This window comes from Paraburkholderia sp. MM5482-R2 (assembly GCF_050436125.1).
Taxonomy (GTDB): domain Bacteria; phylum Pseudomonadota; class Gammaproteobacteria; order Burkholderiales; family Burkholderiaceae; genus Paraburkholderia; species Paraburkholderia tuberum.
The window spans coordinates 2181358-2296255 of sequence record NZ_JBNDLP010000002.1 but is presented as its reverse complement, the minus strand read 5'-3'; the positions used below and the strand labels follow the sequence as shown (position 1 = coordinate 2296255).

At 64.8% G+C, this 114898-nt stretch carries 99 protein-coding genes, 3 tRNA genes and 1 pseudogene (2 of these 103 running past the window's edge); 45 read left to right on the top strand and 58 right to left on the bottom strand.

Annotated elements, in window-relative coordinates; translation table 11 throughout:
- The 11 genes from OKW37_RS13470 to OKW37_RS13420 form a co-directional block, all read right to left on the bottom strand.
- Positions 1-1034: the 5' portion of an ATP-binding protein gene (locus tag OKW37_RS13470; RefSeq protein WP_429405963.1), read on the bottom strand. The gene continues 1345 nt to the left of window position 1, outside the view; only the first 1034 of its 2379 coding nucleotides appear in the window; it begins with the start codon at positions 1032-1034; the stop codon falls past the left edge of the window.
- A gap of 330 nt (positions 1035-1364) precedes the next feature.
- Entirely contained in the window at positions 1365-2531 is a 1167-nt protein-coding gene (locus tag OKW37_RS13465; RefSeq protein WP_429405965.1) for a glycosyltransferase family 4 protein, read from the bottom strand.
- Positions 2532-2601: 70 nt separating this feature from the next.
- Complete coding sequence (locus OKW37_RS13460) at positions 2602-3831, bottom strand: glycosyltransferase family 4 protein (RefSeq protein WP_429405967.1); 1230 nt, start codon at positions 3829-3831, stop codon at positions 2602-2604.
- Positions 3828-5330, bottom strand: coding sequence for a glucose-6-phosphate isomerase (locus OKW37_RS13455; RefSeq protein ID WP_429405971.1), 1503 nt, complete (start codon positions 5328-5330; stop codon positions 3828-3830). Before OKW37_RS13455 ends, OKW37_RS13460 begins: the two co-directional genes overlap by 4 nt.
- Positions 5331-5333: 3 nt before the next feature.
- Positions 5334-6494 carry a glycosyltransferase family 4 protein gene (locus OKW37_RS13450; protein ID WP_429509840.1) on the bottom strand — a complete coding sequence of 387 codons (1161 nt, stop codon included), beginning with the start codon at positions 6492-6494 and terminating at the stop codon, positions 5334-5336.
- Positions 6491-7432: a glycosyltransferase family 2 protein gene (locus OKW37_RS13445; protein WP_187610089.1), complete on the bottom strand. Its 942-nt coding sequence runs from the start codon at positions 7430-7432 to the stop codon at positions 6491-6493. The genes OKW37_RS13450 and OKW37_RS13445 overlap by 4 nt, the downstream gene beginning before the upstream one ends.
- A 56-nt stretch (positions 7433-7488) precedes the next feature.
- Positions 7489-9687, bottom strand: a complete 2199-nt coding sequence (locus tag OKW37_RS13440) for a polysaccharide biosynthesis tyrosine autokinase (RefSeq protein ID WP_184066711.1) — start codon at positions 9685-9687, stop codon at positions 7489-7491.
- 136 nt (positions 9688-9823) lie between these two features.
- A complete protein-coding gene (locus tag OKW37_RS13435; RefSeq protein ID WP_429405974.1) occupies positions 9824-11029 on the bottom strand; it encodes a polysaccharide biosynthesis/export family protein in 1206 nt (401 codons plus the stop codon).
- Positions 11023-11478: a low molecular weight phosphotyrosine protein phosphatase gene (locus OKW37_RS13430; protein ID WP_429405976.1), complete on the bottom strand. Its 456-nt coding sequence runs from the start codon at positions 11476-11478 to the stop codon at positions 11023-11025. Before OKW37_RS13430 ends, OKW37_RS13435 begins: the two co-directional genes overlap by 7 nt.
- A gap of 33 nt (positions 11479-11511) precedes the next feature.
- Entirely contained in the window at positions 11512-12957 is a 1446-nt protein-coding gene (locus OKW37_RS13425; RefSeq protein WP_429405977.1) for a UDP-glucose dehydrogenase family protein, read from the bottom strand.
- 80 nt (positions 12958-13037) lie between these two features.
- Positions 13038-14435: an undecaprenyl-phosphate glucose phosphotransferase gene (locus tag OKW37_RS13420; RefSeq protein WP_429405979.1), complete on the bottom strand. Its 1398-nt coding sequence runs from the start codon at positions 14433-14435 to the stop codon at positions 13038-13040.
- 606 nt (positions 14436-15041) lie between these two features.
- Here OKW37_RS13420 and OKW37_RS13415 point away from each other — a divergent pair.
- Entirely contained in the window at positions 15042-16601 is a 1560-nt protein-coding gene (locus OKW37_RS13415) for a mannose-1-phosphate guanylyltransferase/mannose-6-phosphate isomerase (RefSeq protein WP_429405981.1), read from the top strand.
- 69 nt (positions 16602-16670) lie between these two features.
- On the opposite strand, the gene OKW37_RS13410 is transcribed toward OKW37_RS13415, so the two are convergent.
- The 3 genes from OKW37_RS13410 to OKW37_RS13400 all read right to left on the bottom strand — a co-directional run bounded on the left by OKW37_RS13410 (position 16671) and on the right by OKW37_RS13400 (position 19150).
- A complete protein-coding gene (locus tag OKW37_RS13410; RefSeq protein WP_429509838.1) occupies positions 16671-17861 on the bottom strand; it encodes a transposase in 1191 nt (396 codons plus the stop codon).
- A gap of 580 nt (positions 17862-18441) precedes the next feature.
- The gene (locus OKW37_RS13405; RefSeq protein WP_018418036.1) at positions 18442-18741 is read right to left on the bottom strand and encodes a YciI-like protein; all 300 of its coding nucleotides are present in this window, start codon (positions 18739-18741) and stop codon (positions 18442-18444) included.
- Between the two features lie 151 nt (positions 18742-18892).
- Positions 18893-19150, bottom strand: a complete 258-nt coding sequence (locus OKW37_RS13400; RefSeq protein WP_184066664.1) for a hypothetical protein — start codon at positions 19148-19150, stop codon at positions 18893-18895.
- 39 nt (positions 19151-19189) lie between these two features.
- Between OKW37_RS13400 and OKW37_RS13395 the strand changes: the two genes are divergently transcribed.
- The 3 genes from OKW37_RS13395 (at position 19190) to OKW37_RS13385 (ending at position 21147) form a co-directional block, all read left to right on the top strand.
- The gene (locus OKW37_RS13395) at positions 19190-19489 is read left to right on the top strand and encodes a PsiF family protein (RefSeq protein ID WP_429405985.1); all 300 of its coding nucleotides are present in this window, start codon (positions 19190-19192) and stop codon (positions 19487-19489) included.
- Positions 19490-19726: 237 nt separating this feature from the next.
- A complete protein-coding gene (locus tag OKW37_RS13390) occupies positions 19727-20176 on the top strand; it encodes a hypothetical protein (protein WP_184033559.1) in 450 nt (149 codons plus the stop codon).
- 383 nt (positions 20177-20559) lie between these two features.
- Positions 20560-21147 (top strand): BPSL1445 family SYLF domain-containing lipoprotein, encoded by a 588-nt coding sequence (locus OKW37_RS13385; RefSeq protein ID WP_184066672.1) that lies wholly within the window; start codon positions 20560-20562, stop codon positions 21145-21147.
- A gap of 209 nt (positions 21148-21356) precedes the next feature.
- Here OKW37_RS13385 and OKW37_RS13380 read toward each other — a convergent pair whose 3' ends face one another.
- The 10 genes from OKW37_RS13380 to mltG form a co-directional block, all read right to left on the bottom strand.
- Positions 21357-22424, bottom strand: coding sequence for a glycosyltransferase family 4 protein (locus tag OKW37_RS13380; protein WP_184066675.1), 1068 nt, complete (start codon positions 22422-22424; stop codon positions 21357-21359).
- A 269-nt stretch (positions 22425-22693) separates the two neighbouring features.
- On the bottom strand, positions 22694-24106 hold the full coding sequence (gene otsA, locus OKW37_RS13375) for an alpha,alpha-trehalose-phosphate synthase (UDP-forming) (protein ID WP_090804798.1): 1413 nt from the start codon (positions 24104-24106) through the stop codon (positions 22694-22696).
- Between the two features lie 158 nt (positions 24107-24264).
- Positions 24265-25488 carry a mechanosensitive ion channel family protein gene (locus OKW37_RS13370; RefSeq protein ID WP_429405989.1) on the bottom strand — a complete coding sequence of 408 codons (1224 nt, stop codon included), beginning with the start codon at positions 25486-25488 and terminating at the stop codon, positions 24265-24267.
- Between the two features lie 119 nt (positions 25489-25607).
- Positions 25608-25964 carry a Rap1a/Tai family immunity protein gene (locus OKW37_RS13365; RefSeq protein WP_090804794.1) on the bottom strand — a complete coding sequence of 119 codons (357 nt, stop codon included), beginning with the start codon at positions 25962-25964 and terminating at the stop codon, positions 25608-25610.
- 213 nt (positions 25965-26177) lie between these two features.
- Positions 26178-26909 (bottom strand): ankyrin repeat domain-containing protein, encoded by a 732-nt coding sequence (locus tag OKW37_RS13360; RefSeq protein WP_090804793.1) that lies wholly within the window; start codon positions 26907-26909, stop codon positions 26178-26180.
- 52 nt (positions 26910-26961) lie between these two features.
- A complete protein-coding gene (locus OKW37_RS13355; protein ID WP_429355513.1) occupies positions 26962-27753 on the bottom strand; it encodes a TatD family hydrolase in 792 nt (263 codons plus the stop codon).
- 93 nt (positions 27754-27846) lie between these two features.
- Positions 27847-28362 carry a GNAT family N-acetyltransferase gene (locus OKW37_RS13350; RefSeq protein ID WP_090804789.1) on the bottom strand — a complete coding sequence of 172 codons (516 nt, stop codon included), beginning with the start codon at positions 28360-28362 and terminating at the stop codon, positions 27847-27849.
- Positions 28363-28411: 49 nt separating this feature from the next.
- On the bottom strand, positions 28412-29455 hold the full coding sequence (locus OKW37_RS13345; protein ID WP_429405993.1) for a DNA polymerase III subunit delta': 1044 nt from the start codon (positions 29453-29455) through the stop codon (positions 28412-28414).
- 95 nt (positions 29456-29550) lie between these two features.
- Positions 29551-30171, bottom strand: coding sequence for a dTMP kinase (gene tmk, locus OKW37_RS13340; RefSeq protein WP_090804781.1), 621 nt, complete (start codon positions 30169-30171; stop codon positions 29551-29553).
- Entirely contained in the window at positions 30171-31181 is a 1011-nt protein-coding gene (gene mltG, locus OKW37_RS13335; protein WP_429405995.1) for an endolytic transglycosylase MltG, read from the bottom strand. Before mltG ends, tmk begins: the two co-directional genes overlap by 1 nt.
- 507 nt (positions 31182-31688) lie before the next feature.
- Between mltG and OKW37_RS13330 the strand changes: the two genes are divergently transcribed.
- The 3 genes from OKW37_RS13330 to OKW37_RS13320 all read left to right on the top strand — a co-directional run bounded on the left by OKW37_RS13330 (position 31689) and on the right by OKW37_RS13320 (position 34374).
- Positions 31689-31985: a hypothetical protein gene (locus OKW37_RS13330; protein WP_090804775.1), complete on the top strand. Its 297-nt coding sequence runs from the start codon at positions 31689-31691 to the stop codon at positions 31983-31985.
- Between the two features lie 310 nt (positions 31986-32295).
- Positions 32296-33363 carry a YgfZ/GcvT domain-containing protein gene (locus OKW37_RS13325; protein WP_429405997.1) on the top strand — a complete coding sequence of 356 codons (1068 nt, stop codon included), beginning with the start codon at positions 32296-32298 and terminating at the stop codon, positions 33361-33363.
- A gap of 144 nt (positions 33364-33507) precedes the next feature.
- Complete coding sequence (locus OKW37_RS13320) at positions 33508-34374, top strand: NRDE family protein (RefSeq protein WP_429355511.1); 867 nt, start codon at positions 33508-33510, stop codon at positions 34372-34374.
- Between the two features lie 65 nt (positions 34375-34439).
- On the opposite strand, the gene OKW37_RS13315 is transcribed toward OKW37_RS13320, so the two are convergent.
- From OKW37_RS13315 to OKW37_RS13295, 5 genes are all read right to left on the bottom strand, one after another.
- Positions 34440-35399, bottom strand: coding sequence for an alpha/beta hydrolase (locus tag OKW37_RS13315; RefSeq protein ID WP_184063535.1), 960 nt, complete (start codon positions 35397-35399; stop codon positions 34440-34442).
- Between the two features lie 92 nt (positions 35400-35491).
- Positions 35492-36373, bottom strand: coding sequence for an SDR family oxidoreductase (locus tag OKW37_RS13310; protein ID WP_429355509.1), 882 nt, complete (start codon positions 36371-36373; stop codon positions 35492-35494).
- A gap of 52 nt (positions 36374-36425) precedes the next feature.
- On the bottom strand, positions 36426-37424 hold the full coding sequence (locus tag OKW37_RS13305; protein ID WP_429405999.1) for an NADP-dependent oxidoreductase: 999 nt from the start codon (positions 37422-37424) through the stop codon (positions 36426-36428).
- 28 nt (positions 37425-37452) lie between these two features.
- Positions 37453-37938, bottom strand: a complete 486-nt coding sequence (locus OKW37_RS13300; RefSeq protein ID WP_184043781.1) for a PaaI family thioesterase — start codon at positions 37936-37938, stop codon at positions 37453-37455.
- A gap of 64 nt (positions 37939-38002) precedes the next feature.
- A complete protein-coding gene (locus OKW37_RS13295) occupies positions 38003-39508 on the bottom strand; it encodes a PLP-dependent aminotransferase family protein (protein WP_429406001.1) in 1506 nt (501 codons plus the stop codon).
- A 178-nt stretch (positions 39509-39686) separates the two neighbouring features.
- Between OKW37_RS13295 and OKW37_RS13290 the strand changes: the two genes are divergently transcribed.
- Together OKW37_RS13290 and OKW37_RS13285 are read left to right on the top strand one after the other, a co-directional pair.
- Positions 39687-40079: a hypothetical protein gene (locus tag OKW37_RS13290; protein ID WP_429406003.1), complete on the top strand. Its 393-nt coding sequence runs from the start codon at positions 39687-39689 to the stop codon at positions 40077-40079.
- A gap of 69 nt (positions 40080-40148) precedes the next feature.
- Entirely contained in the window at positions 40149-40658 is a 510-nt protein-coding gene (locus OKW37_RS13285; RefSeq protein ID WP_429406005.1) for an LEA type 2 family protein, read from the top strand.
- Between the two features lie 20 nt (positions 40659-40678).
- Here the strand turns inward: OKW37_RS13285 and OKW37_RS13280 are convergent, their stop codons facing one another.
- The 3 genes from OKW37_RS13280 to OKW37_RS13270 form a co-directional block, all read right to left on the bottom strand.
- The gene (locus tag OKW37_RS13280; protein ID WP_429406007.1) at positions 40679-41857 is read right to left on the bottom strand and encodes an acetyl-CoA C-acyltransferase; all 1179 of its coding nucleotides are present in this window, start codon (positions 41855-41857) and stop codon (positions 40679-40681) included.
- Between the two features lie 147 nt (positions 41858-42004).
- Positions 42005-44095, bottom strand: a complete 2091-nt coding sequence (locus OKW37_RS13275; protein WP_429406009.1) for a 3-hydroxyacyl-CoA dehydrogenase NAD-binding domain-containing protein — start codon at positions 44093-44095, stop codon at positions 42005-42007.
- Between the two features lie 142 nt (positions 44096-44237).
- Positions 44238-45935: a 3-(methylthio)propionyl-CoA ligase gene (locus tag OKW37_RS13270; RefSeq protein WP_429406013.1), complete on the bottom strand. Its 1698-nt coding sequence runs from the start codon at positions 45933-45935 to the stop codon at positions 44238-44240.
- Between the two features lie 155 nt (positions 45936-46090).
- Here OKW37_RS13270 and OKW37_RS13265 point away from each other — a divergent pair, with 155 nt between their 5' ends.
- From OKW37_RS13265 to OKW37_RS13245, 5 genes are all read left to right on the top strand, one after another.
- Complete coding sequence (locus tag OKW37_RS13265) at positions 46091-47647, top strand: protein adenylyltransferase SelO (protein WP_429406017.1); 1557 nt, start codon at positions 46091-46093, stop codon at positions 47645-47647.
- Positions 47648-47745: 98 nt separating this feature from the next.
- On the top strand, positions 47746-48168 hold the full coding sequence (gene msrB, locus OKW37_RS13260) for a peptide-methionine (R)-S-oxide reductase MsrB (RefSeq protein ID WP_090804758.1): 423 nt from the start codon (positions 47746-47748) through the stop codon (positions 48166-48168).
- A 162-nt stretch (positions 48169-48330) separates the two neighbouring features.
- Positions 48331-48861, top strand: coding sequence for a septation protein A (locus OKW37_RS13255; protein ID WP_085481354.1), 531 nt, complete (start codon positions 48331-48333; stop codon positions 48859-48861).
- Position 48862: 1 nt separating this feature from the next.
- On the top strand, positions 48863-49174 hold the full coding sequence (locus OKW37_RS13250) for a BolA family protein (protein ID WP_013089413.1): 312 nt from the start codon (positions 48863-48865) through the stop codon (positions 49172-49174).
- A 10-nt stretch (positions 49175-49184) separates the two neighbouring features.
- Complete coding sequence (locus tag OKW37_RS13245; protein ID WP_184065044.1) at positions 49185-49964, top strand: peptidylprolyl isomerase; 780 nt, start codon at positions 49185-49187, stop codon at positions 49962-49964.
- 166 nt (positions 49965-50130) lie between these two features.
- On the opposite strand, the gene purL is transcribed toward OKW37_RS13245, so the two are convergent.
- Complete coding sequence (gene purL / locus OKW37_RS13240; protein WP_429406021.1) at positions 50131-54240, bottom strand: phosphoribosylformylglycinamidine synthase; 4110 nt, start codon at positions 54238-54240, stop codon at positions 50131-50133.
- Between the two features lie 313 nt (positions 54241-54553).
- Between purL and OKW37_RS13235 the strand changes: the two genes are divergently transcribed.
- The 3 genes from OKW37_RS13235 to pgi all read left to right on the top strand — a co-directional run bounded on the left by OKW37_RS13235 (position 54554) and on the right by pgi (position 59637).
- Entirely contained in the window at positions 54554-55849 is a 1296-nt protein-coding gene (locus OKW37_RS13235; protein WP_429406023.1) for an FAD-dependent oxidoreductase, read from the top strand.
- A 178-nt stretch (positions 55850-56027) separates the two neighbouring features.
- On the top strand, positions 56028-57668 hold the full coding sequence (locus OKW37_RS13230; protein ID WP_429406025.1) for an NAD(P)H-hydrate dehydratase: 1641 nt from the start codon (positions 56028-56030) through the stop codon (positions 57666-57668).
- Positions 57669-58014: 346 nt separating this feature from the next.
- On the top strand, positions 58015-59637 hold the full coding sequence (pgi, locus tag OKW37_RS13225; protein ID WP_429406027.1) for a glucose-6-phosphate isomerase: 1623 nt from the start codon (positions 58015-58017) through the stop codon (positions 59635-59637).
- A 136-nt stretch (positions 59638-59773) separates the two neighbouring features.
- Here pgi and OKW37_RS13220 read toward each other — a convergent pair whose 3' ends face one another.
- Positions 59774-60460 carry an ABC transporter ATP-binding protein gene (locus tag OKW37_RS13220; RefSeq protein ID WP_026225394.1) on the bottom strand — a complete coding sequence of 229 codons (687 nt, stop codon included), beginning with the start codon at positions 60458-60460 and terminating at the stop codon, positions 59774-59776.
- On the opposite strand from OKW37_RS13220, the gene OKW37_RS13215 reads away from it, so the two are divergent.
- Both OKW37_RS13215 and OKW37_RS13210 read left to right on the top strand, forming a co-directional pair.
- Positions 60459-61163: an arylesterase gene (locus tag OKW37_RS13215; RefSeq protein ID WP_184003517.1), complete on the top strand. Its 705-nt coding sequence runs from the start codon at positions 60459-60461 to the stop codon at positions 61161-61163. The genes OKW37_RS13220 and OKW37_RS13215 overlap by 2 nt on opposite strands.
- 117 nt (positions 61164-61280) lie before the next feature.
- Positions 61281-61622 carry a hypothetical protein gene (locus tag OKW37_RS13210; RefSeq protein ID WP_090804745.1) on the top strand — a complete coding sequence of 114 codons (342 nt, stop codon included), beginning with the start codon at positions 61281-61283 and terminating at the stop codon, positions 61620-61622.
- An 81-nt stretch (positions 61623-61703) separates the two neighbouring features.
- On the opposite strand, the gene OKW37_RS13205 is transcribed toward OKW37_RS13210, so the two are convergent.
- The 8 genes from OKW37_RS13205 to tig all read right to left on the bottom strand — a co-directional run bounded on the left by OKW37_RS13205 (position 61704) and on the right by tig (position 70901).
- Complete coding sequence (locus OKW37_RS13205; RefSeq protein ID WP_429406030.1) at positions 61704-63638, bottom strand: SurA N-terminal domain-containing protein; 1935 nt, start codon at positions 63636-63638, stop codon at positions 61704-61706.
- A gap of 86 nt (positions 63639-63724) precedes the next feature.
- Positions 63725-63801: transfer RNA gene (locus tag OKW37_RS13200), tRNA-Asp, on the bottom strand.
- Between the two features lie 47 nt (positions 63802-63848).
- A tRNA-Val gene (locus OKW37_RS13195) sits at positions 63849-63924 on the bottom strand.
- Between the two features lie 101 nt (positions 63925-64025).
- Positions 64026-64298 (bottom strand): HU family DNA-binding protein, encoded by a 273-nt coding sequence (locus tag OKW37_RS13190; RefSeq protein ID WP_018418077.1) that lies wholly within the window; start codon positions 64296-64298, stop codon positions 64026-64028.
- 318 nt (positions 64299-64616) lie between these two features.
- Complete coding sequence (gene lon, locus OKW37_RS13185; RefSeq protein WP_018418078.1) at positions 64617-67037, bottom strand: endopeptidase La; 2421 nt, start codon at positions 67035-67037, stop codon at positions 64617-64619.
- A 201-nt stretch (positions 67038-67238) separates the two neighbouring features.
- Positions 67239-68510 (bottom strand): ATP-dependent Clp protease ATP-binding subunit ClpX, encoded by a 1272-nt coding sequence (gene clpX, locus OKW37_RS13180; RefSeq protein ID WP_013089402.1) that lies wholly within the window; start codon positions 68508-68510, stop codon positions 67239-67241.
- Between the two features lie 196 nt (positions 68511-68706).
- Positions 68707-69360: an ATP-dependent Clp endopeptidase proteolytic subunit ClpP gene (gene clpP, locus OKW37_RS13175; RefSeq protein ID WP_013089401.1), complete on the bottom strand. Its 654-nt coding sequence runs from the start codon at positions 69358-69360 to the stop codon at positions 68707-68709.
- 194 nt (positions 69361-69554) lie between these two features.
- Positions 69555-70901 carry a trigger factor gene (tig, locus tag OKW37_RS13170; RefSeq protein ID WP_429406034.1) on the bottom strand — a complete coding sequence of 449 codons (1347 nt, stop codon included), beginning with the start codon at positions 70899-70901 and terminating at the stop codon, positions 69555-69557.
- A 556-nt stretch (positions 70902-71457) separates the two neighbouring features.
- Here tig and OKW37_RS13165 point away from each other — a divergent pair.
- The 4 genes from OKW37_RS13165 to OKW37_RS13150 all read left to right on the top strand — a co-directional run bounded on the left by OKW37_RS13165 (position 71458) and on the right by OKW37_RS13150 (position 74550).
- Positions 71458-72603 (top strand): glycerate kinase, encoded by a 1146-nt coding sequence (locus OKW37_RS13165; RefSeq protein ID WP_429406036.1) that lies wholly within the window; start codon positions 71458-71460, stop codon positions 72601-72603.
- A 63-nt stretch (positions 72604-72666) separates the two neighbouring features.
- The gene (locus OKW37_RS13160) at positions 72667-73116 is read left to right on the top strand and encodes a MarR family winged helix-turn-helix transcriptional regulator (protein ID WP_184063596.1); all 450 of its coding nucleotides are present in this window, start codon (positions 72667-72669) and stop codon (positions 73114-73116) included.
- 119 nt (positions 73117-73235) lie between these two features.
- Positions 73236-73523 (top strand): hypothetical protein, encoded by a 288-nt coding sequence (locus OKW37_RS13155; RefSeq protein ID WP_184065023.1) that lies wholly within the window; start codon positions 73236-73238, stop codon positions 73521-73523.
- Positions 73524-73803: 280 nt separating this feature from the next.
- A complete protein-coding gene (locus OKW37_RS13150; protein WP_429406038.1) occupies positions 73804-74550 on the top strand; it encodes a hypothetical protein in 747 nt (248 codons plus the stop codon).
- A gap of 101 nt (positions 74551-74651) precedes the next feature.
- Here OKW37_RS13150 and OKW37_RS13145 read toward each other — a convergent pair whose 3' ends face one another.
- Positions 74652-74969, bottom strand: coding sequence for a hypothetical protein (locus OKW37_RS13145; RefSeq protein WP_429406040.1), 318 nt, complete (start codon positions 74967-74969; stop codon positions 74652-74654).
- A gap of 1296 nt (positions 74970-76265) precedes the next feature.
- Between OKW37_RS13145 and istA the strand changes: the two genes are divergently transcribed.
- The 10 genes from istA to OKW37_RS13095 all read left to right on the top strand — a co-directional run bounded on the left by istA (position 76266) and on the right by OKW37_RS13095 (position 84622).
- Complete coding sequence (istA, locus tag OKW37_RS13140; protein WP_429401526.1) at positions 76266-77765, top strand: IS21 family transposase; 1500 nt, start codon at positions 76266-76268, stop codon at positions 77763-77765.
- Positions 77762-78580, top strand: a complete 819-nt coding sequence (gene istB / locus OKW37_RS13135; RefSeq protein ID WP_063500950.1) for an IS21-like element helper ATPase IstB — start codon at positions 77762-77764, stop codon at positions 78578-78580. The genes istA and istB overlap by 4 nt, the downstream gene beginning before the upstream one ends.
- A gap of 226 nt (positions 78581-78806) precedes the next feature.
- Entirely contained in the window at positions 78807-79394 is a 588-nt protein-coding gene (locus OKW37_RS13130; RefSeq protein WP_429406042.1) for a recombinase family protein, read from the top strand.
- A gap of 342 nt (positions 79395-79736) precedes the next feature.
- Positions 79737-79964 carry a hypothetical protein gene (locus OKW37_RS13125; protein ID WP_429509836.1) on the top strand — a complete coding sequence of 76 codons (228 nt, stop codon included), beginning with the start codon at positions 79737-79739 and terminating at the stop codon, positions 79962-79964.
- A 122-nt stretch (positions 79965-80086) separates the two neighbouring features.
- Positions 80087-80527: a hypothetical protein gene (locus OKW37_RS13120; protein ID WP_429406044.1), complete on the top strand. Its 441-nt coding sequence runs from the start codon at positions 80087-80089 to the stop codon at positions 80525-80527.
- Positions 80528-80662: 135 nt separating this feature from the next.
- The gene (locus OKW37_RS13115; RefSeq protein ID WP_429406046.1) at positions 80663-81199 is read left to right on the top strand and encodes a hypothetical protein; all 537 of its coding nucleotides are present in this window, start codon (positions 80663-80665) and stop codon (positions 81197-81199) included.
- 113 nt (positions 81200-81312) lie between these two features.
- Complete coding sequence (locus tag OKW37_RS13110) at positions 81313-81660, top strand: hypothetical protein (protein WP_429406048.1); 348 nt, start codon at positions 81313-81315, stop codon at positions 81658-81660.
- Between the two features lie 93 nt (positions 81661-81753).
- Complete coding sequence (locus OKW37_RS13105; protein ID WP_429406051.1) at positions 81754-82635, top strand: hypothetical protein; 882 nt, start codon at positions 81754-81756, stop codon at positions 82633-82635.
- A 49-nt stretch (positions 82636-82684) separates the two neighbouring features.
- Positions 82685-83362 carry an endonuclease domain-containing protein gene (locus OKW37_RS13100; protein WP_429406053.1) on the top strand — a complete coding sequence of 226 codons (678 nt, stop codon included), beginning with the start codon at positions 82685-82687 and terminating at the stop codon, positions 83360-83362.
- 942 nt (positions 83363-84304) lie between these two features.
- Positions 84305-84622 (top strand): hypothetical protein, encoded by a 318-nt coding sequence (locus OKW37_RS13095; RefSeq protein WP_429406057.1) that lies wholly within the window; start codon positions 84305-84307, stop codon positions 84620-84622.
- Positions 84623-85049: 427 nt separating this feature from the next.
- On the opposite strand, the gene OKW37_RS13090 is transcribed toward OKW37_RS13095, so the two are convergent.
- Both OKW37_RS13090 and OKW37_RS13085 read right to left on the bottom strand, forming a co-directional pair.
- Positions 85050-86504 carry a DUF6538 domain-containing protein gene (locus tag OKW37_RS13090; protein ID WP_429406061.1) on the bottom strand — a complete coding sequence of 485 codons (1455 nt, stop codon included), beginning with the start codon at positions 86502-86504 and terminating at the stop codon, positions 85050-85052.
- A 95-nt stretch (positions 86505-86599) separates the two neighbouring features.
- Positions 86600-86686: transfer RNA gene (locus OKW37_RS13085), tRNA-Leu, on the bottom strand.
- Positions 86687-86916: 230 nt separating this feature from the next.
- Here OKW37_RS13085 and OKW37_RS13080 point away from each other — a divergent pair.
- Complete coding sequence (locus tag OKW37_RS13080) at positions 86917-87753, top strand: squalene/phytoene synthase family protein (RefSeq protein ID WP_429406065.1); 837 nt, start codon at positions 86917-86919, stop codon at positions 87751-87753.
- Between the two features lie 42 nt (positions 87754-87795).
- Here OKW37_RS13080 and OKW37_RS13075 read toward each other — a convergent pair.
- Together OKW37_RS13075 and OKW37_RS13070 are read right to left on the bottom strand one after the other, a co-directional pair.
- A pseudogene (locus OKW37_RS13075) lies at positions 87796-89008 on the bottom strand (DUF1800 family protein).
- 387 nt (positions 89009-89395) lie between these two features.
- On the bottom strand, positions 89396-89722 hold the full coding sequence (locus OKW37_RS13070) for a hypothetical protein (RefSeq protein WP_187610122.1): 327 nt from the start codon (positions 89720-89722) through the stop codon (positions 89396-89398).
- Between the two features lie 227 nt (positions 89723-89949).
- On the opposite strand from OKW37_RS13070, the gene ompR reads away from it, so the two are divergent.
- The 3 genes from ompR (at position 89950) to OKW37_RS13055 (ending at position 92702) form a co-directional block, all read left to right on the top strand.
- Positions 89950-90684, top strand: coding sequence for a two-component system response regulator OmpR (gene ompR, locus OKW37_RS13065; protein WP_006048917.1), 735 nt, complete (start codon positions 89950-89952; stop codon positions 90682-90684).
- Positions 90685-90727: 43 nt separating this feature from the next.
- Positions 90728-92077: an ATP-binding protein gene (locus OKW37_RS13060; RefSeq protein ID WP_090804732.1), complete on the top strand. Its 1350-nt coding sequence runs from the start codon at positions 90728-90730 to the stop codon at positions 92075-92077.
- Between the two features lie 76 nt (positions 92078-92153).
- A complete protein-coding gene (locus OKW37_RS13055; RefSeq protein ID WP_429406069.1) occupies positions 92154-92702 on the top strand; it encodes a peroxiredoxin in 549 nt (182 codons plus the stop codon).
- A gap of 34 nt (positions 92703-92736) precedes the next feature.
- Here the strand turns inward: OKW37_RS13055 and ispF are convergent, their stop codons facing one another.
- Positions 92737-93216: a 2-C-methyl-D-erythritol 2,4-cyclodiphosphate synthase gene (gene ispF / locus OKW37_RS13050; protein WP_018432029.1), complete on the bottom strand. Its 480-nt coding sequence runs from the start codon at positions 93214-93216 to the stop codon at positions 92737-92739.
- Between the two features lie 82 nt (positions 93217-93298).
- Positions 93299-94012, bottom strand: a complete 714-nt coding sequence (gene ispD / locus OKW37_RS13045) for a 2-C-methyl-D-erythritol 4-phosphate cytidylyltransferase (RefSeq protein ID WP_429355492.1) — start codon at positions 94010-94012, stop codon at positions 93299-93301.
- A 121-nt stretch (positions 94013-94133) separates the two neighbouring features.
- On the opposite strand from ispD, the gene mfd reads away from it, so the two are divergent.
- From mfd to mscL, 4 genes are all read left to right on the top strand, one after another.
- Entirely contained in the window at positions 94134-97613 is a 3480-nt protein-coding gene (gene mfd / locus OKW37_RS13040; RefSeq protein ID WP_429406073.1) for a transcription-repair coupling factor, read from the top strand.
- A 170-nt stretch (positions 97614-97783) separates the two neighbouring features.
- Entirely contained in the window at positions 97784-99016 is a 1233-nt protein-coding gene (gene argE / locus OKW37_RS13035; protein ID WP_429355490.1) for an acetylornithine deacetylase, read from the top strand.
- A gap of 89 nt (positions 99017-99105) precedes the next feature.
- On the top strand, positions 99106-100140 hold the full coding sequence (locus tag OKW37_RS13030) for a threonine ammonia-lyase (protein ID WP_429406076.1): 1035 nt from the start codon (positions 99106-99108) through the stop codon (positions 100138-100140).
- Between the two features lie 99 nt (positions 100141-100239).
- Positions 100240-100686, top strand: a complete 447-nt coding sequence (mscL, locus tag OKW37_RS13025; protein ID WP_090804694.1) for a large conductance mechanosensitive channel protein MscL — start codon at positions 100240-100242, stop codon at positions 100684-100686.
- A gap of 124 nt (positions 100687-100810) precedes the next feature.
- Here mscL and OKW37_RS13020 read toward each other — a convergent pair whose 3' ends face one another.
- The 4 genes from OKW37_RS13020 to OKW37_RS13005 form a co-directional block, all read right to left on the bottom strand.
- Positions 100811-102784, bottom strand: a complete 1974-nt coding sequence (locus tag OKW37_RS13020; protein ID WP_429406078.1) for a response regulator — start codon at positions 102782-102784, stop codon at positions 100811-100813.
- A 59-nt stretch (positions 102785-102843) separates the two neighbouring features.
- Positions 102844-103335, bottom strand: a complete 492-nt coding sequence (locus OKW37_RS13015) for a response regulator (RefSeq protein WP_184065000.1) — start codon at positions 103333-103335, stop codon at positions 102844-102846.
- Between the two features lie 80 nt (positions 103336-103415).
- Complete coding sequence (locus OKW37_RS13010) at positions 103416-105026, bottom strand: sensor histidine kinase (protein WP_429406080.1); 1611 nt, start codon at positions 105024-105026, stop codon at positions 103416-103418.
- A complete protein-coding gene (locus OKW37_RS13005) occupies positions 105023-105343 on the bottom strand; it encodes a hypothetical protein (protein ID WP_429406084.1) in 321 nt (106 codons plus the stop codon). Before OKW37_RS13005 ends, OKW37_RS13010 begins: the two co-directional genes overlap by 4 nt.
- 68 nt (positions 105344-105411) lie before the next feature.
- Between OKW37_RS13005 and OKW37_RS13000 the strand changes: the two genes are divergently transcribed.
- Positions 105412-105903 (top strand): hypothetical protein, encoded by a 492-nt coding sequence (locus OKW37_RS13000; RefSeq protein WP_184033415.1) that lies wholly within the window; start codon positions 105412-105414, stop codon positions 105901-105903.
- Between the two features lie 149 nt (positions 105904-106052).
- Here OKW37_RS13000 and OKW37_RS12995 read toward each other — a convergent pair whose 3' ends face one another.
- Entirely contained in the window at positions 106053-108536 is a 2484-nt protein-coding gene (locus tag OKW37_RS12995; protein WP_429406091.1) for an AsmA family protein, read from the bottom strand.
- A gap of 170 nt (positions 108537-108706) precedes the next feature.
- Between OKW37_RS12995 and OKW37_RS12990 the strand changes: the two genes are divergently transcribed.
- Positions 108707-109447 (top strand): ABC transporter ATP-binding protein, encoded by a 741-nt coding sequence (locus OKW37_RS12990; protein ID WP_429406095.1) that lies wholly within the window; start codon positions 108707-108709, stop codon positions 109445-109447.
- Positions 109444-110250: an ABC transporter permease gene (locus OKW37_RS12985; RefSeq protein WP_184064985.1), complete on the top strand. Its 807-nt coding sequence runs from the start codon at positions 109444-109446 to the stop codon at positions 110248-110250. The genes OKW37_RS12990 and OKW37_RS12985 overlap by 4 nt, the downstream gene beginning before the upstream one ends.
- A 69-nt stretch (positions 110251-110319) precedes the next feature.
- On the opposite strand, the gene OKW37_RS12980 is transcribed toward OKW37_RS12985, so the two are convergent.
- Complete coding sequence (locus OKW37_RS12980) at positions 110320-110868, bottom strand: DUF6013 family protein (RefSeq protein WP_184064982.1); 549 nt, start codon at positions 110866-110868, stop codon at positions 110320-110322.
- 233 nt (positions 110869-111101) lie between these two features.
- On the bottom strand, positions 111102-112118 hold the full coding sequence (locus OKW37_RS12975) for a zinc-binding alcohol dehydrogenase family protein (RefSeq protein WP_429406102.1): 1017 nt from the start codon (positions 112116-112118) through the stop codon (positions 111102-111104).
- 111 nt (positions 112119-112229) lie between these two features.
- Here OKW37_RS12975 and OKW37_RS12970 point away from each other — a divergent pair, with 111 nt between their 5' ends.
- Entirely contained in the window at positions 112230-113198 is a 969-nt protein-coding gene (locus OKW37_RS12970) for a LysR substrate-binding domain-containing protein (RefSeq protein ID WP_429406106.1), read from the top strand.
- 21 nt (positions 113199-113219) lie between these two features.
- On the opposite strand, the gene OKW37_RS12965 is transcribed toward OKW37_RS12970, so the two are convergent.
- Together OKW37_RS12965 and ligD are read right to left on the bottom strand one after the other, a co-directional pair.
- Positions 113220-113522 (bottom strand): hypothetical protein, encoded by a 303-nt coding sequence (locus tag OKW37_RS12965; protein WP_429406108.1) that lies wholly within the window; start codon positions 113520-113522, stop codon positions 113220-113222.
- Positions 113523-113609: 87 nt separating this feature from the next.
- A protein-coding gene (gene ligD / locus OKW37_RS12960) for a DNA ligase D (RefSeq protein ID WP_429406112.1) crosses the window boundary here: on the bottom strand, positions 113610-114898 show its 3' portion. The gene runs 1528 nt beyond the window's last position; only the last 1289 of its 2817 coding nucleotides appear in the window; the start codon falls outside the window, past its right edge; the stop codon is at positions 113610-113612.

Below are 114898 nucleotides of genomic sequence, written 5' to 3'. Positions count from 1 at the left end.
TCGAAGTTCATGCTGTCTTCACCGATGCATGCCTGCAGCGCCGCTTCGATCTGTGAGAGCGCATCGCTGTTGATCTCGGTGCCGCCGAACACGAGATCGAGCAACGGACGGCCCGCAATCTCGCGCGTCTCGAAGATGGCCTCGAGATAGGCGGAGTACTCCGGATGCACGACCACGCCTTCGACCACCGTCAGAATCCCCTGCTGCATGTTTTGCAGCATCGCCTGGATATCGGCGGTCTTCTGCTTCAGTTGCAGCGAGCTTTGCTGGATCTTCTCGATCATGCCGTTGAACGCGACGATCGAATGACCGATCTCGTCCATGCGTCCGACCGGCACGCGGCGCGTGAAGTCCTGGCTCGCCGCGATCTCGCTCATCTCCACCTGCATGCGGCTCAGCGGCCGGGTGATCTGGCGATACAGCAGCGCGCTGATCAGCAACAGCACGACGATGGCCGCGCCGGTCGCGGCGCCGATCGCCGTCGTCGTGGTGGCGAGCGCGCTGTTCAGTTCGTCGATCGCGGCATCTTTCTGGCGGTTCTTTTCGATCCGCAGCGTCTCGACGATGCCTTCGAGTTCATCGCGGTATTGCGCGACGTTCGCGAACAGATAGGCCTGCGCCAGTTCGTTCTTGCCGTCGGCCTTCATCTTCGCGGTGTCGTTGACCGCGTTGAAATAATTCGCGAGGCTGTCGCGCGCCTGGCTCACGAGCCCGGTTTGGGCCTGACCTTGCGCGGCCTTCGCCTGCACGTCGAGCGCCGCCTGCAACGACGCTTCCTTGCTCTTCAGCAGGTCTTGAGCCTGCGAGACCATGTTCGCGTCAGGCGCATAGACGAGCGTCATCATCGCGAGCTGCACGTCCTTGACCTGCGATACGAGGTCTGCCGACGCGAGCGCGCTCGGCACGACGCCCTGGGTGACCTGCCTGACGTTGGCGGCGCTGTTGCGGGTCTGAAGCACGGCGTATCCGCCAATGGCGGATAGCGCGACAAGCATCAGAATGACGAGAAGCGTAATGCGGTGGCGGATGGTCATCTGAAAATCCCCGAGATCTGAAAATACAAGGTCCCCGCTTTCTGGCGGGACGCCCGTGTGTTTTTGTACTTTCGGGCGCGGGGATTATCGTCGCGGATGTGTGACGTAAACGTGACGAAGTCGACGCCGGGCGCCACGTTTCAGGGATTTGAAAAATAAGGTCGGAAAATCGCGGCCAAGGGCTGATCCGGGCTCAAGTTCAACAGAAAAGTGCCGTTATTGGTGGCCTATTTTTTTCGCCGGTCTTGCGGCGACATGAACGCGAGGCCCGAACGCAGCGATCCGAGCCTCGCCCCTTTTTTCATTCGATTGAACCGCCGCCGCTGCGCGTCAATGCAGCACGTTCCCCGCAATCGCTTCGGCATACACCGCCGCGACCCGCTTCGCGATCACCGCGTTATCGAAGCGTTCGCGCGCATAGCGGCGGCATGCATCCGCATCGGGCAACTTCAGCGTACCGTTCAGCGCGCCGGCGAGACCCGCGGCGATCGCAGCTGCGCCGGTCTCCGGCAACACCAGATCGGGCGACAATCCCGCCACCGCCTCGGGCAATCCGCCGACCGGCGTCACCAGCACCGGCGTGCCCGACGCAAGCGATTCGACCGTGATGAGCCCGAAGCCTTCCAGCGCGACGGTCGGCACGACGCTGATGTTGGCCGCGCGATACAGCGCCGCCAGATGCTGATCGGGCACGAAGCCGAGCAGCTTCACGTTGTGTTCGAGCCCCGCGTCGGCGATGCGCGCCTCTAGCTCACCTTCGAGCCGACCCTTGCCCGCGATCAGCAGCAGCACGTCGGGCGCGCTGCGTTTGAGCAGCTTCACCGCATCGATCAGATCTTCGAGACCCATGCGCCGCACCAGCCGTCGCACCGCCAGCACGATCGGTCGGTCCTGCGGCAATTGCAGACGCAGACGCGCCTCGGCCTGCGTGATCGGCAGATTGAACTGCTCGACATCGACGCAGCCCGGCACCACGCGCACGCGCTCCGGCGAGATGCCGTAGCGCGTCGTGAGAATCTTGCCGAACGCGTCGGACAGGACGATCAACCGCGACGAACGCGCGTATACCGACTGCTCCAGATAACGCTTCGCGCGCTGGCCGAACGAATCGGCGCCTTCGACGTGGCTCTCGTCGGCCCACGGTCCCTGAAAATGCGACACCTGCGGAATGCCGCGCGTCACGTCGAGCCCCGGAAACGTATAGAGCGCGAAGTGCGACGAAATCACATCGGGCCGCGACGTGCGGATTTCGTGGCGTAGCGCGCGGCGTGCCGCCATTAGCCGCAGCGGCAGCGATTGCGCGGCGGGGCCGAAGCCGTTGATCGCGCCACCGGTATCGGCCGCGACTTTCGGCGAGCCGGCGACGACGCCGCGCACCGCGACGCCCGCGCCCGGCAGCGCGCCGACCAGCGAGTAGTACATGCGGTCGAGGCCGCCCGCGCGTTCGGGAAACCAGTGCATCCCGATCTGCAGTGATTTGATTGAGCCAGTCGTCATGATGGTGTGCCCCTGTGTGTTGCTTGCGGTGAGTTGCTATGTGTAGACGTGGATGGCCCGCTTCGCGCGGTCATTCCACGCTCTTCTGTCCGGCGAGATGGTTCAGCGTCAGCGCATCGTTCTGCGCGACGACCGTCGCTTCCGTCTGGCTGCGCCGGCGGTTTTCCTGCTGCCCGGCCAGCTGCCGGTACAGCGCGATGTATTGCGCGGCCATGCGCGCCCAGCCGAAGCCGGTCGCGAGTTCGCTCGCGGCTTTGCCCATCGCGTGGCGCGCGCCGTCGTCGCCGGCGAGTTGCGCGACCGCGCGAGCGAGCGCTTGCGGGTCGTCGGGATCGTCCAGCACGATGCCGCACTCGGGCGTGATGATCTCGGCGCCGCCGGCCGTGCGCGCGGTCACGACGGGCAGCCCCGCCGCCATCGCTTCGAGCAGCGACAGACTCATCGCTTCGTAGCGCGACGGGAACACGAACGCGTCGACCGAATGCATCAGCACCGGCATCTCCTTCACGAGCCCGAGAAAATGCACGCGATGCGCGATGCCGAGCGCCTTCGCCTCGTCCGGATACGGGCTGCCCGGCAGAAAGCCGGCCACCGCGATCTGCACATGCTCGGGCAGATGCGTCAACGCGGCGAGCACGGTGCCGAGATTCTTGCGCGGCGTGCGCAGGTCGCCGACGAACAGCAGCAGGAACATATCGTCTGGTAGCCGGAACTTTGCGCGATCGCCGCTCGCCGCCGCGAAGCCCTGCGTGTCGACGCCGTTGTAGATGACGTCCACGCGGTTGCGCGGCGTGAGACCGATCGCGCGGATTTCGTCGGCGACCTTCTGCGACACCGCGGTGATCACCTTCGAGCGCCGGTACGCCCAGCGCTCGAGCAACGCGTTGCAGCGCGTATAGACCGACTGGTACGCGGACCACACGCCCTTCGTGAGACCGAACGGGTAGTACTTGCTCGCGAACCAGCCGCTATGCACGAAATGCGAGGTATTGACGTCGGCGCGCATCCAGGTGATGAAGCCGTTCACGTGCAGCACGTCGTAGTCGCGGCGATGCGCGCGCAGCCACAGTGCGCTCTTCGCCGCGAACACCTGCTGGCGCAGCAGATTGGTGGGCCACCAGCGGCCGATCTTCACCGGCGCCCAGCGCACGTTAGGATGCGCGAGCAGCTCGGGCGCCACGTGCGACGCGACCAGCGTCACGCGGATGTTCTCGTCGAGCGCCGCGCGCGCGATCTCGTGGTTGACGCGCCCCTGGCCGTCGTTATGGCGCACTACGTGCGTGACAATGGCGACTCTCAATCCGTGCCTCCGTGGAGAAATAGCGTGCGTGCGCGGTTCATTTTTTCGTGGTGAACCGCGGAAAGAATCGAAAAAGCGCCCATGAAAAGCAGCAGGCCGCCGGTGCCGACCAGCGAGTTCGTGAACACGAGCATCGCGAAGGTCGCAAGACACAGGCTCAGGCACGCGGAGACGAACTTGTCGTCGCGCAGCCTGAACGAGCCGAGCACCGCGCGGGTCAGCAGCCACACGATGCCGGACATGTACAGCAAGGTGCCGGGCCAGCCGAGCACGAACGGAATGTTCATCACGCCGCTGTCGAAGTTGCCGTACTGGCCGAGCTGGCCGCCGTCGTTGGACAGTTTCGTCGAGGTGCCGGTCGCGCCCATGCCCTCGCCCGAGACGTCGGTAAACGCGGTCTTCGCGAAGGTCGCGTAGAACTCGTTACGCGCCGCGTAGCTCTGGTCGTCGTGCAGATTGACGATCGTGTTTAGCCGCGCCTGCATCCGCTCGGCCACCGGACCCACCGCCAGCAGCGGCACGCACAAGCCGGCGAGCAGTACCGCGCTCGCGACGATGCGCACGCGCACCTTGTTGTTCGACTTCACGAGCTGGATCAGGAGCGCGATGACCCAGCCTCCCCACGTCGAGCGCACGAGGCTCAGCGCGAACGAGAAGAAGCCGAGCGCGGCGGCGATCCAGCGCACGCGATGCTGCGCGGCCATCACGAACACCATCGCACCCATCATCGCGAACGCGAACGGGCCCGACGAGTTCATCGTGCTGAACACGCGTACGCCCATCGGCACGGGGTCGCCCTGCGAGTTCATCTGCGAGCCGAGCATCCACAGCGCGTCCCACGGCGGCATGATGAAAAACTGGATCAGGCCGTAGCCGCCCATCACCAGCATCCCCCAGATGAACGTGTTGATGATCGTGTCGCGATACTGCGGATACTGGCGCGTGTGCGCCATGATGTGAAAGCCGATCAGGATCGGGTAGAGCCAGTTCGCGAGGTCGTAGGTGGCCGCGAGCGGGCCGCTCGACATCACGCCGATCAGGAACGCGTAGATCAGGCCGAGCAGGATCAGCAGCACCGGCAAACCGCGGCGCTGCGCGAGCAGCCGGTAGTAGCGCAGCAGCGACAGCCCGCTGATCATCGTGACGGCGAGCGGCGCGACCTGGATCAGGCTCGTCGGCGTGAACGCGCCCTTTGACCAGTCGGCGAGACGCCGCACTTCGGGGCTCAGGAACCACAGCCACCACATGAAGCCGATGTAGCGCGCCGGGCTCTTGAAGTAGAGCCACAGACCCGTGAGGATCGCCAGCACCGGGAACGCCAGCGTGAGCACCGTGCCCTGATGCGCGACGATCAGCACCGCGGCGATCAGCCACAGCAGGAGCGGCGGCAGCCATTCTCGCGGGCCGCCTGACAGCATCCCGCTCGCGGCGTGTTTTGCAGGGCCGGCTTTGGCCGCGCCTGGCGGCGGCAACGGGTTCGCGCGCGGAATCGTCGACATCGCTTATAGGCCTCCGCGCGATTCGCGCCCGGGTGCGGCGGGCTGCGCGTGCGTGGCCGCGCCGGCATGCGCGCTCGCCTGCCCGCGCGCGCTCAGCATCTCGCGCGTGATCCGCACGTGCTGCATCGCGTAGTGCTGGGTGGTCAGATCGCGCGCGAGCAGACCGGCCGCGGCTGCCTGTGCCTGGCGCAGCGCCTCGTCAGGCTCGGCGGCGAGCCGGTCGAGCGCATCGCGCAGTGCCTGCGGATTGAACGGCGGCACGTAGGCGGCTTCGTCGGCGGGAAAATAATCGCGCAGCGCGCCGACGTCGGTCGCGACCATCGGCTTGCCGACCGCCGCCGCTTCGAGCATCACCGTGATACCCGACGCGTGCGAGTTCGGCCGCAGCGGCACGACGATCACATCGGCCCAGTCGTACAGTTCGTGCTGCTTTTTGATGCCGGAAAACAGCGCGATCTCGACATTCGACGCGCGCAGCGACGCGGGAATGCGCCGCCGCGTCGCGAGCTTCACCGTGTAGCGCGGATCGTTGCCGACCGCCTTGATCAGCGTCTCCCAGTCGCGGTCGCGATCGTTGCCGATCGCCGCGATGCGCAGCGGCGTGCGCGGCGTCCACTGCGTCGGCGCGGTGACCGGGAAGTCGCGCGTGTTCAGGCCGTACAGCAGCGGCGTCGCGTCGCGATGGAAATAGCGTTGGCACAACCCGGCGTTTTCGCTAGCGAGTGTGGTCAAGCGATCCGCCCGCGTCAACAGCTTGCGATACAACCAGCTGCGCACGATGCCGTACGACGGCCACTTGTCGAGCAGCCACACGCTTTGCGCGAGCAGCAACGGCGACGCACCCGGCCCCGCCTTGCGCCCGCACAGCAGCAGCATCAGCGCGGCGGACAGCCACTCCTGCTCGGTATGCGTCCAGATCACGTCCGAGCGCAGCATCTGCGCGCGATTGCGCCACGTATGGATGAAATCGAAGCCGAGCGCGGCCTTCAGCGCGCGCCGTACGAGCCGCACGGGCCGGCTTTCGCGCGCGTCTTGCGAATAAGTCAGCGCGAATGCTTCGGACTGCGCATGGTGATAACCGTACAGGCAGCCGATATCGTCGCCCTTGCGATAAAAACGCGGATCGGCGCCGTAAAAGAGATGAACGTGAACCTTCGTGCTCATGCGGACACTCCGCTTTTCGACAGCGCGCGCCGCGCCTCATGGGCGCCCGCGCGAACCTCGCGCCAGCGCGACAGCTTCAACTGCGCCTGCTTCGACAGCAGCGCGAGCGCCGCATGCGTGAGGCCCGGGTAAAGCCGTGTGCCCACCAGCGTCCACCACCACCACGCGGCTTCGCGGCGCAGCGGCGGCAACTGGTCGCGCAGGATCAGATGGAAGTTGAACGCGGCGTTGCGCAGCGCGGCCATCGTCTGCGCGTCGCGTTTGTCGTCGTCGAAACGCTCGGCCGGGAAATGATCGACCGCGATCTGCGGGTCGTACACGAGCTTCCAGCCCGCGTTTTTCACCGCTAGGCTGAACGCCATGTCGTTGTGCACCTGCGCGCCCGCGCCGCGCAGACGCGCGTCGAAGCGGATCGTGCGCACCGCTTCGCGCCGGTAGCTCATGTTGGCGCCCTTCAGGATGTCGACCTCGCGCGCCGCACCGACACCCAGATGATGATTGCCGATGATCTTCCCGTGCGCGGTCACCTTGCCGACCAGCGGCCGCTCGCCGTCGAGCACGCGGCCTTTCTCGTGCACCCAGTCGCGCCCGCCCAGCGCGCCGAGGCGCGCATCGGCTTCGAACGCGGCCGCGATGCGCTCGACCCAGTCGCGGCGCGGCGCGGCGTCGTCGTCGGTGATCGCGATCACGTCGCCGCTCGCGGCGTCGAGCCCGCGATTCAGGGCCGCGACCTGGCCGGGTATGTCCACCGGCGCGATCACGAGCGGCAGGCGGCCGCCCGTAGACGGATCGCGCAGGCACGCATGCGTCGCGTCGTCGTCGACGCGCGCGACCACGATCACTTCGTCGGGCGCGCGCGATTGCCGCTCGAGCGCCGCGAGGCAGCGCGCCAGATCGGCCGGGCGGCGATAAGTCGGTACCAGTACCGTCAGTTTCATCGTGATCTCCTCTGTTCCTGTCGTGCAGAAGTCGGTGCTCGAGTGCGGAGTCCGCGTCACGTGCTCAGGTATGCCTGAGTCGCCGCGTAGCCGCGGTCGTAGCCGACCCGCGAGCGCGCCGGCATGCCGTTGAAGATGCCGCCCTGCACGTGGACGCCCGCCGAGCGCAGGCGTTTCAGCGCATCGGCCAGCTCGAGCTCGCTGTGCATGCCCGAGCGCATCACGAAGAACGTCGAGCCCGCATACGCGCCGATGATCGACGCATCGGTCACCGCGAGCACCGGCGGCGTGTCGATCAGGATCACGTCGTAGCGCTTCGCGAGGCCGTCGAGATACTGCGGCAGACGCGGCGACATCAGCAGCTCGGACGGATTCGGCGGACGGCGGCCGCACGAGATGAAGCTCAGGCCTTCGATGCTCGAACCGCGAATCGCCTCCTCCAGCGAGATCTGGCCGCTCAGCAGCTCGGACAGGCCGTTTTCCTGCAAGCCGCCCACGTAACGTTCGAGCGTGCCGCGCCGCATGTCGCCGTCGATCAGCAACACGCGCTTGCCCGAATGGGCGAGCAGCATCGCCAGGTTCACGCTGAGGAAGCTCTTGCCGACGCCGGCCATCGGCCCCGTCAGCATCACGATGCGGTTGCGCGCGTCCATCAGCGTGAACTGCATCGCGGTGCGCAGGCTGCGCAGACTTTCGATCGTCACGTCCTTCGGCCGCGCGTTCGCAAGCACCGGACGCAGCCGTTCGCCGCCCCGCGCGTAGCTGTTTTCGAGCTGCACCTGCTCGGCGCTTTGCGGCACGAGCCCGAACACCGGCAGATGGAACGCGCGCTCGACGTGATCGGGGTCGTCGATGCCCTTGAACAGATTGCGGCGCAGGAACACGAAACCGGTGCCCGCGATCAGCCCGAGAATCACGGCCGCCGAGATGATCAGCATCTTCTTCGGCTTGACCGGCGCGCCGGGGCGCAGCGCGGCGTCGACGATATGGACGTTGCCGCCGGTGCCCGCCTTCTGCACCGACAGCTCCTGCACGCGATTGAGCAGCAGCACGTAAATGTCTTCGGCGACCTTCGCGTCGCGCTGCAACTGCACGGCCTTCACTTCGGTGGCCGGCAGATTGCGGAAGCGGTCCGCGTATTTGGTGCGCTGCGCCTGCAATTCGGCCATCTGCTGACGCGCGGCGACGAGCGTCGGATGGTCGTCGCCGTAGCGCTCGGCGAGCTGCGTCATCTGCAGACGCAACGCGGCGATCTGCTGCTCGTATTGCACGCTGCCTTCGAGGTAGACCTTCGCCTCGTCGCTCGCGTTGATCGAGCCGGACTGACGTTGATAAGCGGTCAGCGCGGCCTCCGCGCGTTCGAGATCGGCCTTCAGGCGCGGCTCCTCGCTCTTCAGGAAGTCGAGCATCCTGCTCGCGTCGGCCTGCTTGTTCGACACGTGCTCGCGCAGATACGACTGCGCGAGCGCATTGGCGACGAGCGCCGCATGCTCGGGACTCTTGTCCTCCAGCGAGATCTGGATCACGCCGGTCTGCTTGCCCTGCTCCTGCACCGTGATCGCCGACTGGAACGCGGTGATCGCATCGAGATCGTTCGAGCGCACGACGGTGAACTCCTGCCCGGGGCGCGCGATCAGCGTGTTGACGACCATCGTCACGCCCCCGCCCTGTGCCTGCTGCCCGACCTGGCCGCGCAGCAGCAGCGAGCCGTTCGGCGCGAACAGTTCATAGTGCTGCGCGTCGATCACGCGCAGCAGCAGCTTCTCGCCTTCGAGCGACGGCGTCACGTCGATCGAATCGACGTCGACTTTTTCTCCGCCCCATGCGTAGGACGTGAGCCCCAGCCACGCGCGCGCGGGCTGGCCCGGCGTGGCGAGGCGCGCGGCGATGCTGCCGAGCAGCGGGATCGTCTTCGGCGTAACGCTGAAGTTCAGCTTGAGCTGCTGCACGACCGGCGCGACCACGCCACGACTCTTGATGATTTCGATCTCGGCGTCGGTCGGCAGCGACGTCGAGCCGCTGGTGATCGCGGCGCCGGTCTGCGTTTGCGTGAGCGCCTGCGACATGCTGTCGGACTGCTCGACGCGCACGTGCGCATCGGCCGAATAAGTCGGCTTGGCGAGGTAGCAGTACGCGACCGCCATCGCGACGATGATCGCGGTGATCGCGAGCAGCCACCAGATGTCGTCGAGGATCACCTGCACCAGTTGTCCGAGGACGACGTCTTCTTCTTCGGTCTTGATCGGACCAGCCATGTGTGGAGAGAGTTGATTGCTCACTGTTCCATCCCGTGTCGTTGGCTTCGGCTTTCGCGTCAGCGGTACTTCTGCTTTCGTTGCACGTCCCGCACCGCCCGGACAACAGCGGCGCGGGACGTTACAGGCCAAACGTTCAGCGCGTCAGCTGCTTCAGATAGAACAGCGTCTGCACGCTCGGCAGCACCTGCTGCAACACACGGTTGAACGTGGTCGACGCGGCGGTGCCCACGTACACGACGTCGAGCGGCTGCAACTGGAACTGCGAGGACAGCATGATCGAGTCCGGCTGCGTCATGTCGAGGCGGAACACCTCGGGCGTGGTCGGATGCTCGCGCATGCCGCGCATCACGTAGATCTGGCGCGGATTGGCGTCGGTGTTGAGGATGCCGCCCCCTTGCGTGAGCGCGTCGGCGATCGTCATGCGGCCGCGCGCGATCGGCACCTGGATCGGCGTCTTCACTTCGCCCAACACGAAGATGCGGCTGTCGGTGCGGTCCGGCACGTTGACCACGTCGCCGTTCTGCAGCATCACGTCCTGGGTGGTATCGCCCTGATCGAGCATGCGATCGGCATTGAGCACATAGAGCTTGTGGTTGCGCGTGAGTCGCACGCGCTGGATGTCGGCGTCCGGGTTCGTGCCGCCCGAGCGCGTGATCGCGTCGACCAGCTTCAGCGGCACGTCGCTGACCGCGAGCGGTCCCGGCTGCTTCACTTCGCCCGTGACCTGCACCTTCTGGCCGCGATACGACAGCACGCGCACGTCGACCTGCGGCTTGCGGATATAAGGCACGAGGCGGGCGGCGAGCTGATCGCGCAGCTCGGTCGTGGTCTTGCCCGCGGCCTGGATGCGGCCGACGAACGGGAAAAAGATCGTGCCGTCGGCGGCGATGGTCTGGCCGTACGGATCGGCCTGGCCCGGCAGCGCGGCCGTATACGGCTGCTGCAACGCACCCGCGATCGTCTGCGTGGTATTGCCGCCCGAGGACAAGGTACTGCCCTGCGGCGTGGTCAGCTCGGGGTGATCCCACACGGTGATGCCGAGAATGTCCTGCGGCGCGAGGTGGTACACGTACAGCGACGGATCGGACAGCGCCGCTGGCGGCAACGGCTGGGTTTTCGCGGCGGCGGCTTGCGCCTGCGCCATGATCAGGTTCGCGTCGATCAGATGGACCGGATAGGTTTCGCTCGGCGCATGATCGTTGTCCTTGAGCCGCGACGTGTCGAGGTAATTGCCCGGTGCGCTCGCGCAGGCCGACAAAAAGGACGTCAGCAGAAGTGAGGCGGCGAGCTTCGTGCGCAAGCTCGCGAATGAGTTTTCGATGCGGGGTTTCTTCAGCATATTTTTTTCAGCCATCCCATGACCAGATGTTCGATGAGCACGAGACTCTCCCTGTATTCGTTTTCCGCGCCGCCGTGCGGATCGGCGACGTCCGAATCGGCTTCCCACTTGCCGAGCGGATAGACCTTGCCGCGCGCGGACGGATCGAGCGCTTCGACCTCGCTCACCTGCGCGCGCTCGGTCACCAGCACGAGATCTGCCGCGCGCACGAGCGATCGCTCGAGGCGCCGCGCGTGGTGAACGCCGGCCGCGACGCCGCGCTCTTCGAGCAGGCGCCGCATCACCGGGTCCATGCCGTGGCCGTTCACCGCACGAATGCCCGCCGAATGAAACGCGATAGGTGCGGCCCCCGAGCGCGGCGCGCGCGCCTGGCTCGCCTTGAACAGCATCTCGGCGGCGGGCGAGCGGCACACGTTGGCGTGGCACACGATCAGAACGTTGTCGAACATGGCGGACTCTCTCGCGCGGCGATCGCGGCGGCTTCAGCGGCCGGAGGCTGCCGTCGCGGCGAGGTCCGCCGTCTGCATCGAACCTTTCGCGCCGACACGCGCCGGCGCGTTGCGCAACGCATGCCGCCGGCCGATCGCGTGATACTCGATGCCGAGTTCGAGCAGCACGTCCGGCTCGTACAGATTGCGGCCATCGAAAATCAGCGGCGTCTTCAGGATGCGCTTCAGCGCATCGAAATCAGGACTCTTGAAGACCTTCCATTCGGTCAGGATCACGAGCGCATCGACGCCGCTCGCCGCTTCCATCTCTTCACTCACGAACGAAAGTCGCGCATGCTGCTGCGGCACGTCCTTCAGATCGAGCGCGAGCACGCGCCTCGCTTCGTCGATCGAGACCGGGTCGTAGGCCTTCACGCGCGCGCCGCGGCCCAGCAGCCCGGCGATCAGCTCGCGGCTCGGCGCCGCGCGCATGTCGTCGGTGTTCGGCTTGAATGCGAGACCCCAGACGCCGAACGTGCGGTCCGACAGATCCTCGCCGAGACGCGCGACGATCTTCTGCGCGAGGATCTGCTTCTGCGCATCGTTGACCGCTTCTACCGCTTCGAGAATGCGCAGGTTCGCGTTGTGATCGGCCGCGGTGCGGATCAGCGCCTGCACGTCCTTCGGAAAACAGGAGCCGCCATAGCCGCAACCCGCGTAGAGGAAGTCATAGCCGATGCGCGGATCGGAACCGATGCCGCGGCGCACCGCTTCGATATCCGCGCCGACGCGATCGGCCAGATTCGCGAGCTCGTTCATGTACGAGATGCGCGTCGCGAGCATCGCGTTGGCCGCGTACTTGGTGAATTCGGCCGAACGCACGTCCATATACAGCGTGCGCTCGCGATTGCGGTTGAACGGCGCATACAGGCGCTTCATCAGTTCGCGCGCCTTTTCGCCGGGCACGTCCTCGTCGCAGCCGAGCACGATGCGATCGGGCCGCGTGAAGTCTTCGATGGCCGCGCCCTCCTTCAGGAACTCCGGGTTCGACACCACCGAGAACATCTGCTCGACGCCGCGCGCGGCCAGCTCGGCGGCAACCACTTCGCGCACGCGCGAGGCGGTGCCGACCGGCACCGTCGATTTGTCGACGATCACCTTGAAGCCGGTCATATGGCGGCCGATGTTGCGCGCGGCCGCGAGCACGTATTGCAGATCGGCGGAACCGTCCTCGTCGGCCGGCGTGCCGACCGCGATGAACTGGATGTCGCCGTGCGCGACCGCGGCCTCGACGTCGGTGGAGAACGTCAGGCGCTTCGCGCGGCGATTGCGCGCGATGATCTCCTGCAGCCCCGGCTCGTGGATCGGCACGCCGCCGTTGTTGAGCACGTCGATCTTGCGCGCGTCGACGTCGAGACAGAACACGTCGTGGCCGATGTCGGCCAGACACGCGCCGGTCACGAGGCCGACATAGCCGCTACCGATGATCGTCAGGTTCATGGATTGCACCTCGGTAAAAAAGTTGATTCAGGAATGCGCTCGCGCGATGCGTGGCATCGGCGCGGCCCGGTACCCCGCGTTCAATAGGCGTTGCTGCCCGCGAAGCCCTTCCACAGCGTCAGCACGACGATCTTGATGTCGAGCCAGAAGGTCCAGTGCTGCATGTAGTACAGATCGAGCTTTACGCGGCCCATCATCTTTTCGATGCGATCGGTTTCGCCGCGATAACCGTTGATCTGCGCCCAGCCGGTAATGCCCGGCTTGATCCGGTAGCGGTGCATGTAGCCCTTCACCAGATCCTTGTAGATGTCGTCGTGCTCGAGCGCATGCGGACGGGGACCTACCACCGACATCTCCCCGCGCAGCACGTTGATGAATTGCGGCAGCTCGTCGAGGCTGGTGCGGCGCAGGAACGCGCCGACCGCGGTAATGCGCGGATCGCGCCGCGTCGCCTGGGTGATCTTGCCGGCCGCTTCCGTGTGGACCTTCATCGAGCGGAACTTGAAGATCTCGAACTCGCGGCCGTCGATGCCCTTGCGCCGCTGGCGGAAAAACACCGGCCCCGGCGAGCTGAGCTTCACCATCAGCGCGATCGCGAGCATCAGCGGCGCGAGCGCGAGCAACGCGCCGAACGCGAACAGGCTGTCGAACACGCGCTTGGGCAGCACGCGCAGATCGGTGATCGGCGAGGCGGCCAGGTTGATCGCGGGCACGCCGAGCAGCTCGACCATCGGCTGATTGAACAGCGTCAGGCTGCCGACGTCGGGGATGAAGCGGATGTTCACGAAGTCGTTGCGCAGATCCATCACGAAGCGATGAATCGCCTTCTCCTTCGAGATCGGCAGCGCGAGCCACAACTCGCGGATCGCGCGCTGCCGTACCAGTTCGATCATGCGCTGATAGTCGCGCTCGACCGGCACGCCGGCGACCGCGTGCGCGGCGTCCGGGTCTTCGTAGGGATTGATCGTGCCGTCCTCGTCGAACACGACGACGGGCTTGAAGCCAGCTTCGGGACGGCCGCGCATCTGTTCGATCAGGAAGCGGCCGTACGGCGCGCCGCCGACGATCGCGACCGCGCGCTGATTGAAGCCCTCGCGGCGCAGCCCGCGCAGGATCGAATAGACGATCACCTTCGTGACGACCAGCAGCACGATCGACGCGAGCGCCCAGTAAACGAGCCACAGCCGCGACAGGCTGTCGGCGCGGTGCACGCTGAAGCTGATCAGCACGCCGGTCACTTCGACCATCAGCCAGCCGCCCGTGACGCGCGACAGCAGATCGTAGAGCGGCTTGCCGCGCCACGACTGATAGATGCCGAGCGGCGGGAAGAACACCACCACGAGCAGGCAACCGAACGCGAGCGACACGCTTTGCATATCGTCGAGCCATACCACTCTGCCGCTGTGCACGCCCGCCGCCAGCACCGCGGCGAGCGCGACCATGGCGATGTCGATGATTCTTGCTAGAACGCTCAGCATGCGCCGCCCCTCTGTTCGTCAGTCAAGTGCGATCCGTCGGTTGGTTGAAATGGCTGTTGCATGCGGGTCTCATCGTTGGGCTTTTTTATTTCCGATCTGCCTGGCGGCGCGACTGGACTGAATGAGCCTGAATGGCCAGACCGCAAATTCCGAATGCGAATGAGTGAATACCCTTGTTCATACCTCAATAAAGCGGTATTAAAATTCCCACGACAAGACCGCAAAAAATCTCAAATTGTATCGGTCAAAATTTCGCCATTTTTTATGCATTTTGTGCGGCAATTGTTGCCGCAATGCGGCCCGACATAACATTCCGGGCAGCCCATTCGAGCGCTTTCATGTAGAAGCTTTCGCTTTGCCAACAGTTCTGGCGCGAAGCTCTGGCGCCACTCGCGCTGTCATTCTTGCGCATCATTAAGCGAAAAAAATGCTTGCTGATTTTTTTCAGGTAATTTTTATTTATAAATAAATCGACGAGACATTTTTTGGTGAATTTCGAATAAATTTGATGCGCCGTTTATCGGAATTGTATTTAACGCGCTTTTATTGATTCGTGACTTCGTGATAAAACTCGACGCATTCATCCAGCCTCGAGGAGAGTTCACCATGACAGCTCCGGCCCCGGTCACGCCTGCCGGCACCCGGCCCACCCCCGCCCAATCGCCCATGCCCTCAACCGCAACCAGCGTCAAGCTCAAGGTTCATCCCGTGATTCTCGCGGGCGGCTCGGGCACCCGGCTGTGGCCGATGTCGCGCGAGCAGCATCCGAAGCAGCTGATCGGCCTGCTCGGCGAAGAGTCGCTGCTGCAATCGACGACCCGCCGTCTCGATGGGCTCGAAACCGGTTATCCGCTTGCCGGCCAGCTCGTGGTCGTCGCCAATGAAGAACAGCGCTTCACGACGGCCGAACAATTGCGCACGAGCGCCAAGCCGAGCCGGCTGATACTCGAACCCGTGGGCCGTGACACCGCGCCCGCGTTGACGGTGGCCGCGTTGTCCGTCGCCGCGCAGGATGAAGACGGCGTCATGGTCGTGATGCCCGCCGATCACGCGGTCACCGACAGTGCAGGATTTCACGCGGCGCTCGCCGCCGGCGTACAGCATGCGGCCGCTGGCCATATCGTCACCATGGGAATCGTGCCGACGCGTGCCGAAACCGGCTACGGCTACATCCGCATCGGCGCGCCGCTCGGTTCTGACGATGCGCAGACCGCAGCAGCGGCTCGCCCGGTCGCGCATCGCCTCGACCGTTTCGTCGAAAAGCCGCATCTGGAACTCGCGCAGCGCTATGTCGAATCACGCGAATACTGGTGGAACAGCGGTATTTTCATCGTGCGCGCATCGACGTGGCTCAAAGCGATCCGCCATTTTCAGCCGGCCATTTACGCAGCATGCGAATCGGCCTTCGCGGGCAGCACGGCGGACGGCGACTTCTTCCGGCTGCAACGCGATGCGTTCAGCGGCTCGCCGTCGAATTCGATCGACTACGCGGTGATGGAAAAGCTCGGCCCCGATCAGAGCATCGCGTCGGGCGTGGTCGTGCCGCTTGCGGCCGGCTGGTCCGACGTCGGTTCGTGGGACGCGATCTGGGACATCAGCGAGAAGGACCCCGATCGCAACGTGAGCCGCGGCCGCGTGATGTTCGAAGGCGCGAACTCCACCTTCGCGCATTCCGAAGGACGACTGATTGCCTGCGTCGGCACGCAGGATCTCGTCGTCGTCGAGACCGCCGATGCGATTCTGGTCGCCGACAAATCACGCGTGCAGGACGTCAAGAAGATCGTCAACCGGATTCGCGAGGATGGCGGGCTCGAAGCGGCCAATCATCGCAAGGTGCATCGGCCGTGGGGCAACTACGATTCCGTCGACACCGGCGAGCGCTTCCAGGTCAAGCGGATCGTCGTGAAGCCGGGCGCGCGGTTGTCGCTGCAGATGCATCATCACCGCGCGGAGCACTGGATCGTCGTGCGCGGCACCGCGCTCGTCACGCGCGGCGACGAACGCTTTATCGTGTCCGAAAACGAGTCGGCCTATATTCCGCTCGGCGTTACGCATCGCCTCGAAAACCCGGGCAAGATGCCGCTCGAAATGATCGAGGTGCAGTCGGGTTCGTACCTCGGCGAAGACGATATCGTGCGCTTCGACGATACGTACGGAAGGCAATGAGGCGCGAGCGGTCGCAATGACGAAGCGGGAACCTGCGGCGGCGCAAAGCGGCCGCGGGGACCGCCGGGCTCATCCCACGTATGAGATGAGTTCTTTGTAGGTTGCGGATAAGCGCTCCGCGGTGCCGCTGTCGGTCGTCACCGTGGGCGTGCTTGCCCCGCCCGCGGTCGCGGTGTCCGACGGATAGCGGCGCAGCGTCCCGCGCAATGCATTCAGTGATGGCTTCAGCGGCCCGTGCAACGGCGCGCCGTGATTGCCCGGGTGATTCGCGATGCCATTGACCGATGCCGGTTCCGGCGCATGACGCAGGCCTGACAACGAACGCTCCGCGGACCGCTGCGCAAGGTTCGCCGACGCGGGCGCGGCCGTTGCGTGGACCATCGTCGTGGCCGCCGCGTCGGTCGCGCATTCGCGATCGATCCACTGACGCGCCCAGTCGAGCGCGAACTGCTGCGCGTGCTGCGCATCCGCGAAGCGCGGGCCGACGAGGCCAGAGCGCTCGACGCGCTTGCCGTCCCTGATGATCTCCGCCCACCCGCGATACATCGCATTCGGCACTTCCTCGACCACCACGTAGATCAGATAACCGCGCGAATCGGCGACCTGCATGCCGCGCGGGGCGAGGCCCATCGTCAGCGACGGGCGCGGGTCGTCGACCGCGACGGGCTCGACCGTGCCGGATGCGGCCGGTTCGACGCGCATCTGCGCCGCCGTCGCGGACGTCGCCACTGCGGACGTCGCGAACGCCGATGTCGCCACCGCGCTCGCCGGCGCAAGCCCCGACAATTGCCGCGTGATATCGCCGATCGGATCGGCCGTACGCCATTGGCTCAACGCGCTCGCAACGCCGGGCGCCTGCCACGACTCGGGACTCTTCCACGACACGCCGCGCAGATTATTGTCTTCGCGCGGGCTCGGGGTTTGCGCAACCGGTGCCGCAGGACTGGCCGTAACGGGCGGCGCCGGTTGGGGAATGTATGCGAACGTGCGCCCGCTCTGCGACAGCAGACGGACCATTTCCAGCAGTGTGCCGTTCAGTTGCCACTCTTCGAAGCGGCGGCGGCAGGTGGGACCGGACGGATAGCGGCCCGGCAGCTTCGACCACGGCTCGCCGGTGGTCATGATCCACAGCACGGCATTCGTCACGATGCGCGGTTCGGCGCGCGGCCGGCCGCGCCGGTTCAGACGGACGGCCGGCTCGTCGGAGACGAGCGGCGCGAGCAGCGCCCATTCGTCGTTGTTTAGCTCATCGAAAAACATTGGATTTTCTCCACGCGGCCTGGCCTGGCCGCGGCGTTGGGCCTGCCACGGATTCTCAGCGTTCACGACCCGTGTGCGGCCCTCGGTTGCACAAATTTGTTTGGTCCGTTCGGCTCGCTGGAGCAGCCCGCCCACAGGTGGTGCGGCTCTTCCCTATTACGAAGCACAAAACGCGGTCTCACTCGTGCGTGGGAAAATTTGTGCACGAAGCATACCATTCCAATCTTTGCGTGAGTACAGTTGAGACAAGTGTTACGGATAGAAACAATCTTGTCGGTTTCGCTGCGTCGATTCTCGTATTGCCGTAACAGAAGCCGCTGCTTATCCGGCATCGGATCTGTCTATTGCAAAGCACAATACCGCATGACCGAACAGAATGGGATTTAGAAATGTAATTGCCGATCCAGCATGCATTTCTATGCGCTTTGATGGTTGATGTGAACATCGGTTTCGAGCTTCGGCGAACGGACTGCGACGCGCCCGCGCGGTGACGTGGAGGCAACCGGAGGCGCACACGCGGCGGCCGCGCATGCGCGGAGTTCGAGGCGTGACAGAAGCGACGAAGTCGCTTCGAACGACGTTACGGGCGCACTGGTTTCGATGCGTGCTCGCCGACGACCGTGGTCCATTCGCGCACGCGCCAACGCGTAACCAGTCCGGAGAGTACGTACGGATCGGCGGTAGCAAAGGCCTCTGCCACCGCAGGTGACGCCCCGGTGAAGAGCAGCACCGCACCGTCCGTCGGCTCCGCGAGCGCGCCGGCGAGCAGCAGTTCGCCGCGCTCGGCGGCGGCCCATGCGAGTTTCAGATGCGCGTCGCGATGCTCGCCGCGCCGCTCCAGATAGTCGGGTACCAACTCGTACATCAACAGGTAATGCATGGTGAGTCTCCTCGCGAGGTTGAGGGTTGGCAGGGAGCGGCATGCACCGGAGCGCAGTTGAGGATAACGGCGACTACCGAATTTCATGCCTATTTTCTATTCAGTTGCATTCGCAGCAATATGAAAATTCTCATTGCCCGTTAACCATAGATCAAAATAGCGGAAACCGTAATTTCGTTTCAATAAGCTTGAAATAAACGTCACGAGCAATCTGCATTGCATGACAAAATTCGCGCTCTCGTTCATTCGATTGTTTCAAACGCCGCGGCGCCAGTTGCGCCACGCTGCTCAGGGAAAACGAGCGCGGACCGCTGTCAACCGGAATGCATTTTGAGCCGTTCTCGCAGACGGCATTTGCCATAATGGATGCGCCGATGGGCCCGTGAATGCCGTCGTCGCCCGCGCGCATGAACGATCAGAAACGTTTTCACCACCGATGGAGTGTCCCATGAAAATTCAATCCGCTATCGCTACGCTGGTGTTGGGCGCGGTACTCGTATCGCCGGCGTTTGCGCAGAACAGCCAGCAAACCAAGATGGCCGACTGCAACAAGCAGGCCGCCGACAAGAAAGGCGACGAGCGCAAGGCGTTCATGCAAACCTGTCTTTCCGCGAAGCCGGCCGCCGCCGCACCGATGAGCCAGCAGGACAAGATGAAGGTGTGCAACAAGAAGGCGGCCGACAAGAAAGGCGACGACCGCAAGGCCTTCATGAAGACCTGCCTGTCCTCCTCGGCGCCGGCCAACTGAGCGAAAGGCGGAGCCGTCCCCCACGCCGGCGCCCTCCGATCGACGCCGCGCCGGCGCATCGTTGCGCCCACGCGGCGCTCCGATCGAGTCCCCCCGCTTCGTCGTCCACCCGCCGCAACGCGCCGTTTTCTTCTATGATGGCTGCGGAGACGGCCCACCCTCACTCATATAGAACCAAACAACTACGCGGGCCGCCATCTTGTCGTTGGTGCTACTGAGCATCGATCGGAGGCAAGGATGGTATCGAAGCACAAAAACCGCTGGTTAAGGCGGTGGTTGCTGGTCATCATATTCTGGGCCGTGCCTGTGGCGATCGTGGCGGTCAACGAGATCCGCGAGGAAATGTCGTACAACGCGGTCGATCTCGACCGCGCGCTGACCACCTGGAATTTCACCCAGGCGCAGCGCACCGCCGGGGCGCCCGCGCATTGCCATGGCAAGCCCGACGAGGCCAAGGCGGCCGGCTGCCCAGCCGACGTGCTGGCCGCCAACGCGCCGCGCCAGCAGGACGCGATCAACGAATACAGCGTGCGCCGCTCGACGCTATTGGCCTATCTGTGGCACGCATTCGTCGGCTATTGGATCGTGCCGGCGGCTATGCTGTTCGCGATCGGCGCGATCATCGGCATGGTGCGCCGCGCGCTGCGGCGCCCGCCCGCGGTCAAGAGTCCGGCGAATCACGGGTGAGCGGCGGCCGCGCCGCTTGCACTTCGCCGCAATTTGCTGCGAAACAACACTCTCATTACCATGTTGATGGGCCGCCGCGCGACGCGAAAATCGGTAAAAACCGGCCCATCGTGCGGCCGCGCCGAAGTGTCCCCACAATCGCCGCGGCTCGGGCGCTGTTTAGCGTCGCCCCTCGAATCGTCGCTCGACGCGTGCTCGGAAGTCGCGCGCAAGGCCGGTCAAATTTACTGGGAAGATTTCTTGCGATCAGGCTCAAACCCTTGTCCCATAAGGCTTTTCGCGTTGTCACGCAACGCGCCTTTTGCACCAGCCTGTGTTATAACTCAAAGGCAACCAGGCGACACCACCACGGTTGCGCCCCGGATCCATGACGGAGAAAAACGATGCAAAGACGACACTTCATGTTGAAGACGACCGCTGCGCTTGCTTTCGGAGGCCTTGCACTCGCCGGCTGCACGACGACGGGCAACACGCCGGAAAATGCTCATGTCGACGCCTCGAAACGACAGTCGATCGACGCCAGCGTCGATGGCACGCTGTCCAAGCTGTTCACGACCGTGCCGGGCTCGCGCGAGCTGGTGTCGAAGGCGCGCGGCGTGCTGGTGTTCCCGTCGGTGCTGCAGGCGGGCTTGATCGTCGGCGGCCAGTATGGCGAAGGCGCATTGCGGGTGGGCGGCGCGACGGTCGGCTATTACAGCACCGCGTCGGGCTCGTTCGGCCTGCAGGCGGGCGCGCAGTCGAAGGCGATCATCTTCCTGTTCATGACGCAGGATTCGCTCGACAAATTCCGCAACGCGGAGGGCTGGTCGGCCGGCGTCGATGCATCGGTCGCGCTCGTGAAGATCGGCGCGAATGGCGCCGTCGACACGACCACGGCCACTGCGCCGGTGCAGGTTTTCGTGTTGACGAACGCGGGCCTGATGGGCGACGTCTCGCTGCAAGGCACGAAGGTCACGCGGCTGAAGATCTGAGCGCGCTCATCGGCGCGCTTCACTGATCACTTGCGCGCGCATCGCGGCGAAGGCCGCGCGGTGGACCCTGTGCGGGTCGTCGCGCGGTCTTTTTGTTATGTATGCCGATGCCGACGCTCGGGAACGGAAAAACTCGCGCGCAAAAAAAAAACGGCGCCGCGCATCGCGCACCGCCGTCCTTCGCTTCGACACGTCCCAACGATCCCGCGTCAACGGCCCGACGAATCGACCACCTTGAACCTCGAGCGCTTCTGTGCGCGAATCACCAACTGATAGGCCTCCACATACTCACGGGCCATCCGGTGCGACGTGAAGCGCTCCTCGAAACGCCGCCGCACGCCCGCGCGCGACACCTTGTGCAGCCGGTTCACGGCCGCCACCGCGCCGATCTCGTCCTCGACGATGAACCCGGTCACGCCCTCTTCGAGCACTTCGGGCACCGAGCCGCGGTTGAACGCGATCACCGGCGTGCCGCAAGCCATCGCCTCGATCATCACCAGACCGAACGGCTCCGGCCAGTCGATCGGAAACAGCAGCGCATGCGCGCCCGACAGAAACTCGGCCTTCTGATGATCGGCAATCTCGCCGATGTACTCGACGTACGGCAGGTCGAGCAACGGCCGGATATCGCGCTCGAAGTACTCGCGATCGGCCGCATCCACCTTGGCGGCGATACGGATCGGCATGCCGCAGCGGCCGGCGATGCGGATCGCCGTATCGACGCGCTTTTCCGGCGAAATCCGACCGAGAAACGCGAGGTACTTCTGCTCGACCGGTTGCGGCGTATAGAGCTGCGCCGGCAGGCCGTGATAGACGGTGGTGAGCCAGCGCGCCTGCGGCAGCGGATGACGCTGCGCGTTCGAAATGGAGATCACGGGCGCGGTGTTGAACGTGTCGAACACCGGCTGCTGCTCGGGCAGATCGAGCCGGCCGTGCATCGTCGTGACGAACGGCGTGTCCTGCCGCTTGAATACCGAGAACGAGTAGTAGTCGAGGTGGAAATGCAGCACGTCGAACTCTTCGGCCTGGCGGCGCACGAGTTCCATCAACAGCATATGCGGCGCGACGCGGTCGCGAATGCCCGGATCGAGCCGCAGCGCGCGCGGCCACACCGCTTCGAGCTTCGCGCTCGTGACGGAGTCGCCGCTCGCGAACAGCGTCACGTCGTGGCCTTGCTCGACCAGCGCTTCGGTGATGTACGACACGACGCGCTCCGTGCCGCCGTAGAGCTTCGGCGGCACCGATTCGGTCAGCGGGGCGATCTGCGCAATCTTCATATTGTGTCTCCGTGAGCCGGCGGCTGGCGCGCAATCGCGATGCCGTCGGCGACGCCGAGTATGACAGCGCCATGACGTCGGAACAATGCGCGCGGTCCCTAACGCGGTCCCTAAGCGTCGCATGCATCGTCGCTACGGGGAATTATTCCCTGACATCGGTCGAAAAGCCGCAGGTCTTGCAATTGCTCGGTGCTGTTACAAGCGGCTTACATCCGGTGACACGCGGCCACGCGCCGGGTTTGCGCGGGCTTTGGGCCGTCGCCGCGCCGTCATTTGTGGCCGCCGCCCTCGCCCGACCCGCGCACTGGCATGCTGCGCAAATCCCTGAGGAAGCTGTCGCGCCACACTCCGAGATCGTTCTTACGCAGCGCGGCCATGTCGATCTCGTGACGCCGCTGGCGCGCGTCGAGCGGCATTTGCAGCGCACGTTGCAAGGCCTCGCACATGCCGATCGCATCGTGCGGATTGACGAGCAGCGCGCCAGAGAGCTCGGCGGCCGCGCCCGCGAAAATCGACAGCACGAGCACGCCGGGATCGTCGGGATTCTGCGCGGCCACGTACTCCTTCGCGACGAGGTTCATGCCGTCGTGCAGCGGCGTGACGAAGCCGATCTGCGACTCCCGAAACAGCGACATCAGCTTCCAGCGGTCGTACTGCTGGTTCAGATAGCGGATCGGCGTGTAGTCGAGCCCCGAGTAGCGGCCGTTGATGCGCCCTGCCTCGTATTCGAGATCCTGGCGGATCTTCTGATAGGTCGCGACGTCCGAGCGCGTAGGCGGCGCGATCTGCACGAGCGTGACGTTGCCGCGCCATTCGGGCGAGCGTTCGAGCAGCAACTCGAACGCGCGAAAGCGCTCGACCAGTCCCTTCGAATAGTCGAGCCGGTCGACGCTCATGACCAGCTTGCGCCCCTCGAGGCTTTGCTTCAGCTCGAGCACGTGCTGGCGGCTTTCGTAGCGCTTGGCCTGCTCGGCGATTTCGTCGGGGAACACGCCGATCCGGTAGACGCCGGTGCGCAGCTTGCGCCCGAACGCCTCGACGACGCCGTCCGCGCTCACCGTGCCGCGCGCGTGACGCGTCACGTAGTCGTGGAATGCCTGCTGGTCGGTGGCGGTCTGGAAGCCGAGCAGGTCGTAGCACGACATCGACTTCACCAGTTCCTCGTGCGGCGGAATGTTGAGCAGGATCTGCGGCGCGGGAAACGGAATATGCAGGAAGAAACCGATGCGGTTCGTCACGCCCTCGCTGCGCAGCGCCTCGGCAAACGGGATCAGATGGTAGTCGTGAATCCAGATGATGTCGTCGGGTTCGAGCAGCTTGACCAGCTTGTGAGCGAGCCATGCGTTGACGCGCCGGTAGCCCGCGTACTCCTCGCGCTCGTAGCGCGCGAGGTCGTTGCGGTAGTGGAATACCGGCCACAGCGTCGCGTTCGAGAAGCCGCGGTAGTACTGGTCGTAGTCCTTGCGCGTGAGGCCGACGGTTGCGAAGGTCACCGCGCCGTCCTGCTCGAGCATCGGCCCCGCGTTGGCGACCGTTTCGCTGACTACGTCGCCGCTCCAGCCGAACCAGACGCCGCCTGCATCCTTCAGCGCGCCGAATACGCCGACCGCGAGTCCACCCGCCGATCCCTTGGTCTCCGTCGGCGTCGCGACGCGATTCGACACGACGATCAATCGGCCCATAGTGCATGTCCTCCGTCATTCTTGCGATGCGCCGCGACGCCTGAGCAGGCGTCGCGCGCCCGTGAGCAGCAATCGGCGTGCCCACGCATCGCCGGGCTTGCCGAGGGCGGTCGCCATTCGCCGCTCGCCACGCGCGATTCGCGATCCGCAACGCCCGGCTAAGCCTGCTCCTTGGCCTTCTGCGCGACCTCGCCCGCGCCAGTGCGGTCGATGCGGCTCGCCACCGGATCGGCTTCGGTATGCGCGGCGGTGCTGCCGGCTGGCGCCTGCCGGCTGCGCGGCAGCCAGTCGCTCGGGCCAGCGCCACCGGTCTCCAGCTCCGCCGACACCTCGGCACGCGCCCGCGGCAGGTATTCCGGGTAATGCCGATGAACGAAATCGAGCAGCCCTTCGCGCACGCGGCAGCGCAGATCCCACGCAAGGCCGGAATCGGGCGCGCTGACGAGCGCGCGCAACTGCATCGCGCGCTCGGTGCAGTCCGTCACCTGCAGCACCTGCACGCGACGGTCCCACTCGGGCGCGTTCTCGACGATGCGCGCAAGCTCCTCGCGCAGCGGCGCGAGCGGCATCCGGTAATCGACGAACAGGAACACGGTGCCGATGATCTGCGAGCTGCTGCGGGTCCAGTTCGAGAACGGATTTTCGATAAACCATTGCAGCGGCACGATCAGACGGCGCTGATCCCACAGCCGCACCGACACGTACGTGCCGGTGATCTCCTCGATGCGTCCCCACTCGTCCTGGATCACGACGACGTCGTCGAGGCGGATCGGTTGCGACAGCGCGATCTGCAAACCGGCGATCAGGTTGCCGAGCACCGGCCGCGCCGCGATACCGGCGACCAGACCGGCGACACCCGCCGACGCCAGCAGGCTCGCGCCGATCTGCCGCACGTTGGGCAAGGTCATCAGCGCACCGCCGACACCGATGATCACGATCACGATCATCACCGAGCGCGCGAGTACGCGCGCCTGCGTATGGATGCGGCGCGCCTGCAGGTTATCGGCGGAATCGAGCGGATGGGCGCGGATGATCGCTTCGCCGATCGCCGCGGCCGAGCGCACCGACAGCCACGTCAGCGCGGCGATCAGCGCGATGCCGGTGATGTCGCGCACCGGTTCGATGAAGTTGAGGGTGTCGGGTGCCTCGGACCCGACCCACGCGAACGCGAGGATCACGAGGGCGAACAGCGACGGCTTGTCGATGTAGCGCAGCACGACGCTCGTCAGCGCGTGCGGCCGCGCGAGACGCTTCACGACGCGCGCGCCGAAGCGGTGAATGCCGCTCGCCACGATCGCCACGATGGCCGTCACGATCAGCGTGCCGAGCCACGTATGCAGCGGCGCGGCCGCCACGCGGTAGAAGTCGTCGATAGTAGGCATAACGGGCATCTTCCTCCGGGCTCGATGAGCGGCGGCGCGCCTGCGCGACTACTGACATCCGGGGGGCACGACCGCGCCTGGGCGTTACAACGGGTTCTTCGATGCGCCGCGGTTATCGATCAGCCGCCGCTCTTGCAGGGAAACGCCTTGCCGAGACCCAGCGAAATCGCCGTGCTCGCGTTGTAGCCCGCGGCGTTCGGGTTCTCGGCGATGTACTTGCGCACCGCGTCGGTCAACTGCGCCGAGCGCGCATCCGGCGGCAGGCAGAAGTACTGGCCGACGCGCGGACCGGTGGTGCCGCCGATCGCGTCGATCGTGTTGAAGATGCCGTCGGCCGCGCCTTCGATGTAGGCCGCGCAGGCGCTACGCGAAGCCACGTCCGTCTTGGTGCACAGCTTGTTGAGGTCGCCTCCCGTAAACGCGGCTGCCGAAAGCGGCAAGGCAAGCGCGCCGGCGAAAATCAAAGCCCGCAGCATGGTGTTCCTTTCCAGGGTTGTTTATTCACGCGGTCTTTCTGCCGCGTCCGGACGGCGCGCTACGCGGCGCGCCGAAGTCGTCATTCTGCACTGTTTTACGCGGCGGCAGCAGGCCGGCAGCCGCGCGGCTCGGACAAAACGGCTGCAAAGCGGCACGGCATGGCGAGGCGCCTGACGCTTCGCGGGCGCACCGCGCCGCCTGCCGACAAAACGTCATTGCTTCTGCTGCTGCGTCTGCTGCATGCGCGCCGTGAGCCCTTCGACGACGTCCGGCTCCTTGTAGGTCTTGGCGAAATCGAGCGCGGTCATGCCGATCTGGTTTTTCACCGACAGGTCCGCGCCGTTGTCGAGCAGCAGCTTGACGGTGGAAACGTGGCCGCCGCGCGCGGCCATCATCAGCGGCGTGGTGCCGTTCGGCGAGCCCGCATCGACGTAGGCCGAGTGGTCGAGCAGCACCTTGACGATATCGTCGTGGCCGTTCGCGGCTGCGTAGTGCAGCGGCGCCCAGCCCTTCTTGTTGACCTCGGCGCCCTTCGCGATCAGCAGATTCACGAAGTTCAGGTCGCCGACCAGCGACGCCATCATCAGCGCGTTTTCGCCGGCCTTGTCCTGAATCTCGATATCGGTTTTTGGATTCGCAAGCAACGCGGCCGCGACCTTGTCGGATTTCTCGCGCGCGGCGATCACGAGCAGCGGGATGCCCTGATTGTCGACGCTGTTCGGGTCCATGCCCTTCGCGAGCAGCTTGTTGACGCCGTCGACGTCGTCGAACTTGACCGACTTGATCAGCGAGTCGATCGGCGCCGCATGCGCGGGCACCGCGACGAGCGCCGCGCACGCGAGCGCGGCGGCGCACGCGAGACGGCGCGCCGGCGCGAGAGCCCGGGCGGCCGACCCGGCGGACAGCGGTTGGAAATCAGCGGACGACGTCGAAATATTTTTCATATGGTACTTTAGGAAATCTTCCTATCCCTTTGATGTTACGCGGCTTTGTGGATCAGATTCCGGCCGGTGCGGCGAGTCCGAACAGTCTGAAGAAGTTTTGCGTGGTGGCGGCGGCCAGCGCCTCGTCCGGCATCTCGCGTTGCTGCGCGATGAAGCGTCCGACATAACTGACGTACGCAGGTTCATTCGGTTTGCCGCGATATGGCACCGGCGCCAGGTACGGCGAGTCGGTTTCGATCAGCAGACGGTCGAGCGGCACGCGGCGCGCGACGTCCTGCACATCGGTCGCGCTCTTGAACGTGACGATGCCCGACAGCGAAATGTAAAAATTCTGCGCGAGCGCCTGCTCGGCGATGGCCCACGGTTCGGTGAAGCAATGCATGACGCCGCCCGGCACGCCGGCGCGCTCCTCGGCCATGATGCGCAACGTATCTTCCGACGCCGAGCGGGTGTGGATGATCAGCGGCTTGCTGGTCGCGTGCGCGGCGCGGATGTGTGTGCGAAAGCGCTCGCGCTGCCACTCCATGTCGGCGATCGAGCGGCCTTCGAGGCGGTAGTAATCGAGCCCGGTTTCGCCGATCGCGACGACCTTCGGGTGCCCGGCCAGTTCAACCAGCTCGGCTACGCTCGGCTCGCGCATGTGCTCGTGATCGGGATGCACGCCGACCGACGCGTACACGTTGTCATAGCGGCTGGCGATGTCCAGTACCGACGGCAGTGTTTCAAGATCCACCGACACGCACAACGCGTGCGAGACCGAATGGCTGCGCATGTTTTCGAGCACTTGCGGCAGACGGTCCGCGAGTCCTTCGAAGTTGATGTGGCAGTGTGAATCGACAAACATGGTCAGGTCCTGCGAAAAAGGGGCTTGCGGCTGGGCGATGGCGTGGCCGGGGCCGCTTGGGACAGCTCAGGTGGCGCTGCTTGCGCAGCGTGCTCAACCGGCGTGCGCAAGACGCTTGCCAAGAATCACCAGATCGCGCTCGACGCCATCCAGCACCGCGACGCGCGGTAACGTGCCCCATGCATCGAAGCCGAAGCCGCGGAACAGCCGCACGCTCGCTTCATTGTGACCGAACACGAAGCCGAGCACCGTATCGATGCCAAGACCCGGTGCCGCGTCGAGCGACGCCGCCAGCAGTTGCTTGCCGAGTCCCTGGCCGCGCGCGCTTTCGTCGAGATAGATGCTGACTTCGGCGGTGCGCTGATAAGCCGGCCGGCCATAAAAATCGGAAAAGCTGAGCCACGCGATCACGCGGCCCGCCTGCTTCGGATCTTCGACCACCCACAGCGGCCGCTTCTGCGGGCTGTGCGCATGAAACCACCCATGCCGGCTCTCGACGCTGACCGGCTCGAGGTCCGCGGTGACCTGGCGCGACGGGATCGTCGAATTGTAGATGGCGACGATCGCGGGCAGATCGTCGAGCGTGGCGTCGCGGTAGGAAAGGCTCATGGCGGTTGGCTTGAATGAAAAAAAGACGGAAGGCTGTCCGGCTGGGGGCTCACGCAAACAGCGCGCGATAGCCGATGAACAGTTCCTCGAACACGAGCCGCGCGTTCAACGGATGGTTCTCGACCGCGCGCTGGCGCGTGACGGTGCGCAGAAAACGCGCGAATGCATTGGCGTCGGCCTGGGTGGCGCAGCGGGTGAGCGCGGCCGACGCCTGCGGGAAATAGCGCGGCGCGCCGGCGGTGCGCTGCGCGAGCAGATCGTACATCCACCGCTGCAGCCAGCCGAGCACGAGCGGCACTGGGAGCTTCTGCAGCGCCTCGCCGCACGCGAATGCGTCGCACCCGGCGCCGGCCGCGAGCTGCTTGAGCGTCCAGTCGCGCAGCGGACGGTTTTCGTCGCTGGCGAGCGCGAGCGCGGCGAGCGGCGCGCCACCCGCTTCGGCGAGCAGCGCGCGGGCGTCGTCGACGCCTTGCGCGGCCAGCCACTGCGCGGCGGTGTCCGGCGCGGGCACGCTCATCGGCCACTGACGGCAGCGGCTAATGATGGTCGGCAGCAATCGGTCGACGCGCGCCGACACCATCAGGAACACGACGCCCGCGGGCGGCTCTTCCAGCGTCTTGAGCAACGCGTTGGCGGCCGCGACGTTGAGCGCCTCGGCCGGATACAGCACGACGACGCGCGCGCCGCCGCGATGCGAACCGATGCCGACGAAGTCGAGCAGACCGCGGATCTGCTCGATCTTGATTTCCTTGCTCGGCGTGCGGGTCTTCTTGCCTTCGTCGCCATCGGCTTTTTCGGCCTTGTCGTCGGCGCCGTTCGCGGCGTTCGCGAGGCCGGCTTCGGCGGCGAGTGCCTCCGGCACGACGATGCGGTAGTCGGGATGATTGCCCTGCACGAACCAGTTGCAGGCCATGCACGCGCCGCACGGCTCGCCGTTCGGTTGCGGCGCCTCGCACAGCAGACCCTGCGCAAGGTGCTGCGCGAAACGCAGCTTGCCGATGCCCGCCTGGCCGTGCAGCAACAATGCGTGCGGCCAGTGGCCGTGCAGCTGCTGCAGGCGATTCCAGTCATCGGCTTGCCACGGATAGATCATCGTTTGTCTTTTTGAATCAATTGGTTGTAGGCGCTACTTCAGATGTCGAGTGAACTTCGCACGAGATTATAAGAAGCAGTTATATCTATTTCGAATCACAGGGTTGCAATCAACTCCTCAAGCTGCTTCTGAATCCGAACGATGCTCTGCGAAGAGTCGATGATAGCGAATCGATATGGCGCTTCTTCGGCGCGGCGCATGTATTCGGCGCGCGTGCGCTCGAAAAACGCCGCCGACTCGCTCTCGAAACGATCCGGATTGCGCACCGCGCTGCGCCGCTCGTTGGCGACGGCGGGCGGCAAATCGAACAGCACGGTCAAATCCGGCTGGAAACCGCCCTGCACCCAGCGCTCGAGCGTCTCCAGCTTGTCGCGCGGCAAGCCGCGGCCGCCGCCCTGGTAGGCGAAAGTGGCATCGGTAAAACGGTCGGACAGCACCCAATCGCCGCGCGCGAGCGCCGGCTCGATCACTTCGGCCAAATGCTGACGGCGCAGCGCGAACATCAACAGCGCCTCGGTTTCGAGATCCATCTTCTGATGCAGCACGATATCGCGGATCTGCTCACCGAGCGGCGTGCCGCCCGGCTCGCGTGTCATCACGACCGAGCGGCCGCTCGGCGCGAGCTTCGCCTCGAGCCGTTCGCGGAACCAGCCCAGATGGGTGGTCTTGCCCGCGCCGTCGATGCCTTCAAACGTAATGAATTTGCCGCGCGCCATCATTGCCCTCGAATGTATTTGTCCACGGCCTTGTTGTGTTCGCCGAGGGTGTCAGAAAAGATGCTGCTGCCGTCGCCGCGCGACACGAAGTACAGCGCGTTGCTTTGCGCCGGGTTCATCGCCGCCTGCAGCGACGCGACGCTCGGCAATGAGATCGGCGTCGGCGGTAGGCCCATCCGCGTGTAGGTATTGTATGGAGTGTCGGTCTGCAGGTCTTTCTTCCTGATGTGGCCGGCGTAGCTGTCGCCCATTCCGTAGATCACGGTCGGGTCGGTCTGTAACGGCATGCCGGCGCGCAGACGGTTGGCGAACACCGCGGCGACGAGCGCCCGGTCGGACGCCTTGCCGGTTTCCTTTTCGACGATCGACGCCATCGTCAGCGCGTCGTACGGGGACTTGTACGGCAGGTTCGGCGCGCGCGCGAGCCACGCCTCGTCGAGACGCACGCGCATCAGACGGTAAGCGCGGCGATAGATGTCGAGGTCGCTGGTGCCCTTGTCGAACAGGTAGGTATCCGGGAAAAACAGCCCTTCGCCGTTGCCGATCGACGCCTCGGGCGCGCCGATTGCGCTCATCAGATCGGCGTCGCTCATGCCGAGCGTGTCGTGCTTCAGCGCGGGATTGGCGTCGAGTTCAGCGCGCATATGTTTGAAGGTCCAGCCTTCGATGACCGTCGCCACATATTCGTTGACGTCGCCGCGCGCGATTTTCTGCAGCACCTCGTAGGGCGTGATGCCGCTCTTGAACTCGTAATTGCCGGACTTCAGCTCGCTTTGCAGCCCGAGCAACCGCGTCATCGCGATGAACAGCTCGGGCTCGACCGGCACGCCGCCGCGATTGAGCTGCAGCGCGACGCTGCGCAGGCTGCTGTGCGGCTTGACGGTGACGTCGAGTTGCGCCGGGGTCAATTCGAGTGGGCGGGTGGCCCAGTAGTATCCAGCGGCGATGGCCGCCGCGGCCAGCACAACGACGAGCGCGCCGGCGACGAAACATTTCTTCAGAAGGGACACGACAGGAAAGAATTAGCGTTTAGATGGCAACGAACTGATTTTTAACGGGAAAGTCTTGCGTCGGTCAACATTGAGACTGTGCCGTTTTGCAGCCCTTTCGGCCTTTTGCGACCTGTATTGTATAGATGCGGGCACCAGATGGTCACGGCCGGAAAAAACAATATGAAATCCGCTGGCGTCGGTCTGATGCTACTCGAGGCGTACGCTGTCGCAACATAGGTCAGAGTTCCAAAGGTTCGACAATTCCCGACCAAACGCCTTTTCGGCTCCTGCCGCTTTTGACCGTTATTGACAGTTTCAAACGGATGGTTCAGGGGCGACCTGCACGCCGGCAATTGGGAGACTCCACGCCCCGTTCCGAGATGGATGAGGCTGAGTGTTTCGCGGACTACCATTCAGACATGGAGCAGTGTCACGTGGCCCGAGCAACGTATCAAGATCCACGCACCTATGCGCTCTGCACACAGCGAGCATTCGATAAATTCCAGGCATGCAGGGGATATTGAGATGACTAAACCGGATCGGGCTAGCGTCATTTTTTATGACGCCGATACTCAGCAGTTAAAGATGTGCACAGTTTCACGGGTTCACGTGCAAGCGGCGATTGATCGAGCGCTGGCAATCACTATCCCACCGGATGCTCCGGAAAATTCAATGTTGCCAGTGACAGACGAGGACGCTCGGAAGCTTGGAGGAATGGCGATTCTGATTCAGGCAATCGCGCATCCCGAATTGCGCGAACGGCTGAAAATCACGACTGAGCAGCCGATGGACTGGGCACCGGCCAAGCCGCCCACGGAATGACAGTGGCTCGTCCGCCTTACTCAGTGGCCCCGCCGCAGCCACCCCGGCGGCGGCTCGTCTGTGACCGCGGCAGCGGACAGCAGATCCGGCACGTCGGGTGCCCGCCCATCTTGCGCCGGACCCTCTGGCAGAACACCCCAACATGGTCACAACATGGGCACAGCCGGAGGGTGATAACGTGCAATCCCCTGCTGCGCCAGGCTCTCGGAAAGCCTTCATTCGCCAGGGACTTGCGAAACGCGACAGGGCTGGACTGAATATAATGACTGTTTGCCTTAGCCAAAGTCAGAATTGACTGTTCCCGGAATCCATGAACACACCGCTCGTGAACGCCTCAGGTAACGCTTCCGGTCTCACTCCCGCCGCGGCGGCGCCCGCCGCCCTGCCCATCCTGCCGCGCCCGTCGGCCGAAGAATTCACCGCCGTGCTCGAGCATGGCGCGTACATGCCGCTGCCGCAGTTCGGCGTGATCGACACGACCGGCGACGACGCGGCGAGCTTCCTGCACGCCCAGTTGACCAACGACGTCCAGCATCTCGACGCCGCGAACGCGCGCCTCTGCGGCTACTGCTCGGCCAAGGGCCGGCTGCTCGCGTCGCTCCTCAGCTGGCGCAGCGGCGATACGATCCGCCTGCTGGTATCGAAAGACGTGCAGGCCGCGGTGCAAAAGCGGTTGTCGATGTTCGTGCTGCGCGCCAAGGCCAAGCTCGCCGACGCGAGCGGCGAGCTCGCGGTGGTCGGCCTCGCGGGCGACGTGCGCGGCGCGCTGTCCGGCGTGTTCGACGCGCTGCCCGACGGTGTGCACGTGCAGGTCGACGGCACAGCGGGCACGCTGATCCGCGTGCCCGATGCGTTGGAGCGGCTGCGCTATCTGTGGATCGGCCCGAAAGCGCAGATCGAAGCGCTGCTGCCGTCGCTCGACGGCAGGCTAAAGCGCGTGTCGCCGGCCGTGTGGGACTGGCTCGACATCCGCGCGGGGGAGCCGCGCATCACGCAGCCGGTCGTCGAGCAGTTCGTGCCGCAAATGGTCAACTTCGACGTGCTCGGCGCGGTCAACTTCCGCAAGGGCTGCTATCCGGGTCAGGAAGTGGTCGCGCGCAGCCAGTATCGCGGCACGATCAAGCGGCGCACGTCGCTCGCCAACGTCGCCGGCGAGCTGGAGACGGTGCGGCCCGGCACCGAGCTGTTCCACTCGGACGATCCGGGCCAGCCGTGCGGGATGATCGTCAACGCGGCATCGGCGCAAGGCGGCGGCGTCGATCTGCTGGTCGAGACCAAGCTCACGGCGCTCGACAGCGGCAGCGTACATGTCGGCGCGGCCGACGGCCCCGCGCTGCGCTTCCTGACGCTGCCTTACGGGCTGCCGGCCGAAGTCTGATCGTGGAGAGGGTAAAAAGCGGCGCAATCGGGCGCCGTTTTTTATTGACTGCTTTATTCTCATCTGTTTTTTGCCGCTTTCGTTTGCCGCCTGCGTCGCTGCATCAGGCGGCCGCCCCATGCTCTGAACGGGAGATGCTCCCCGATGTGCCTGATCGTTTTCGACTGGCGACCTGATGCGCTCGATGGTCCGCTGTTCACGCTCGCCGCGAATCGCGACGAGTTCTTCCGCCGCACGGCCGAGCCGATCGGCTGGTGGCGCGACGCGCCGGAGGTGCTGGGGGGCCGCGACCTCGTGGGCGGCGGCACGTGGCTCGGGTTGTCGCGCGACGGCCGCTTCGCCGCGCTGACCAATTACCGCGCGCCGGGCGAAATGCGCGCCGATGCGCCGACCCGCGGCACGCTCGTCAGCGACTGGCTCACGAGCGCCGCGCGCGACGCCGACGGCAATCCACACGAGACGCCGCTCGCGTATCTGCGGCACGTCGCGCAAAAAGGCGACATCTACAACGGCTTCAATCTGCTGGTCGGCGACTGGACGCGTCGCGAGCTCGCGTGGTACTGCAATCGCGGCGCCGTCGACGCAAACAGCGGCCCCGCGCTGCTCGCGCCGGGCACGCACGGCATCTCGAACGCGGTGCTCGATACCGCGTGGCCGAAGCTGGTCAAAAAGCGCGGCGAGCTCGGCGCGCTGCTCGCGCGCGATCCGATGCCGCCGCTCGAACGCCTGATCGATCTGATGCGCGATCCGCGGCTCGCGCGCGACGACGAATTGCCGTCGACCGGTATTCCGCTCGAACGCGAACGCGTGCTGTCGGCGGCGTTCATCGAATCGCCGGACTATGGCACGCGCAGCACCACCGCGCTGCGCGTCGCCGCCTATGGCGACGTGATCGGCGTCGCGGTCGCCGAGCGCAGCGACGACAACGGCTCGCACCGGATCGTGCGGCCCGGCGATTTCGAGCGCAGCTTCGCGTTCAATGTCGAGCGCGACCGGATGAGCGTGGCGTGATCGTTTGAGCACCGCCTGGCCGGCGCATTCGCTGCCGGCCGCTCATGGCTTCGCGATCACCGCCCTCACCCGATGCCGAATGCCGCGCGCAACGCCGCCGCGGCGTCCGCATGCGCCTGCGCGACTTCGGGCACGAAGCCGCCCATCTTGAAGAACTCGTGAATCATGCCGGCGTAGCGTTTGAGCGTGACCGGATTGCCGAGCGCACGGAGTTTCTCCGCATACGCATCGCCCTCGTCGCTGAGCGGATCGTATTCGGCGGTCGCGATCCACGCGGGCGCGACGCCGCGAAAATCCGGCGCACCGCGCTCGCCGTCGAGCGGCGCGAAACGCCAGTCGTCGCGATCGCCGCTATCTCGCACGTAGTGCTCGAAGAACCACTGGATCGTGTCGCCCGACAGCAGGAAGCCGTCGGCGAGGCGCGAGTGCGAGTCGGTCTGCTGATGGCCGGTCGTGCCCGGATAAATCAGCAATTGCAGCGCGAGCGCGAGGCCGGCGTCGCGCGCGAGCACCGCGCAAACCGTCGCGAGCGTGCCGCCCGCGCTATCGCCGCCCACCGCGAGCCGCGTGCCGTCGATGCCGAATTCGGCCGCGTGCGCGTGTAGCCAGCTGAGGGCGTCGAAGGCGTCGTCGACAGCGGTCGGAAACTTGTGCTCGGGCGCGAGCCGGTAATCGACCGACAGCACCGCGCACTGGCCGTCGCGCGCGAACATCCGGCACAGCGCATCGTGCGTATCGACGCTGCCGACCGTAAAGCCGCCGCCGTGGTAGTACACGAACGCCGGCAGCGGCTCGGCCCAGCCCGGCTCGACCGGGAAGTAGAAGCGCGCGCGGATCGTCGCGCCGTCGCGCGTCGGCACGCGCAGATCTTCGACGGAGAACATCGGCGCGCTCGCGATCTCGAGGATCGGCGCGCTTTTCTCGTACGACGCGCGCGCCGCTTGCGCGCTCATCTGGTGATACTGCGGGCGTTTGGCCCGCGCGATCATGTCGAGCACCTGCTCGATCGTGGGATTCAGCGGCATGGTTTCGGCAACGTGGTGCGCGTCGCGCATCGGGCGGCGCCCAGTGCGCCAATGATTGTCAGGAGCCGGCGCACCGGCCGCGCAGCCGGCCGCTACTGCGCGTTCTTCACCTCGGGCTTCAGCGACATCGGATCGGATGGCTCGCGCAACTGCTCGATATCCTCGTGACGCAGCTTCACGGTCGCCATGATGCCCGGATGCGTGATGATATAGAAACGCCGCGCGGCGATCGCCTCGAACGCGATGTCGGCGACATCGTCGGCCGTGAGCTTGCCCGACTGCACCGCGCGCTGCAACTGCTTGCCGGCCGCGATCTGCGAGCGCGTCGGCCGGTCCGCGTTGCGCAATTCGTCGGGACGCGCGCGCTCGGCCTCCGCGATGCCGGTCGGCACGAAGGCGGGACACAGCAGCGAACAGCCGACCTCGCCGCCCGTGCCGGCCTGCGCGAGCTTCAGGTCGTGATACAGCGTCTCGGTCAGCGCCACCACCGCATGCTTCGACGCGTTGTAGATGCCCATTGCCGGCGGCGCCAGCAGCCCCGCCACCGACGCCGTATTGACGATATGCGCGGGCTCCTTCTGCGCGAGCATGATCGGCGCGAACGCGCGCACGCCGTGCGCGACACCCATCACGTTGACGCCGAACACCCACGACCAGTCGTTCGCCGAGCTTTCCCACAGGAAGCCGCCGGTGCCGACGCCCGCGTTGTTGAACAGCACGTGGACCTTGCCGAACGCGGCGAGCGCCGCCTGCGCGAGCGCCTCGACCTGCGCGGCGTTCGATACGTCGGTCGGCACGCCGATCGCCTCGGCGCCGGTTTCGCGCAAGGCGTCGACGGTTTGCGCGAGCTGGTCGGCGTTGACGTCCGCGAGTACGAGCTTCATGCCGAGCGCCGCGCCCTTGTGCGCGAACGCGCGGCCGAAGCCGCTGCCCGCGCCGGTGATCACCGCCACCTTGCCCGCGAATTCGAACATTCTGTGACTCCCTGGTTGAGCGGCGGCTTGCCGTTGCACGATGACGTCGCGCTCAGATCAGCCTGACCAGTTGCTTGCCGAAGTTACGGCCCTTCAGCAAGCCGATGAATGCCTCGGGCGCGGCTTCGAGCCCTTGCGCGATCGTCTCGCGATAGTGCAGCTTCTTCTGCGCGACGAACGTGCCGAGTTGCTTGAGCGCCTCGGGCCACACGTCCATGTGTTCGCTGACGATGAAGCCCTGCACGAGCAGCCGCTGCGTCAGCATCAGCGACGGATGCTTGAGCGGCAGCGGCTGGCCGTCATAGCCCGCGATGAAGCCGCACAATGCGATGCGCCCGAACGCGTTCATGCGCGCGAGCGTCGCGTCGAGCACCTCGCCGCCGACGTTCTCGAAGTAGCCGTCGACACCGTCGGGCGTGACGGCCTTCAGGTCCTGGTACAGGTTACCGGCCTTGTAGTCGACGCACGCGTCGAAGCCGAGCGTCTCGACCACATAGCGGCACTTGTCCGCGCCGCCCGCGATGCCGACCGCGCGCGCGCCCGCCGCCTTCGCGAGCTGACCGACCACGCTGCCCACCGCGCCGCTCGCCGCGCTGACGACCACCGTCTCGCCGGCCTTCGGCGCGATGATGCGGTTCAGCCCGTACCATGCGGTGACGCCCGGCATGCCGACCGGCCCGAGATACGCCGACAGCGGCACATGCGTGTCGTCGACCTTCTGCATGCCCGTGCCATTGGAGGTGCCGTACTCCTGCCAGCCGAACATCGCGACGACCTTGTCGCCGACCGCGAACTTCGGATTCCTCGTCTCGACGACCTCGCCGACCGTGCCGCCGATCATCACTTCGTTCAGCGGCTGCGGCGCCGCGTATGACTTGCTGTCGTTCATGCGTCCGCGCATATACGGATCGAGCGACAGATAGTGGTTGCGCACCCGTACTTCGCCGTCGGCGAGCGGCGCGAGCGGCGTTTCGACGAGCTTGAAGTTATCGGGCGTGGCTTCGCCTTGGGGGCGCGAAACCAGCAGCAATTGGCGATTGATCTGGGCCATGCGGTCGTCTCCTTGGGTTGTTGGGTGCTCAGTCGCTCGGACCGGGCTTCGCCGCCGGGTCGCTGCGCAGACGCTGCCGCGTGACGTCGCGGCCCACCGCGAGGCGGCGCATGTATTTGAAGGTGCCGAGCGCTTTCGCGACGAAGTGGCCTTCGCTGTCGCGGATCTCGCCTTCGCAATAGGCCATCGTCGTCGAGCGATGCAGCACGCGGCCGGTCGCGCGCAACTCGCCGCGTCCCGGCTGCATGAAGTTGACCTTCATCTCGACGGTGACGACGCCGACGCCGTCGCCGGCGAGACTGCGCGCGGCCATCGCGAGCGCGACGTCGGCGAGCGTCATCGTGACGCCGCCATGCGCGACGTCCCACGTGTTCATATGATCGCGTTGCAACGGCAGCACGACTTCGCTGACGCCGTCGGCGGCCGACAACAACTGTGCGCCGAGACGGTCGACGAAGGGACTTTCGGGCAACGATGCATGGCCCGTTCTGGATGAGGTGGATGGATCGGTCATGGCTCAGATATCAGATTTCGTAGCCGACGGCGTGTGTCGAGCCTACGGCGGGAAATGATACCCGCTATCGCGTTGACGCATGGGCTGCCATCCGTGCCGCGAGGCGCCCTAGTCTGCGCACCGCTTCGTCGGTCAGATCCAGATCCGCACTCGGACAGCTGAGCCGAATGAAGTGATCGAAACGCCCGGCGTTCGAAAATACCGTGCCCGGCATGATGCGAATACCGTCATGCAACGCGGCGTCGAATAAAGCCGACGACGATACGTGACGCGGCAATTCGATCCAGAAAAACATCCCGCCGCGCGGCGGCGTGAACCGCGTGCCGTCGGGAAACGATGCCGCCACCGCCGCGGCCATCCGCTCGCGCCGCAGCTGCAAGCTCTCGCGCAATCGCCGCAAATGGCGCTCGTATGCGCTCGTCTCCAGGAACCCGGCGAGCACGACTTGCGACAACTGCTCGTTGTGGCGCGACTGCGCGAACTTCAGCATACCGATGCGCGGATGCCACCGGCCACCGTTGATCCAGCCGACGCGCATGCCAGGTGCCAGTGTCTTGTTGAACGATGTGCAATGGATCACGGTGCCATCGGTGTCCCACGCCTTCAGCGAGCGGGGCGGCGGCGCGGCATCGACGAGTTCGCGGTAGGGATCGTCCTCGATCAGCGCGATGCCGGCGCGCGCGCACAGTTCGACGAGGCTCGCCTTGTGCGCGTCGGGCATCACGCTGCCGAGCGGGTTTTGCAGATTCGGCACCACCACGACCGCCTTGATGTCGGGATGCGTGTGCAGCGCGAACGCCAGCGCCTCGATCGCGAGGCCGGTGCTCGGGCTGGTCGGAATTTCGAGCGCGCGCAGGCCGAGACTTTCGAGCGCCTGCAGCAAACCGAAGAAGCACGGCGATTCGACCGCGACTGTGTCGCCCGGCTGCGTCACCGCGCGCAACGCGAGGTTCATCGCTTCGACGCCGCCGTGCGTCATGATGATGTCGTCCGCGCCGATCTGGCTGCCGGCCTCGAGTGCGCGCCGGGCGATGATCGCGCGCAACGCCGGATCACCCTGATCGGGCCCGACGGCGGTCAGCAAGGTGGGCCGCCGACGCAACGCGCGCACCGCGGCCTTTTGCAACGCATCGGTCGGATAGAGATCGGGCGACGCGGTCGCGCCGCCGAGATTCAGCGCGTGCGGATAGCGCTGAAATTTCGACACGAGCGCCGAAATCTCCGAGTGAATGCCGACGAACTGCGCGGCGGCGCCGGGCTGCATCGCGAGATCGGGCTCGGCGGCGCAGGGCAACGCAGCCGTCGGCGGCACGCGCACGAAATAGCCGGCGCGCGGCCGCGCGTCGATCAGCGCGGCGCGTTCCAGTTCGCGATAGCTCTCGGTCGCCGTCGCGAGGCTCACGCCGTGGCGCTGCATGAACGCGCGCATCGACGGCATGCGGTCGCCCGGGCGCAGCGCGCCGTTGCCGATCGCGCGGCGGTATTGGTCGGCCAGTTGCCGGTAAAGCGGCTGGCGCTCGGCTGGCCGGTCCGTCGAGGGACCTTGCGGTGTGAAGAGGGATTCGCTCATGAACCGATGGTGCGGATAGTCCGCGCGCCGCGACAGATACACATCGACGTGATTCGGACCGATACAGCGTGACGAAACGCACCACTGTACCGGTTCAGATTGTCGACAGCTGCGCCTGTTTTCATCCGGACGGATTCCCTAAGCTGTGTGACACGAAGACGGTTTAAAGGAATCGGTCATGCCTGTGCGTCCATACCACGATCGCTTGTTACCCGGTGCAGAACTGCATCGCCCCGCGGCGTCGCATCTTGCCGCCGGTCAGATGGCCCTGCACGACTTGCGCGCGCGCAGTTCGATCATCGCGGTCGAAGGTGCATTGCAACTCGTCTTCCCCGATCATTCGCTGGCCTGGCTCGGCAACGACGCCCCGCTCACGTCGCTCACGTTGCACGAAGGCGAGCGGTTTGTGACCTCGCAACATGGCGTCGTGTCGATCCGCGCGACGCAGGCCGATCGCGCTGCGTTCATCGTGCTGCCTGCACACGCTGAACACAGCGCACGCGGTTTCGTTCTGCAAGCCGCTCGGCGTCTCGCTTGCGTCATGCGCACACGGTGGCGGCGCGCCGCCTGAAACGTCGCTGCGCGCGCCACGTGGCCCGTTACAATGCATGACCAACCCGCTTCGTTCGAGGTGCAGGTCATGTCATTCTTTCGCGCGCTGCTGCCGGGCCTGGTCTCACGGGTGTGGCGCCTGTTCGCCGCCGGCGTCGCTGTCACGCTGACACTCGCTGGCTGCGCGGGCCTGTTCGGTGCCGACCCGTTGCGCGTCAATGTGGCGGGCATCGAGCCGATCGCTGGCCAGGGCATGGAGATGCGCTTCAACGTCAAGCTGCGCGTGCAGAATCCCAACGACTCCGCGGTCAGCTTCAACGGCGTGTCGCTCGATCTGGAACTGAACGGCAAGCCGTTCGCCACCGGCGTCAGCGACCAGAGCGGCACCGTGCCGCGCTTCGGTGAAACCGTCGTCACCGTGCCGCTGACCGTGCCGGCTTTCGCCGCGGTTCGTCAAGCCTTTGCGCTAGCCGGCGCCGCGCAGTCGGGACAGGTTCCGTACGTTCTGCGCGGCAAGCTCGCGGGTGGCGTGACCGGTACGACGCGATTCACCGATCAGGGGACGCTGAGCCTGCCGTCGTCGGACACGGGCTGGTAATGACGCCGGCCCACGCCCGCTCAAACCACTTCGAACAAACCCGCCGCGCCCTGCCCGCCGCCGATGCACATCGTCACGACGACGAACTTCACGCCGCGCCGCTTGCCTTCGATCAGCGCATGGCCGACGAGCCGCGCTCCCGACACGCCGTACGGATGGCCCACCGCGATCGCGCCGCCGTTCACGTTCAGGCGGTCGTGCGCAATGCCGAGCTGGTCAGCGCAATAGAGCACCTGCACCGCGAACGCTTCGTTCAGCTCCCACAGGCCGATGTCCTCAACCTTGAGGCCGGCTTTCTTCAACAGCTTCGGCACCGCGAACACCGGCCCGATGCCCATCTCGTCGGGCTCGCAGCCGGCCACCGCGAAACCGCGGAAGATGCCGAGCGGCTGCAGCCCTTCGCGTTCGGCCAGCGTCGCGTTCATCACGACGCAAGCGGATGCGCCGTCCGAGAACTGGCTCGCATTGCCCGCGGTGACCACGCCGCCCGGCTGCGCGGTGCGAATCTTCGACACGCCTTCGAGCGTCGTGTCGGCGCGAATGCCTTCGTCGCTGCTGACGGTCACTTCCTTTGTGTAGAGACGGCCGCTCGCCTTGTCGGCGACGCCGGCGAGCACCGTCAACGGCACGATTTCGTCCTTGAATTTACCGGCTTCGAGCGCGGCCGCCGCGCGTTGCTGCGAGCGCACGCCGTATTCGTCCTGGCGTTCCTTCGAGATCGAGTAGCGCCTCGCGACGTTCTCGGCGGTCTGCAGCATCGACCAGTAGATTTCCGGCTTGTGCTCGGTGAGCCAGCCGTCGGTCATCATGTGGCGGTTCATCTCGTTCTGCACGCACGAGATCGACTCGACGCCACCCGCGACGTACACGTCGCCTTCGCCGGCGATCACGCGCTGCGACGCGAGCGCGATCGTCTGCAATCCCGACGAGCAGAAACGGTTCACGGTCATGCCCGGCACGCTGACCGGCAAGCCCGCGCGCAATGCGATCTGCCGCGCGATATTGCCGCCCGTCGCGCCTTCCGGATTCGCGCAACCCATGATCACGTCCTCGACGCGCGCCGGATCGAGCTTCGCGCGCTCGACCGCAGCCTGCGTCACGTGGCCGCCGAGCGTCGCGCCGTGCGTCATGTTGAAACCGCCGCGCCACGATTTGGCGAGACCCGTGCGGGCGGTGGATACGATTACGGCGTCAGTCATGCATGTCTCCAATTGCAGTGTCAGTAGTGGCGCGCCGGCTCACTGCCGTGCGTTCAAAAGCGCATCACCGCGCCGCCTCTGTCATTTGATGCGAGCGATGCGGGGGAAACCCGCACCACTCAATTCGTGGGCTGAAGCCGGCCGCGCTCAGCCGTTGAACCCGCGGCCTTCGGCCGCGAGCTTCGCGATGCTCGGCGCGAGCTTCCACGCGTCGCCGTTCGGCCGCGCCGCATAGCGGCGAATCGCGCGCTCGACGTTGTAGAGCCCCACCGTGTCCGCGTACAGCATCGGGCCGCCGCGATGCAACGGGAAGCCGTAGCCGGTCAGATAGACCATGTCGATATCCGACGCCTTCGACGCGATGCCTTCCTCGAGAATCTTCGCGCCTTCGTTGACGAGCGCGAACACCAGACGCTCGACGATTTCCTCGTCGCTGATCTTCCGGCGCTCAGCGTTGGTTTCGTTCGAGTACTCGCCGATCATTTCGTTGACCACGCCCGAAGGGTATGCGGTGCGATCGCCCGCCTTGTAGTCGTACCAGCCGCCGCCGGTCTTCTGGCCGAAGCGGCCCATCTCGCACAGACGGTCGGCGATCTTCGAGTAGTGCATGTCGGGGTGTTCGAGATAGCGGCGCTTGCGGATCGCCCAGCCGATGTCGTTGCCGGCGAGATCGCTCATGCGGAACGGACCCATCGCGAAGCCGAACTTCTCGATGGCCTTGTCTACCTGCGCTGGCAACGCGCCCTCTTCGAGCAAGAAGAGCGCCTGACGAACGTATTGCTCGATCATCCGGTTGCCGATAAAGCCGTCGCACACGCCCGACACCACCGCGGTCTTCCTGATCTTCTTCGCGAGCTTCATCACGGTGGCGAGCACGTCCTTCGCGGTCTCCTTGCCACGCACGACTTCGAGCAGCTTCATCACGTTGGCCGGGCTGAAGAAGTGCATGCCGACCACATCCTGCGGACGTTTCGTGAACGCGGCGATCTTGTCGACGTCGAGCGTCGACGTGTTCGACGCGAGGATCGCACCGGGCTTCGCGACTTCATCGAGCCGGCGGAACACCTGCTCCTTCACGCCCAGCTCTTCGAACACGGCTTCGACGATCATGTCGGCGTGCTTCAGGTCGTCGTAGGAGAGCGTCGAGCTCAGCAGCGCGAGGCGCTGTTCCATCACCTCGGGCTTCAGCTTGCCTTTCCTGACGGTCGCCTCGTAGTTCTTGCGGATCGTCGCGAGACCGCGGTCGAGCGCTTCCTGCTTCGTTTCCAGCAGCGTGACCGGAATGCCTGCGTTCAGGAAGTTCATCGCGATTCCGCCGCCCATCGTGCCGGCGCCGATCACGGCCACCCGATCGATGTCGCGCACCGAAGTATCTGACGGCACGTCGGGAATCTTGCTCGCCGCCCGCTCACCGAAGAACGCGTGACGCAGCGCGCGGCTCTCCGGCGTCTGCACGAGCGCGATGAAGCATTCGCGCTCGAATGCGAGGCCCTTGTCGAAGCCGTCCTTCACACCGGCTTCGACCGCGTCGATGCATTTATGCGGCGCCGGGAAGTTCTTCGCGATTGCCGCGACGCTATTGCGCGCGAACTGGATGAAACCGGCCGCATTCGGATGTTCGATCTTGCGCTCGCGCACCTTCGGATGCGGGCCGGCCGCGGCGCCGACCTTGCGCGCGAACGCGAGCGCGGCTTCGGCCAGTTCGGCGGGATTCGCGACGACTTCGTCGAACAGCCCCGAATCGGCGAGCTTTTCCGAGAGCACCGGCGCGCCCGACACGATCATGTTCAGCGACGCTTCCAGACCGATGGCGCGCGGCAGACGCTGCGTGCCGCCCGCGCCCGGCAGGATGCCGAGCTTCACTTCGGGCAGCGCGATCTGCGCGCCGGCCGCGGCGACGCGGTAATGCGCGCCGAGGGCAAGTTCGAGGCCGCCGCCCATCGCGACGCTGTGGATCGCCGCGACGACCGGCTTCGCGCTGCCTTCCACGGCCTTGATGACGGTCGCGAGCGTCGGCTCCTGGGTCGCCTTCGACGTATTGAATTCGGTGATGTCGGCGCCGCCCGAAAAGGCCTTGCCCGCGCCCGTCAGCACGATGGCCTTGATGGCCGGATCGTTCTGCGCGCGCTCGAGCCCTTCGACGATGCCCGCGCGCGTCGACAGACCGAGTCCATTGACGGGCGGATTGTTCAGCGTGAGGACGGCCACGCCGTCATGAGTTATGTAGTCCACTGCCATCTGCGTGCCTCCGTGCGATCCATGCATTGAGGCGGCGCATGATGCGCCGCCCGTCCGGTTCATCGAGCCTGCTTATGGTCAGACTTTTTCAAGCGACGGTTCCGGGGTCAGCAGGCACGATACACTAAAAAAGAACGAACGTTCAATTTATTCCAGAGTGGGGTTTCCCCTGAGACTCGGGGGTCAGCAGACAGCTGCGGCCGTCTTCGAGCGCGGACGGCAGCACGTGGTCGCGGAACAGATCGCGCAGCTTCAGCTTCTGCAGCTTGCCGGTCGCCGTGTGCGGTAGGTCGTCGACGAACACGACGTCGTCGGGGATCCACCACTTCGCGACCTTGCCGTCGTAGTACGCGAGCAGTTCGTCGCGGGTGACGTCTTGCCCCGCGCGTTTGACGACGACGAGCAACGGGCGCTCGGTCCACTTCGGATGCGCGCACGCGATGCACGCGGCTTCCGCGACCGCCGGATGCGCGAGCGCGACGTTCTCGACGTCGATCGAGCTGATCCATTCGCCGCCCGACTTGATCACGTCCTTCGAGCGATCGGTGATGTGCAGGAAGCTGTCGGGGTCGATCGTCGCGACGTCGCCGGTCGGGAACCAGCCGTCGATGAGCGGCGAGTCTTCCTTGCGGAAATACCGGTCGATGACCCACGGCCCGCGCACGTGCAGATCGCCGAACGCGACGCCATCCCAAGGCAGCTCGCGGCCATCCTCGCCGACGATCTTCATGTCGACGCCGTAGATCGCATGACCCTGCTTTTCGAGCAGTTTGCGCTGATCGGCGAGCGGCCGCTGGCTCTGCTCCCAGGTCAGCTTCGACAAGGTACCGAGCGGCGACATCTCCGTCATGCCCCATGCATGGATCACCTGCACGCCGTAGTCGTCCTCGAGTATCCGCAGCATCGAGGGCGGACAGGCGGAACCGCCGATCACCGTGCGCTCGAGCGACGAAAACCTCGCGCCCGTTTCGCGCAGGTGGTTCAGCAGACCGAGCCACACGGTCGGCACGCCGGCCGAGAACGTGACGCGTTCGCTCTCCATCAGTTCGTACAGCGACTTGCCGTCGAGATCCTTGCCGGGGAACACCAGCTTGGCGCCGGTCAGCGGCCCCGCGTGCGCGAGGCCCCATGCGTTGACATGGAACATCGGCACGATGGGCAGCACCGAGTCGCGCGCCGACAGGTTCATTGCGTCGGGCAACGCCGCGCCGAACGCGTGCAGCACCGTCGAGCGATGGCTATACAGCGCGCCTTTCGGATTGCCGGTCGTGCCCGACGTATAGCAGAGATACGACGCCTGGCGCTCGTCGAGCGCGGGCCAGTCGAAGCGGCCGTGCTGCCCGTCCATCAGCGTTTCGTAGCACAGCACCGACGTTTGCATCGGCGGCCGATGCGCTTCATCGCACAGTGCGATCCAGCCGCGCACGCGCGGGCATTGCGGCGCGAGCGTGTCGACCAGCGCGGCGAACGTCGTGTCGAACAGCACGTACGCATCGTCGGCATGATTGACGATGTAGGCGATCTGGTCGGGGAAAAGCCGCGGGTTGATCGTGTGACACACGGCGCCGAACCCGGTGGTGCCGTAATACGCTTCGAGATGCCGGTAGCCGTTCCACGCGAGCGTCGCAACGCGTTCGCCCGGTTCGACTCCGAGCGCGATGAGCGCCTGCGCGAGTTGCTTCGCGCGCTTCTCGCAATCGCGATAGGTGTAGCGATGCAGGTCGCCTTCGATGCGCCGCGACACGATCCCGGTGCTGCCGAAATGCCGCGCGGCATGCGCGAGCAACGATGACACGGTGAGCGGCACGTCCATCATCTGGCCCAGCAGCGGCGTCGTCATAAGGCGGGGTCTCCTCGGCTTGTCAGTGGGTCGATGGGTTGGCGCAAGATCGTGGCGGCGTCGAGCGCAGCAGCATGGTCCGAACGATGAAGGCGGCCGCCCAGCAGCGCCGCGGGCGCGGACTTACAATATCGGCTAATCCAGAGGCGCTCAACATGTCGTTTTCCCCAAGCTTTGCAGGGCTATCCGCAGCTTTGACGGATCTTTCCAACACACTCGCCACTCCCCCAGCCAACGCGTTCGCGCGGCTCGGCGGCACGTTCCTCACGCGCCTGCCCGCCGCGCCGCTCGACGCACCCTATCTCGTCGGCTTCTCGGCCGAGACCGCCGCGCGGCTCGGGATGCCCGAGGGTATCGAGCGCGATCCGGGCTTTATCGAGCTGTTCTGCGGCAACGCGACGCGCGACTGGCCGGCCGACACGCTGCCTTATGCGTCGGTGTACTCGGGGCATCAGTTCGGCGTGTGGGCCGGCCAGCTCGGCGACGGCCGCGCGCTCGGTCTGGGCGAGCTCGAACACGACGGCGAGCGCAACGAACTGCAGCTCAAAGGCGCGGGCCGCACGCCCTATTCGCGCATGGGCGACGGCCGCGCGGTGCTGCGCTCGTCGATCCGCGAATATCTGTGCTCGGAGGCGATGCATCATCTCGGCATTCCGACCACGCGCGCATTGTGCGTGATCGGCTCCGACCAGCCGGTGCGGCGCGAGACGATCGAAACCGCCGCGGTGGTCACGCGCGTCGCGCCGAGCTTCGTGCGCTTCGGCCACTTCGAGCACTTCTACGCGAACGATCGTGTCGACGCGTTGCGCGCGCTCGCCGATCACGTCGTCGAGCGCTTCTATCCGCATTGCAAGGAGGCCGACGATCCGTATCTGGCGCTGCTCGCCGAGGCGGTGCGCTCCACCGCGGATCTGATGGTCGACTGGCAGGGGGTCGGTTTCTGTCACGGCGTGATGAATACCGACAACATGTCGATCCTGGGCCTGACGATCGACTACGGCCCGTTCGGTTTCATGGATGGCTTCGATGCCGGCCACATCTGCAATCACTCCGATACGCAGGGCCGCTACGCCTACCGGCTGCAGCCGCAAATCGCGTACTGGAACCTGTTCTGCCTCGCGCAGGGACTGCTGCCGTTGTTCGGCGAGAAGCACGACGAAAGCGTGCGCGCCGACAAGGCGGTCGAAGATGCGCAGCACGTGCTCGCCGGCTTCAAGGACCGTTTCGCGCCGGCGCTCGAAAACCGCATGCGCGCGAAGCTCGGCCTCGAACAGGCGCGCGACGGCGACGACGCGCTGGTCAACCGGCTGTTCGAAGTGATGCACGCGAACCGCGCCGATTTCACGCTGACGTTCCGCAATCTCGCGCGCCTGTCGAAACACGATGCGAGCGGCGACACGCCGGTGCGCGACCTGTTCCTCGATCGCGTCGCCTTCGACGCATGGGCGAACGACTATCGCGCGCGGCTCGCCGAAGAGTCACGCGACGACGTTGCGCGCGCCATTGCAATGAATCGCGTGAACCCCAAATTCGTACTTCGCAACCATCTGGCGGAAACGGCGATCCAACGCGCGAAGGAGAAGGATTTCTCCGAGGTGGAACGGCTCGCGGCCGTGTTGCGTCACCCGTTCGACGAGCAGCCCGAATACGCGTCGTATGCGGGCCTGCCGCCCGACTGGGCGAACTCACTGGAAGTGAGCTGTTCGTCATGACGCGCCGGCGCGGTTGAATCGCCACGGCCGTGCCTCCAGAAAACACCGGCACGAACCAGCACAAACCCGCGAGACAAACCCGAGACAGGAACCCGACCATGAGCAACCCCGACGATCTCAAGCATGACGCCCCAGCCGTACAGAAAAGCGACGCCGAGTGGCGCAAGCAGCTGACCGACATGGAATACCAGGTGACGCGCCATGCGGCCACCGAGCGCCCGTTCACGGGCCGCTACGACGATCACTGGGAACGCGGCGTCTACGACTGCGTGTGCTGCGGCGCGCCGCTGTTCGAATCGGACACCAAGTTCGACGCCGGCTGCGGCTGGCCGAGCTATTTCCGCCCCATCAACGGCGAGGTGATCGCCGAGAAGACCGACCGCTCACACGGCATGCTGCGCATCGAGGTGCAGTGCAAGAACTGCGGCGCGCATCTGGGCCACGTGTTCGAGGACGGACCGGCGCCGACCGGTCTGCGTTACTGCATCAATTCAGCTGCGTTACAATTCGAGCCCAAGTAACGCGGCGCGGCAGCATCCCTGCCCGCCTTCGGCGCCGCATTGGAAGTGCGCGCGGCGCCCTTCCAATGCGGCAGTCCCGCTCGCGAGCGGGCACCGCGCACCTTGCACGCCAGGCGGGCGCGCTTCAACGTTCGACTCACTCTCCGACTTCCCGATCAGATAATGAAATTCCTGTTCGATCTGTTCCCGATCATCCTGTTCTTCGTCGCCTTCAAGATCTGGGGCATTTTCACGGCGACGGCAGTGGCGATCGTCGCCACGCTGGTGCAGATCGCGTGGGTGGCGTTCCGCCACCGCAAGGTCGACCCGATGCTGTGGGTGAGCCTCGGCGTCGTCGTCGTATTCGGCGGCGCGACGCTCGTGCTGCACAACGACACCTTTATCAAATGGAAGCCGACCGTGCTGTACTGGGCGTTTTCCGTCGCGCTGATCGTGTCGCAGCTCGGCTTCAACAAGAACCTGATCGAAGCGATGATGGGCAAGCAGATCACGCTGCCGCACGCGATCTGGGGCAAGCTGAACCTGATCTGGGCGGTGTTTTTCGTGCTGCTCGGACTGCTGAACCTGTTCGTCGCGTATCACTACACGACCGATCAGTGGGTCAATTTCAAGCTGTTCGGCGCGACCGGCTGCCTGCTCGTGTTCATCGTCGGGCAGAGCCTGTGGCTGTCGAAGTACATGAAGGAGGAATGACATGAGCGACCTGTTCATGCACGCCACCACCGCCGAGCGCGCCGCGCTGATCGAGGCGCGCCTCGCGGCCGCGCTCGCGCCCGTCGAATCGATCCGCATCACCGACGACAGCGCGCAGCACGCGGGCCACGCTGGTGCCGCCGCCGGCGGTCATTTCAGTGTCACGATCGTGGCCGTCGCGTTTGCCGGCAAGCCCCGCGTGGCGCGGCATCGCATGGTGTATGATGCGCTGGCCGATGCCATGCAGCGCGGCATTCATGCCCTTGCCATCACGGCGTATACGCCCGAAGAATTTGCTTTGTTGCCCCGCTAGGAACCTTTCGATGACCTTGAAGAAAACCCGCCACTGGGTATTGCTGGCTGCGTTCGCGGCCGCACCTGCATTCGCACAGAACATCGCCGTGGTGAACGGCACGCCGATTCCGAAGTCGCGCGCCGATGCATTGATCCAGCAACTGGTTCACCAGGGACAGCAGGACACGCCGCAACTGCAGCAGGCCGTGCGCGAAGAGCTCGTGAATCGCGAAATCCTGATGCAGGAAGCGCTGCGTCGCGGGCTGCCGAACCGTCCGGACGTCAAGGCGCAAATCGCGGTCGCGCAGCAAACTGTCGTGCTGCGCGCGCTGATCGAAGACTTCGTAAAGAACAATCAGCCGACCGACGCCGAAATCACCGCGCGCTACAACGCGCTCGTCAAGGATGCGGGCGGCAAGGAATATCACCTGCACCATATCCTCGTCGACAACGAGCAACAGGCGAAGGACCTGATCGCGAAGATCAAGGCCGGCGCGAGCTTCGAGGCCCTGGCCAAGCAGTACTCGAAGGACCCGGGATCGGGCAAGAACGGCGGCGATCTCGACTGGTCGGATCCGAAGGCCTACGTGCCTGAATTCGCGGACGCGGCCACGCATCTGCAGAAAGGCCAGATGACCGACACGCCGGTGCATACGCAATTCGGCTGGCACATCATCCGTGTCGACGACATCCGCGCCGTCACGCCGCCGCCGCTCGAGCAGGTGCGCGCGCAGATCGTGCAGCAGATCCAGCAGGAAAAGCTGCAGGCGTTCGAAGAGAATCTGCGCAAGAACGCGAAGATTCAGTAAGGGTCGGCGGGCAGATCGTCTTCGGATAGTCCGCCTGGCTCTGAAGCCTGAATGCGATAAAGCCGCCCGTGGGCGGCTTTTTTGTTGCTGCAAGATTTGCAGCGGCGGCGTGCGTGGCTGCCGCAAACAGGAGCCGCCGCACGCGGGCGGGCAGCCCCTCGACTCATCAACCGAGCCAGCGACGCGCGTTCTGGAACGCGCGCAGCCACGGGCTCGCGTCCGTGCCGATCTCGCCCCAGCCCTGCGGATGCCAGCTCATTTGCACCGCGCGATGCACGCGCTCCATGTGCGGCATCAGCACCGTGAAGCGGCCGTCGGCCGTCGTGACCGACGTGATGCCCTCGGGCGAACCGTTCGGGTTGAACGGATACTGCTCGGTCGCCTGACCACGGTGATCGACATAGCGCATCGCGACCGCGACCTTCGACTTGTCGCCCTGCTGCGAGAAGTCCGCAAAGCCTTCGCCGTGCGCGACCGCGACCGGAATGCGCGAGCCTTCCATGCCGGCGAAAAAGAGCGACGGCGATGCCTGCACTTCGACGAGCGAGAAGCGTGCCTCGAACTGCTCCGACTTGTTGCGCGTGAACTTAGGCCATGCTTCGGCGCCGGGGATCATCGACGCGAGGCTGCTCATCATCTGGCAGCCGTTGCAGATGCCGAGCGCGAACGTGTCGCCACGACTGAAGAACGCGGCGAACATGTCGGCCAGTTGCGCGTTGAAGCGGATCGTCTTGGCCCAGCCTTCGCCGGCGCCCAGCGTATCGCCGTACGAGAAGCCGCCGCACGCGACCGCACCCGCGAAATCGGCGAGGTTCGCGCGGCCCGCGAGCAGGTCGCTCATATGCACGTCGTGCGCGTCGAAGCCGGCGCGATCGAATGCATAGGCCGTCTCCAGATGCGAGTTCACGCCCTGCTCGCGCAGGATCGCGACGCGCGGACGCGCGCCCTTGCCAACGCCCCTAAGGAAGTCCCCCTGGGGGACGAACGGGGCGGCGACATCGTCGGCCGGATCGAAGCTCAGCACCGGCGTGATGCCAGGGTCGGCCGCGTCGAGCAGCGCGTCGTATTCGGCGTCGGCGCAGGCCGGGTTGTCGCGCAGACGGGCGATGCGCCAGCTCACTTCGCTCCACGTGCGATGCAGTTCGGCACGCGGCGCCTCGTAGAGCTTCTTCGCGTCGCGATAGATCTCGATCACGTCGCGCTCGTTGGTCTTGCCGATCACGTGCGAGCACGCCGACAGATCATGCTCGCGCAGCGCGGCGAGCACCGCGTCGCGATCGGCCGCGCGCACTTGCACGACGGCGCCGAGCTCTTCGTTGAAGAGTGCGCGCAGCGTGCGGTCGTCGCGGCGGCCGCTGGTCTGCTTCACCCAGTCCTTCGCGTCGCCGTAATCGGATTCGTGGTGCGCGTCGAGCACGAGCATGTCGACGTTCAGCGATACGCCCGCGTGACCCGCGAACGCCATTTCGCAGACCGTCGCCCACAGGCCGCCGTCCGAGCGGTCGTGGTACGCGAGCAGCTTGCCGTCGCTATTGAGCGCCTGGATCGCGGTGAAAAAGCGCTTCAGATCTTCCGGATCGTCGACGTCCGGCACCGTGTCGCCGACCTGCTGCGTGACCTGCGCGAGAATGCTGCCGCCCAGACGCTGCTTGCCGCGGCCGAGATCGATCGCGATCAGCACCGACTCGCCGACTTCGCTCACGCGCTGCAGTTGCGGCGTCAGATGCTTGCGGACGTCTTCAACCGGCGCGAACGCGGAGATGATCAGCGACACCGGCGCGACCACTTCCTTCGCGACGCCGCTCTCTTCCCAGCGGGTGCGCATCGACAGCGAATCCTTGCCGACCGGAATGCCGATACCGAGCGCCGGGCACAGTTCCATACCGATCGCCTTGACCGTGTCGTAGAGCGCGGCGTCTTCGCCAGGCGCGCCGCACGCGGCCATCCAGTTGGCCGACAGCTTGAGTTTGTCGAGCGACGCGATCGGCGCCGCCGCGATGTTGGTGATCGCCTCGCCGACTGCCATACGGCCAGAGGCCGGTGCGTTGATGACGGCGAGCGGCGTGCGCTCGGACATCGTCATCGCTTCGCCGCTGAAGCCTGCGTAGTCCATCGTCGTGATCGCGACGTCGGCCACCGGCACCTGCCACGGACCGACCATCTGATCGCGCGCGGTCGTGCCGCCGACCGAGCGGTCGCCGATCGTGATCAGGAACGACTTGCTCGCGACCGTCGGATGACGCAGCACGCTCTGCGCAACGTCCTGCAGCGCGAGGCCGGTCACGTCGACCGGTTCGAGCCTGCGCTCGGCACGCTTTACGTCGCGGTGCATACGCGGCGCCTTGCCGAGCAGCACTTCCATCGGCATATCGACTGGCTGGTGCGCGCCTTCCTGCAGTTCGGAATCAATGAGCTTCAGCTGACGCTCGGCGGTGGCCGTGCCGATCACCGCGAACGGGCAGCGCTCGCGCTTGCACATCGCCTCGAACACCGGCAGATCCGCCGGCGCGATCGCCAGCACGTAGCGCTCCTGCGCTTCGTTCGACCAGATTTCGCGCGGCGACAGACCACTTTCTTCGAGCTGGATCTTGCGCAGTTCGAACAGTGCGCCCTTGCCCGCACCGTCCACCACTTCGGGGAACGCGTTCGACAGACCGCCCGCGCCAACGTCGTGAATACTGAGGATCGGGTTCTTGTCGCCGAGTTGCCAGCACGCGTTGATCACTTCCTGCGCGCGACGCTCGATTTCCGGGTTGCCGCGCTGCACCGAGTCGAAGTCTAGCTCGGCGGTGTTGGTGCCGGTCGCCATCGAGCTCGCGGCGCCGCCGCCCATGCCGATGCGCATGCCCGGGCCGCCGATCTGGATCAGCAGCGAGCCTTCCGGCAGATCGTGCTTGTGCGTGTGCTGGTCGGAGATATTGCCGATGCCGCCCGCGATCATGATCGGCTTGTGATAGCCGCGCACGAGACCCGCGACGTTCTGCTCGTAGGTGCGGAAGTAGCCGCCGAGGTTCGGCCGGCCGAATTCGTTGTTGAACGCGGCGGCGCCGAGCGGGCCGTCGATCATGATCTGCAGCGGCGAGGCGATACGGTCCGGGCGGCCGTACGCTTCGTGCTGGTCGGCCGGATTGCGCTGCGCGAGCGGCTGAGCGGTGTCGCGGGCGTTTTCCCACGCCTCGACGCCGTCCGGCAGTTCGAGGTTCGATACCGTGAAGCCCGCGAGGCCCGCCTTCGGACGCGCGCCGCGGCCGGTCGCGCCTTCGTCGCGGATTTCGCCGCCTGCGCCGGTCGCGGCGCCCGGGAACGGCGAGATCGCGGTCGGATGATTGTGCGTTTCCACCTTCATCAGCGTGTGCGTGAGCTCGACGCTGCGGCCATAGTGCTCGGGCAATTCGCTCGCGCCGAGGTCGGCCGGCGTGCGCGGGAACCAGCGCTCGGCCATGCCGCCGACCATGATCGCCGAGTTGTCCGAATACGCGACGATCGTGCCCTGCGGGTTCAGCTTCTCGGTGTTGCGGATCATGTTGAACAGCGACATGTCCTGCTTCTCGCCGTCGATCGTCCAGTCCGCGTTGAAGATCTTGTGGCGGCAGTGTTCGCTGTTGGCCTGCGCGAACATCATCAGCTCGACGTCGGTCGGATTGCGGCCGAGCTTCGTGAATGCGTCGACCAGATAGTCGATTTCGTCGTCGGCGAGCGCGAGGCCCAGTTCCGCGTTGGCGGTTTCGAGCGCGGCGCGGCCGCTCGCGAGCACGTCGACGGTTTGCAGAAGCTTGGCCGGCAATTCGTCAAACAGATGCAACGCATGGTCGCGCGACGGCGCGACGCTCTCGGTCATGCGATCGTGCAGCGCGGCGGCGACGGCCGCGCGCGCTTCGTCCGACAGCGTCTTCTTGCCGCCGAGCAGGCCGCTTTTCAGCGTCACCGAGTACTCGACGCCGCGCTCGATGCGGCGCACCCGCGTGAGCCCGCACAGATGCGCGATGTCGGTTGCCTTGCTGGCCCACGGCGACACGGTGCCAAAGCGCGGCACGACGAGGAAGGTCTCGACCGCGCCACGCTCCTTGCCCTCTTCGAACGGATTGCCGTAGTGCATCAGCGCCTCGATCTTCGCGCTGTCTTCAGCGGACAGTTCGGTCTGGGCATTGACGAAGTGCAGATACTGCCCGCGCACGCCGGTGATATTCGGGTCGATGCGCGTGAGCGTGTCGAGCAGGCGGGTTTGACGGAAATCGGAGAGGGCCGAAGCGCCGGGGAAACACGAGAAGTGGGCCATGGGACTTGACGTTGCGTCGCTCATTGATGCCGGGGAGCCGCGCATGCAGGCGACGTGAGGCGGAAAGGAAGTCCGGGATTATACCCCGGGAACGGGCTTCCAGCGGGCTCCGGGGTGCGTGGGCGGCGGCCCGCGCCTGCCCGCGCAGGGCGTCGCCGCGGTGCCCGTCGCGTCGCCGCGCGGGTGTTTTGACTGCTATCATTCGCGTTTCACCAGATCGGCGCACGCGACCCGGGTTTCACCCGGCGGCGCGCCGCATGTCACAGCCAGCGGGAACGCGCGCGAGCCGCCCGCCGGCACATCGAATCAGAGCATGGATGTCATCGTCATTGGCGGCGGGATAGCGGGCGTCGCCACCGCTTATCACCTGCGCGCGGCCGGCCACCGGGTATGCGTCGTCGAGCGTCACGCGACCGTCGCGCAAGGCGCCACCTACGGACAAGGCGGCAACGTGCTGCCGACGCCGCTCGACGTCTGGTTCGGCCCGACCTTCATGGCGAGCCGCTACAACGCGAAAAATGGCGTGATCAGCAAGACCGGCTTCAACGGCGCCGCGCGGCAGTTCATCAAGCAGCTCGGAGCATGGCAGGAGCCCGAGGCGTTCGCGCGCCAGTACGCGCTGCTGCGGCCGCTGATCGAATCCTCGCGCGATGCGATGGCCGACGTCGAAGCCCGCTTCGGCCTCGAATTCGAACAGGCGAGCGGTCTGCTGAACCTCGTGCGCAGCGCGCACGAATGGGAGCTGAACGCAGCCGCGCTCGATCTGCTGCACCGGTTCGAGGTGCCGCATCACGTGCTGAGCCCGGCCGAATGCACGGCGTTCGAGCATGCGGTCCCCACAGATCCTGAATTCGCCGGCGGCGTGCTGTTCGAGCACGAGCGCACCGCGAACTGTCCGCTTTTTACCAAGCTCGTCAAACAGGTGCTCGATACCCAAGGCGGCGTGCAGTTCATGCCGAACTGCGAGGTGACCGGCATTCGTCTCGACAGTCAGCGCGCGGCGGTCGAGCTGGCGCCGCGCGACAGCGCGCCCCGCTCGCGCGAGATCGACGTGGTCCAGGCCGACGCCGTCGTGGTCGCCGCCGGTTACGGCAGCCTCGCGCTGCTCGAACGCGCGGGGCTCAGGCTGCCGCTGCATCCGCTGCGGCTGCACTCTCTGGTCGCGCCGATCGCGCACGAGGAATGTGCGCCGCACGTCGCGATCGTCGATGCGGTCAAGCGCATCGGCATCAGCCGGATGAACCATCGGCTGCGGATCGCGGGCGGCGCGGTGCTGCAAAGCGCGAGCCAGATCGACAAGCCGCTCGGCGACGCGCTGACCAAGGAGGCGCTCGCGTTGCTCGGCCAGGCGACGCACGACTGGATTCCGGGCGCCGCGCGCATTTCGGCGGCGCTGCCGTGGGAAGGCGTGAAACTGCTGTCGCCCGATGGCTTGCCGGTGATCGGCAACGCGCTGCATCCGCGGCTGTTCATCAACGTCGGGCATGGCCCGGCCGGCTGGGGTCTCGCCTGCGGCGCGGGCAAGCTCGTTGCACAGCTGATGTCGGGACAGACGCCGACGTTGCCGCAAGACACGCTCGCTGCATTGAGGCCGGAGCGGTTCCAGTAAGGTTTCGTGCGGTTCCAGGCGGGTATGGCGGGCTGACAGCCCGCTGTCGATACCCCGCGTTCATCGCGCCGCTTCCGCCGCGCGCACCGAAACAGCCGCACGCCGTGCGCCTATCGGCACTAACATAGCGATTCCAAAGTCTGCCCGCCGCGCCGCGGGCGCACCGCCAGGTTTCGCCATGACAGACGCAGAAAACTCGCTGCTCTCCCTTTTCGATCCGCTGACCGACTCGCAGCCGCTTGCGCTGCCGCTGCTGACACTGACCGACTTGCGGATCGCCGAATCCCAGGCCGCCGCGGCCCTGCCCGAGCACACGCTGATGGCGCGCGCCGGTCATGCGGCCGCGCGCTGGCTGCTCGAACGGATCGCCGCGGATACGTCGGTGACGAAGTCGCAGCAGCGCGCGTGGCTGGTCGCCGGCCCCGGCAACAATGGCGGCGACGCGCTGGTCGTCGCGACGGAACTGCACAAGGCCGGCATCGCAGTAGAAGTCTGTATGCCGCTTGAAGTGAAGCCCGCCGACGCGCGCTGGGCGCTCGACGCCGCGCGCGCCGCCGGCGTGCCGATCGACGCGGCGCCGCCCGCCTCGCTCGACGGCTATGGCTGGCTCGTCGACGGTATGTTCGGCATCGGTCTCGCGCGGCCGCTCGACGGCGTCTTCGCGACGCTCGCGCGGCAGCTGTCGCAGCGCACGAAGGCGCGCCCGACACAAGGCGCCGTGCTCGCGCTCGATGTGCCCAGCGGGCTCGACAGCGACACCGGCGCGGTGATCGGCGGCAACGGCGCGGCGGCGGTCCATGCGACGCACACGATCACGTTCATCGGCGCGAAGCCGGGGCTTTTCACCGCGCAAGGCCGCGATCTCGCCGGGCGAGTGACCGTCGCACCGATCGGGCTCGTGGCAGGGATCAACGACGGGGGCAGCCAGGACGCTGCCACCAGCGCCTCACGTGCGGCGATCCAGCTCAGCGCGCCCGATCTCTTCGGCCCCTTCATGCCCCCACGCAACTTCGCGACCAACAAGGGCACCTTCGGCAGCCTCGCGGTGGTCGGCGGCGACACCGGCATGTGCGGCGCGCCGATTCTCGCGGCACGCGCGGCGCTCTACACCGGCGCGGGCAAGGTCCACGTCGCGCTGCTCGGCGAAGGCGCCCCGCCCTACGATCCGCCGCACCCCGAACTGATGCTGCATCCGATCGACACGCTGCCGCTCGATTCGATGGACGCACTCGCGATCGGCTGCGGCATGGGGCACGGCGAACGCGCGACGCGGGTACTGCACGACGTGCTGCAACTCGACGTGCCCAAGCTGTTCGATGCCGACGCGCTGAACCTGGTCGCCAAGGATCCCGCGCTCGCCGCGGAAGTCACCGCGCGCGGCGTGCAAGGCGATCCGTGCATTTTCACTCCGCATCCGCTCGAGGCGGCGCGCCTGCTCGGCAGCGATGCGGCGAGCGTGCAACGCGACCGTCTCGCGGCCGCGCGTGCGCTCGCGGCGCGTTTTGCGAGCGTCGTCGTGCTGAAGGGCGTCGGCACGATCATCGCCGCGCCCGACGGCCGCCTCGCGCTGAACCCGACCGGCAACGCCGCGCTCGCGACGGGCGGCACCGGCGACGTGCTCGGCGGCATCATCGGCGCGCTGCTCGCGCAGCATCTGCCACGCTTCGAGGCGGCGCTCGCGGGCGTCTATCTGCACGGCCTCGCCGCCGATGCGCTGACCGCGCAGGGCCACGGCCCCGCCGGGCTGACGGCCGGCGAGCTGGCACCGATGGTGCGTACCTTGTTGAACCGGCTGTTCTATTCGGCGCCGCTTGCTTGACGCGCGCGATTGCTCTGAATACGAATCGCGTTCGCGGCGCTCGTCACACCGATGAAACATCGCGATCCCAATCATTGCGAGCGCGCGCAACGCCCTGCTGCCCGTCGCGCATCCCCGCTATACTGATTGCCTGCGCCGCGCGTCGGGTCGATCGCGGGTCGCGGCGATACTCCAGCGGGCGCGGGCGCCGCCTCGCGTGTTCGCGAAGTTCGCCCGCTTCGCGAAGTATCGTCGGCACCTGTCCCGATCCGGGCCGCGTGGCATCGCTCCGACTGCATCGCCGCATCATTCTCGGCCACGCTTCATGCGCGCGCCTTCCTTCGTGCCCCTTGGTTAGACGGACGCTATGACCCAGAACTCGCTCCCCTCCTGGTCCTCGCTGCAGACGCATTACGACACGATTCGCGATGCGCATCTGCGCGACTGGTTCGCCCCCGAGAACGATCCCGCTCCCACGCGCGCCGAACGCTTCACGTTCGCGGGCGGCGGTCTCTCAGCCGATTTCTCGAAGCACCGCATCACCGACGAAACCCTGCAACTGCTCGTGCAACTCGCCCGCGAAGCCGGCGTCGAGAAGCGCCGCGACGAGATGTTCGCGGGCGAGGTCGTCAACCCGACCGAAGGCCGCGCCGCGCTGCACACGGCCTTGCGCGCAACCGACCCGAAGGCGCCGTTCTTCGTCGAAGTGCAGGCCGAGCGCAAGAAAATGGCCGCGTTCGCCGAGCAGGTCCGCAGCGGCACATGGACCGGCTACACTGGCAAGCGGATCCGTCATGTCGTAAACATCGGCATCGGCGGCTCGGATCTAGGGCCGAAGATGGTCGTGCACGCGTTGCATCATCTCGCGACGCCCGAGATCTCGACGCACTTCGTGTCGAACGTGGACGGCGCCGATCTGTACAACGTGATGCAGCAGATCGATCCCGAAGAGACGCTCGCGATCATCGTGTCGAAGACTTTCACGACGCTGGAGACGATGACCAACGCGCGCTCGCTGCGCGACTTTTTCATCCAGAAAGGCTGCCCGGAAAGCGCGCTGGCGAAGCACTTCGTCGGTGTGTCGGCCAATACCGCCGAAGTCGTCAAGTTCGGCATCGCGCAAGAGAACGTGTTCTCGATGTGGGACTGGGTCGGCGGACGCTACTCGCTGTGGTCGGCCGTCGGTCTGTCGATCATGATCGCGGTAGGTCCGCAACAGTTCGACGAGCTGCTCGCCGGCGCCAACGAGATGGACCAGCACTTCCGCACCGCGCCGCTCGACAGGAACCTGCCGGTGCTGCTCGGCATGATCGGCATCTGGTATCGCAACTTCTTCGGCTCGCAGAGCTATCTGGTCGCGCCGTATTCGCAGGCGCTGCATTTCCTGCCGTCGTATCTGCAGCAGCTCGAAATGGAGAGCAATGGCAAGTCCGCGCGTCTCGACGGCGCGTTCGTCGACTATGCGACTTCCGCAGTCACGTGGGGCGAGCCGGGCACAAACGGTCAGCACGCGTTTTTCCAGATGCTGCACCAGGGCCCGACGATCGTGCCGATCGATTTCATCGCGCTGCTGACGCCCGAGCATCCGCTCGCGAGCCATCATCCGAAGCTGCTCGCGAACTGCTTCGCGCAGAGCGAAGCGTTGATGCTGGGTCGCACGCTCGAGGAAGCGAAGAAGGTGGCCGGCCCCGACAAGCCGGAACTCGCACCGCACCTGACGTTCCCCGGCAACCGCCCCACCGCGACGCTGCTGCTCGACGCGTTGACCGCGCGCACGCTCGGCGCGTTGATCGCGCTTTATGAGCACAAGGTGCTGGTGCAGGCGTCGGTGTGGAACATCAACCCGTTCGATCAGTGGGGCGTCGAACTCGGCAAGATTCTCGGCAAGGTGGTCGAGGCCGATCTGGGCGCGGCGAGTGCCGACGTGAAGAAGCATGACTCGTCGACGTCGGCGCTGATCGCGCGGGCCCGGGCTGCGTTGAAGCGCTGAATGGAAGTCTGGAGCGCACGATAGCGGGCGATAACGCGCCACAAACAGAACGAAGCGGGCTACGGCCCGCTTTGTTTTTGCTTCGACGACGACATGCTCGAGGTACGCGAGCGCAAGCCCGCGATCCGCCAGACCATCAAGCGAGCCGCCCCGCTTCGATCGTCACCGTCGTATCGCAACGCCGCGCGAGTTCGATGTCGTGTGTCACGAGCACGAGCGTCGCGCCGTGCGCGCGATTCATCTCGAACATCAGATCGATCACCGCGTGGCCGGTGGCCGCGTCGAGACTGCCGGTGGGTTCGTCGGCGAACAGGATCGCCGGGCGCGTGACGAACGCGCGCGCGAGCGCGACGCGCTGCTGCTCGCCGCCCGACAGCAGTTTCGGATAATGACCGGTACGCTGCCCGAGCCCAACCTGTTCGAGCAGTTCACGCGCACGCGCGGCGGCCTCGCGTGTGCCGATGCCGCCTTGCAGTTCGAGCGGCAACGTGACGTTTTCGAGCGCGGTCAGATGCGGCATCAACTGAAACGACTGGAACACGAAGCCGACCGCGCCGCTGCGCAACGCGGCGCGGCCGTCTTCGTCGAGCTCGCCGAGTTCGCGCCCGAGCAGCCGAACCGAGCCCGCGCTGGCACTGTCCAATCCCGCGAGCAAGCCGAGCAGCGTAGACTTGCCCGACCCGGATGCACCGACGATCGCGACGCTGCTGCCGGCATCGATGGCAAGATCGATGTCATCGAGAATCGTCAGTTCGCCCGCAGCATCCTTAACCCTCTTGCACAAGCCCCGCACTTCAATGACTGGATCAGTTCTGTTTGGCATGGTGAAGCGTAGGTTGAAAGTGCGCGCCATCGCCCCTCGCGCCGCGGCGCTGTCTGCGGCATTCGGCGCGACCATGATGGCCGCCGCGCTGGTTTCGTTACCGTTGCGGGCTCACGCGGCGAATACGCCCGAACCCGCAAAGCCGGTGATCGTCGTGCTCGGCGACAGCATCTCCGCTGAGTACGGGCTGCCCCGCGATACGGGCTGGGTCGCGTTGATGCGTCAGCGTCTGGCCGAAGAGCGCATCGATTATAGCGTCGCCAATGCGAGCATCAGCGGCGACACGACGAGCGGCGGACGCGCGCGTCTGCCCGCGCTGATGGAACGGCTCAAACCGAGCATCGTGATCGTCGAGCTCGGCGCCAACGACGCGTTGCGCGGCGTGCCGCTCTCGACGACCGAGGACAACCTGCGCACGATCATCGAACAGGCGCAGCAAGGCCACGCGAAGGTCGTGCTCGTCGGCATGTACGTGCCGCCCAATTACGGCCCCGACTATACGCAAAAGTTCCACGGCCTCTACGGCCAGCTATCGAAGGAGTTCCATGTGCCGCTCGTGCCGTTTCTTCTCGCCGGCATCGCGGATAAACCGGACATGTTCCAGGCCGATCAGCTCCACCCGACGCAGCAGGCACAGCCGCTGCTACTCAACAACGTGTGGCCCGCTGTCAAGCCACTTCTTCGCACAAGTTCGCCGCACTGAAAGACCTGCTAACGACTTGTTTCCGGAACCTGGGGGAACATGGATCGCCGAGCCGTTCGACATATGGGCAATCCCTGCCACCCGGCTCATTCTTGAGCGACTTCTGAGGAGATAACGTTGAAATATTTACCGTTAATCGCTTTGACCATTGCCATCTCGGCTTGCGCGGCTCAACCGCCGGCCGGCGTTCAGTCGGTGGGTCAAAGCCAGCAGCCGCCTCGCGCCGTCGCAACCTGCATCGCGCAGAAATGGGCGGATAGTTCGCAACAACAGGTGATCTCGCAAAACATCCTCGCCAACGATCAGGCCATGGACGTCTACGTCCCGGGCCAGCAGCCGCCCAACGGCGCGGCCGCGGTGGTCCGTCCTTCGTATAGCGGTAAGGGCACGTGGGTCGGCTTTCGCGCCGGCGGCGCTGGCGGTGGCAACGCCACCGGCGCGATCAGCGGCTGTCTGTAAAGCTGCCACCTGGCTGTAGATAAAAAAAGCCCCGCAAATGCGGGGCTTGCTTTTGGACGAGCAGGTAATGCTTACTGCGGCTTACTGATCGGCCGACTGGGCGGCGCTGTCGAGCGTACCGTAGATCTTCACCTTCGAGCGCTCGCGCAGCGCTTTCAGATAGGCTTCGGTCTCCGACTGCGCGTCCACCTGCGCGATCTGCTGCTGCGCGACAGCGAGATGCTGCGCGTCGGTGCCCGCGGGCTGCACGATCTGGTTCACGCGATAGATCGCATAGCCGTCGTCGCCGAGATCGACACCGACGTAGGCCGGCAACTTTTGCGCATCGACCTTGTAGATTGCGCTCAGTGCGGCAGGTGGCACGCCCTGCGCGTCATTGCGCGACACCTTCAGCGGCGACGAGAAACCGGCAGTCGCCTTCGACTTCTCGAACTCGGCCAGTTTCGCGACGCCGTCCTTGTGCGCTGCTTCGTTCGCCTGCACGGCGATCACCTTCTGACGCACCGCGTCCTTCACCGCGTCGAATGCGGGCACGGCAGCGGGCTTGTAGTCGGTCACGCGCGCAGCGATCAGCGTGTTGTTGCCGACGTCGATGGCCTGCGTATTGTTGTGCGCCGATACCGAGTCGTTCGCGAACACGGCTGCGAGGAACTTCGGGTTGTTCAGCGGGCTGTCGGGCGGCAGCTTCGGATCCGGCTGCGGCGTGACCGTCGCGGTCTGGATCTGCAGCTTGAATTTGTCAGCAGCCGGCTGCAGGCTCTTGGCCTTTTCATAGACGAGCGACGTGAAACCTTCCGAACTGTCGGTGAATGCCTTGCTCGCCAGTTGCGTCTTCAGCTCCCTGGCGATCTGGTCCTTCACTTCGTCGAACGACTTCGTGACCGCCGGCTTTACATCGGTGACCTTGATGATGTGGAAACCGAAGTCGGTCTGGACGATGCCGCTGATTTCGTCCTTCTTCAGCGCGAACACCGCGTCGTCGAACGCCTGGCCGCCCGCGATCATGCCGCGGCCGAAGTAACCGAGATCGCCACCCTTCGATGCCGAACCCGGATCCTGCGAGTTCTGCCGCGCGATCTGCGCGAACTGGTCCGGATGCGCCTTGAGCTGCGCGAGCAACTCCTCGGCCTTCTGCTTCGCTTTGGCCTTGTCGGCCGCGCTCGCGTCCTTCGGTGCCGCGATCAGGATATGGCTCGCGCGCACTTCGCCTTCGGTGCGGAAGTGGGCGATGTTGTCGTCGTAGTACTTCTTCAGGTCCGCGTCGCTCGGCTGCACCGATGCGCTCAGCGCGGCCGGCGACATCACCAGGTACTGGATCGTCGCCGAAGCGGGCGTCGCGAAGTCGTTGCGATGCGCGTCGTAGTACGCTTGCAGTTGCGCATCGGTCGGCTGGATCTTCGCCGCGTAATCGTGCGGATGGAACGCGATGCCCTGCACTTCACGCTGCTGCTGCGCGAGCTCGGTCAAGTGCTGCGCGAGCGTCTTCGACGTGAACGCGCTCGCCTCGATGCTCGCGGGCAGTTGTTGCATAGCGAGGTTGTAGCGCACGCGCTCGTCGTACTGATCGGGCGTCATGCCCTGCATCGCGAGCAGTTGCTTGTAGCGGTCGAGGTCGATCGACCCGTCGGGATTCTTCAGCGACGAGATCACCGGATCGGACAGCAGCGCGCGGCGCACCGCTTCGTCCGATGCGCTCAGATGCAGACGCTGCGTTTCGTCGGCAAGCACACGCTGCTCGATCATGCCGTCGAGCATCTGGCGACGGCGCTCCGGCGTGTCGAACGACTTCATGTCGAACTTCGCGCCGAGCATCTGACGCCCGCGGTCGATCTGCTGGCGCATCGCGTCGTCGTATTCGACACGGGTGATCTTGTGACCGTTGACACTCGCGACGTTTGCACTTTCGTCAAAGAAGCCGCGGAAACCCTGAATACCCACGAAACCCAACCCCGGCAAAATGACGAGGATGAGCATGAACATCATCAGGCGTTGGTGATTGCGGAAAAAATCGAGCATGCGTGAGGGGTGCCAAAAACAGAACGCCCGATCTTACAACAGCGGGCAACAAAAAAGGCGAACCGGAGTTCGCCTTTCGTGGATATTGGCGGAGTGGACGGGACTCGAACCCGCGACCCCCGGCGTGACAGGCCGGTATTCTAACCGACTGAACTACCACTCCTTATACTGCACTTTTGCGACTGGAAACACTGCAGCCGAATCTGAAACTGGTGGGTGCTGAGAGGCTCGAACTCCCGACCTACGCCTTGTAAGGGCGCCGCTCTACCAACTGAGCTAAGCACCCGTTTCGTGATTCAGTGCTTGATGTGTTTTCTGCCTTGCCGCTGCCCTCCCCGTGAATCGTTCATGCAGTCGGGTTAAGCAATTCCTCAAGCAGCAAGCGCACTAGTTTAGCGCATCCTTCAGAGCTTTGCCAGGCCTAAATTTAGGAACTTTTGCTGCCTTGATTTTGATCGCGGCGCCCGTGCGCGGATTGCGTCCGGTGCGCGCGGTGCGCTTGCCGACCGCGAACGTGCCAAAGCCGACCAACGTCACAGATCCGCCCTTCTTCAACGTGTTTTTGACGCCCGCGATGACTGCATCGAGCGCACGGCCCGCCGCGGCCTTCGAAATGTCGGCTTGCTGTGCGATGTGATCGATCAATTCCGTCTTGTTCATTCAAACCCCCGTGAATATTTATTGGCAATCGTGACAGTGCTTTCCAGCACCTCCCGCCACGCGGCCGGCGCGAACGCCAGGCCGCCTCATTAGAAGCGGCCGAAACCCTTGTGTCAACCGGGGTTGAGCCTGATCGGCGTTATTTTAGAGGGGCGCTTTTGTCACAGTATGTTGCAGCGGAAAGACTGGCGATGCGGCCTGGCGACGAAGCCGCGCGGGCAAAAAAACCCGCGGCTCTTGACCGCGGGTTTTCTGCTTCAGCGAACGACACCGCTGCAGAATGCTTTGGCGTCAGCGCATTCTGATGCGCATCGAACCTTAGTGCTTGACGACGTCCGTCGCGGCATCCTTGCCCGGCTCAGCCCCAACCGGCGCCGAGGGCTTCGGTTCTTCTTCCGGTAACGCCTGCGGTACACGCTCGAGCGCAAGTTCGAGCACCTTGTCGATCCAGCGGACCGGCACGATTTCGATCGCGTTCTTCACGTTGTCCGGAATCTCCGTCAAGTCCTTGACGTTTTCTTCCGGAATCAGCACCAGCTTGATGCCGCCGCGATGCGCCGCCAGCAGCTTTTCCTTCAGGCCGCCGATCGGCAGAACTTCGCCACGCAGCGTGATTTCGCCCGTCATCGCGACATCGGCGCGCACCGGAATACCGGTCAACACCGACACCAGCGCGGTCGTCATCGCGATACCAGCCGAAGGACCATCTTTCGGCGTCGCGCCTTCCGGCACGTGGATGTGAATGTCCTGCTTCTCGAACGCTTCGTCCTTGATGCCAAGACGACGCGAACGCGAACGCACGACCGAGCGCGCCGCTTCGACGGATTCCTTCATCACGTCGCCGAGCGAACCCGTGCGGATCACATTGCCCTTGCCCGGCATCACCGCGGCTTCGATGGTCAGCAGATCGCCGCCCACTTCCGTCCACGCGAGACCCGTGACCTGGCCCACCTGATTTTCCTTCGCGGCCAGACCGAAGTCGTACTTGCGCACGCCGAGGAACGTGTCGAGGTTGCTGCCGTCGACCTTCACCGCGCCTTCCGCCTTCTTCAGCAGAAGCATCTTCACGACCTTGCGGCAGATCTTCGAAATTTCACGCTCGAGCGAGCGAACGCCCGCTTCGCGTGTGTAGTAACGAATGATGTCGCGGATCGCAGTTTCCGTCACATCGACCTCGCCATCCTTGAGGCCGTTGTTCTTCTTCTGCTTCGGCAGCAGATAACGCTGCGCGATGCTGACCTTCTCGTCTTCGGTATAACCGGACAGACGAATCACTTCCATCCGGTCGAGCAGCGGCGGCGGAATGTTCAGCGAGTTCGACGTCGCCACGAACATCACGTCCGACAGATCGAAGTCGACTTCGACGTAGTGGTCGGCGAACGTGTGGTTCTGTTCCGGATCGAGCACTTCCAGCAGGGCCGACGACGGATCGCCGCGGAAATCCTGACCCATCTTGTCGACTTCGTCGAGAAGGAAGAGCGGATTGCGCACGCCGACCTTGGTCAGGCTTTGCAGGATCTTGCCCGGCATCGAACCGATGTACGTGCGACGGTGGCCACGAATCTCGGCTTCGTCACGCACGCCGCCCAATGCCATGCGCACGAACTTGCGGTTCGTCGCGCGCGCGATCGACTGACCGAGCGAAGTCTTACCGACGCCCGGAGGCCCCACGAGGCACAAGATCGGCGCCTTGACCTTGTCGACACGTTGCTGGACCGCGAGATACTCGAGAATACGTTCCTTCACTTTCTCGAGACCGAAGTGGTCTTCGTCGAGCACGCGCTCCGCATTCGACAGGTCGTTGTTGACCTTGCTCTTCTTGCGCCACGGCAAGCCGATCAGCGTGTCGATGTAGTTGCGCACGACCGTCGCTTCCGCCGACATCGGCGACATCAGCTTGAGCTTCTTCAGCTCGGCGTCGGCCTTCTTCTTCGCTTCCTTCGGCATGCGGGCGGCCGTGATGCGCTTCTCGAGTTCTTCGAGATCCGCACCTTCTTCGCCTTCGCCGAGTTCCTTCTGGATCGCCTTGACCTGTTCGTTCAGGTAGTACTCGCGCTGACTCTTCTCCATCTGACGCTTCACGCGCCCGCGGATACGCTTTTCGACCTGCAGGATGTCGATCTCGGCTTCGAGTTGCGCGAGCAGATGCTCGAGCCGCTCGATCACCGGGAACATCTCGAGGATGTGTTGCTTCTGGTCGAGCTTGAGCGGCAAATGCGCCGCGATCGTGTCGGCGAGACGCCCTGCCTCGTCGATACCCGACAGCGAGGTCAGGATCTCCGGCGGGATCTTCTTGTTCAGCTTCACATACTGGTCGAACTGCGACACGATCGCGCGACGCAGCGCTTCGGTTTCAGCGCTGTCGGCGTGGTCAGGTTCGAGCGGCATGACTTCGCACGAGAACTGCGTTTCCTGTTCTTCGATGGAAAGCGTCTTCGCGCGCTGCAAGCCTTCGACGAGCACCTTCACGGTACCGTCGGGCAGCTTCAGCATCTGCAGGATGTTGGCGATACACCCTACTTCGTACATGTCCTTTTCGGTCGGCTCATCTTTCGCAGCCGTCTTCTGGGCGACGAGCATGATGTGCTTGCCGCCTTCCATCGCTGCTTCGAGAGCCTTGATCGACTTCGGGCGGCCTACGAAGAGCGGAATCACCATGTGCGGGAAAACGACTACGTCGCGCAGCGGGAGCAGCGGCAGCGTAATGCGTTCCGGCGGGAGGAGTTGGGTTCCTGACATTTCATTTCCCCATGAGTGGAATCAGTTCGTTCGATAGGTGAGGCCAGCAGAAAATATTGCAAGCCTCCGCGTGTGGGAAAAGTTCAGTGACTCCGAAGGTTCAGTGACTCCATAGTTGAGAACAACCAACCTGACCACACGATAAACGAAAAAGCCGTTCACGTCGCCATGAACGGCCTTTTTGCAGAACTCGAAAGCCGATCAGTTCGAACCCGCGACCTTCGGCGCGTCTTCGTAGATCAGCAGCGGTTTGCCGTCGCCGTCGATAACGTTGTCGTCGATGATGACCTTGCTGACACCTTTCATTTGCGGAAGGTCGTACATGACATCAAGCAACGCCTGTTCCAGAATCGAACGCAGGCCCCGCGCGCCCGTCTTGCGGCGGATCGCCTTGCGCGCCACGGCCTGCAACGCGGCCGGACGGATTTCGAGCTCGACGCGCTCCATGCTGAACAGCTTGTGATACTGCTTGACCAGCGCATTCTTCGGTTCGACGAGAATCTTCATCAGCGCCGCTTCGTCGAGCTTGCCGAGCGTGGCGACCACCGGCAGACGGCCGATCAGCTCCGGAATCAGGCCGAATTTGATCAGATCTTCCGGCTCCACTTCGCGCAGTACTTCGCCGGCGTCGCGGTCCTGCTTGCTCTTCACGCTCGCGCCGAAACCGATGCCGGTCTTCTCGGTGCGATCGACGATGACCTTCTCGAGGCCGTCGAACGCACCGCCGCAGATGAACAGGATGTTCGTCGTATCGACCTGGATGAAGTCCTGGTTCGGATGCTTACGGCCACCTTGCGGCGGCACCGACGCCATCGTGCCTTCGACCAGCTTCAGCAGAGCCTGCTGCACACCCTCGCCCGACACGTCGCGCGTGATGGACGGGTTGTCGGACTTGCGACTGATCTTGTCGATTTCGTCGATGTAGACGATACCGCGCTGGGCCTTGTCCACCTCGTAATTACAATTCTGCAGCAGCTTCTGAATGATGTTCTCGACGTCTTCGCCGACATAGCCGGCTTCCGTCAGCGTGGTCGCGTCGGCAATCACGAATGGCACGTTCAGAAGGCGCGCGAGCGTCTGCGCAAGCAGCGTCTTGCCGGAGCCGGTCGGGCCGATCAGCAGGATGTTGCTCTTGGACAGCTCGATTTCGTCCTTCTTGTCGAGATGCTTGAGGCGCTTGTAGTGGTTGTAGACCGCGACCGCGAGGATCTTTTTCGCGCGCTCCTGACCGATCACGTACTGGTCGAGAATTTCGCGGATTTCCTGCGGGGTCGGCAGATCCGACTTGGACAAGCCGGCCTCGATGCCCGCGCCTGCAGCCTCGTCACGAATGATTTCGTTGCACAGATCGATACATTCATCGCAGATGAATACCGACGGGCCAGCAATCAGTTTCTTGACCTCATGCTGGCTCTTGCCGCAAAACGAGCAATACAACAGCTTTTCGCTGTTAGAACCTTTCTTGTCCGCCATAGATGTGTGAGCCTCCGGACACCGGATTAGATAATACGCCGTTTGCCCCCGCCACGCAGTTTGGGTGCGGCAGGGCTAGTGAGCACGATAACGGCGCTTGCCGCAGACGCCCGGACGGAAGTTGAACATTCACAACCGACCCGATGACGGTTTTGCCGCAACAGTGGGCAAAACAGCATGGCAAAACCGTACCAGATCAGGGACGCTTGTGCGCCACCTGGTCGACGAGGCCGTACGCCTGCGCGTCATCGCCGGACATGAAATTGTCACGGTCGGTGTCACGCGCGATACGTTCGACCGGCTGACCGGTGTGGTGCGCGAGCAGATGATTCAGCCGATCCTTCAGGTACAGGATTTCACGCGCCTGGATTTCAATGTCCGATGCCTGGCCGCGCGCGCCGCCGAGCGGCTGATGAATCATCACGCGCGAATTCGGCAGCGCGAAACGCTTGCCCTTAGCACCGGCCGCGAGCAGGAACGCGCCCATGCTCGCCGCAAGCCCCATGCACAGCGTCGAGACGTCCGGCTTGATGAACTGCATCGTATCGTAGATCGCCATACCGGCAGACACGGAGCCGCCCGGACTGTTGATGTAGAAGTAGATGTCCTTGTCCGGATTCTCGCTTTCCAGAAACAGCATCTGCGCAACCACCAGATTGGCCGTCTGGTCGTTCACTTCGCCCACGAGGAACACAATACGTTCCTTCAGCAGACGCGAATAAATATCATAGGAGCGCTCGCCCCGGCCGCTCGTTTCCACGACGATCGGCACCAGACCGAGTGCCTGCGCTTCGAGATCCCGGGACGACTGGGAGGTCAACGTGTCCAGCATTTGGGCGCGAAAGGTCATGCAATGGATCCTTGTCTGGAAATATTCTGAATATTAGCTGCTGGACACAGGTTGGTGCGACGAGCCCGTATTCAAGTGCCGTCTTCGTGTGCGCCGCACGACCGGATCCGGTACGTCACACAGATTCATGGCACAAAAAAACGGCGTGCGGGCCGTCGGTCGCTCCGACAGCCGGCACGCCGTTGCAGCGACGCTTACGCTTGCGCCGTTGCGCTTGCCAGTTCCTCGAAGCTCACTTCCTTGTCCGTCACCTTGGCCTTGCTGAGAACGAAGTCGACGACGTTGGCTTCAACGACATACGCTTCCATTTCAGCAAGACGTTGCTGGTTGGAATAATACCAGCGGACGACTTCCTTCGGGTCTTCGTAGCTTTTCGCGAATTCATCGACTTCGGCACGGATCTGCTCCGGCTTCGCCTGCAGTTCGTTCGACTTCACCAGTTCGGCCAGCACGAGACCCAGCTTGACGCGGCGCTCGGCCTGCTCCTTGAACATCGCGGCCGGGATCGGCGCGTCCTTCGCGTTCGGCACGCCGCGCTGTTCCAGATCCTGGCGAGCCATCGCGACGAGGCGCTCCTGATCCTGCTCGATCAGCGCGTTCGGGACGTCGAGCTCCGAGATTTTCAGCAGTGCGTCCATCACCTGGTTCTTGACGATGGCTTGCGTGCGGCGCTTCGCTTCGCGCTCGAGGTTGTCCTTGATTTCAGCGCGCATCTTGGTCAGATCGCCGTCTTCGATGCCGAGCGATTTCGCGAATTCGCCGTCGACTTCCGGCAAATGCGGCCATTCGATCTTCTTCATCGTGATCGTGAATTGCGCCGTCTTGCCCGCCACTTCCTTGCCGTGGTAGTCGTCCGGGAACTTCAGGTCGAATTCCTTCGCTTCGCCGACCTTCAAGCCGAGCGCCGCTTTTTCGAATTCCGGCAGCATGCGGCCTTCGCCGAGGATGAAGCCGAAGTCTTCGGCGCTACCGCCCTGGAATGCTTCACCGTCGATCTTGCCGACGAAGTCGACCGTCACGCGGTCGCCGTCTTTGGCGGCCGTGTCCGCGCCGCCGTCGCCGTGCTCGCCTGCCTCGCCGCGAGCGTGGAAGTGCACGCGCTGTTTGCGCAGGATGTCCAGCGTGCGGTCGATTTCCGCTTCGCTGATGCTGGTCATGGTGCGCTCGATTTCAGCCGTGGCGACGTCGCCCAGCTTCACTTCCGGATACACCTCGAAGGTCGCGTCGAACGCGTAGCTGCCTTCACCAGCGTCGGTCTTCGGCGCGAAGCTCGGCTGACCCGCGACACGCAGGTTTTCGGTGCGGCTGATGTCGAAAAATTCCTTGCCGACCTTGTCGCTCAGCACTTCGGCTTCCACCTGGCCCGAATACTGTTGCGTCACCATCTTGAGCGGCACCTTGCCCGGGCGGAAACCCGGCATGCGCACGTTCTTCGCGAGTTGACGGATACGCGAATCCACTTCCTTCTGCACGGCATCCTTCGGCAGGGAAATCGTCACGCGGCGTTCGAGCTTGCCGAGGTTTTCAACAACGTTAGCCATGGCTTCAATCGTCCTAAAATTATTCGAGCGAATCAGTTATCTTCTCCGTGCTGCCCGTCGATGTCGCTTCGCATCGATTTGCGCCGATTGCATCGCGCCGATTGCATCGATCACGCACCTGCGCCGCGGGCTTGCAGGCCGTCGGCAGCACGGTTGAGTCCAAAGAGCCGAATATTTTAGCAAACTATTTGCGCGCCTAGCCGGGATTCGATGATTGCATCGAGCTTTCCCTGCATTCCGGGCGTTTTGAGGGCCATTTTCGGTTAGTTTTGACACAGCGAGCGCGATTTGCCGCTGGCATCGCTTTCCGGTTAGCGTCGTGCGTTCCTCGGCGCTCTTTCGTCATGCAACAGAACGTTCGCGTGGACGCTCGCACCCGCTCGCGGCCGACGCGTCGTGCCCGCGATCCCGCCTATGCCTTTCGACATATTCAGCCGACGCCCCCATGCTGATAAGCTAACGCACTCGGTCGGGCCGCCACCGCCGGTCACCAGCAGCCGGTCGCTTCATCCGCTCCAGCAACCGCTTACAACGACTCAAACCTCTCAGAGACACCATGCCGAATTCGTCGTCCTCGCCTGTCGTCGTCATCGCTCCCGATTCATTCAAAGGCTCGCTCAGCGCGGAACAGGTCGCGCAAGCGATCGCATCCGGCGTCCAGCGCGCGCGCCCCGACGCGAGCGTGCGCATCTGTCCGATGGCCGACGGCGGCGAAGGCACGCTCGACGCAATGCTCACGAGCGGCGGCGAGCGCCGCACGCTTAGCGTGCGCGGCGCGGCCGGTCCGACGCGCGCAGCGCTGACGGGCCTGCTCACGGACGGCGGCGCCATCATCGAAACGGCGGAAATCGTCGGCATTACGGACCCCGTCGGCATGGGCGTGCCGGTCGAGGCGCGCAGCACGCGCGGCATGGGCGAAGCGATTCGCGCGCTGCTTGATGCCGGCGTGCGGCGCTTTTTCGTCGCGCTCGGCGGCAGCAGCACGAACGACGGCGGCGCCGGCCTGCTGACCGGCCTCGGCTTGCAACTTTTCGACGCGCAAGGCAACGTACTCGAAGGCACACCCGAGCAGCTTGCGCGCGTGGCGCGGGTCGATGCGTCGCTGCTCGACGCGCGGCTTGCCGACACGCAGTTCGTCGGCATGTCGGACGTCGACAATCCGTTGACCGGCGCGCACGGTGCGACCGCGATCTTCGGTCCGCAAAAAGGCGTGAAGCCAGAACAGGTCGCGCCGATCGACGCGGCGCTCGCGCGCTTCGCCGATCTGCTCGAAGCCGCGCTCGGCCGCACGGCGCGTGACCTGCCGGGCGCGGGCGCGGCGGGCGGCCTCGGCTTCGCATTGCACATGCTCGGCGCGCAGTTCGAGCCGGGCGCGGAAACCGTCGCGCGGCAAATCGGCCTCGACGCCGCGCTCACGGGCGCCAACTGGCTGATCACCGGTGAAGGCCGTTCCGACGTACAGACGCTGCACGGCAAGGCGCCGTTCATCGCCTGCGCGCATGCGCGTGCCGCGGGCGTGCCCGCCACGCTGCTGTCCGGCGCGATCGACCCCGCCGCGCTGCCGCGTCTTGCCGAATACTTCGGCGGCTGCTTTTCTCCGGCGCCGGGGCCGATCACGCTCGACGTCGCGATTCGCGACGCGGCGCGCCTGCTCGCCAACGAAGCCGAGCAGCTGACGCGCCTGAAATACGGCGTGCGTTGACCCGCGAAACGGTTGCCGCAACAATCACAGCGCCACGACCGTTCCACTCATCACGGGGTGACCATGAAGGACTCCGCCAAAGCCGGGCTCGAGCAGTTCCTCACGTATCGTCTGCATGTACTGAACAAACTGGCCGAGCGCGGCATCAGCGCGCGCTACGCGGCGAAGCTCGACGTGACGCTGCCCGAAGCGCGGGTGATTGCGACGGTGGGATCGTTCGGACCGTTCTCGATCATGGAGTTGGCACGCCATGCCAATCTCGACAAAAGCCAGGCGAGTCGCGCGGCCGAAGCGCTGATCCGGCAGGGACTCGTGCAGCGCGAAGCGAGCGCCGCGGACGGCCGCGTCGTGCTGGTCTCGCTGACGCAGGAAGGCCGCGCGCTGTATCGCAAAGTGATGCCGATCGCGCGCAAGTGGAACGGCGATATGTTCGAGTGCCTCGACGAAGAGGAAAGGGCCGCGTTCGGCGCGGCGCTCGACAAGGTGATCCGTGCCATGAACGCGCGGGAGTGATAGCGCGCGGCGAACCGGCCGTGTTTGAAAAGCGCCGTTTCACGGCATTGGGCGGCGCGTGTCAAAATTGAGCCTCGGCCAACGCGCCTTCACCCTCTTTTTCATCCAGGGACGCTTCAGTGGACATCAACAAACAGGTCGCGGCACTCACCGCGTCGGAACTCCAGACCGCCGGCGCGAGCCAGGCGAGCGCGATCGCGGTCAGCGTCGTACTGCGTCATCTTCGTTCGCCGGAACTGGCGAAACTGCTGTCGTCGGCATTTGAAAATCATCAGGCGGTGATGCTGCAAACGCCATGGCCGGACCAGATGCTGCAGGCGTTCGAGTCGACGCGCCGTTTCCTCGAAGGCGCCGCGCAAGCGGAATTGCCGGGCTCGCAGGAAGCGCCGGGAACGCCGGGTGCCTGAGTCGCGCGGTCGCGATGAAAGGCAGCGGAGCAACACTGAGGCCTTTCAGAAGACCGCGCAAAAAAGAAAAAACCCCGTCGGTCCAAAGACTTGACGGGGTTTTTCTTGACTACCAATAAGTGGTGCGAGGGAGGGGACTCGAACCCCGTCAAAGCCCCGCCAGATAAGGCTCTCAGGCTGCTACACCGTCCCATGTGGATGCGGTTTGTGGGACAGTCGGCAGTATGCCACACGAAGCCGTTATCATTGCAGGATCGCCCCAACAGAAAACAACGAACACATGAGCGACAAACCCTTTTACGCCGACATGGGCTTCTATCAGTGGGTGATTGCGCTCGCCGCTTTGGCCCTGTCCCAGTTGCCGCCTGTTCGCTTGTGGTTCAAGCGAGCAAGACTCGCGGTCGAATGCTTTGACAAGATCGTTCTAGATGAGGAAGTTGGCCTGCCTAATACGCAGTGGCATCTTTCGGTAACAAACACGGGCGGCAGAGAAGTCCGGATACAGAAGATCACCTTAACGGTGACACGAGGGCAGGACCGGGTAGAAATGACGGCACGCGGCTACTTCGAGAAATTGTCCGACCCGCGAGCCACCTTACTGACTCCGTTCCGATTGAAGGCGGGCGAGGAATGGAGTCACGGCGTAACCTTGTCGCTGACTGCGACACGCGAAGCGAGGCAGACATACAGTGCTGCGGCTAAGGCGCTGAAGGACGACATTACGGCGAAACGGGCGACGCTTCAAACTAATCACCCTGATGTAGAGGCCGACCAACGTGTGGTTCAGCCGTTGTTCGCGCTTTTCGATGCGAGCTTCTTTTGGCGGGCGGGAGAGTACGAGATTACTCTCCGAATTGCTACGAATACGCCAACGGCGGACATTGCCCGAACCTTTAGATTCACACTATTCGAATCCGAGAGCGACCAGCTAAGGGCGCATCGTGAGCAGTTGAAGTTCGGTAACGGAGTGTACTTCCGGATGCCGCCAGTTGATGCGCACTATGCCGAGGTTCATCCAATCGTGTAGGGCTAGGCCCATTGCGCTGTGATTGTTGGCGGGCAGTTTGTGCAAGCTGCGAGCGCGGCATGGCCTGTGCTTAGACCGACCGGGGCCATGCCGTACCACTACTAACTTTGAAGCGTCCAGCCGTGCGCCACCATGCAATGCTTGAAGAATTCACGCATGTTGATCGCGCCAGCGATGCCTCCCCCGAAATACCCACTTTGCCGCGCATCCTTTTCGCAGGCGTAAGAGTCCTGCTGGTAATCCGTCTGGCTCGCCCCGTATTTGTTCCAAATCATTGGCGACGCACATCCCGCCAGTGTCACAACAATAGCAACCCCGATCAGCAGCTTTCCCCGTTTCATTTTTAAGGCCCGTTGTTTGTTTAATTGGTCGCCGCATTGCCTTACGCAACCGGCACCCAAGAATAATGCATCTGGCATGCGACTTTCAATACGCAAATACCGGGACTCGCCTTCTGTTGCGCACGTGCGCGGCGCCGTGGCCGTTAGCTTGCTATGCCGAGCGAGGGCATCGGAACTAATTTTGCTGCGGTTGTTATTGGCGGGTACAAATGACCGAGACGGTAGGGGCAGGTATCGGGTTTGAGATAATTCCCCGCTGCGCGTCTTGCTGAATCGAAGCTTCCCGATTAGCTGCTAGGCGGTCGGCGTCGTTGAGAATTTGTTGGCGAGCGACTTCGCATGCTTGCGCGGTCTTGAACGCTGTTTGCGTGCTCTGCGGCGCTTGGTTGTAATAGAACCATGTGACCAATAGGATAATCATTCTTGCGCTCTCGATGTCGGTGTGAGCATGGGCGGGACGGTGACTGTCGGGCCTATCTGATCTGCTACTTCACGTGCGGTCGCTTGGATGGCGGCTCTCCCTGCTGAGTGCCACCCATAGGATAGTGAGCAGGACCACCGCGCATTGAAACGCAATAAAGTGCGTCACCCAACCGAGCCATGAGATGAACGGGTCGGCACTTCTCCAAAGGGAGAAATCAAGATCGCGTGACTCCAGCCCACCGCAATACTTCTTAGTTAGCTCCAAGTTACGCATAAGCTCAGCGTCACTCATCGCCCGCACCTCTGCTTCGGTGGGACGTGGGCACTGGGGTCCGGGCGGGACGGTCCACGCAACCTCCGTCACGTAACCATTGAACGGGTTATGAGCCAGCACAGCTAATACCGCTATCACAGCCCCGACAAACAACCCCATACGTTGCGCCCTGCACAGCCGTCCTAGCAGTTCCATGCATCCCCCGCCTTTACGCGCTTTCGTGTCTGATGATTGTAGATGGGAGCGGGCCAAATTTCGCTGCGATTACTCGCGAGGAGTTAAGCCGCGCACGTGCGGCCATGCGCCCCCGTAGGCGCGGGCGGGCCGCGCATCTTTCCAGCCTGCGGAGGGTGACGGGCACCGTGACGAGTGGGCGGCGGACGGCGCACAGGGCGCGGGACAGGCCGGACATTTGCCGCTGACTTAGAGACACGGTGCGCGGACAGGGCCAGCACTGGCGGGGCTTTGCGGGCTTCTGCGCTGTCGCGATAGTTTGGCAAGCACGCGTTGAGAATGCGATGGTGCGCGACAATTGGGAAGTCCGCTTTTGCGACAACTATGATGGCCGGTGGTGAGGAGTCGAAGGCGGCGTAGCCGCCGCAGACGACGAGCCACCGGCAGCGCCGATTCGGCGGGGGCTTAGGATGGCTGACTGAAGCTAAAAGAACAGTCAACCAATGCCTGGTACTCACATTACCGATCGACAGGTTCATCTCTACATGACCAAGCGCAAAGATCACACCCAGGAAGTTGCCGCCGCGAAAGCGGGTATGAGCGTGCGCACTGCACGTCGCGCGACGAACGCCACTGAGTTGCCCTCGCAGAAGCCAGAACGTCAATGGCGCACGCGCGCCAATCCGTTCGCTGATGTTTGGGATAGCGAAGTCGTGCCATTACTACGCAGTTTCCCGAAACTCAAAGCGGTCACCTTGCTGCGCAAACTGCAGGAAGACCATTCTGGTCGCTTCCCCGACGGAATGCGGCGCACGTTGGAGCGGCATGTCAGCCGGTGGCGTGCGCTGGAAGGGCCCAGCAAGGAAGTGTTCTTCCCCCAGACGTATCAGCCCGGCGTACGGGGCTTGTCCGACTTCACGCATATGGAGAAACTGGGTGTGACGATCGCCGGCGTCGCGTTCGGACACATGCTCTATCACTTTGTGCTGGCGTTCTCGCGCTGGGAGTACGCCAGCGTCGTTGATAGCGGAGAGAGCTTCCAGGCTCTTGCGGCAGGTTTGCAAAACGCTCTATGGCAGGCGGGGGGCTGCCCGAGCGAACACCGCTCTGACAGCCTGTCGGCCGCCTTTAAGAATCTTCAGGAAGAAGAAGACTTCACGGTTCGCTATAAGGCCTTGCTTGAGCACTATGGGATGGAAGGCACGCGCAACAATCGAGGCTTGGGCCACGAGAACGGTAGTGTCGAATCCTCGCATCGATGGCTGAAGGAAGCGGTCGATCAGGCCTTGTTACTGCGCGGTCATCGGGATTTCGACGACCGGCCAGCCTATGACGAATTTGTGCGCAGTGTGGTGATGCGCCGCAACCGGCGCAATGCCGCCGCATTCCAGGTCGAGCGTGAGTACCTGCGGGATCTGCCTGAGCACCGTACCACCGACTTCGTCGAGGACGAGGCGCGCGTGACGCGCTGTGGCACTTTTACGGTGGACAACAGCCTCTACAGCGCGCCGTCACGCCTGATCGGACATCGCCTGAAGGTGCGGCTCTATAACGATCGGCTTGACTGCTATCTGTCTGGCGCGCTGGTACACAGCACGGCGCGCGTCACACGCACGAGCAAAGGCCGCGGACGCGCCATTGACTACCGGCATTTTATTGAGTCGCTCAAACGCAAACCTCAGGCCTTCAGGGGTCTCGTGTTTCGTGACGATCTGTTTCCGCGCGAAGCTTACCGCCGGACATGGGAACGCCTGGATCAAGCGCTGAGCCCGCGCAACGCCTGCAAGACCATGGTGGGCCTGCTCGATCTGGCCGGGAACCACGGCGTGGAGGCTCAACTGGCAGAACGGCTCGACGCCTTGCTCGCGCTCGGGAAACTGCCCGATCTGAAGGCGCTCTTCGACGAATTCGCGCCGCGTGAGGCCGAATGTCCCGTTGTGTCGGTCGAGATGCCGGATGCCTCGATCTACGACGCGTTGCTTGATGAAGAGGTGTTCGCATGAGCGCACCAACTTACGACATCGGCCGCATGGGACTGATGCTCAATGAACTGCGTCTGCCAACGATTGGTCGGCTGTGGTCTGACTTCGCCCAGCGCTCGGATAAAGAAGGCTGGCAAGCCTCGCAACTGTTGGGCGTATTGTTCGAGCATGAACTGGCTGAACGGGCGAAACGCAGACTGGAACGTCATCGTGTCGAATCACAATTGGACCCGACCAAGACTCTTGCCACGTTCGACTTCAGTGTCGTGCCCATGGTATCGAAGGCACACGTCATGGCGCTGGCCACCGGCGATGCGTGGCTCGAGAAGGGCGCCACGATCCTCCTGTTTGGGCCACCTGGCGGGGGCAAGAGCCATCTTGGAAGCGCCATCGGACACGCGCTGATCGATGCAGGGTACCGCGTTCTATGCACGCGTACCAGTGACTTGGTGCAGAAACTTCAGGCTGCGCGAAAGAGTCTGCAATTGCCCTCGGCACTCGCCAAACTCGACCGCTTCGATCTGATCATCCTGGACGATCTGTCCTACGTCAGGAAGGACCAGGCTGAAACCAGCGTGCTGTTCGAGTTGATAGCTGAAAGGTATGAGCGCAAAAGTCTTCTCATAACGGCAAATCAGCCGTTCTCGGGCTGGCATAACGTCTTCCCGGACCCCGGCATGACGGTGGCCGCCATAGACAGGCTTGTTCATCACTCGACGATCTTCGAGCTGAATGTCGAAAGCTATCGGCGCCGCAACGCCAGCGACAAACAGAAAGAGCGGCGGCGTCAATTACCCACGGACGACCACAACGGAGCGACAACTATAGCCAATTGACAGCGACAATTACCCCCGTCGACCGGCCATCATAGTTGTCGCGCAACCGGACATCGTAGTTGACGATATCCAGAATGCGAGGACTAGCCACGCGGAGAGTGTGCAATAAACGATTGTATGTTGCACACAGGCAACACAGCGCGAAGAATGTTCATCAAGTCCTATTGACGCGTTAATGAACAGATGGGGATAATGCACACCATTGATGAACACAACGGAGTAACGAATGAGCCGCACCTTCGCCTATTGCCGGGTATCGACCGAAGACCAGACGACGGCGAACCAGAAGCAGGAGATTGCTGCCGCTGGCTTTGACGTGAAAGCCAACCGCATTGTCGAGGAAACGATTAGCGGCACCGTGGCCGCGATGGAGCGCCCGCTATTCTCGAAGCTCGTTGACCGGCTCGAAGACGGCGACACGCTGGTTGTGACGAAGCTTGACCGACTGGGCCGCAACACGACAGACGCCACGCTGACGATTAAGGCGCTGGGTGCCAAGGGTGTACGCCTGCATTGTCTCGCCATTCCGGGCATGGACCTGACGAGCGCGGCAGGTGAATTCACGATGACGGTACTGCTGGCCGTCGCACAGTTCGAGCGGGCATTGATCGTAGAACGCACGCGTGCGGGGCTGGCAAGGGCACGGAGTGAAGGACGCGTAGGCGGCAGGCCGGATGCCCTGACGGACGCACAGAAGGCTGAGATTCGGGCAGCACTGGCCAAGGGCGATACGAGCGCCCGAGCGCTGGCGAAGCAGTACGGCGTAGCACCTAACACCGTTCTCAAGCTGACGCGGGAGACGACAGCCGCGTAAGTTCGCGCACCGACACTAGACGAGGCCCGCCACTGTGCGGGCTTTGCGCTTTATGGGCTGGCCTTCGGGCTGGCCCTTTGCATTTCGGTCGACTTACAAGACACACCTAGTCGATGGGCGTCGATTCGACACCTAGTTGATTACGGACGACTCTTTGGACAGATACGAGGCTTGCGAGCCACCGACCTAGCCGATTTCCCATGACTCACAAGACAAGAGAACGTCGCCCGGATGCCATGCCGATTACAAGGCATGTGAAACACGTCTAGCCGATTTATGTAGGACTCTCCAGACACGACCGTGTCGCTTCGAAGCCACACAACCACCATCACGAGGAATGACATGACCACTACGACGAAACAGAAGGCGCAGCGCGCCAAAGGCAGCGCGCCGCTTCATCCGCTCGACGGCAATCGCAAGCTGCGCAAGCTGGCCGCGCTGTATCGAACACAGGGCAGCAACGGCGGCACGCGACTCGCCGCGCTGCGCGCCGGGATCGAAGCCATTCACGGCACGTTGCCGAGCTATCTAGAGCGCACCCGCGAGCCGAGCCGCAGCGTACTGGCTTGATGGCGACGGAATAGCACGAACTAGGCGCGATGCGCCGAGGCCGCTGGCGGGCCTGTATCCCAGTCAGAACCAACCAACACACACCCTCCAAGGAGAATCAAATGGCAGGCGGAGCATACGTAGTGAAGAAGAACGCAGCAGGTAACGAAGTTCAAGCATTGGGCAGCAGTCTGCCGTCCGCAGGCAGCGGCGCAGTGCAGAGCCGTAGCTGGTCCAATGGTGGCGGTGCAGCCGTCTTTTACGACAAGACGGTAGCGGACGAGATCATGGCCGGGTACATGCCCGCAGCACTGACCGCTGGCGACGGCACCCGCGTTCGTTATGACCAAGACCCGGTGCGATACGTGCAGGTGGCGGGTATCAATCCGCGTTCGGAACAGGATCACGAAGCCCTTCGAAAGTACCCGGAGCTTGCATTGCACCTGCTGAATGAGTCTGTGCGTGCGAACAGCATGGCGAAGGCTTCGACCGGCTATGTGGCAGGCACGGCGATTCATGCCAGCCTTGGCACCAACTACCCGGCTGATGCGAAGGCTAGCGCGACGTACTTGCCGCGCCGATAAGCAGGACGCCCGCCGTGGGCGCACCACGGCACTAACAGTTAGAACACCTACACATACGGCGCGTTACGGCAGGGCCGTGACCGCTTGGGCGGCGTCGCGCCAGCGGCGCTCGCCTTCTTCTACCAAGGATTAGACATGGCAAAGAACACGAAGAATACGACCACCGCACTCGACCGTTTCGAGAGTGAAGAACAAGCACGCGCCTACGTTGCGCGGACGGCGGCGACGCTGGCTGAACTGAAGCCGCTGGCCGAGCAGTTCCGCGCAATGCGTGAGGCGTTCGAGCAGGCGGACGCGATGGCAGCGGACCTTGCCGAAGTGCAGGCCGCGCTACCCGGGCTGAAGGCCCGCGATTGGGATAGGACGGTTGATGACATTGAGATCGTTGGCGTGCAGGACGCACCCGGCGAGTTCCACCCGCTGAACCCGATCAGCGTAACTGTCACCCGTAAGAGCCTGAAGGCGAACCCGACTCAGCGCGGCGACGTTGGGCAGGACGCGCCTGTGTCTGTGGTGGACCTTGCCACGGCGGACCGCAAGGTATGGCATGCGATTGCGAAGCAGGCCGCACATTTGGTACCGAGTCGCATCCTCGAATGGGGCGACGGCGACTGTCTGGCGGGCATTGAGGCGTACGTAGCGCACAAGCGGCGCGGGTACGTGAATCAGTGACGAGACAGCACCAACTGGCCGACCGAGAGTTGATTGCGCCGGTTGCGCACGAAGCTGAAGACACCTTTCAGGGCCGCCGATGGGCGGCTCTTTTCACATCTACAGGAGTAACAATGGCAAAGACCTATAACACCGAACGCATGAGCTACCGCGCTATCCGTGAATACCGGGCGCGACCGGGTAAGTTCGTGCTCCGCTTTAACGAACTGGGCGACGAACTGCGCGCGGCGGGATACCGAGTACATGACGCCGAGGTGCATCGCGCCACACAGGCCGAGAATCTGGACGCAGACGAGAAGCAAGGCATTGTCGAGCACTTCTTGGCGGACCTGAAGACTGTCGCGATTGCGGAGAAGTACGGCGTTTCGATTGTGACAGTGAACCGCGTTATCAAAGATGCGTTCCTGCTGGAGAAGGTGGAGCGCGCCGCAGCGCAAGCGGCACTTGCAGCACGGCAGTAACCCATGCGTACCGAGGCTAAACGGGCTAGAAGTGCCCGGACATTTGCGCGGACAAATCCGCTGTTTCCGAAGACCACGACAGGCCGGAAACCCATGACAGATAAGGCTCGCAAGCAGATTGCGCGTTGTCGTGATAGTGCTGGAACGCTGCGCCAGCAATCGCTGTTTTACTGGTTCGACCGGGCGGACTACCTGACCGGGACGAAGGCGTTGGAGTTGCGCTGGCCCGTTGAATTTCCAGACGACTGGCTGCGATGCAGGATCACGCACGAGCCCTTCACACCGCTGGCCTATCACAAGCGGGACATTGCAGACCGGGATAAGGCGCTGTTGCACTCGCTGTTCAATCGGTACACGGACGGCGGCGACGGGCGCGGCGTTGACCTGTCGAAGTTGCCGCGATGGTTGCGGCACCCGCTCGACGGTGACGAGAAGGCCACGGCGTTTCTGGCAGGGCTGCGCGGGTTCGACAAGACACTAGCCCGGCGTGTTGTTAAAGGCATGTTCGCGGACTGGTTGCCGTTGCCGCTGCTGTACCCCGACCCGATCAAACCGAACCGTAACTACAACACACACACGCGCGCGTTGACGCTCGACAAGGACTTGCTTGCCGACGACGAGCGGCACCCGTACGGCGAGAAGGACTTGCTTAGGCAGGTCATTTCGGCTGAGCCCCGGCTCGACCGGCGCTTGCGTATGGCCGCGATTCTCAGCGCGCTATCCGGTACCGAGCGCGGGCCGACTTGGCAGGCCGAGGCGCTACGGCTGACGGACGGCGACGACCGGGAAGCGATCCCGCGACAGCCACGGCGCACACCCGAGCGCGAGGCGAAGGCGCTGGCCCGGTTGCGCAAGACCGGCGTACTTGGATCACGCGCGACGAAGGCGCACAGCGAACCGAGCGAGGCGCGAGCACGGCTGGCGTTGATTGAAGAACTGGCTAAGCACGGACTGAAGCCACACACCACCACCTGATAGACACGCTGCGCTCAACCACCGGGCGCGGCTCACCAAGGATTAAGACATGACGACGAAAACCACCATTGCACCGAGCAGGAATTTTGCGCGTACGAAGGGGACCACGAGGCCGCACCTTCGCATGGCGCTTGCGATGCAGGCCGGATGCTGCGACCTGTGCGGCGGAGCACTCATGCTCGACAAAGCACACTCCGATCACGACCACCGTAATAACCTGCCGCGCGGCGCGCTGCATAAGCATTGCAATGCGGCGCTTGGAGCGTTCGAAGGGAAGCACGGCGGAGAGCAGAACGTGAAGGCGCTGGCCGCGTACCTGAAGCGATACCTGCCGAACATGCGGATTGGGAAGCTGCTGCCCGCGATTGAGCGTTACGTGACGTTCTGGACGCGGGCGACGGATAACCAAGCGGCATTGCGCGCGGCGTACGTGCAGCAGGGCAATGCTAGGGCTATCACCGACGAAATCCGCGACGCATGGCGCAAGGCGTGGCAGCAGTTCAAGCAGGCGACCGCAGAGAACCCGCCAAGCTATGGATTCTCAGGCGAGACAGCGGCGCTTATGCGCGAGCGTGGACTAGTTGAGCGCCCGCACGGATGGGTGCACGTTGATCCCGACGAGGTACAGGCCGCGATGCTGGCGAACATCGAGCACTTCGGGGCGGCGACGGTGCGCGAAGCGCTGGCGCTGATGACCGGCGACGAACCGGCGAAGGCGGCGGTATGAAGGCGCTAGTCCGCTGGTTAGGCTGCTGTGTCACTGCGGGCGCGCTGCTGTCGTGCAGTTATCCGGCGAATGCCGCTGGCCCGCGAGGGCTGGCCCCCGCCGCTGACGGCGGCGATACGCGAACGACGGCTGAGCACGGGCAGGCGGCGCGCTGCATCCGCGAGGGCGTGCCGCTGGCTTTCTGCGGTAAGGCCGTGTTGCTCGCGGCTGCGGGTGCAGACGCAGGCGCGCGCCCTACTCTGTCCGCTGAAGCCGATGCACGCCCGGTAACACGGCCACCTATGGGAAGTAAATGGCGATGACCGGCGAGGTGCGTGGGCGAGGCCGTCCGCCATTCCGCTGGCCGCTGGCGACCGGCGCTTGTCGCGCGTTCCACCACGGCAGGCACCTGAGCCGCGCATTGATCCAGCACGCGAAAGCCTGTCCGCAGTGCGAGGCGTTCCACGCCCGGCGCTTCGGGGCGATCCGATGGCGGGCGGCGTGGGCGAAACAGCCGACCTATCAGGGGCGACCGTGCGACAGGTGCGGCAGCACCGGCAGGCGTCCGCATGACGGCGAGTGCTACAGGTGCGCGACAGGGCGACGACCGCTAGACGCGGCGAACCTGAAGCCGGGACTTCGAGCAGACGGGCGCTCACGTATGGGACGGGCTGAATGGCTCAGGCGACAGGCCGCGACGGCAGACCGCGACAGGGTAGACGCCCGGCACGCCGAGCACGGCGACGGATGGCGGGCCGAGGGCGAGCGGTACGGCGACGGGCGGATTCATGTCCGCGTGCTGAACCTTGGCCGCTGGCCGCGACGCAAGCCCGGCGAAGCAGTCTTTAACGATCCGCAGTTCCACCGGCACCCGACGAGGGGCCACATTATCCGGCTGTACGACGGACCCAGCGACGGGCCGCTGTCGGCCCTACTTCACACACTCACCAAGGACGAGACGACATGAGCACAGAGGCAGCAGCGAAGGTACAGGCCGCGAATGAGCGGCAGGCGATGCACCGGGAGGAATTCACCGCACGGACTGGACAGGGCCGCGTACCCAGCGACGCATTGAACTATGCAGCGATTCAGCAGGCCGACGCCGAGCGCGTAGAGCGGCGGGCGGCGGGCGGCGCTTCTGTATTCGTACGAGCGGACCTGAACACAACGCCGGGCGGGGTGATGTCCCGCGAAGAACTGCGGGCCGATCAACTGCGACGCTGCGGGCCGGGGCGAGTGCCCTTCGTTGGCGGCGAGTTCGATCCTATGGGCAGGCTGTAGGCCCGGACATTTGCCCGGACATTTGCCCTGTTTTGGGAGGCGTCGATTCGGCGCTTTCCCTTGCGGGGCGGGCTTCTCCGGGCGGCTTCTGTTTGTCGTGATAGTGGTATCTGGCTGCGCTGAAATGCGAACGCGGGGCGGTGAAAGCCGTCTTGCGTTGCGCCGAAAATCTGTTGCAAGCAGCCGCTGAGAGGCGCGGCATGCTCGCCGCGTAGTGAACCCGACGGGCCAACGATGTAGACTGGCCCAACACTAAAGGAGGATTCAATGCAGCCGCCAGAAGTGAACGAAGGACAAGACCTGTGCCCGCGCTGCGGCGGGCGCGGGTTCCTTGACGCGCTCATGCAGCGAGTGTGCAGCCGATGCAGAGGCTGCGGCGTGGTGGACGATCAGCCCACCAGCGGGACGGCAAGGCCGCGTCGTAGCGTTACGCCGCGCCGGATACCTGCGGGTACGGCAGCGCATTCAGCGCGGCGAGCATGACGGCTGGACTGATCGTCGTATAGCTGACCCGGCCTGATGATCCCTGTGCGGCATGGCCGGTGATGGCGTCCGCTGTCTCCACGCCGATACTCTTGGCCGCAAGCGCAGACCGTATCCAGTGCCGGAAGCGGTGTGAGCCGTTCAAGTCACCGAGAGGTAGACCGGCATCCTTGCGGAAACCGAGGAACCAGCGGACAGCCGTATCAGCAGGCCCGCGAGCACGGCCAACCATCGTAGGGAATGCAGGACCACCCGCACGGCTACCGTCCATGACTGAGACGAGCCACTCAGCGAACCACGGATCGGCCAACAGGTGCGCGGCGAGCGGGATTGTGCGTTCGCTCTCTGCCCTCTTGACGGTCCCTGCTTCTGCCGTGATGCGGATAGCCGTGATGCCGTCGTGCCGCTGGAAGTCGCCGCGCCTTAGCTGAGCTATCTCGCCAATGCGCGCTCCGGTGTGCAGTAGGATCAGCAGCAAGGCGCGACCATCGGCAGGCGCTACATCGTGCCAGTGCTGGACGGTCTCCATGCGGTCCGAGAACAGCGGGTGCCCGAACATCAGTCTTAGCTCGGCATCCGTCCACGGCTCCCGTTTCCCGGCTCCGATGCCCTTGTCGAATGACAGGTCCAGCGGATTCTGTGCGATCAAGTCATCTTTGGCGGCAACCGAGAGCAGCGCCGTGATGCACGACGCGTAGTTGTGGGCTGTCTTACGCCCGAAGCCGCGAGCAGCCTGATCCAGCAGGAACCGCACGAAGGCCGCGCCGTGGACCTTCTTCAGATCGGCCAAGGGGATGACGCCTACCGCTTGCTCGAACAGCGTCAGCGCCCTCTCCGTCCGCCGCACGGCATCATCCTTCGGGGCGTTCCGGGCAACCCATGAGGGCACGACATCGCGGAGTGTCTTTACCGGCTGAGATGGGCGCGGCTGCGGGTGATCTGCTACTTGTCCGGACTGTTTCTTGGCGTCGGCGTCTAGGCGGCGCTCGACCGCACGCTCCATCTGCACACGCCGTTCAACCTCGCGGTCGAACTCCAGAGCAGCGTCCTCGTCTGCGCCTTCGTCGCGGGCGTGACTGACTATCGACTGATACCAGTCCTCAGCCTCCGAGCGGTCGCGTTCGGCGTCCTCGCTGGCACGGCGCGCAGTGTCGGCGTCGGTTTGGGCCGCTGTCAGAACATCATCAAGGGATTTCTTTGCTCGGGCTGCCGACCGGCGCGCTGACCATTCGGAATCGAGCTTGACCGACTCTATGCGGCAAAGGCGTTCGGCTTCGCGCCGGTCGGCTGTACCGAGGGCGCGGGTTACTTCGACTTTGCCGACGATTGAGACGAGATCGAGTGGGACGCGGCGGCGGATGTAGTAACGGGAACCGCGCTTGACGAGGTGTGTGCACATGGCTGGATTCTACGCGCTGTGTAGCATCCACACGGACACGGAGCCGCGCCAGATAAGGCTGACAGGCCCGAAGGCCCGCCAGCTATAGCAATTTCTGGTGCGAGGGAGGGGACTCGAACCCCTACACCCTTGCGGGCGTCAGGACCTAAACCTGGTGCGTCTACCAATTTCGCCACCCTCGCAGCCGGGTACGCCGCAATGCGTCGCGCCCGATTGTCCTGTGCACTCCCAAGCGCGCTGAACACGTGCCCGAAAGCGTAAGCGCGAGATTCTAACCGATTGATTCGCGCTTGTCTGCACCCGGCGGTATCTGCGCGCGCGACGCCGATGCTACAATTTTCGGCTCGTCGAGACGGGCGCCGCGACGGACGTCGGCGCCCTTCTCGCCAGTCCTTCCCCACACTCTCATCCCGTGAATTTCGACGACTATTGCCAGCAGAAAGCGGCGCCCCCAGGATCGAGCACCTACTATGCGCTTCGCCAGGCGCGCGCCGCCAGTCAGCCGCTGTTGACGGCGCTCTTCGCATTGCGTCGCGAGTTCGAGGAAACGGTCAAGGAGACGAGCGATCCGGCGGTCGGCCGCACGAAGCTCGCGTGGTGGCAGAAAGAAATTGCCGCGCTGGCCGCCGGCTCGCCGTCGCATCCGGTGTCCAAGGCACTCGCGGCCTATCTGCCCGACGCGCAGGCCGAATGTCGGGCTCTGCAGGAACTGCTCGCGGGCTTCGAGATGGATCTCGACCAGGCACGCTATCTCGACTATCCGAACCTGCGGCGCTATGTGCAGGGTGTCGGTGGCAATTTTGCTTCGCTGGTGTCGCGCGCGGCTGCAACCGGATCGGCCGACGATGCCGCGCATGCGTCGGCGTGGGCCGCTCCGCTCGGCGAGGCGCTGATGCTCGCGCAGTTCGTCGCCGAAACCGGCAACGATGCCCGGCACGGCCGCATCTACGTTCCGATCGACGAGATGCAACGCTACAACGTCACCGCCGCCGATCTGATCAACCGCAAATACACCGACGCTTTCACCGAGCTGATGCGGTTCGAAACGAATCGCGCGCGCGACGCGGTGCAGACCGCGCTCGCCGCGGTGCCCGCCAGCGCGCGGCGCGCGCAGCGCACGCTGCTCGCGCTCGCGGCGCTCGCGTTGGCGTTGCTCGATGAAATCGAGCACGACGGTTATCACGTGCTGCATCAACGCATCGCGTTGACGCCGCTCCGCAAGCTATGGATCGCGTGGCGCGCGAAGTAGCCTGAGCGCCGGGCGCGTCGATTCGCGCCCAGCGCCCAGCGCTCACGCCCGCAGCAACGGCAGCGGCTCGAACCGCTGCTGCAGAATCGCAGGCGCGTCCAACCCCCACCAGGGCCCGAGCACCGTCGCATAAAGCTGGCGAAAATCCACGCCGACCGGCAGGTTGCCATTCCCATCGAGCCGCGCAAGCATCGGCGGGACGCCAAACAAACCGCCCTGCACGCGACCGCCCGTCACGAAGTGCGGCGCCAGCGTGCCGTGATCGGTGCCGCTACTCTGGTTCTCGCGCGGACGGCGCCCGAATTCCGCGCACGTCATCACGAGCGTATCGTTCCACCGGCCCAACTCGGCGAGCGCGGCCTGCATCGCCACCATCCCTTGCGCGAACTGTTTGAGCAACTCGGCCTGTTGTCCCGGCTGGTTCTGGTGCGTATCGAAACCGTTCAGCGTTAGCCGGATCACGGCCACGCCCTGCCCGCTCAACGGCTGCTCCTGTGGCGCGCGTCCGGCGCCAGCTATCTTCAGCGTGTCCGAAGCGGCCAGCACCTGCATTGCCGTTTTGATCGAACTGCCGAACGCGCCGCCCGGAAACGCGGTCTTCAACTGAGGCTGCCATTGCGTCGCACGCAGACGACCGGCCGGTTTCACGATGTCGTTTTCGACGTCGAGAAGAGGCGCGAGCGCGGGATTGACCAGCGCGATCGCGCGCGCCGTTTGCGAGCGGCCCCATTTCGGCGCGGCCGATCACGACGCCGTCGGCCGCGAAACCGATGGGCACCGGCCTCATCGCGAACGCGCGCGTGAGCCAGCCGTCGCGCAGATATTGGTCGGAGCGTGACGCGGTATCCCAGATCTCGATCGAACGGAAATGCGACAGGTTCGGCTGCGCATAGCTGACGCCCTGCACGATCGCGAGCTGCCGGCTGCGCGAGAGCGGCATCAGCGGCTCCAACGCGGGATGCAGCGCGATGCGCTCGTCGAGCTGGATCATCGGTTCGCGTTTGATGCCGATGTTTTTGCGCAGCACGAGGTACGCAGGATCGGCGAACGGGATCACGGTGTTAAAACCGTCGTTGCCGCCTTTCAGCGTCGAACTGTTGATCCAGGACGCGCCGCCCGGCCATCCTTTGACGTTCGGCGGATCGAACAGGTCGTCGCCGAGCGCGCGTATCTGCGCGGCGAACGGCGCCGTGTCGTCGTAGCCGACAGCGAATGCGCGCAGCGCGCCGATCACGAACTCGACCGGCGACTTCACCAGCACCCCGCGATTGCCATCGCTCCAGAACGCATCGCTGAGAAAAGAGCGCGCGTAGCGTCACCTCGATGTCATAACCGCTCGCGCGAAACTGCATGGCGATCGGCTCGACGCGTGCCGGGTCCGGCGTGTCGGAGATGTGACGCTGATCCGGCGTCCATGCGTTGCGCTCGGCGCGCGTTGGGATCGGCTCGAATACAGTCGGGAGGTCGCGATATCGCTTCGCGGCGCGCTCGTGAGTAGCGTGACATCGTGAGCCGAGGCGCCTGTATGCACGAAGACGCGCACAAAAACGCGCCGGCGCTGGCGACTCAACGGAGCAGCGGATCAGAAAGTGGACGCTGAAGATGCAACGGGATTTTTCACGCGGCAATGCGCGCGCTGGGATTAACGCTTGTACAACTCGCGCACGGCGTCTTCGATGTGCTGCCGCAACAGCCGACGCTCTTCGGGCGTCATATGCCCGTCGCGGCGACGTTGATCGAGATCGGGGGGAACCGCGGTGCGCAGCATCGCGTCAGAGGCAGGGCGATCGATGCTCGGGTTGTGGCGGCTGGTTCTGCCATTACCCGAGCGGGGCGCATGCTCGCTCGCCGCTCTATCCGCGGACGGCTGCGCATGAGCGAGCGTCGGGCCCAGTGTGCCTGCCAGCGTACCGGCAACCGCCAGTGCAATCACGCTCAGGCGCACGTTTGGCCAAACCCCTCCCTTCATGTTGTTCCCTTCGTGGCGCGGCAACCGGCTACCTCAGATGCGTATACAAACCCCGGTAACAGCCGGGTGCGAGAGTTTTGTCGAGTGAAGTATCCACCGAACAGCCGCATTCAGTAAAGCAGTCTAAACGCGCATACTTTACGTCGCGCCACACCGCGGGTAAATTTTGTAACCGACTGTAACCCCAGAAATGGTGTAACCGCGCACCACTTTCTAATCGCGCTAAGATGCCGACCATGGAAACCAAAAACCCTTCGAAAATCCTCGTCGTCGACGACGATCCACGCCTGCGCGATCTTCTGCGCCGCTACCTCGGCGAACAAGGCTTCAACGTCTACGTCGCCGAAAATGCGCCGTCAATGAACAAGCTCTGGGTGCGCGAGCGCTTCGATCTGCTGGTGCTCGATCTGATGCTGCCCGGTGAGGACGGCCTGTCGATCTGCCGGCGACTGCGCGGCAGCAACGACCGCACGCCGATCATCATGCTGACGGCCAAGGGTGAGGATGTCGATCGCATCGTCGGCCTCGAGATGGGTGCCGACGACTATCTGCCCAAGCCGTTCAATCCGCGCGAACTGGTCGCGCGCATTCACGCGGTGCTGCGTCGCCAGTCGCCGTCCGAATTGCCGGGCGCTCCGTCCGAGACCACCGAGGTCTTCGAGTTCGGCGAGTTCGCGCTGAATCTCGCCACCCGCACGCTGACCAAGGCCGGCCAGGAAATTCCGCTCACCACCGGTGAGTTCTCGGTGCTGAAGGTATTCGCGCGTCATCCGCGTCAGCCGCTGTCGCGCGAAAAGCTGATGGAACTCGCACGCGGCCGTGAATACGAGGTCTTCGACCGCAGCCTCGACGTGCAGATCTCGCGTCTGCGCAAGCTGATCGAGCCGGATCCGGGCAGCCCGCGCTTCATTCAGACCGTGTGGGGCCTCGGCTACGTCTTCATCCCCGACGGTGCAGCCTGAGTTTGTGCTCCGTTTTCGTTTCTGTGTCACATAAGAAGGGCCCATGCGGATCGACCGGCGCCTCCTGACGCTCGCGTTCGGCGGCCTTTTCTGGCGGACCTTTCTGCTGATCGCGCTGTTGATCGCAGTCAGTCTCGCCGCGTGGTTCCAGAGCTTTCGCGTGATCGAGCGTGAGCCGCGCGCGCAGCGCGTGGCTCTGCAACTCGTCGCGATCGTCAAGCTCACGCGCACCGCACTCCTCTATTCCGATCCCGACCTGCGGCGCGCGTTGCTGCAGGATCTGGAGAGCAACGAAGGGGTGCGCGTGTACCCGCGCGAAGCCACCGACAAATACAAACTCCAGCCCGACGAATCGTTGAATCGCCTGATCGAGCACGACATCCGCGGCCGTCTCGGCGACGACACCATAATCGCGCAGAGCGTCAACGATATCAACGGCGTATGGATCAGCTTCAAGATCGACGACGACGATTACTGGGTCGCGCTCGACCGCGATCAGCTCGACAACGCCACCGGCCTGCAATGGGCCGGCTGGGGCGTGTTCGCGCTCGCGCTGTCGCTGTTCGGCGCGGCGTTCATCACGAGTCTGGTGAACCGGCCGTTCGCGCGTCTGGCGATGGCCGCGCGCCGGGTCGGCTCGGGGCAATCGCCCGAGCCGCTGCCCGAGCGCGGCATGGGTGTGGCCGCCGAAACCAATCGAAGCTTCAACCAGATGGTGCGCGACCTCGAACAGCTCGAGGCGGACCGCGCGCTGATGCTCGCGGGCATCTCGCACGATCTGCGCACGCCGCTCGCACGGCTGCGGCTCGAGACCGAAATGAGCCCGTCCGATCAGGCCACCAAGGACGCGATGGTCGACGACATCGAGCAAATGGACATGATCATCGGCCGCTTCCTCGACTACGCGCGTCCCGTGCAGCGTGTGCCGGAACCGGTGGACCTCTCGGTGATCGCGAGCGAACTCGCCGCACGCATGCAAAGCGAGGACAGCATGCGGCTGATCACGCGGCTCGCTCCGTCGGCGGTGATCGAGGCCGATGAAACCGACATGCGTCGCGTGGTCGGCAATCTGCTCGAGAACGCGCGCAAATATGGCCTCAGCGACGGCGACGGTGTGCCGCGCGTCATTCTCGAAACGCGCGTGTCGCACTCGCGCGTCGAACTCTCGGTGGTCGACGAAGGCCCCGGCATTCCCGAAGACCAGCTCGCGCTCGTCACGCGGCCGTTCTATCGTGTGAATTCGGCGCGCACCCAGGCCAACGGCACGGGCCTCGGCATGGCGATCGTGCAGCGGCTCGTCGCCCGTTATCGCGGCGCGCTGCGGCTGCGCAACCGCTCGCCCGGACCCGGGCTTGAAGTGACGATCGAGTTTCCGCTCGCGAAAAGCGCGTGAGCCGACGACGCGCGGCACCGCGCGCCGTCGCCATTCGAAACACGCCGCTTGTTGCGACTTCCGAAGGAGCCTTTGCATGAAAACCGTTGGCGATAAACTCGAAGCGTTCACCGTCATTGCCGCCAAGCCGGGCTTCAACCATCACGAAGAACACGGCGTCTCGGCGTTCGAATACATCACCGAGCAGTCGTTTCCAGGCAAATGGAAAATCATTTACTTCTATCCGAAGGATTTTTCGTTGGTCTGCCCGACGGAAATCGTCGAATTCAGCAAGCTCGTCAAGGAGTTCGAGGACCGCGAGGCCGTGCTGCTTGGCGGCAGCGTCGACAATGAATATGTGAAGCTCGCATGGCGCCGCGAGTACAAGGAGCTCGACAGGCTCAACCACTACTCGTTCGGCGACGTGAAAGGCGAGCTGATCGACCAGCTCGGCGTGCGCGACAAGGAAGCGGGCGTCGCGCTGCGCGCGACCTTTATCGTCGATCCGGACAACACGATCCAGCACGTGTCGGTCAACAATCTGTACGTGGGCCGTAATCCCGAAGAAGTGCTGCGCATCCTCGACGGCCTGCAAACGGACGAGCTGTGTCCGAGCAATCGGACGATTGGCGGCGCGACGCTGTAAGCGGCACCGCCCGTCACCCAAACAAAAAACCCGTTCAGCTCCTGACCAACAACACCGCGGCCTGCGCCTCGATGCCCTCGCCGCGGCCGAGATAACCGAGCTTCTCGTTCGTCTTCGCCTTGACGTTCACGCGCTCGATCGGCAGACCGAGGTCCGCCGCGATATTGGCGCGCATCCCTTCGATATGCGGTGCGAGCTTCGGCGCCTGCGCGATCACGCTGCTGTCGACGTTGCCGATCGCAAAGCCGGCCGCCTTCACGCGCGCCACGCATTCGCGCAGCAGCACGCGGCTGTCGGCGCCGGCGAACTTCGCGTCGGTATCGGAGAAGTGGCGGCCGATATCGCCCAACGCGGCCGCGCCAAACAGCGCGTCGGTGATCGCGTGCAGCAGCACATCCGCGTCCGAGTGACCGAGCAGCCCGCGCTCGTACGGAATCGTTACGCCGCCGATGATCAACGCGCGCCCCGGCACCAGCGCATGCACGTCGTAGCCCTGCCCAATTCTGAAATCCATGTGCGTCACGTCCTCAAGTGCTGAAGCTTTTAAAGCTTCTTTAAAGCCTTTCTAAATCTTTCCAATGTGCCCAGGCGCGGTTTCACGAACCGGCGGGGCGGCTCAGAATCGCCTCGGCCAGATCGAAATCTTCCGGATACGTGACCTTGAAGTTACGCAGGCTGCCTTGCACGAGCTTCGGCGCGTGGCCCGACCATTCGATCGCGCTCGCCTCGTCGGTCAGATCGTGGCCGTCGGCCTGCGCGCGCAGGATCGCCTCGCGCAGCATGCCGATGCGGAACATCTGCGGCGTCTGCGCCTGCCACAAGCCGTCACGCGCTTCGGTATGGGCGATGCGGCCATCGGCCGACGCGCTGTCGATACGCTTCAAGGTATCGGCGACCGGCAACGCCATGATGCCGCCGACCGCATCGTCCTTGAGCGAACCGATCAGCGTACGGATCAGCGCCGCCGTGATGCCCGGCCGCGCCGCGTCGTGCACGAGCACCCAGTCGGCGTCGTGGGCGCCGAACTCGGCGAGCGCGTGCAGACCGTTGAGCACCGACGCCTGGCGCGACGCGCCGCCCACGCGACGCACCGCGAAGCGCAGATTGCCGAAGCGGCGGGCGTCGAAGTGCTGGTCGTCGGGCGCGATGACGACGAGCGTCTGCGTGAATTCGCTGCACGCGTCGAACGCGGCGAGCGAGTAATGCAGCATGTCGCGGCCGGCGACGGTGCGGTATTGCTTGGGCATCGCGGCGCCGGAACGGCTGCCGGTGCCTGCGCACGGGATCAGGGCAAAGAGACGGGAAGTCACGAGTGCGGATGCCGCCAGGTCAAAGTAAAGGACGGATTTTATAATAGGTCCTTCGCATCCACGCCCATACACGCGTAAACTTGGCCGTCGCGTGAGCCCAGAGCCGCCCTTTTTCTCCTTTATGCCAGACATCGCCGCATCCTCGCAGTCCACCCCGCCCGTCGCGCTCGTCAAGGCCGGCCAGCGTTTCGCCTTCGACGGCACGCGCGGTTCGTCCGACGCGCTGCTGATCGCCCGCTACCATCTCGCGTATCGCGAGAAGATGCCGCTGCTTGCGGTGGTCTGCGAAAGCGCGCTCGACGCGCAGCGGCTGTCGCAGGAAATCGGCTTCTTCGCGCCGGACGCGCGCGTGCGCCTCCTGCCCGACTGGGAGACGCTGCCTTACGACACGTTTTCGCCGCACCAGGACCTCGTCTCCGAGCGTCTCGCGACGCTGCACGACCTCGGCGAAGGCCGCTGCGACATCCTGCTCGTGCCGGCCACGACGGCCTTGTACCGGATGCCGCCCGCGTCGTTTCTGGCCGCCTACACGTTCTCGTTCTCGCAAGGCGAGCGGCTCGACGAAGCGAAGCTGAAGGCGCAGCTGACGCTCGCCGGCTACGAGCACGTGAGCCAGGTGGTGCGTCCCGGCGAATATTGCGTGCGCGGCTCACTGCTCGATCTGTTCCCGATGGGCTCGCCGCTGCCCTACCGGATCGACCTGTTCGACGACCAGGTCGACTCGATCCGCGCGTTCGACCCCGACACGCAGCGCAGCCTCTATCCGGTCAAGGACGTGCGCCTGCTGCCGGGCCGCGAATTCCCGTTCGACGAGGCCGCGCGCACGGCATTCCGCAGCCGCTGGCGCGAGACTTTCGAGGGCGATCCGAGCCGCGCGTCGATCTATAAAGACATCGGCAACGGCGTGCCGTCGGCGGGTATCGAATACTATCTGCCGCTGTTCTTCGAGGAGACGGCCACCCTCTTCCATTACCTGCCCGACGGTTCGCAACTCGCGTTCGTCGGCGATCTGGACGCGGCGATCCGGCGCTTCACCAACGACACGAAGCAGCGCTTCAATTTCCTGTCGCACGACCGCGACCGGCCGATTCTCGAACCGCACAAGCTGTTCCTGTCGGACGAGGATTTCTTCACGTTCGCGAAACCGTTCGCACGGCTCGTGCTGCCCACCAACGGCGACGGCGCCTGGTCGATCGCGCTGCCGAACCTCGCGATCGATCGTCACGCCGACGATCCCGTCTCGGCGCTGCGCGCGTATCTGAGCACGACGCCGAACCGGGTGCTGTTCGCCGCCGAATCGGCGGGCCGCCGCGAGACGCTACTGCAACTGCTCGCCGACAACCAGCTGAAGCCCGCCTCGGCCGACAGCTTCGCCGACTGGCTCAAGAGCGACGCGCGTTTCTCGCTCGGCGTCGCGCCGCTCGCGAACGGCTTCGCGCTGCCGGGCGACGGCATCGCGATCATCACCGAAACCGAGCTGTACGGGCCGCTCGCGCGCCGCGCGGGACGCCGCCGCCAGGAACAGGCGAGCAACGTCGATTCGATGGTGCGCGATCTGTCCGAGCTGAAGCTCGGCGACCCGGTCGTGCATTCGCAGCACGGTATCGGCCGCTACATGGGTCTCGTGACGATGGATCTCGGCGAAGGCGAAACCGAGTTCCTGCACCTCGAATACGCGGGCGACAGCAAGCTCTACGTGCCGGTCGCGCAATTGCACGTGATCTCGCGCTATAGCGGCGCCGATCCGGAAAGCGCGCCGCTGCATTCGCTCGGCTCGGGCCAATGGGAAAAGGCCAAGCGCAAGGCCGCGCAGCAGATCCGCGACACCGCCGCCGAGCTGCTCAACCTGTACGCCCGCCGTGCCGCCCGCGAGGGCCACGCGTTCGCGCTCGAACCGAAGGACTACGTGAAGTTCGCCGAGAGCTTCGGTTTCGAGGAAACGCCGGACCAGGCCGCCGCGATCGCGGCCGTGATCGGCGACATGACGAGCGGCAAGCCGATGGACCGGCTCGTGTGCGGCGACGTCGGCTTCGGCAAGACCGAGGTCGCATTGCGCGCGGCGTTCATCGCGGTGATGGGCGGCAAGCAGGTCGCGCTGTTGTCGCCGACCACGCTGCTCGCCGAGCAGCACACGCAAACCTTCAGCGACCGCTTCTCCGACTGGCCGGTGCGCATCGCCGAGCTGTCGCGCTTCAAGTCGACCAAAGAAGCCAACGCGGCGATCCGGCAGATCAACGAAGGCACGGTCGACATCGTGATCGGCACGCACAAGCTGCTGTCGTCGGACGTGCAGTTCAAGCGGCTCGGACTCGTGATCATCGACGAGGAGCATCGCTTCGGCGTGCGTCAGAAGGAGGCGCTGAAAGCGCTGCGCGCGGAAGTCGACGTGCTGACGCTGACCGCGACGCCGATTCCCCGTACGCTCGGTATGGCACTCGAAGGCCTGCGCGATTTTTCGGTGATCGCAACGGCGCCGCAAAAGCGCCTCGCGATCAAGACCTTCGTGCGGCGCGAGGAAGACAGCGTGATTCGCGAAGCAATGCTGCGCGAGTTGAAGCGCGGCGGCCAGGTCTACTTCCTGCACAACGAAGTCGAGACGATCCAGAATCGCCGGCAGATGCTCGAAGAGCTGGTGCCCGAAGCGCGCATCGCGGTCGCGCATGGACAGATGCACGAGCGGGAACTGGAGCGGGTGATGCGCGACTTCGTCGCGCAACGCGCGAACGTGCTGCTGTGCACGACGATCATCGAAACCGGCATCGACGTGCCGAGCGCGAACACGATCCTGATCCACCGCTCCGACAAGTTCGGCCTCGCGCAATTGCATCAGCTGCGTGGCCGGGTCGGCCGCTCGCATCACCAGGCGTACTCGTATCTGCTCGTGCACGATCCGCAGGGGCTCACCAAGCAGGCGCAACGGCGGCTCGAAGCGATCCAGCAGATGGAGGAACTCGGCTCGGGCTTCTATCTCGCGATGCACGACCTCGAAATTCGCGGCACCGGCGAGGTGCTCGGTGACAAGCAGTCGGGCGAGATTCACGAGATCGGCTTCCAGCTTTATACCGACATGCTCAACGACGCAGTGAGGGCGCTCAAGAACGGCAAGGAGCCAGACCTCACCGCGCCGCTCGCCGCGACCACCGAGATCAACCTGCATTCGCCGGCGATCCTGCCGTCGGACTATTGCGGCGACGTGCAGGAACGTCTGTCGCTGTACAAGCGCCTCGCGAACTGCGAACACAACGATTCGATCGACGGCATCCAGGAAGAACTGATCGACCGCTTCGGCAAGCTGCCGCCGCAGGCGCATGCGCTGGTGGAGACGCATCGACTGCGGCTCGCCGCGAAGCCGCTCGGCATTTCGAAGATCGATGCCGGTGAAGCGGTGATCGGCCTGCAGTTCATCCCCAATCCGCCCGTCGACGCGATGCGGATCATCGAGATGGTGCAGAAGCACAAGCACATCAAGCTCGCGGGTCAGGACAAGCTGCGAATCGAAACGCGCAGCCCGGATCTCGCGGTGCGCGTCGCGACCGTCAAGGAGACCTTGCGCGCGCTCGGTTCGCCGAGCCGCGGCACGGCGGCGGCGCCTGCTCGCTGAGCGCGGCACGCTGCGCGCACAGGCTCGTGAAAACCGCAAAAAACGGGGGGACGTCCCCCGTTTTTTGCATCGATGCTGCGCTGCGCCAACGCGAGCCCGGCTTTTTGGACATCCTGACGAAACTGCAATTTGGGATATGATCGATAGACACAAAACGCTGGAGTCATGTCATGTCTCACGTCGCTGAAACAGCGCAATCGTTGCAGTCGTCCGCCTCCTCCACGTCCCCCGCTTCTCCGATATCTCTGCCCTGGGTCACCCGTCTCGTGTCGATGGACACGGTGAGCCGCAATCCAAACCTCGGCCTGATCGAAACCGTGCGCGACGAGCTGCGCGCGGTCGGTATCGACGCGACGCTGACGCACGGCAAGGGCGGCAAATGGGCGAACCTGTTCGCGACCATTCCCGCGCACGACGGCGAAACGAACGGCGGCGTCGTGCTGTCGGGCCACACCGATGTCGTGCCGGTGGACGGCCAGCAATGGGACAGCGATCCGTTCAAGCCGGAGATTCGCGGTGACAAGCTCTATGGCCGCGGCACCTGCGACATGAAGGGCTTCATCGGCGCGGCGCTCGCGCTCGTGCCGGACATGCAGCGCACGAAGCTCGCGAAGCCGATCCACTTCGCGCTGTCGTTCGACGAGGAAGTGGGCTGCGTGGGCGCGCCGCTTCTGATCGCCGATCTGATGAAGCGCGGCGTGAAGCCGGACGGCTGCATCGTCGGCGAGCCGACCAGCATGCGCCCGATCATCGCGCACAAGGGCATCAACGCGTATCAGTGCTGCGTACGCGGCCAGGCCGCGCATTCGTCGCTGACGCCGAAGGGCTTGAACGCGATCGAGTACGCGGCTCGCCTGATCTGCTACATCCGCGACATGGCCGACCAGTTCCGCGCGCAAGGCCCCTTCGACGAACTGTACGACGTGCCGTTCAGCACCGCGCAGACCAGCACGATCACGGGCGGCAACGCAATCAACACGGTGCCGGCCGAATGCCAGTTCCAGTTCGAGTTCCGCAATCTGCCGACGCTCGATCCCGAGCAGATCTTCGCGCGCATCGACAGCTACGCGCGCGAAACGCTGCTGCCGAAAATGCTGCGCGAGCATCCGTCGGCCGCGATCGAGATCACGAAGATCGCCGCGGCGCCCGGACTCGATTCGTCTGAACAGGCCGCGATCACGCAGCTCGTCCGCGCGCTGACGGCCGACCAGGACAAGCGCAAGGTCGCATACGGCACCGAGGCCGGCCTGTTTTCGAACGCGGGGATTCCGAGCATCGTCTGCGGCCCCGGCGACATCCAGCAGGCGCATAAGGCGAACGAATTCGTCGAGCTCGCGCAGCTCGTCGCGTGCGAGCGCTTCTTGCGCAAGTTCATCCACAGCATGTCGGTCGAGGCCGCTTAGCCCGTTTCGTTGCAGCGGCGCGCAGCCGCAGTGAACCTGCGCGCCGAGCCACGGGCCTCAGCGACATCGACGACTCCGGAGCGACCGCCATGTCCAGCGCCATGCCGCAGCACACGGATCACACGATCGACGGTGAGCCGATCCCCACGCTCGACGACATCGCCGCGCAGCACTTCGCGTTGACGCCCTGGGTCGCGCGCACGCCGGTGTTCGACCGGCTCGACTTCTCGTCGCTGCGCGGCACCGTCGTCAATTTCAAGTTCGAGCTGCTGCAGGCGGGCGGCAGCTTCAAGGCACGCGGCGCCTTCACGAACCTGCTCGCGCTCGACGACGAGCAAAAGAGCGCGGGTGTCACCTGCGTGTCGGGCGGCAATCACGCGGTGGCGGTCGCCTATGCGGCGATGCGGCTCGGCGTCAGCGCCAAGGTCGTGCTGTTCAGCGCGGCGAATCCGGCCCGCGTCGCGTTGTGCCGCGAGTACGGCGCCGACATCGTCTATGCGGAAGATCTCGCCGAAGCGTTCGAACTGGTGCGCCGCGTCGAGGCCGAGGAAGGCCGCTATTTCGTGCATCCGTTCAACGGCTATCGCACGGTGCTCGGCTCGGCGACGCTCGGCTACGAATGGGCCACGCAAACGCCCGACCTCGAAGCGGTGATCGTGCCGATCGGCGGCGGCGGACTCGCGGCCGGGGTCTCCACCGCGCTGCGGCTCGCGAATCCGAACGTGCACGTGTACGGCGTCGAACCCGAAGGCTCGGACGTGATGAGCAAGAGTTTTGCCGCCAACCATACGGTCAGAATGGGCCACATGCACAGCATCGCCGATTCGCTGATGTCGCCGCATACCGAGCAATACAGCTACGAGCTGTGCCGCCGCCATGTCGATCGGATCGTCACCGTGTCCGACGACCAGTTGCGCGAGGCGATGCTGATCCTGTTCAATCAGCTGAAGCTCGCGGTCGAGCCGGCTTGCGCGGCCGCCACGGCCGGCTTGCTCGGACCGCTGCGCGAACAGTTGCAGGGCAAACGCGTGGGCCTGCTGCTGTGCGGCGCCAATATCGACCCGGTCAGTTTTGCCGCGCATCTGGAGCGCGCGCGCCATAGCGAGTCACAGTTTCCTCATTAGCGACGCGCAGCAGATGCGCTTGTTGCCTTGCGGCCAAAGCACTAGCCTATCCGCTTCAGGTTGGTATGATTCGGCTATTCACATCAGGGAGGTGTAGGTATGAGCATGATCCAGGAATTTAAAGAATTTGCCCTCAAAGGCAACGTGATGGATCTGGCGGTCGGTGTGATTATCGGCGGCGCGTTTTCCACCATTGTCAATTCCGTGGTTAAAGACCTGATCATGCCGGTTGTCGGGGTCGCTACCGGCGGCCTCGATTTCTCCAATCTGTTCGTTCGCCTGGGCCATATTCCGGCCACTTACAAAGGCAACCCCGAATCGTATAAAGACCTGCAGACGGGTGGCGTGGCGGTGTTCGGTTACGGTTCGTTCATTACCGCGACGATCAACTTCATCATTCTCGCGTTCATCATCTTTCTGATGGTCAAGTTCATCAACAAACTGCGCAAGGAGCCGCAAGCCGCGCCGGCGGAGCCGCCGCCGCCGCCGGAAGACGTGCTGCTGCTGCGCGAGATCCGCGATTCGCTGAACAACCAGCAGCGTTAATCGTCGAATCAAGCTCGGGTTGCACTGGCCTGAGCCAGTGAAATCAAAAGGCCTGTTGCGATCGGCGTCGCAACAGGCCTTTGTGTTTTCACGCTGCCTTCAGCGCGCTGCGCTTTATCGAGCCTTACCCTTCCTTTTGCGCCTTCAATTGCGCCGCGCTTTCGATCATCGCTTCGAGCTGGCCGAAATTGACAGGCTTCGTCAGATGCGATGTAAAGCCCGCGCTCAAACAGCGGCGCACGTCCTCGTCGGTGCCGAAGCCGGTCAGCGCGACGGCTGGCACGTCGGAATATTCGCGAAACGCCTTGACGAAATCAAGACCGGTGCCATCGGGCAATCCGACATCGCTGACAACCAGATCGAACCTGTGCAACTGCGTCGCCGCAAGCGCATCGTCGACGCGCCCGACCACCGTCACCTGATGACCCAAGCCGCGCATCAATTGGGCCATCACGTCGGCGGTGTCGGCATGGTCCTCGATCAGCAGCACGGACAGCGAACTCGCCGGCTGCACGTTGCTCGGCACGATGACCGGCGGCGCGGTGGCCCGCGCGGCGGCGGTCGGCAGCGTGATCGTGAAGGTCGCGCCGCAATGCGGACCGGGACTCCGCGCGGTCACAGTGCCGCCGTGCACGTCCGTCAAAGCCTTCGTGATCGCGAGACCGAGACCCAGGCCGCCGAACTGCCGCGTCATGCTTTGGTCGCCCTGCTCGAACGCATTGAACAGCTTGCCGATCTGCTCCGGCTCGATGCCGATGCCGGTATCTTCGACCGAGATCTGCACCTGCATGCGTTCGTCGCGTGTGCGCACATAGATATGGCCGCCGTCCGGCGTGAACTTCGCGGCATTGCGAATCAGGTTCCACAGCATCTGTTGCAGCCGCGCGCGATCGGCGAGCACGTAGTGATGCGTCGCGTGCTTCTCGACATGCACGTCCTGCTGCTTGACCTGGATTTCGCTGCGAAAGAGTTCGAGCACGCTGTCGATCACCTCGTGTACGTCGACGGTCTCCAGCGACAGCCGCAGCTTGCCGTTCGCGACGCGCGTCAGATCGAGCAGATCGTCGATCAGCCGCGCCTCCAGTTCGACGTTGCGGCGGATCATGCGCACGCTCGCACGCGCCTGCTCCGGCAGTTCCGGGATCATCTCGAGTACGCTCGCGCCCGCGAGCACCGGCGTGAGCGGTGTGCGCAATTCGTGCGACAGCATCGCGAGAAAACGGTCCTTCGCGCGATTCGCTTCTTCGGCGGCCTGGCGCGCGGCCTGCTCGGACTCGAGCAGTCGCTCGCGCTCCTCGATCGCCTCGCGCTGCGAGTGGATGTCGGTGCAGCTACCGAACCATTTGCTGACGTTGCCATCGGCATCGCGCATCGCGACCATGCGCACGTCGAACCAGCGGTACTCGCCGTCGTGGCGGCGAATCCGCATCTCGTGCCGATAGTCGCCGCTGCGGCTCGCGACGGCCTTCAGCCAGCTTTGCCGGATCTGCTCGCAATCGTCGCGATGCACGGCCTCTAGCCACGCGAGACCATGCGAGCCATGTTCGGGCAAGCCGGTGTAGTCGTACCACTGCTTCGACAGGAAGTCGCAATCGCCGGCCGCGTCGCAGGTCAGCACGAGATGCGGCAACGTCTCCGACAGCGTGCGGTAATGCAGCTCGCGATCGCGCAGCAGCAGCGCTTCGTCGGACGCGCGTTGCAGCCGCACCTGCGACAACACGCGCTCCACGGCCTCTGGCAGATAGTCGAGATAGTCGCCGGACTTCGGCACCACGTCAGACACGCCCGCGCGCAGCGCCTCGATCACGCGCGACTCGTCGGTGAAGCCGGTCACGAGGATCGCCGGAATGCGCACGCCCTCCGCGCGCAGACGCCGGAAGAAATCGAGCCCGGTCTCCGGTCCGCTCAGCTGATAATCGAGCACGAGCAGATCGGGGGCGCGGCTCGCGAGCCGCTCGCGGGCCGCCTCGACGCCGGCGCAGATCGTCACCCGGCAGCCGGCGCGTTCGAGCGACTTGCGCGCGAGCCGCAAGATGCCCTCGTCGTCATCGACGACGAGCACATAGGCGGCGTGCGGCGTGGACACTTCTTCGATCATGCAGGTGCTCTCCGGCTCGGTACGGTGCTCATCTTGTCATGAACGGCTTTCGGACAGCTTCAAGGCGGCGCGAGCCGATGCCCCGGCGGCAGTTTGACCACTTGCAGGAAAAAGCCGAGCCGACGCACGGCCTCGATGAACGCATCGTATTCGACCGGCTTGCAGAGATAGACGTTGCAACCGAGTTCGTAGCAGCGCGCGATTTCGCGCGGATCGTCGGTCGTGGTCAGCACGATCACGGGCACGGCGGCGGTCTCGGGGGCTTCCTTCAGACGCCGCAACACCTCGAAGCCGTCGACGCGCGGCATCTTCAGATCGAGCAGCACGACGAAATTCGCCAGATTCTCGCGCGGCGGATAAGGATGGCCGTCGGCGTCGGTCAACGGCTCAGCGGCCGCGGGGCCGAAGAAGTAGTCGAGCGCCTGCTGGCCGTCGCGAAAGCGCACGAAGCCGTTCGAAATGCCGGCGCGGCGCAGATTCCTCTCGACGAGCGTCGCGTGGCCGTCGTCGTCTTCGATCAGAACGATGCTGACCGCTTGCGCGTGATTCATAGGCTCTCCGTGCCAACGATTCGTCATCCATGCCGCCGGGAGAATGGCAGCGACGGTGCCCGCGCCGGCGTGCGCCGCGCTCAGAGGCGCGCCGGCTGCTCGGGCAGCACCACGAAAAAGGTCGATCCGGCGCCTTCGGCCGATTCGACCCAGACGCGCCCGCCGTGCCGCTCGACCGCGCGCCGCACCACCGCGAGGCCGATCCCCTCGCCGCTTGCGACGTCCCCGTGCAGACGCTGGAACGCGCGAAACACCTTCGACAGATACACGGCCGGAATGCCGAGCCCATTATCGCGGACGTAATAGATGCGCATACGGACCGCGCGCGGCTCGCTTTCGTCGACGGGTTCGGGCGCGAGCGCGCCGACCTCAATGCGCCCGCGGCGCGCCGGATCGAGGAAAGTCAGCGCATTGCCGATCAGGTTGCCGAAGATCTGCTCGACCGCCGCCGGATCGCCCCATGCGGGCGGCAGCTCGCGCACCGTGACGCTCGCGGCGCGCTGGTCGATCGTGCCTTGCAGCCCATCGACGACTCGCGCCACCGTGCGCTCGACGCTGACCCGCTGCCACTGATATTCGAGCCGTCCCGCGCGCGAGATGCGCAACAGCGCGTCGATGATCGCCGCCGCGCGCGCGACCGCGGTGCGCAAATAGTGCAACGACTCGCGCACGTCGCCATCGAGGATCTGCGTCATGCGCCGTGCTTCGTTCTCCGGCAGACGAGCCTGTCCGACGAGCACGTCGAGTTCGTCGCACGACACGTGCAGCTCTTTCGAAAACCCCTGCAGATTGACGAGCGGCGAGCGCAGATCGTGCGACACGCTGTAGATGAACATCTCGTTGTCCTGCGTTTCCTGGCGCAACTCCTCATTGACGGCCGCCAGTTCGCGCGCGCGTGCTTCGAGCTCCGGCTTCAGCGCTTCCTGCCCGGCTTCCGCCTCGCGCAGACGCGCATCGGTCTGATGCAGCACCGTGTCGAGCGCGGCGATTTCGTCGCTGCCCGACAACGGCGCCGCGAGCGGCCGGCCGCTGCCGAGCCGCTCGGCGTTATCGGTCAGCACTTCGAGGCGTTGGCCGATGCCGCGCGCGAACCCGAAGGCGGTGACCGCCCAGATCAACATCGAGCCGAACACCGCGGCGATCAGCGCGCGCTGCTGAAGCTCGCGCCGCTCGCCGAGCGCGCTCGAGCGCTCGACGTCGAGCTCCGACGCCGCCGCGCCGAACCGGGCCAACTCGTCGCGGAACACGGCGATCTGCTCCGGCAACTCGCCGGTTTCGAGCGCGATATAGGGGCGTAGACTGCGCCCCTCGTGCAACGCCTGCGAGATCGCGACACTCTGTTCGCGATACGCGTCGATCGCGCGCCGCATGCTGCGCACACGCTCGGCTTGGGCCGGCGTTTCGGCGACGAGCGCATCGAGCTTCGCGAGCCGGTCATTCAGGTCGACCCACACCGCATGGCGGTCGATCAGCGAGGCGCTGCCCGTCACCATCGCCGTGCGCACGCGCGCGGCCTGACGCAGCAGCGGATCGACGATGGCCGACGACTCGTAGAGGATCTGCTTGCTGTTGTCGACCCATCGCGCGGCCTGCGCGGTCCGCTCCTGGGTATCGAAGACGACCCCGAGCAGCGCGAGTTCGACCACGCTCGGTATCGCGATCAGCAGCAGACCTTTGGTGAATAGTTTCATGGTTCCGTCAGGGCGTTCAGGCTGTGGTTCAGGCTGTCACTCGAACGGCGGGGCTCGCGCGCACCCGTCGCGCCCTGCAAGGCGGGCGCCGCGCGGCTGGACGGGCCATTATCGACGTGAATCGGAGATATTTCAACGACGCGCCAGCAAGCGCTCGACCACACAAAAATGACTTTTTTATTGGGATGGGATGTTTTTTCCGCGCCGCCTGCGTCTATGATGGAGACAAGGTGTGCTGGGATGCGAATGCGCGCGGCGAGGCGGTTCGGCATGATTCGTGCGGGACGCGGTGGGGCGATGCGGTAGCGTCGAATCATCGTGAATCCGGCCTTGTCGTATGCTATAAAACATCGACGTGCGGCGCGCGAAAGCCGGGAGTGGTCGCATGAGGACGCAGCGATTCTTGCAATTCTTTTTCAGGCGAATTTTTATGTCCTTCCCGAAAAAGCGTAGACGCGCGAAGGTGGACGGCGACGAGTCGTTCCTCGCGGTTCTGCGGCATTTCAAGCCGTTCGGTCAACTCGACACCAAGATTGCGCGGGCTCGCGCGCAGGACGAACCGGTGCTCTATGCACACGTGCTGCCCGGACTCGACGTGCTTCTATGCAGTGTGCGCGGCGCACAGCCGCCTTACCCCGCACCAGCCGAATTGCGGCGGCGCTGCCTCGAATCCATTACCAACGCGCTGGAGCAGCCGCTAGATGGTCTCGAGAACGGCGGCTACTGGTACGAGGCCGATGGCTTCGGCTTCCTCGTGTTCGCGAGCCGTGCGCGCGGCAAGATTCTGACGGAGTTCGGCGCGACACGAATCGGTACCCGGCGCGGCGTGCGTCGCCAGGATGCGTCGGGCGATGCAACACCACGTTCGCTCAGATAGGCCAATCGGGCACCCTGAAGTTCAGGGCTGCTGACAGGTCGTTCTCTTCGCTTCATCGAAACCCTGGCTCGACGGCAACCGCGCGCAGCTCCTCACGCGGCATCATGCCGTTGATTCGGCGATCGCATCATCGACGCGCTCGCCGCGCTTCAACCGCCCTTGTATTCGGCCGCGCTCGCCGGCGACTGCGTCGCGGGCTTACGATCCACCGCGGCTGGCGACGACGCGCCGCCCGAAGACTTGTTGACCGGCGCGCCCTCGAGCGATATCGGCGCCTTCGGCTGTTGCTTGACGCCCGGCGGCGGCGCCTTCGGCATCTGCCGCGCTTGCGCGAGCAATTGCGAGCACGGCAGCGGCTTGTTGTTGCTCGGCGCGAGCAGCGGGATCAGCGCCGCGAACGGATTGATCAGCCCGAGCCCGACCACCGCGCCGCCGCGCAACGCGAGCGCGGCCGCATTGACGCCGACGTGCGGATCCTTGAAGGTGCCCTTCACGTACAGCGGCGAGCGCAGCGAAAAGACCCGGAAGCCCTTCGTATGCGGATGCACGCCCAGGTCCATCGTCTCGTCGCGCAGATTCACGTGACCGTCGATGTTGATCACCGCGTCGCCGGTATCGAGCGCGAACACGCGCGCTTCGAGCACGCCCTCGGTCGCGACGAAATCGGCGGCCGCGCAGTTGATCTTCACGTCGCGCGCGCCGAACAGCTTTTCATAGACGACGTTCGCGACATTGAGCCCGGCCGCCTCCATCAGCAGACGGCTCACGGTGCCTTCGGTCACGAGCGCCTTCAACTCGCCGTTCGAAGTCGCCGCGAGCGCCGCCGGCGAATTACCGGTCGCGGACAGCGACGCATCGCCGTTGATCTCGCCGAGCGCGTTCTGCATCGTCTTGAAGCTCGGGAACAATTGCTTCAACTTCAGATGCCGCGCCGACATCGCGAAGCGCCCCTTCAACGGCGCCGCGCTGCCATCGAGATGAATGTCCGACGCGAGCGAGCCGCCCGCGACGCCGAACTTCAGTGGCACGAGCGACAGCACGCCGTCGGTCATCACGACGTGCGTGTACAGATCCGTGATCGGCAGGTTCGTGTTCTTGATGATGCGCCGGCCGGTGAACTTGACGTCGGCGTCGATCGCCTTCCAGCGGTCGGTGCGGAACTCCTCCACGGGCAGCGCGCGATCGCTCGGCTGACGGGCCGTGTCGCCACGCTTCGCCTTGCTCGCGTTCGAATCGGCGCCGATCACCGGCGCCAGATCCGAGAACTGCAACAGATGCGACTCGAGTTCGCCCTGCAGCAGCGCACGTGGCTCGCGCCCGGTATAGGTCAACGAACCGTTCAGATCGCTGCCGCCGACCCGGCCTGTAAAGTTTTCATACGTGAACACGTTGCCGCTCGCTTTGAACTGACCGATCAGACGACCCTCGGTCGCGTACGGCGGGGTCTCGGGCAAGGTCACGCCGGTCAGCGAATACAGGCGCGCCATGCTGTTGCCCTGCAGCCAGAGACGCAGATCGAGCGCCCCGAGATGCGCCGGATCGGTGAGCGTGCCGACGAAGGCGATATGCAGATCGCCGGCTTTGACATCGGCCTGCACCGGGAACGGCCGGTTCGCGTCCTGCAGCGCGAGCACGCCGCCGAGCTTGCCGTTGCCCGACACCGGCGTGCGGTTGTAGGTGCCCTTGACGGTCCAGCCGATCGCATAAAGCGGCGTCGCGCGCCGGGCGTCAGGTGCGGTGCCGCTCGCCCCCGAGACAGCCGCGGCCGGGCCGGCGCTCCCGCTGGCGGTTTCGGCTGGGGCGGCGGCGCCGCTCGTCGCGAGCGCGCCGGAACTCGCGGCCACGCCCGACGTTGCGGACGCGCCCGATGCGCCCGACGCCTGCGCCGCCGCTTCATAAGCCGCCGCTGCGGAAGCCGCCTTCGCCTCCGAGGCCGCCTCTGCCTCGGCCTGCGCGGCGAGTTGGCGCGCGCCCGCCCGGCCGACGGCCTGAGCCGACGCGCTGCGCGAGGCCGCTTCCTGCTGCTTCAGCGCGTCGCCGATCGGGATCGGCTGCCCGAGCGTATCGACGACCATCTGCACCTCGACCTTCTTCTGCTGATCCGACAGCGCGATGTTGCCCTTCGCGAACGCGATATCGTGCAGATCGAGCTTCCACTCGGTGGGTCTGCTCGACGACGGCAGCTTGAAGGTCCAGTTATTGCGCCCGTCGACAAGACGTTCCAGATCGACCGACGGATTCACGAGGTTGATCGCCGGAATCTCGATGTCGTGCGCGAGCAGCGGCAGCACCTCGACCTCGAAGTCGATTTCGTCGAGCGTCGCGAACTGCGGCTGTTTGGTCCAGTCGGGATTGCCGATCGCGATGTTGGCCGCCGAAAAGCGCGGCCAAGGCACCCAGCCGCGCCAGCCGGTCTCGCCGACCGCATGACGCCAGCCCACCTTCAGGTCGCCGTTGATCGCAAACGGCCGGCCGATCGCCTGGCTGACCTTGTCGTCGATGTAAGGCCGCGCGCGGTTCCAGTCGAAGCTCAGGATGAAGATGACGAGCGCGACGATCAGGATCACGAGCGCCGCCAGCAGCCATGCAAAGATTTTTCCGACCCGTCGTCCGGTGCCGCTCGACCCTGCCATTGAAAAGCTCCGCGTGTTGTTCCACGTTGTGCACCGTGCAGCAGTTATCGTACCTGGCGCGCGAGCATGAATCGCCGCGTCGGTCGTGCGCTGTTGCGCCTCGTCGCTTTATCATGGCGCACGCTTTACCGACAGCCCCACCGGCACACCCTCCCCACGGCGTTCCAACCATGACCGATGTTCCCTTCATCCTCGCCGACGGCATCGTACGGCGCGATGCGCAGCGCGGCCAGACGCTGTTGCAGCCGACCACCTTCGCCCTGCGCGCCGGCGAGCGCGTCGCGATTACCGGACCGTCCGGCTCCGGCAAGAGCGTGTTTCTGCGCGCGCTCGCGCTGCTCGATCCGGTCGATGCGGGGCGCATCCTGTGGCATGGCGCGCCGCTCGAGCGTGCGCGGATTCCGCGCTACCGGCGCGCAATCGCGTATATCCGGCAGCGGCCCGCGCTGATCGACGGCAGCGTCGAAGACAATCTGCGCTATCCGTTTGAGCTGCGGGCATATCGCGACGCGCGCTTCGATCGCACGCGCGCGGCCAGGCTTGCGATGCAGGCCGGCCGCGGCGAGGACTTTCTCGGCAAGCGCGCAAGCGAATTATCGGGTGGCGAAGCGCAGATCGCCGCGCTGATCCGCGTGCTGCAACTCGCGCCCGAAGTGCTGTTGCTCGACGAGCCGACCGCCTCGCTCGATCCGGCGTCGTCGCGCGCGATCGAAGCGCTCGTGCAGGCGTGGTTCGATGCCGCGCCGGGCGCTCACGCATCGATGTGGGTGTCGCACGATGTCGAGCAGGCGGCACGCATGAGCGAACGGCATCTGACGATGCGCGCCGGCGTACTGGCCGAACACACTTGCGTGCGGCGCGATGCGGACCAACGCGCTCCCGCGGACCAGCTTCGGGAGCCCCGCCAATGAGCCTGCAGAATCTGAGCTTGTGGGACGTCGCGATCGCGACGCTGCTGATCGTGGTGAATGGCGCGGTGTCGGTCGCGCTGAAGCTCGATCTCGAGCGCAAGCTCGCATGGGCGGCGCTGCGCACCGTGGTCCAGTTGCTCGCGATCGGCTATGTGCTCGGCTGGGTGTTCAGTTTCGCTCGCTGGTACGTGGTGCTGCCGCTGATGATCGTGATGACGCTGATCGCCGGTTTCGCCGGCGCGCAGCGCGGCAGCCACACCTATGCCGGACAACGCGCCGACAGCGTGCTGTCGATCTGGGTCAGCTCGTGGCTCGTGGCCGCGGTGGGACTGTTCGTCGTGATCCGCATCCATCCGTGGTACGCGCCGCAATATGCGATTCCGATTCTCGGCATGATCCTCGGCAACACGCTGACCGGTGTATCGCTCGGCATCGAGCGGATGACCGAGGAGCTGACCGCGCGGCGCGACCGCGTCGACATGGCGCTCGCGCTCGGCGCGACACGCTGGGAGGCCGCGCAGGCGCCGGCGCGCCAGGCGGTGCGCGCGGGCATGATGCCGACGTTGAACCAGATGGCGGTGGTCGGCGTCGTCAGTTTGCCGGGCATGATGACCGGTCAGGTGCTGGCCGGGCAATCGCCATTGCAGGCGGTGCGCTATCAGATCGTCATCATGTTTCTGATCGCCGCGGCGTCGGCGCTGGGGACCGTGGGCGCGGTGCTGCTCACGTACCGGCGGCTCTTTTCGGCCGAGCATCAGTTCTTGCCGACGCGGCTCGTCGAGCGTGAGGCACGCAAAGGATGACGCACAAGGATGACGCGCTAGCGCGTGCTACGCTCGCGCACGCGGCCATCACGCCGCACGCTCGAACCTTCACCGCTTCGCGGTGACGGCGATCTCCGTGCCGTCGGTCAGCGTCAGCGTTTTCGTCGTGCCGTTGACCGGCATCGTGAAACGCACGATCTGACTCACGCTCACATCGTTCGGACACTTGAGCGTCTTGCCGCCGCTCGTCACGGTTTTCACGCCATGCGGCGTCTGCGCCTGGAAGCTCAGTTGGACGGCCGCGGTGCCGTCGCTCGACACCACCGGCGAGAAGCGGATTTGCGTCTGGCGGATCATCGCGCCATTCTCGTCGACCGGCAGCGACGCATAGTCCGGGCATGCGTCCGTCGCGGCCACCGGACCGCCGGGCGGCACGGTCTTCCACGTGAAGTCGTCCGATTCGCCCGAGCGGATCGTGCGGGTCTCCTGGGAATTGCCGAACTGTTTCGACGTGACGCGAACGGTGTAGCGGATCGGACCGTCGAGCGGGGCCTTGTTGGTCACCGTGATCGGCGTGGCTGCGCGAGCAGCCGGCACGAGCGCGCAGGCGAGAGAAGCGACAACGGAAACGGCGGAGAGTTTGAAGCTGAAGCTCATACTGTCACCTCGTTGTTGTGCCGCTGCGCGCTCGCGTCGACGCGACTGCCTGTGCACTGTTCACGCACTGCCGAGGGCCGGCCGGTTCATCCCGGCTGGCCTCGCCGCAAGACACGCAACCGTTTTGGCATGCTGCGTCGTCAGTCTAACGCCAAGCGCGCTGCCGCGCGTGTCGTGTCGGCCCGGGTGTTAACCCGCTTGCGGCGACGCGCTTTCTGCGCGTCGATTTCATCTCAGAAGCCGGTCAGCACCAGCTTGCCGATCGCGCGTCCTGCTTCGAGCAACCCATGCGCGCGACGCAGATTCTCCGCGTTGATGCGGCCGAGGTCCTGGCCGAGCGTCGTGCGCAACGTGCCGGCATCGACGAGCCGCGCGACCTCGGTCAGCAGCTTGTGCTGCTCGATCATGTCGGTCGTGCCGAACATCGAGCGGGTGAACATGAACTCCCAGTGAAACGCGGCGCTCTTCGCCTTCAGCAATTCGACGGGCACGGCGGCGCTGTTCTCGACGATCGTGCAGACGCCGCCTTGCGGCTTGATCAGTTGCGCGGCGGCCGGGAAATTACGGTCGGTGTCGTTGAAGATCAGCACGTAGTCGACCTGCTCGATGCCGATCTCCTTCATCTGCGCGGGCACCTCGCCGAAATGATCGACGACGTGATCCGCGCCGAGCTCCCGTGCCCATTTCGCCGATTCGGGCCGCGACGCGGTCGCGATCACCTGCAGCTTGCCGAGCTGCTTCGCGAGCTGGATGCCGATCGAGCCGACCCCGCCCGCCCCGCCGAAAATCAGCACCGTACGGCCTGCGTCGGCGCCCTGCGGCGATATGCCGAGGCGATCGAACAATGCTTCCCACGCAGTGATCGCGGTCAGCGGCAATGCGGCCGCGTGCGTGAAATCGAGCGACGCCGGCTTGTGTCCGACGATCCGTTCGTCCACCAGATGAAACTCGCTGTTGGCGCCCGGCCGCGTAATGCTGCCCGCATAGAACACCGGATCGCCGACCTTGAACAGCGTGACCTCGGGCCCGGCCGCGACGACAGTGCCGGCCGCATCCCAGCCGAGCACGCGCGGCGTCTTTTCGACGGTGTCTTTCGGCGCGCGCACCTTGGTGTCGACCGGGTTCACGGAAATGGCTTCGACCTTGACCAGCAGATCGCGGCCGGTCGCTTCGGGTTTCGGGATCTCGACGTCGACGAGCGCTTCGGCGTGATCGATGGGCAGATAACGGTAGAGTCCGACGGCTTTCATGGCTGCTCCTTGTGGGTTCGGTTGATGTGACGCATGACTCGTATCGTAGGATGGTTCTTATTCTGATAAAACAGCCATAATCACTGAAACATTTTTTGGTTTTTCAGAATAATGGACGATTCAAGCCCGGCCGGCCGGTCCGTGCCCAGCGAACGCGAACGGCTCGATCTGCTCGACGTCGCGTTGTTCGTGCGTGCCGCGCTGCTCGCCAACGTGTCGGCGGCCGGGCGCGAGTTCGGTTTGTCGGCGGCGGTCGCGAGCGCGCGGATCGCACAACTCGAAAAAATCCTCGGCGCGCGTTTGTTGCATCGGACCACGCGCCGCATCAGCCTCACCCAGGACGGTGAAGTGTTCATGACGCGCGCCGAGGCGTTGCTCGACGCGGCCGCCGCAGCGCGCGCATCGGTCGGCCACGCGCAGGCCGCACCGCAGGGACGGCTGCGCGTGTCGATGCCGTCGTCGTTCGGGCGTCAGCATGTGTCGCCGGTGATCAGCGAGTTTCTGCGCCGCTATCCGGGGGTCAGCGTCGATCTGCGCCTGACCGATCAGGTGGTCGATCTGGTCGACGCGGGAATCGATGTCGCGCTTCGCGTCGGCGTGCTGAAGGATTCGTCGCTGGTCGCGCGGCGGCTCGCGGTCAACCGCCGCGTGCTGTGCGCGGCCCCCGCCTATCTGGCCGCGCGCGGCACGCCGCATCATCCGTCGGATCTCGCGGGGCACGAGTGCATCATCCTGTCGGCGCAGCGCGACTGGCGCTTCGTGACGCCCGCCGGCCCGCTCGACGTGCGCGTGAGCGGCCGCCTCGTCACCGACAACGGCGAGGTGATTCGCGACGCGCTGCTCGCGGGCTTCGGCATCGCGCTGAAATCGACATGGGACGTGGCGCCCTATCTGCGCAGCGGCAAACTCGTCAGCGTGCTCGACAGCTATCCTCTCGCGGACGACGTCGCGATCTGGGCCGTGTACCCAAGCCGCGCGTTCGTGCCGCCGAAGACGCTCGCCTTCATCGACTTCGTCGCCGCGCATTTCGGCGATCCGCCGTACTGGGATCGCGAGCCGGTTGGCCTGGCGGGCGCGTAGGCGCGATGCCGCTACGCCGCGTCAGCGCTTGCCGCCCTTCGCGCCGCCCTGCTTGCGATCCGAGTTCACGTCGGCATGCGCGTCGTTCTGCGTGCGTTGCTGATACTCGCCGCCGCCGCGGCGGTCGGTATCCTGCTGCCCATGCTCGATGTCGTCATGCGCCTGCTTGCCGACATGGCGCGGCTCGTCCTCGTGCTGCGACTCGGGATGCTGGTCGGCTTCATGCGGCAGCGGCGCCGCGGCTTCCTGCAACGACTTCGGGTCCTTGTTCGCGCGCGGGTCGGCTTGCGGGTCGCCATCGGTCGATTGCGGCAGGGTCTTCATTGCATTGCTCCTTCGCGAAGCGCGTTCGCGCGCCAAGTACGCACGGCGCATTCGCGGGTTGGATTCAGCCACTCGGACGAGCGCTCATCACGCGACGCCCAGACGCTTTTTCATCGCCGCGGTGATGCGCTGACGCGTCTTTGCGTAGCCGGCCCACGGGTCGCTTCCGAGGCCGTCCACGCGCTCGTGGACGTTGCGGATGCCCCATTGATCGCCGCTCGTCGTGCTCTCCAGTTCGTCCCACGCGAGCGGCACCGACACCCCGAGCCCCGGCCGCGCGCGCGCCGAGAATGCGGCCACCGTGCTCGAGCCACGGTTGTTGCGCAGATAGTCGATGAAAATCTTTTTCTTGCGATTCTGCGCGCCCATCTTCGCGCTGAAGAACTGCGGCAGCGTCGTCGCCATGTGCTGCGCGACCGCCTGCGAGAAATCCTTCACTTCGTCCCAGCCGGCCTGCTTCGCGAGCGGCACGACCACGTGCAAGCCCTTGCCGCCGCTCGTCTTGCAGAACGACTTCAGGCCCAGTTCGTCGAGCAGCGAGCGGGTCAGTTGTGCGGCCTCGACCATGCGCTCCCAGCCGAGCGAGGGGTCCGGGTCGAGATCGAACACCATGCGATCGGGCTTTTCGATATTCGACGCGACCGCATTCCACGTATGAAACTCGACGGTGCCCATCTGCGCGGCGCCGACCAGCGCGGCGAGCGTGTCGATCGTGATCAGCGGAGGATGGCCCGGATCGAGTCCCTCGTGCTGCGTGACGTGCGGAATCGACAGCTTCTGGCTGTGCTTCTGGAAGAACAGCTCACCGCCGATATCCTCGGGCGCGCGCACCAGCGCGACGGGCCGCTCGCGCAGATGCGGCAGCATCCATTCGGCGATTGATTCGTAGTACTGCACCAGTTCGAGCTTGCTTGCGCCGCTGCTCTTGTCGATCACGCGATCGGGATGCGAGATGCGCACGCCGGCGATTTCGCTCTGTGCACGCGAGCGTGTTGCCGTGGTTCGGGCGGGCGCGCTTTCCTTGGCGGCGGCCCTGGCGGCACCGGCGGTCTTGCTGGTTGCGCGCTTTTTCGGCGCGCCTGTTTGCGGCGTATCGGCGGTGGCGGTTTCGGTTTGCTGTTGCACGTCGGCTCCTTGTCGAGCGGTTTCCCTGACGATCTGGCGCGCCGGCTTGTCGTCGCGCAGGCTGACGAACGACGCCTGGCGCACGATGCCGTCGCCCGTCCATTCGGCGAAGTTGCATTCGGCAACGAGCACCGGCTCGACCCAATGCACGGGCGTGCGGCTGCGCTCGCGCGGTGTGCTCGCGAACGGCATGCGCTTGCTCGCGTGCGCGTCGAGCGCCTGTTTGACCGAGCGCAGCAGCGCGGCGTCGA

Bases quoted from the DNA above. Each gene is read 5' to 3' on its own strand.
- OKW37_RS13465 (WP_429405965.1), bottom strand. From the start codon at position 2,531: ATGACGACTGGCTCAATCAAATCACTGCAGATCGGGATGCACTGGTTT.
- OKW37_RS13455 (WP_429405971.1), bottom strand. From the start codon at position 5,330: ATGTCGACGATTCCGCGCGCGAACCCGTTGCCGCCGCCAGGCGCGGCC.
- OKW37_RS13450 (WP_429509840.1), bottom strand. From the start codon at position 6,494: ATGAGCACGAAGGTTCACGTTCATCTCTTTTACGGCGCCGATCCGCGT.
- OKW37_RS13445 (WP_187610089.1), bottom strand. From the start codon at position 7,432: ATGAAACTGACGGTACTGGTACCGACTTATCGCCGCCCGGCCGATCTG.
- OKW37_RS13440 (WP_184066711.1), bottom strand. From the start codon at position 9,687: ATGGCTGGTCCGATCAAGACCGAAGAAGAAGACGTCGTCCTCGGACAA.
- OKW37_RS13435 (WP_429405974.1), bottom strand. From the start codon at position 11,029: ATGCTGAAGAAACCCCGCATCGAAAACTCATTCGCGAGCTTGCGCACG.
- OKW37_RS13430 (WP_429405976.1), bottom strand. From the start codon at position 11,478: ATGTTCGACAACGTTCTGATCGTGTGCCACGCCAACGTGTGCCGCTCG.
- OKW37_RS13425 (WP_429405977.1), bottom strand. From the start codon at position 12,957: ATGAACCTGACGATCATCGGTAGCGGCTATGTCGGCCTCGTGACCGGC.
- OKW37_RS13420 (WP_429405979.1), bottom strand. From the start codon at position 14,435: ATGCTGAGCGTTCTAGCAAGAATCATCGACATCGCCATGGTCGCGCTC.
- OKW37_RS13415 (WP_429405981.1), top strand. From the start codon at position 15,042: ATGACAGCTCCGGCCCCGGTCACGCCTGCCGGCACCCGGCCCACCCCC.
- OKW37_RS13410 (WP_429509838.1), bottom strand. From the start codon at position 17,861: ATGTTTTTCGATGAGCTAAACAACGACGAATGGGCGCTGCTCGCGCCG.
- OKW37_RS13405 (WP_018418036.1), bottom strand. From the start codon at position 18,741: ATGCATTACCTGTTGATGTACGAGTTGGTACCCGACTATCTGGAGCGG.
- OKW37_RS13400 (WP_184066664.1), bottom strand. From the start codon at position 19,150: ATGCGCGCGGGCGACGACGGCATTCACGGGCCCATCGGCGCATCCATT.
- OKW37_RS13395 (WP_429405985.1), top strand. From the start codon at position 19,190: ATGAAAATTCAATCCGCTATCGCTACGCTGGTGTTGGGCGCGGTACTC.
- OKW37_RS13390 (WP_184033559.1), top strand. From the start codon at position 19,727: ATGGTATCGAAGCACAAAAACCGCTGGTTAAGGCGGTGGTTGCTGGTC.
- OKW37_RS13385 (WP_184066672.1), top strand. From the start codon at position 20,560: ATGCAAAGACGACACTTCATGTTGAAGACGACCGCTGCGCTTGCTTTC.
- OKW37_RS13380 (WP_184066675.1), bottom strand. From the start codon at position 22,424: ATGAAGATTGCGCAGATCGCCCCGCTGACCGAATCGGTGCCGCCGAAG.
- otsA (WP_090804798.1), bottom strand. From the start codon at position 24,106: ATGGGCCGATTGATCGTCGTGTCGAATCGCGTCGCGACGCCGACGGAG.
- OKW37_RS13370 (WP_429405989.1), bottom strand. From the start codon at position 25,488: ATGCCTACTATCGACGACTTCTACCGCGTGGCGGCCGCGCCGCTGCAT.
- OKW37_RS13365 (WP_090804794.1), bottom strand. From the start codon at position 25,964: ATGCTGCGGGCTTTGATTTTCGCCGGCGCGCTTGCCTTGCCGCTTTCG.
- OKW37_RS13360 (WP_090804793.1), bottom strand. From the start codon at position 26,909: ATGAAAAATATTTCGACGTCGTCCGCTGATTTCCAACCGCTGTCCGCC.
- OKW37_RS13355 (WP_429355513.1), bottom strand. From the start codon at position 27,753: ATGTTTGTCGATTCACACTGCCACATCAACTTCGAAGGACTCGCGGAC.
- OKW37_RS13350 (WP_090804789.1), bottom strand. From the start codon at position 28,362: ATGAGCCTTTCCTACCGCGACGCCACGCTCGACGATCTGCCCGCGATC.
- OKW37_RS13345 (WP_429405993.1), bottom strand. From the start codon at position 29,455: ATGATCTATCCGTGGCAAGCCGATGACTGGAATCGCCTGCAGCAGCTG.
- tmk (WP_090804781.1), bottom strand. From the start codon at position 30,171: ATGGCGCGCGGCAAATTCATTACGTTTGAAGGCATCGACGGCGCGGGC.
- OKW37_RS13330 (WP_090804775.1), top strand. From the start codon at position 31,689: ATGACTAAACCGGATCGGGCTAGCGTCATTTTTTATGACGCCGATACT.
- OKW37_RS13325 (WP_429405997.1), top strand. From the start codon at position 32,296: ATGAACACACCGCTCGTGAACGCCTCAGGTAACGCTTCCGGTCTCACT.
- OKW37_RS13320 (WP_429355511.1), top strand. From the start codon at position 33,508: ATGTGCCTGATCGTTTTCGACTGGCGACCTGATGCGCTCGATGGTCCG.
- OKW37_RS13315 (WP_184063535.1), bottom strand. From the start codon at position 35,399: ATGCCGCTGAATCCCACGATCGAGCAGGTGCTCGACATGATCGCGCGG.
- OKW37_RS13310 (WP_429355509.1), bottom strand. From the start codon at position 36,373: ATGTTCGAATTCGCGGGCAAGGTGGCGGTGATCACCGGCGCGGGCAGC.
- OKW37_RS13305 (WP_429405999.1), bottom strand. From the start codon at position 37,424: ATGGCCCAGATCAATCGCCAATTGCTGCTGGTTTCGCGCCCCCAAGGC.
- OKW37_RS13300 (WP_184043781.1), bottom strand. From the start codon at position 37,938: ATGACCGATCCATCCACCTCATCCAGAACGGGCCATGCATCGTTGCCC.
- OKW37_RS13295 (WP_429406001.1), bottom strand. From the start codon at position 39,508: ATGAGCGAATCCCTCTTCACACCGCAAGGTCCCTCGACGGACCGGCCA.
- OKW37_RS13290 (WP_429406003.1), top strand. From the start codon at position 39,687: ATGCCTGTGCGTCCATACCACGATCGCTTGTTACCCGGTGCAGAACTG.
- OKW37_RS13285 (WP_429406005.1), top strand. From the start codon at position 40,149: ATGTCATTCTTTCGCGCGCTGCTGCCGGGCCTGGTCTCACGGGTGTGG.
- OKW37_RS13280 (WP_429406007.1), bottom strand. From the start codon at position 41,857: ATGACTGACGCCGTAATCGTATCCACCGCCCGCACGGGTCTCGCCAAA.
- OKW37_RS13275 (WP_429406009.1), bottom strand. From the start codon at position 44,095: ATGGCAGTGGACTACATAACTCATGACGGCGTGGCCGTCCTCACGCTG.
- OKW37_RS13270 (WP_429406013.1), bottom strand. From the start codon at position 45,935: ATGACGACGCCGCTGCTGGGCCAGATGATGGACGTGCCGCTCACCGTG.
- OKW37_RS13265 (WP_429406017.1), top strand. From the start codon at position 46,091: ATGTCGTTTTCCCCAAGCTTTGCAGGGCTATCCGCAGCTTTGACGGAT.
- msrB (WP_090804758.1), top strand. From the start codon at position 47,746: ATGAGCAACCCCGACGATCTCAAGCATGACGCCCCAGCCGTACAGAAA.
- OKW37_RS13255 (WP_085481354.1), top strand. From the start codon at position 48,331: ATGAAATTCCTGTTCGATCTGTTCCCGATCATCCTGTTCTTCGTCGCC.
- OKW37_RS13250 (WP_013089413.1), top strand. From the start codon at position 48,863: ATGAGCGACCTGTTCATGCACGCCACCACCGCCGAGCGCGCCGCGCTG.
- OKW37_RS13245 (WP_184065044.1), top strand. From the start codon at position 49,185: ATGACCTTGAAGAAAACCCGCCACTGGGTATTGCTGGCTGCGTTCGCG.
- purL (WP_429406021.1), bottom strand. From the start codon at position 54,240: ATGGCCCACTTCTCGTGTTTCCCCGGCGCTTCGGCCCTCTCCGATTTC.
- OKW37_RS13235 (WP_429406023.1), top strand. From the start codon at position 54,554: ATGGATGTCATCGTCATTGGCGGCGGGATAGCGGGCGTCGCCACCGCT.
- OKW37_RS13230 (WP_429406025.1), top strand. From the start codon at position 56,028: ATGACAGACGCAGAAAACTCGCTGCTCTCCCTTTTCGATCCGCTGACC.
- pgi (WP_429406027.1), top strand. From the start codon at position 58,015: ATGACCCAGAACTCGCTCCCCTCCTGGTCCTCGCTGCAGACGCATTAC.
- OKW37_RS13215 (WP_184003517.1), top strand. From the start codon at position 60,459: ATGGTGAAGCGTAGGTTGAAAGTGCGCGCCATCGCCCCTCGCGCCGCG.
- OKW37_RS13220 (WP_026225394.1), bottom strand. From the start codon at position 60,460: ATGCCAAACAGAACTGATCCAGTCATTGAAGTGCGGGGCTTGTGCAAG.
- OKW37_RS13205 (WP_429406030.1), bottom strand. From the start codon at position 63,638: ATGCTCGATTTTTTCCGCAATCACCAACGCCTGATGATGTTCATGCTC.
- OKW37_RS13190 (WP_018418077.1), bottom strand. From the start codon at position 64,298: ATGAACAAGACGGAATTGATCGATCACATCGCACAGCAAGCCGACATT.
- lon (WP_018418078.1), bottom strand. From the start codon at position 67,037: ATGTCAGGAACCCAACTCCTCCCGCCGGAACGCATTACGCTGCCGCTG.
- clpX (WP_013089402.1), bottom strand. From the start codon at position 68,510: ATGGCGGACAAGAAAGGTTCTAACAGCGAAAAGCTGTTGTATTGCTCG.
- clpP (WP_013089401.1), bottom strand. From the start codon at position 69,360: ATGACCTTTCGCGCCCAAATGCTGGACACGTTGACCTCCCAGTCGTCC.
- tig (WP_429406034.1), bottom strand. From the start codon at position 70,901: ATGGCTAACGTTGTTGAAAACCTCGGCAAGCTCGAACGCCGCGTGACG.
- OKW37_RS13165 (WP_429406036.1), top strand. From the start codon at position 71,458: ATGCCGAATTCGTCGTCCTCGCCTGTCGTCGTCATCGCTCCCGATTCA.
- OKW37_RS13160 (WP_184063596.1), top strand. From the start codon at position 72,667: ATGAAGGACTCCGCCAAAGCCGGGCTCGAGCAGTTCCTCACGTATCGT.
- OKW37_RS13150 (WP_429406038.1), top strand. From the start codon at position 73,804: ATGAGCGACAAACCCTTTTACGCCGACATGGGCTTCTATCAGTGGGTG.
- OKW37_RS13145 (WP_429406040.1), bottom strand. From the start codon at position 74,969: ATGCCAGATGCATTATTCTTGGGTGCCGGTTGCGTAAGGCAATGCGGC.
- istA (WP_429401526.1), top strand. From the start codon at position 76,266: ATGCCTGGTACTCACATTACCGATCGACAGGTTCATCTCTACATGACC.
- istB (WP_063500950.1), top strand. From the start codon at position 77,762: ATGAGCGCACCAACTTACGACATCGGCCGCATGGGACTGATGCTCAAT.
- OKW37_RS13130 (WP_429406042.1), top strand. From the start codon at position 78,807: ATGAGCCGCACCTTCGCCTATTGCCGGGTATCGACCGAAGACCAGACG.
- OKW37_RS13125 (WP_429509836.1), top strand. From the start codon at position 79,737: ATGACCACTACGACGAAACAGAAGGCGCAGCGCGCCAAAGGCAGCGCG.
- OKW37_RS13115 (WP_429406046.1), top strand. From the start codon at position 80,663: ATGGCAAAGAACACGAAGAATACGACCACCGCACTCGACCGTTTCGAG.
- OKW37_RS13110 (WP_429406048.1), top strand. From the start codon at position 81,313: ATGGCAAAGACCTATAACACCGAACGCATGAGCTACCGCGCTATCCGT.
- OKW37_RS13105 (WP_429406051.1), top strand. From the start codon at position 81,754: ATGACAGATAAGGCTCGCAAGCAGATTGCGCGTTGTCGTGATAGTGCT.
- OKW37_RS13100 (WP_429406053.1), top strand. From the start codon at position 82,685: ATGACGACGAAAACCACCATTGCACCGAGCAGGAATTTTGCGCGTACG.
- OKW37_RS13095 (WP_429406057.1), top strand. From the start codon at position 84,305: ATGAGCACAGAGGCAGCAGCGAAGGTACAGGCCGCGAATGAGCGGCAG.
- OKW37_RS13090 (WP_429406061.1), bottom strand. From the start codon at position 86,504: ATGTGCACACACCTCGTCAAGCGCGGTTCCCGTTACTACATCCGCCGC.
- OKW37_RS13070 (WP_187610122.1), bottom strand. From the start codon at position 89,722: ATGAAGGGAGGGGTTTGGCCAAACGTGCGCCTGAGCGTGATTGCACTG.
- ompR (WP_006048917.1), top strand. From the start codon at position 89,950: ATGCCGACCATGGAAACCAAAAACCCTTCGAAAATCCTCGTCGTCGAC.
- OKW37_RS13060 (WP_090804732.1), top strand. From the start codon at position 90,728: ATGCGGATCGACCGGCGCCTCCTGACGCTCGCGTTCGGCGGCCTTTTC.
- OKW37_RS13055 (WP_429406069.1), top strand. From the start codon at position 92,154: ATGAAAACCGTTGGCGATAAACTCGAAGCGTTCACCGTCATTGCCGCC.
- ispF (WP_018432029.1), bottom strand. From the start codon at position 93,216: ATGGATTTCAGAATTGGGCAGGGCTACGACGTGCATGCGCTGGTGCCG.
- mfd (WP_429406073.1), top strand. From the start codon at position 94,134: ATGCCAGACATCGCCGCATCCTCGCAGTCCACCCCGCCCGTCGCGCTC.
- argE (WP_429355490.1), top strand. From the start codon at position 97,784: ATGTCTCACGTCGCTGAAACAGCGCAATCGTTGCAGTCGTCCGCCTCC.
- OKW37_RS13030 (WP_429406076.1), top strand. From the start codon at position 99,106: ATGTCCAGCGCCATGCCGCAGCACACGGATCACACGATCGACGGTGAG.
- mscL (WP_090804694.1), top strand. From the start codon at position 100,240: ATGAGCATGATCCAGGAATTTAAAGAATTTGCCCTCAAAGGCAACGTG.
- OKW37_RS13020 (WP_429406078.1), bottom strand. From the start codon at position 102,784: ATGATCGAAGAAGTGTCCACGCCGCACGCCGCCTATGTGCTCGTCGTC.
- OKW37_RS13015 (WP_184065000.1), bottom strand. From the start codon at position 103,335: ATGAATCACGCGCAAGCGGTCAGCATCGTTCTGATCGAAGACGACGAC.
- OKW37_RS13010 (WP_429406080.1), bottom strand. From the start codon at position 105,026: ATGAAACTATTCACCAAAGGTCTGCTGCTGATCGCGATACCGAGCGTG.
- OKW37_RS13005 (WP_429406084.1), bottom strand. From the start codon at position 105,343: ATGATTCGACGCTACCGCATCGCCCCACCGCGTCCCGCACGAATCATG.
- OKW37_RS13000 (WP_184033415.1), top strand. From the start codon at position 105,412: ATGAGGACGCAGCGATTCTTGCAATTCTTTTTCAGGCGAATTTTTATG.
- OKW37_RS12995 (WP_429406091.1), bottom strand. From the start codon at position 108,536: ATGGCAGGGTCGAGCGGCACCGGACGACGGGTCGGAAAAATCTTTGCA.
- OKW37_RS12990 (WP_429406095.1), top strand. From the start codon at position 108,707: ATGACCGATGTTCCCTTCATCCTCGCCGACGGCATCGTACGGCGCGAT.
- OKW37_RS12985 (WP_184064985.1), top strand. From the start codon at position 109,444: ATGAGCCTGCAGAATCTGAGCTTGTGGGACGTCGCGATCGCGACGCTG.
- OKW37_RS12980 (WP_184064982.1), bottom strand. From the start codon at position 110,868: ATGAGCTTCAGCTTCAAACTCTCCGCCGTTTCCGTTGTCGCTTCTCTC.
- OKW37_RS12975 (WP_429406102.1), bottom strand. From the start codon at position 112,118: ATGAAAGCCGTCGGACTCTACCGTTATCTGCCCATCGATCACGCCGAA.
- OKW37_RS12970 (WP_429406106.1), top strand. From the start codon at position 112,230: ATGGACGATTCAAGCCCGGCCGGCCGGTCCGTGCCCAGCGAACGCGAA.
- OKW37_RS12965 (WP_429406108.1), bottom strand. From the start codon at position 113,522: ATGAAGACCCTGCCGCAATCGACCGATGGCGACCCGCAAGCCGACCCG.